Annotated in this window: 104 protein-coding genes, 1 tRNA gene and 1 pseudogene (2 of these 106 running past the window's edge); 51 read left to right on the top strand and 55 right to left on the bottom strand. The window is 64.9% G+C overall.

Annotated elements, in window-relative coordinates; genetic code table 11:
* Window positions 1-20: the 3' end of a L,D-transpeptidase family protein gene (locus tag PVZ72_RS05445; protein ID WP_133862714.1), read on the top strand. It extends 958 nt beyond the left edge of the window; 20 of the gene's 978 nt are visible here — the last part of the coding sequence; the start codon falls outside the window, past its left edge; it ends in the stop codon at window positions 18-20.
* Between the two features lie 122 nt (window positions 21-142).
* Here the strand turns inward: PVZ72_RS05445 and PVZ72_RS05450 are convergent, their stop codons facing one another.
* Window positions 143-394, bottom strand: a complete 252-nt coding sequence (locus PVZ72_RS05450) for an Lpp/OprI family alanine-zipper lipoprotein (protein WP_059315705.1) — start codon at window positions 392-394, stop codon at window positions 143-145.
* Between the two features lie 444 nt (window positions 395-838).
* Between PVZ72_RS05450 and PVZ72_RS05455 the strand changes: the two genes are divergently transcribed.
* Window positions 839-1120, top strand: a complete 282-nt coding sequence (locus tag PVZ72_RS05455) for a GNAT family N-acetyltransferase (RefSeq protein WP_187980002.1) — start codon at window positions 839-841, stop codon at window positions 1118-1120.
* Window positions 1121-1361: 241 nt separating this feature from the next.
* Here the strand turns inward: PVZ72_RS05455 and PVZ72_RS05460 are convergent, their stop codons facing one another.
* Complete coding sequence (locus PVZ72_RS05460; protein WP_273861383.1) at window positions 1362-2441, bottom strand: 3-deoxy-7-phosphoheptulonate synthase; 1080 nt, start codon at window positions 2439-2441, stop codon at window positions 1362-1364.
* 165 nt (window positions 2442-2606) lie between these two features.
* On the opposite strand from PVZ72_RS05460, the gene PVZ72_RS05465 reads away from it, so the two are divergent.
* The 3 genes from PVZ72_RS05465 to cysB all read left to right on the top strand — a co-directional run bounded on the left by PVZ72_RS05465 (window position 2607) and on the right by cysB (window position 4619).
* Window positions 2607-2933: a thioredoxin family protein gene (locus PVZ72_RS05465; RefSeq protein ID WP_187980000.1), complete on the top strand. Its 327-nt coding sequence runs from the start codon at window positions 2607-2609 to the stop codon at window positions 2931-2933.
* 116 nt (window positions 2934-3049) lie between these two features.
* On the top strand, window positions 3050-3532 hold the full coding sequence (locus PVZ72_RS05470; RefSeq protein ID WP_133862718.1) for a universal stress protein: 483 nt from the start codon (window positions 3050-3052) through the stop codon (window positions 3530-3532).
* 112 nt (window positions 3533-3644) lie between these two features.
* Window positions 3645-4619 (top strand): HTH-type transcriptional regulator CysB, encoded by a 975-nt coding sequence (gene cysB / locus PVZ72_RS05475; protein WP_273861384.1) that lies wholly within the window; start codon window positions 3645-3647, stop codon window positions 4617-4619.
* 323 nt (window positions 4620-4942) lie between these two features.
* Here the strand turns inward: cysB and PVZ72_RS05480 are convergent, their stop codons facing one another.
* Window positions 4943-5866 (bottom strand): LysR family transcriptional regulator, encoded by a 924-nt coding sequence (locus PVZ72_RS05480; protein WP_187979999.1) that lies wholly within the window; start codon window positions 5864-5866, stop codon window positions 4943-4945.
* Window positions 5867-5968: 102 nt separating this feature from the next.
* Here PVZ72_RS05480 and araD1 point away from each other — a divergent pair, with 102 nt between their 5' ends.
* Both araD1 and PVZ72_RS05490 read left to right on the top strand, forming a co-directional pair.
* A complete protein-coding gene (gene araD1 / locus PVZ72_RS05485; protein ID WP_273861385.1) occupies window positions 5969-6964 on the top strand; it encodes an AraD1 family protein in 996 nt (331 codons plus the stop codon).
* Between the two features lie 151 nt (window positions 6965-7115).
* On the top strand, window positions 7116-8693 hold the full coding sequence (locus PVZ72_RS05490; RefSeq protein ID WP_273861386.1) for an aldehyde dehydrogenase (NADP(+)): 1578 nt from the start codon (window positions 7116-7118) through the stop codon (window positions 8691-8693).
* Between the two features lie 260 nt (window positions 8694-8953).
* Here PVZ72_RS05490 and PVZ72_RS05495 read toward each other — a convergent pair whose 3' ends face one another.
* The 8 genes from PVZ72_RS05495 to PVZ72_RS05530 form a co-directional block, all read right to left on the bottom strand.
* On the bottom strand, window positions 8954-10102 hold the full coding sequence (locus PVZ72_RS05495; protein WP_273861387.1) for an aldose epimerase family protein: 1149 nt from the start codon (window positions 10100-10102) through the stop codon (window positions 8954-8956).
* 123 nt (window positions 10103-10225) lie between these two features.
* The gene (locus tag PVZ72_RS05500; protein WP_158892690.1) at window positions 10226-11965 is read right to left on the bottom strand and encodes an IlvD/Edd family dehydratase; all 1740 of its coding nucleotides are present in this window, start codon (window positions 11963-11965) and stop codon (window positions 10226-10228) included.
* An 82-nt stretch (window positions 11966-12047) separates the two neighbouring features.
* On the bottom strand, window positions 12048-13016 hold the full coding sequence (araH, locus tag PVZ72_RS05505) for an L-arabinose ABC transporter permease AraH (RefSeq protein ID WP_166655940.1): 969 nt from the start codon (window positions 13014-13016) through the stop codon (window positions 12048-12050).
* A gap of 26 nt (window positions 13017-13042) precedes the next feature.
* Entirely contained in the window at window positions 13043-14569 is a 1527-nt protein-coding gene (gene araG / locus PVZ72_RS05510; RefSeq protein ID WP_273861388.1) for an L-arabinose ABC transporter ATP-binding protein AraG, read from the bottom strand.
* A 59-nt stretch (window positions 14570-14628) separates the two neighbouring features.
* The gene (locus PVZ72_RS05515; RefSeq protein WP_263259483.1) at window positions 14629-15633 is read right to left on the bottom strand and encodes a substrate-binding domain-containing protein; all 1005 of its coding nucleotides are present in this window, start codon (window positions 15631-15633) and stop codon (window positions 14629-14631) included.
* Between the two features lie 221 nt (window positions 15634-15854).
* Window positions 15855-16724 (bottom strand): SMP-30/gluconolactonase/LRE family protein, encoded by an 870-nt coding sequence (locus PVZ72_RS05520; protein ID WP_273861389.1) that lies wholly within the window; start codon window positions 16722-16724, stop codon window positions 15855-15857.
* 80 nt (window positions 16725-16804) lie between these two features.
* The gene (locus PVZ72_RS05525) at window positions 16805-17491 is read right to left on the bottom strand and encodes a FadR/GntR family transcriptional regulator (protein ID WP_133862728.1); all 687 of its coding nucleotides are present in this window, start codon (window positions 17489-17491) and stop codon (window positions 16805-16807) included.
* Window positions 17492-17520: 29 nt separating this feature from the next.
* Window positions 17521-18276 carry a FadR/GntR family transcriptional regulator gene (locus tag PVZ72_RS05530; protein ID WP_133862729.1) on the bottom strand — a complete coding sequence of 252 codons (756 nt, stop codon included), beginning with the start codon at window positions 18274-18276 and terminating at the stop codon, window positions 17521-17523.
* A 268-nt stretch (window positions 18277-18544) separates the two neighbouring features.
* Here PVZ72_RS05530 and PVZ72_RS05535 point away from each other — a divergent pair, with 268 nt between their 5' ends.
* Window positions 18545-19855 (top strand): MFS transporter, encoded by a 1311-nt coding sequence (locus tag PVZ72_RS05535; RefSeq protein WP_273861390.1) that lies wholly within the window; start codon window positions 18545-18547, stop codon window positions 19853-19855.
* Here PVZ72_RS05535 and PVZ72_RS05540 read toward each other — a convergent pair.
* The 3 genes from PVZ72_RS05540 to pabB form a co-directional block, all read right to left on the bottom strand.
* Window positions 19828-21108: an MFS transporter gene (locus PVZ72_RS05540; protein ID WP_273861391.1), complete on the bottom strand. Its 1281-nt coding sequence runs from the start codon at window positions 21106-21108 to the stop codon at window positions 19828-19830. The two genes, PVZ72_RS05535 and PVZ72_RS05540, sit on opposite strands and share 28 nt — an antisense overlap.
* 61 nt (window positions 21109-21169) lie before the next feature.
* Complete coding sequence (locus PVZ72_RS05545) at window positions 21170-21790, bottom strand: phosphoadenosine phosphosulfate reductase domain-containing protein (RefSeq protein ID WP_273861392.1); 621 nt, start codon at window positions 21788-21790, stop codon at window positions 21170-21172.
* Window positions 21791-21838: 48 nt separating this feature from the next.
* On the bottom strand, window positions 21839-23182 hold the full coding sequence (gene pabB, locus PVZ72_RS05550; RefSeq protein ID WP_273861393.1) for an aminodeoxychorismate synthase component I: 1344 nt from the start codon (window positions 23180-23182) through the stop codon (window positions 21839-21841).
* 153 nt (window positions 23183-23335) lie between these two features.
* Between pabB and PVZ72_RS05555 the strand changes: the two genes are divergently transcribed.
* From PVZ72_RS05555 to prpD, 4 genes are all read left to right on the top strand, one after another.
* A complete protein-coding gene (locus PVZ72_RS05555; RefSeq protein WP_273861394.1) occupies window positions 23336-24037 on the top strand; it encodes a GntR family transcriptional regulator in 702 nt (233 codons plus the stop codon).
* Between the two features lie 4 nt (window positions 24038-24041).
* Window positions 24042-24929, top strand: a complete 888-nt coding sequence (prpB, locus tag PVZ72_RS05560; protein WP_273861395.1) for a methylisocitrate lyase — start codon at window positions 24042-24044, stop codon at window positions 24927-24929.
* A gap of 175 nt (window positions 24930-25104) precedes the next feature.
* On the top strand, window positions 25105-26232 hold the full coding sequence (gene prpC / locus PVZ72_RS05565; protein WP_273861396.1) for a bifunctional 2-methylcitrate synthase/citrate synthase: 1128 nt from the start codon (window positions 25105-25107) through the stop codon (window positions 26230-26232).
* A gap of 106 nt (window positions 26233-26338) precedes the next feature.
* A complete protein-coding gene (gene prpD, locus PVZ72_RS05570) occupies window positions 26339-27823 on the top strand; it encodes a 2-methylcitrate dehydratase (RefSeq protein ID WP_273861397.1) in 1485 nt (494 codons plus the stop codon).
* 115 nt (window positions 27824-27938) lie between these two features.
* Here the strand turns inward: prpD and PVZ72_RS05575 are convergent, their stop codons facing one another.
* From PVZ72_RS05575 to PVZ72_RS05595, 5 genes are all read right to left on the bottom strand, one after another.
* The gene (locus PVZ72_RS05575) at window positions 27939-28268 is read right to left on the bottom strand and encodes a hypothetical protein (protein ID WP_187979988.1); all 330 of its coding nucleotides are present in this window, start codon (window positions 28266-28268) and stop codon (window positions 27939-27941) included.
* A gap of 26 nt (window positions 28269-28294) precedes the next feature.
* Window positions 28295-29890: an isocitrate lyase gene (locus PVZ72_RS05580; protein ID WP_273861398.1), complete on the bottom strand. Its 1596-nt coding sequence runs from the start codon at window positions 29888-29890 to the stop codon at window positions 28295-28297.
* A gap of 595 nt (window positions 29891-30485) precedes the next feature.
* Window positions 30486-32519, bottom strand: a complete 2034-nt coding sequence (locus tag PVZ72_RS05585) for a methyl-accepting chemotaxis protein (protein WP_273861399.1) — start codon at window positions 32517-32519, stop codon at window positions 30486-30488.
* A gap of 237 nt (window positions 32520-32756) precedes the next feature.
* Window positions 32757-33179 carry a GFA family protein gene (locus tag PVZ72_RS05590; RefSeq protein WP_273861400.1) on the bottom strand — a complete coding sequence of 141 codons (423 nt, stop codon included), beginning with the start codon at window positions 33177-33179 and terminating at the stop codon, window positions 32757-32759.
* A 94-nt stretch (window positions 33180-33273) separates the two neighbouring features.
* A complete protein-coding gene (locus tag PVZ72_RS05595; RefSeq protein WP_133862742.1) occupies window positions 33274-33555 on the bottom strand; it encodes a peptidylprolyl isomerase in 282 nt (93 codons plus the stop codon).
* Window positions 33556-33708: 153 nt separating this feature from the next.
* Here PVZ72_RS05595 and PVZ72_RS05600 point away from each other — a divergent pair, with 153 nt between their 5' ends.
* Complete coding sequence (locus tag PVZ72_RS05600) at window positions 33709-34557, top strand: CAP domain-containing protein (RefSeq protein ID WP_273861401.1); 849 nt, start codon at window positions 33709-33711, stop codon at window positions 34555-34557.
* A gap of 157 nt (window positions 34558-34714) precedes the next feature.
* Here PVZ72_RS05600 and PVZ72_RS05605 read toward each other — a convergent pair whose 3' ends face one another.
* Together PVZ72_RS05605 and copM are read right to left on the bottom strand one after the other, a co-directional pair.
* Window positions 34715-35095 (bottom strand): VOC family protein, encoded by a 381-nt coding sequence (locus PVZ72_RS05605; RefSeq protein ID WP_273861497.1) that lies wholly within the window; start codon window positions 35093-35095, stop codon window positions 34715-34717.
* A gap of 61 nt (window positions 35096-35156) precedes the next feature.
* The gene (gene copM, locus PVZ72_RS05610) at window positions 35157-35492 is read right to left on the bottom strand and encodes a CopM family metallochaperone (protein WP_133862745.1); all 336 of its coding nucleotides are present in this window, start codon (window positions 35490-35492) and stop codon (window positions 35157-35159) included.
* 416 nt (window positions 35493-35908) lie between these two features.
* On the opposite strand from copM, the gene PVZ72_RS05615 reads away from it, so the two are divergent.
* Window positions 35909-37099 carry a sugar transporter gene (locus tag PVZ72_RS05615; protein WP_273861402.1) on the top strand — a complete coding sequence of 397 codons (1191 nt, stop codon included), beginning with the start codon at window positions 35909-35911 and terminating at the stop codon, window positions 37097-37099.
* A gap of 157 nt (window positions 37100-37256) precedes the next feature.
* Window positions 37257-37724: a DUF4442 domain-containing protein gene (locus PVZ72_RS05620; protein WP_187979981.1), complete on the top strand. Its 468-nt coding sequence runs from the start codon at window positions 37257-37259 to the stop codon at window positions 37722-37724.
* A 247-nt stretch (window positions 37725-37971) separates the two neighbouring features.
* Here the strand turns inward: PVZ72_RS05620 and PVZ72_RS05625 are convergent, their stop codons facing one another.
* A complete protein-coding gene (locus PVZ72_RS05625; protein WP_273861403.1) occupies window positions 37972-40371 on the bottom strand; it encodes a DEAD/DEAH box helicase in 2400 nt (799 codons plus the stop codon).
* 180 nt (window positions 40372-40551) lie between these two features.
* Here PVZ72_RS05625 and PVZ72_RS05630 point away from each other — a divergent pair, with 180 nt between their 5' ends.
* The 3 genes from PVZ72_RS05630 to PVZ72_RS05640 all read left to right on the top strand — a co-directional run bounded on the left by PVZ72_RS05630 (window position 40552) and on the right by PVZ72_RS05640 (window position 43112).
* The gene (locus tag PVZ72_RS05630; RefSeq protein WP_273861404.1) at window positions 40552-41913 is read left to right on the top strand and encodes a cation:proton antiporter; all 1362 of its coding nucleotides are present in this window, start codon (window positions 40552-40554) and stop codon (window positions 41911-41913) included.
* Between the two features lie 29 nt (window positions 41914-41942).
* Window positions 41943-42569, top strand: coding sequence for a PAQR family membrane homeostasis protein TrhA (trhA, locus tag PVZ72_RS05635; RefSeq protein ID WP_133863286.1), 627 nt, complete (start codon window positions 41943-41945; stop codon window positions 42567-42569).
* A gap of 144 nt (window positions 42570-42713) precedes the next feature.
* Entirely contained in the window at window positions 42714-43112 is a 399-nt protein-coding gene (locus PVZ72_RS05640) for a septal ring lytic transglycosylase RlpA family protein (protein WP_273861405.1), read from the top strand.
* Between the two features lie 6 nt (window positions 43113-43118).
* Here the strand turns inward: PVZ72_RS05640 and PVZ72_RS05645 are convergent, their stop codons facing one another.
* The gene (locus tag PVZ72_RS05645; protein WP_273861406.1) at window positions 43119-44135 is read right to left on the bottom strand and encodes a GGDEF domain-containing protein; all 1017 of its coding nucleotides are present in this window, start codon (window positions 44133-44135) and stop codon (window positions 43119-43121) included.
* Between the two features lie 245 nt (window positions 44136-44380).
* Here PVZ72_RS05645 and PVZ72_RS05650 point away from each other — a divergent pair, with 245 nt between their 5' ends.
* Together PVZ72_RS05650 and PVZ72_RS05655 are read left to right on the top strand one after the other, a co-directional pair.
* Entirely contained in the window at window positions 44381-45013 is a 633-nt protein-coding gene (locus tag PVZ72_RS05650) for a DJ-1/PfpI family protein (RefSeq protein WP_273861407.1), read from the top strand.
* On the top strand, window positions 45007-45630 hold the full coding sequence (locus PVZ72_RS05655; protein ID WP_273861408.1) for a glutathione S-transferase family protein: 624 nt from the start codon (window positions 45007-45009) through the stop codon (window positions 45628-45630). Before PVZ72_RS05650 ends, PVZ72_RS05655 begins: the two co-directional genes overlap by 7 nt.
* A gap of 15 nt (window positions 45631-45645) precedes the next feature.
* Here the strand turns inward: PVZ72_RS05655 and PVZ72_RS05660 are convergent, their stop codons facing one another.
* Both PVZ72_RS05660 and PVZ72_RS05665 read right to left on the bottom strand, forming a co-directional pair.
* Window positions 45646-46506, bottom strand: coding sequence for an ion transporter (locus PVZ72_RS05660; protein WP_187979975.1), 861 nt, complete (start codon window positions 46504-46506; stop codon window positions 45646-45648).
* A 72-nt stretch (window positions 46507-46578) separates the two neighbouring features.
* On the bottom strand, window positions 46579-47565 hold the full coding sequence (locus PVZ72_RS05665; RefSeq protein ID WP_273861409.1) for a LysR family transcriptional regulator: 987 nt from the start codon (window positions 47563-47565) through the stop codon (window positions 46579-46581).
* A gap of 239 nt (window positions 47566-47804) precedes the next feature.
* Between PVZ72_RS05665 and PVZ72_RS05670 the strand changes: the two genes are divergently transcribed.
* Genes PVZ72_RS05670 through PVZ72_RS05680 form a run of 3 tightly spaced genes read left to right on the top strand, consistent with a single transcriptional unit; the run spans window position 47805 to window position 51367 of the window.
* Window positions 47805-49100 (top strand): MFS transporter, encoded by a 1296-nt coding sequence (locus PVZ72_RS05670; RefSeq protein ID WP_263259797.1) that lies wholly within the window; start codon window positions 47805-47807, stop codon window positions 49098-49100.
* 16 nt (window positions 49101-49116) lie between these two features.
* Complete coding sequence (locus tag PVZ72_RS05675; protein WP_263259808.1) at window positions 49117-50346, top strand: Zn-dependent hydrolase; 1230 nt, start codon at window positions 49117-49119, stop codon at window positions 50344-50346.
* Window position 50347: 1 nt separating this feature from the next.
* The gene (locus PVZ72_RS05680) at window positions 50348-51367 is read left to right on the top strand and encodes a histone deacetylase family protein (RefSeq protein WP_263259810.1); all 1020 of its coding nucleotides are present in this window, start codon (window positions 50348-50350) and stop codon (window positions 51365-51367) included.
* A 39-nt stretch (window positions 51368-51406) separates the two neighbouring features.
* On the opposite strand, the gene PVZ72_RS05685 is transcribed toward PVZ72_RS05680, so the two are convergent.
* From PVZ72_RS05685 to PVZ72_RS05720, 8 genes are all read right to left on the bottom strand, one after another.
* On the bottom strand, window positions 51407-51754 hold the full coding sequence (locus PVZ72_RS05685; RefSeq protein ID WP_263259811.1) for a cupin domain-containing protein: 348 nt from the start codon (window positions 51752-51754) through the stop codon (window positions 51407-51409).
* Between the two features lie 102 nt (window positions 51755-51856).
* Window positions 51857-52885, bottom strand: coding sequence for an ABC transporter substrate-binding protein (locus PVZ72_RS05690; RefSeq protein ID WP_263259812.1), 1029 nt, complete (start codon window positions 52883-52885; stop codon window positions 51857-51859).
* Entirely contained in the window at window positions 52876-54012 is a 1137-nt protein-coding gene (locus PVZ72_RS05695) for an NAD(P)/FAD-dependent oxidoreductase (protein ID WP_263259814.1), read from the bottom strand. Before PVZ72_RS05695 ends, PVZ72_RS05690 begins: the two co-directional genes overlap by 10 nt.
* Complete coding sequence (locus PVZ72_RS05700) at window positions 54009-55370, bottom strand: FAD/NAD(P)-dependent oxidoreductase (RefSeq protein WP_273861410.1); 1362 nt, start codon at window positions 55368-55370, stop codon at window positions 54009-54011. Before PVZ72_RS05700 ends, PVZ72_RS05695 begins: the two co-directional genes overlap by 4 nt.
* Window positions 55367-55657, bottom strand: coding sequence for a (2Fe-2S)-binding protein (locus PVZ72_RS05705; protein ID WP_273861498.1), 291 nt, complete (start codon window positions 55655-55657; stop codon window positions 55367-55369). The genes PVZ72_RS05700 and PVZ72_RS05705 overlap by 4 nt, the downstream gene beginning before the upstream one ends.
* 17 nt (window positions 55658-55674) lie before the next feature.
* A complete protein-coding gene (locus PVZ72_RS05710) occupies window positions 55675-56469 on the bottom strand; it encodes an ABC transporter permease (protein WP_133863274.1) in 795 nt (264 codons plus the stop codon).
* A 4-nt stretch (window positions 56470-56473) separates the two neighbouring features.
* Entirely contained in the window at window positions 56474-57340 is an 867-nt protein-coding gene (locus PVZ72_RS05715) for an ABC transporter permease (RefSeq protein ID WP_273861411.1), read from the bottom strand.
* Window positions 57337-58356: an ABC transporter ATP-binding protein gene (locus PVZ72_RS05720; RefSeq protein WP_273861412.1), complete on the bottom strand. Its 1020-nt coding sequence runs from the start codon at window positions 58354-58356 to the stop codon at window positions 57337-57339. The genes PVZ72_RS05715 and PVZ72_RS05720 overlap by 4 nt, the downstream gene beginning before the upstream one ends.
* Window positions 58357-58595: 239 nt before the next feature.
* Between PVZ72_RS05720 and PVZ72_RS05725 the strand changes: the two genes are divergently transcribed.
* Window positions 58596-59426: an IclR family transcriptional regulator gene (locus PVZ72_RS05725; protein ID WP_263259819.1), complete on the top strand. Its 831-nt coding sequence runs from the start codon at window positions 58596-58598 to the stop codon at window positions 59424-59426.
* On the opposite strand, the gene PVZ72_RS05730 is transcribed toward PVZ72_RS05725, so the two are convergent.
* Complete coding sequence (locus tag PVZ72_RS05730) at window positions 59423-59890, bottom strand: RNA methyltransferase (RefSeq protein WP_208692104.1); 468 nt, start codon at window positions 59888-59890, stop codon at window positions 59423-59425. The genes PVZ72_RS05725 and PVZ72_RS05730 overlap by 4 nt on opposite strands.
* A 97-nt stretch (window positions 59891-59987) precedes the next feature.
* On the opposite strand from PVZ72_RS05730, the gene PVZ72_RS05735 reads away from it, so the two are divergent.
* On the top strand, window positions 59988-60731 hold the full coding sequence (locus PVZ72_RS05735) for a class I SAM-dependent DNA methyltransferase (protein ID WP_273861413.1): 744 nt from the start codon (window positions 59988-59990) through the stop codon (window positions 60729-60731).
* A gap of 513 nt (window positions 60732-61244) precedes the next feature.
* Here the strand turns inward: PVZ72_RS05735 and PVZ72_RS05740 are convergent.
* The 9 genes from PVZ72_RS05740 to PVZ72_RS05780 all read right to left on the bottom strand — a co-directional run bounded on the left by PVZ72_RS05740 (window position 61245) and on the right by PVZ72_RS05780 (window position 73514).
* On the bottom strand, window positions 61245-62060 hold the full coding sequence (locus tag PVZ72_RS05740; protein WP_273861414.1) for a hypothetical protein: 816 nt from the start codon (window positions 62058-62060) through the stop codon (window positions 61245-61247).
* A gap of 628 nt (window positions 62061-62688) precedes the next feature.
* Complete coding sequence (locus PVZ72_RS05745; RefSeq protein WP_273861415.1) at window positions 62689-63153, bottom strand: GNAT family N-acetyltransferase; 465 nt, start codon at window positions 63151-63153, stop codon at window positions 62689-62691.
* A 48-nt stretch (window positions 63154-63201) separates the two neighbouring features.
* Window positions 63202-64335 carry a GGDEF domain-containing protein gene (locus PVZ72_RS05750; RefSeq protein WP_273861416.1) on the bottom strand — a complete coding sequence of 378 codons (1134 nt, stop codon included), beginning with the start codon at window positions 64333-64335 and terminating at the stop codon, window positions 63202-63204.
* 191 nt (window positions 64336-64526) lie between these two features.
* Entirely contained in the window at window positions 64527-65573 is a 1047-nt protein-coding gene (locus tag PVZ72_RS05755) for a hypothetical protein (protein WP_273861417.1), read from the bottom strand.
* Window positions 65574-65685: 112 nt separating this feature from the next.
* Window positions 65686-66855, bottom strand: coding sequence for a hypothetical protein (locus PVZ72_RS05760; protein WP_273861418.1), 1170 nt, complete (start codon window positions 66853-66855; stop codon window positions 65686-65688).
* A 324-nt stretch (window positions 66856-67179) separates the two neighbouring features.
* Window positions 67180-67767, bottom strand: a complete 588-nt coding sequence (locus PVZ72_RS05765) for a hypothetical protein (RefSeq protein ID WP_273861419.1) — start codon at window positions 67765-67767, stop codon at window positions 67180-67182.
* A 55-nt stretch (window positions 67768-67822) separates the two neighbouring features.
* A complete protein-coding gene (locus PVZ72_RS05770; protein ID WP_273861420.1) occupies window positions 67823-69073 on the bottom strand; it encodes a ribonucleotide-diphosphate reductase subunit beta in 1251 nt (416 codons plus the stop codon).
* 179 nt (window positions 69074-69252) lie between these two features.
* Window positions 69253-72168, bottom strand: coding sequence for a ribonucleoside-diphosphate reductase subunit alpha (locus PVZ72_RS05775; RefSeq protein ID WP_273861421.1), 2916 nt, complete (start codon window positions 72166-72168; stop codon window positions 69253-69255).
* A 605-nt stretch (window positions 72169-72773) separates the two neighbouring features.
* Window positions 72774-73514 carry a 4'-phosphopantetheinyl transferase family protein gene (locus tag PVZ72_RS05780; protein WP_187979956.1) on the bottom strand — a complete coding sequence of 247 codons (741 nt, stop codon included), beginning with the start codon at window positions 73512-73514 and terminating at the stop codon, window positions 72774-72776.
* Between the two features lie 375 nt (window positions 73515-73889).
* Between PVZ72_RS05780 and PVZ72_RS05785 the strand changes: the two genes are divergently transcribed.
* A complete protein-coding gene (locus PVZ72_RS05785; RefSeq protein WP_187979955.1) occupies window positions 73890-75239 on the top strand; it encodes a dicarboxylate/amino acid:cation symporter in 1350 nt (449 codons plus the stop codon).
* A gap of 436 nt (window positions 75240-75675) precedes the next feature.
* Here the strand turns inward: PVZ72_RS05785 and PVZ72_RS05790 are convergent, their stop codons facing one another.
* From PVZ72_RS05790 to fabA, 3 genes are all read right to left on the bottom strand, one after another.
* Window positions 75676-76890, bottom strand: a complete 1215-nt coding sequence (locus PVZ72_RS05790) for a sugar MFS transporter (protein ID WP_133862491.1) — start codon at window positions 76888-76890, stop codon at window positions 75676-75678.
* A 254-nt stretch (window positions 76891-77144) separates the two neighbouring features.
* The gene (gene fabB, locus PVZ72_RS05795; RefSeq protein WP_187979954.1) at window positions 77145-78362 is read right to left on the bottom strand and encodes a beta-ketoacyl-ACP synthase I; all 1218 of its coding nucleotides are present in this window, start codon (window positions 78360-78362) and stop codon (window positions 77145-77147) included.
* Window positions 78363-78373: 11 nt separating this feature from the next.
* Window positions 78374-78889: a 3-hydroxyacyl-[acyl-carrier-protein] dehydratase FabA gene (gene fabA / locus PVZ72_RS05800; RefSeq protein WP_187979953.1), complete on the bottom strand. Its 516-nt coding sequence runs from the start codon at window positions 78887-78889 to the stop codon at window positions 78374-78376.
* A 376-nt stretch (window positions 78890-79265) separates the two neighbouring features.
* Between fabA and PVZ72_RS05805 the strand changes: the two genes are divergently transcribed.
* Genes PVZ72_RS05805 through PVZ72_RS05830 form a run of 6 tightly spaced genes read left to right on the top strand, consistent with a single transcriptional unit; the run spans window position 79266 to window position 83264 of the window.
* Window positions 79266-80288: an NAD(P)H-dependent glycerol-3-phosphate dehydrogenase gene (locus PVZ72_RS05805; protein ID WP_187979952.1), complete on the top strand. Its 1023-nt coding sequence runs from the start codon at window positions 79266-79268 to the stop codon at window positions 80286-80288.
* Window positions 80289-80319: 31 nt separating this feature from the next.
* Complete coding sequence (locus PVZ72_RS05810) at window positions 80320-80619, top strand: DUF4389 domain-containing protein (RefSeq protein ID WP_437179423.1); 300 nt, start codon at window positions 80320-80322, stop codon at window positions 80617-80619.
* Window positions 80616-81071: a phosphohistidine phosphatase SixA gene (gene sixA / locus PVZ72_RS05815; RefSeq protein WP_187979951.1), complete on the top strand. Its 456-nt coding sequence runs from the start codon at window positions 80616-80618 to the stop codon at window positions 81069-81071. The genes PVZ72_RS05810 and sixA overlap by 4 nt, the downstream gene beginning before the upstream one ends.
* Window positions 81072-81091: 20 nt before the next feature.
* Complete coding sequence (locus PVZ72_RS05820; protein WP_187979950.1) at window positions 81092-81529, top strand: hotdog fold thioesterase; 438 nt, start codon at window positions 81092-81094, stop codon at window positions 81527-81529.
* Between the two features lie 37 nt (window positions 81530-81566).
* On the top strand, window positions 81567-82448 hold the full coding sequence (locus PVZ72_RS05825; RefSeq protein ID WP_273861422.1) for an alpha/beta fold hydrolase: 882 nt from the start codon (window positions 81567-81569) through the stop codon (window positions 82446-82448).
* Window positions 82449-82454: 6 nt separating this feature from the next.
* Window positions 82455-83264: a DUF4892 domain-containing protein gene (locus PVZ72_RS05830; RefSeq protein WP_273861423.1), complete on the top strand. Its 810-nt coding sequence runs from the start codon at window positions 82455-82457 to the stop codon at window positions 83262-83264.
* Here PVZ72_RS05830 and PVZ72_RS05835 read toward each other — a convergent pair.
* A complete protein-coding gene (locus tag PVZ72_RS05835; RefSeq protein WP_273861424.1) occupies window positions 83261-84451 on the bottom strand; it encodes a CynX/NimT family MFS transporter in 1191 nt (396 codons plus the stop codon). The genes PVZ72_RS05830 and PVZ72_RS05835 overlap by 4 nt on opposite strands.
* 343 nt (window positions 84452-84794) lie before the next feature.
* Here PVZ72_RS05835 and selD point away from each other — a divergent pair, with 343 nt between their 5' ends.
* From selD to PVZ72_RS24155, 5 genes and pseudogenes are all read left to right on the top strand, one after another.
* A complete protein-coding gene (gene selD, locus PVZ72_RS05840; protein WP_273861425.1) occupies window positions 84795-85829 on the top strand; it encodes a selenide, water dikinase SelD in 1035 nt (344 codons plus the stop codon).
* Complete coding sequence (mnmH, locus tag PVZ72_RS05845; RefSeq protein ID WP_273861426.1) at window positions 85829-86929, top strand: tRNA 2-selenouridine(34) synthase MnmH; 1101 nt, start codon at window positions 85829-85831, stop codon at window positions 86927-86929. Before selD ends, mnmH begins: the two co-directional genes overlap by 1 nt.
* A gap of 78 nt (window positions 86930-87007) precedes the next feature.
* A complete protein-coding gene (locus PVZ72_RS05850) occupies window positions 87008-87298 on the top strand; it encodes a hypothetical protein (RefSeq protein WP_273861427.1) in 291 nt (96 codons plus the stop codon).
* A 1027-nt stretch (window positions 87299-88325) separates the two neighbouring features.
* Window positions 88326-88514: pseudogene (locus PVZ72_RS24150) on the top strand (HAMP domain-containing protein); the annotation flags it as partial.
* A gap of 42 nt (window positions 88515-88556) precedes the next feature.
* Entirely contained in the window at window positions 88557-89399 is an 843-nt protein-coding gene (locus PVZ72_RS24155; RefSeq protein WP_443218235.1) for a methyl-accepting chemotaxis protein, read from the top strand.
* Window positions 89400-89408: 9 nt separating this feature from the next.
* Here the strand turns inward: PVZ72_RS24155 and PVZ72_RS05860 are convergent, their stop codons facing one another.
* Genes PVZ72_RS05860 through PVZ72_RS05875 form a run of 4 tightly spaced genes read right to left on the bottom strand, consistent with a single transcriptional unit; the run spans window position 89409 to window position 92883 of the window.
* Complete coding sequence (locus PVZ72_RS05860) at window positions 89409-90143, bottom strand: YciK family oxidoreductase (RefSeq protein WP_273861429.1); 735 nt, start codon at window positions 90141-90143, stop codon at window positions 89409-89411.
* 8 nt (window positions 90144-90151) lie between these two features.
* A complete protein-coding gene (gene mupP, locus PVZ72_RS05865; RefSeq protein ID WP_273861430.1) occupies window positions 90152-90823 on the bottom strand; it encodes an N-acetylmuramic acid 6-phosphate phosphatase MupP in 672 nt (223 codons plus the stop codon).
* A 3-nt stretch (window positions 90824-90826) separates the two neighbouring features.
* Window positions 90827-91525, bottom strand: coding sequence for a bifunctional 2-polyprenyl-6-hydroxyphenol methylase/3-demethylubiquinol 3-O-methyltransferase UbiG (gene ubiG, locus PVZ72_RS05870; protein ID WP_007160470.1), 699 nt, complete (start codon window positions 91523-91525; stop codon window positions 90827-90829).
* A 32-nt stretch (window positions 91526-91557) separates the two neighbouring features.
* On the bottom strand, window positions 91558-92883 hold the full coding sequence (locus PVZ72_RS05875; RefSeq protein WP_133862477.1) for a TRZ/ATZ family hydrolase: 1326 nt from the start codon (window positions 92881-92883) through the stop codon (window positions 91558-91560).
* Window positions 92884-93001: 118 nt separating this feature from the next.
* Between PVZ72_RS05875 and mtnA the strand changes: the two genes are divergently transcribed.
* From mtnA to pheA, 4 genes are all read left to right on the top strand, one after another.
* Window positions 93002-94075 (top strand): S-methyl-5-thioribose-1-phosphate isomerase, encoded by a 1074-nt coding sequence (gene mtnA / locus PVZ72_RS05880; protein WP_158891754.1) that lies wholly within the window; start codon window positions 93002-93004, stop codon window positions 94073-94075.
* Window positions 94076-94308: 233 nt separating this feature from the next.
* The gene (gyrA, locus tag PVZ72_RS05885) at window positions 94309-97146 is read left to right on the top strand and encodes a DNA gyrase subunit A (RefSeq protein WP_263258880.1); all 2838 of its coding nucleotides are present in this window, start codon (window positions 94309-94311) and stop codon (window positions 97144-97146) included.
* Window positions 97146-98231 carry a 3-phosphoserine/phosphohydroxythreonine transaminase gene (serC, locus tag PVZ72_RS05890; RefSeq protein ID WP_273861431.1) on the top strand — a complete coding sequence of 362 codons (1086 nt, stop codon included), beginning with the start codon at window positions 97146-97148 and terminating at the stop codon, window positions 98229-98231. The genes gyrA and serC overlap by 1 nt, the downstream gene beginning before the upstream one ends.
* A 2-nt stretch (window positions 98232-98233) precedes the next feature.
* Window positions 98234-99328 (top strand): prephenate dehydratase, encoded by a 1095-nt coding sequence (gene pheA, locus PVZ72_RS05895; RefSeq protein ID WP_158892948.1) that lies wholly within the window; start codon window positions 98234-98236, stop codon window positions 99326-99328.
* Window positions 99329-99352: 24 nt separating this feature from the next.
* Here pheA and PVZ72_RS05900 read toward each other — a convergent pair whose 3' ends face one another.
* Window positions 99353-99829, bottom strand: coding sequence for a DUF4124 domain-containing protein (locus PVZ72_RS05900; protein WP_187979939.1), 477 nt, complete (start codon window positions 99827-99829; stop codon window positions 99353-99355).
* A gap of 289 nt (window positions 99830-100118) precedes the next feature.
* Here PVZ72_RS05900 and mgtE point away from each other — a divergent pair, with 289 nt between their 5' ends.
* Complete coding sequence (gene mgtE / locus PVZ72_RS05905) at window positions 100119-101564, top strand: magnesium transporter (RefSeq protein ID WP_405046447.1); 1446 nt, start codon at window positions 100119-100121, stop codon at window positions 101562-101564.
* A gap of 51 nt (window positions 101565-101615) precedes the next feature.
* Here the strand turns inward: mgtE and PVZ72_RS05910 are convergent, their stop codons facing one another.
* Window positions 101616-101930 carry an Arc family DNA-binding protein gene (locus PVZ72_RS05910; protein ID WP_007160462.1) on the bottom strand — a complete coding sequence of 105 codons (315 nt, stop codon included), beginning with the start codon at window positions 101928-101930 and terminating at the stop codon, window positions 101616-101618.
* Window positions 101931-102188: 258 nt separating this feature from the next.
* On the opposite strand from PVZ72_RS05910, the gene PVZ72_RS05915 reads away from it, so the two are divergent.
* The 9 genes from PVZ72_RS05915 (at window position 102189) to PVZ72_RS05955 (ending at window position 110499) form a co-directional block, all read left to right on the top strand.
* Window positions 102189-102265 (top strand) — tRNA-Arg (locus tag PVZ72_RS05915).
* 245 nt (window positions 102266-102510) lie between these two features.
* A complete protein-coding gene (locus tag PVZ72_RS05920) occupies window positions 102511-103533 on the top strand; it encodes a glycosyltransferase (protein WP_133862472.1) in 1023 nt (340 codons plus the stop codon).
* A 47-nt stretch (window positions 103534-103580) separates the two neighbouring features.
* Window positions 103581-104645, top strand: coding sequence for an FAD-dependent oxidoreductase (locus PVZ72_RS05925; protein ID WP_252977322.1), 1065 nt, complete (start codon window positions 103581-103583; stop codon window positions 104643-104645).
* Window positions 104626-106257 (top strand): hypothetical protein, encoded by a 1632-nt coding sequence (locus tag PVZ72_RS05930; RefSeq protein ID WP_273861432.1) that lies wholly within the window; start codon window positions 104626-104628, stop codon window positions 106255-106257. Before PVZ72_RS05925 ends, PVZ72_RS05930 begins: the two co-directional genes overlap by 20 nt.
* Window positions 106258-106262: 5 nt before the next feature.
* Entirely contained in the window at window positions 106263-107051 is a 789-nt protein-coding gene (locus PVZ72_RS05935; protein WP_133862470.1) for an NAD(P)-dependent oxidoreductase, read from the top strand.
* A complete protein-coding gene (locus PVZ72_RS05940) occupies window positions 107051-107884 on the top strand; it encodes a sugar phosphate isomerase/epimerase family protein (protein WP_273861433.1) in 834 nt (277 codons plus the stop codon). Before PVZ72_RS05935 ends, PVZ72_RS05940 begins: the two co-directional genes overlap by 1 nt.
* Window positions 107881-108237: an SMR family transporter gene (locus tag PVZ72_RS05945; protein WP_027598043.1), complete on the top strand. Its 357-nt coding sequence runs from the start codon at window positions 107881-107883 to the stop codon at window positions 108235-108237. Before PVZ72_RS05940 ends, PVZ72_RS05945 begins: the two co-directional genes overlap by 4 nt.
* Before the next feature lie 13 nt (window positions 108238-108250).
* The gene (locus PVZ72_RS05950) at window positions 108251-109099 is read left to right on the top strand and encodes a glycosyltransferase family 2 protein (protein WP_133862468.1); all 849 of its coding nucleotides are present in this window, start codon (window positions 108251-108253) and stop codon (window positions 109097-109099) included.
* A 44-nt stretch (window positions 109100-109143) separates the two neighbouring features.
* Complete coding sequence (locus tag PVZ72_RS05955) at window positions 109144-110499, top strand: MFS transporter (protein WP_208692071.1); 1356 nt, start codon at window positions 109144-109146, stop codon at window positions 110497-110499.
* A 42-nt stretch (window positions 110500-110541) separates the two neighbouring features.
* Here PVZ72_RS05955 and PVZ72_RS05960 read toward each other — a convergent pair whose 3' ends face one another.
* Both PVZ72_RS05960 and PVZ72_RS05965 read right to left on the bottom strand, forming a co-directional pair.
* On the bottom strand, window positions 110542-111276 hold the full coding sequence (locus tag PVZ72_RS05960; RefSeq protein WP_187979934.1) for a flagellar brake protein: 735 nt from the start codon (window positions 111274-111276) through the stop codon (window positions 110542-110544).
* An 88-nt stretch (window positions 111277-111364) separates the two neighbouring features.
* On the bottom strand, window positions 111365-111729 hold the 3' portion of the coding sequence (locus PVZ72_RS05965; RefSeq protein WP_133862465.1) for a flagella synthesis protein FlgN. 103 nt of this gene lie beyond the right edge of the window; the window shows 365 of its 468 coding nt (coding positions 104-468); its start codon lies off the right edge, out of view — the gene reads right to left on this strand; it ends in the stop codon at window positions 111365-111367.

Below are 111729 nucleotides of genomic sequence, written 5' to 3' on the forward strand. Positions count from 1 at the left end.
CGCCCGCCAAGACCCTGTGATCGCGACCGGCCGAGCGCACTCGGCCGGTTAGACAAACAAAAAGCCCGCCATCTGAGATGGCGGGCTTTTTGTTTGCTCCGGGAAAGGCGACTGTTGCCACTCGCCTTTCCAGCCGAGGCGCTTACTTGCGGCTGGCTTTTTCCAGCATACGCAGGGCGCGCTCGTTGGCTTCGTCAGCGGTCTGCTGAGCTTTCTGAGCGGCGGCCAGGGCCTCGTCAGCGTGACGGTAGGCTTCGTCAGCACGAGCCTGAGCGCGGGCAGCGGCGTCTTCGGTAGCGGTCAGGCGAGCTTCGCTTTCCTTGTTAGCGGTGCTGCAACCAGTGGCCATAGCAGCGGCCAGAGCCAGGGCGGCGAATTTCAGAGCGTTGTTCATCGTAAACCCCTTGAGGTAGACATCCTGTTTTAAGATCAATTTCCCAGGTGGAAAATTGCGGCTACATACTACTCATTACCGGTCGTAAGTAAACTGAGCTAAACCCGTTGAAGAAAGATTTTTTGCGGAAATCCTGCTTCGCTCCCCGAGTTCGTCCCCGAATGCCCGCACCCGGTACCAGCAACTGCTTGGATGGCTGAAAGCCACGAACGTTTCAAAACGTTAGAGGATGACCGGAAGTTGTCAAGGTCAAAGCCGCGCCTGCTCCCGCGTGAACAGCCCTGATATAGTGTGATTTCTCGGTGCGACGGCTGGTCAGAACCTGCTTCTTCCGGAGGGGTCTGACGCGCTGTGGCTCAGTCCCGCACAGGAAGGGTGCGTTCTCGTCTTCGGGTATCATCGATAACAATGGATAAGGCGGAGCCAAACCGCCAAGGAGTAGTCATGAACGAATCCCTGCACGTGGAACACGATGAGGCCAATCATCAATTCCAGCTTTCTGTCGACGGTCAACGCGCCTATCTCGCCTACATGGATCTGGGTAAGCAGACGATGGATTTCTATCGCACCTTCGTCCCCGATGCCCTGCGTGGGCGCGGCCTGGCCGCCAGGCTTGCCGAGCACGCCTTGAACTACGCCGAGAGCCGCGGCTACAGCGTCATACCGTCCTGTTCCTATGTGGAGCACTATCTGGAGCGGCGTGGCCAGGTGACGCCGCTGGCCTGAGAGCCTGTCCTAAGTCTGCTGCGCGTCGGCCAAACGGCGTTGAAACTGGCCTGGGTCGCCAGCCCGGCCAAGGTGGCCCCGTCGCAATGCTCATTTACCATTCGTAAACCCGAGCGCGGGTCCGATCCGCTTCCTCAGCCAGCTTCGCCTTGTTTGTCTCTAGCTCGCGAGACTTTGAACAGGCTCTGGTGCGGAAGAAAAACGCCGGGCTGAGCCCGGCGTTTTCGTATCCGCTGGCGGATCAGCTGCGCGCGCGGCGCGGCAGCACATCCTTGAGCTTGCGGTGCATGTCGAGAATGCTCTTCTCGGTCATCGCCCAGTCGATGCAGGCGTCGGTCACCGAGACGCCGTACTCCAGGTGCGACAGATCCGCCGGAATCGGCTGGCTGCCGAAGCCCAGGTGGCTTTCCACCATCAGGCCGACGATGGAGTTGTTGCCCTCGACGATCTGGTTGGCGACGTTGTCCATCACCAGCGGCTGCAGGGCGGCATCCTTGTTGGAGTTGGCGTGGCTGCAGTCGACCATGATGTTCGGCTTGACCTTGGCCTTGACCAGCGCCTGCTCGCATAGGGTGACGCTGACCGAGTCGTAGTTGGGCTTGCCGTTGCCGCCGCGCAGGACCACATGACCATAGGCATTGCCCTTGGTCATCACCACCGAGACCTGGCCGCGCTGGTCGATACCCAGGAAGCGGTGCGGACTGGAGACCGACTGCAGGGCATTGATGGCCACCGTCAGGCTGCCATCGGTGCCGTTCTTGAAGCCGACCGCGGAAGAGAGGCCCGAAGCCATTTCCCGGTGGGTCTGGGATTCGGTGGTGCGGGCACCGATCGCCGACCAGCTGATCAGGTCCTGCAGGTACTGCGGGGAGATGGGGTCCAGTGCCTCGGTGGCGGTGGGCAGGCCCATTTCCGCCAGGTCCAGCAGCAGCTGGCGACCGATGTGCAGGCCGTCCTGGATCTTGAAGGAGTCATCCAGGTAGGGATCGTTGATCAGGCCCTTCCAGCCCACGGTAGTGCGGGGCTTTTCGAAATAGACGCGCATGACCAGATAGAGGCTGTCGCTGACCTGGGCGGCCAGTGCCCTGAGCCGCTCGGCGTATTCGTGGGCAGCCTTGATGTCATGGATCGAGCAGGGGCCGATCACCACGAACAGGCGATGGTCCTTGCCGTCGAGGATATCGCGGATGACCTGGCGGCCCTGGGCGACGGTGTCGGCGGCGAGATCGCTCAGCGGGATCTCCTGCTTGAGCTGCTCGGGCGTGATGAGCGGCTCGTTGGCTTCGATGTTGAGGTCGTTAAGGCGGGGCTGTGCGGCCATGGTGCTACTCGTCGGTCACGGCGCTGCGACAGGACGGGGCCCGTGCAGGCAAAATACGGTGGAGAGGGTGGGGCACCTTAACGCGTGTCCCGCCCGGTCACAATGGTTACGACGCTATTGGCGAGCCTGAGGGCGCGCCTTGGCGATGAGCGTGGCGAGGAAGCGATGGAATTGGACGATGGGACGGCGGATGCCGTCCTGCTGGCGGCGCCCGGGCGCTCGCTGCTGATCTTCACCAGCGTCGGCTGCGCCACCTGCCGGTTGGCGCGCCAGGTGCTACCTGCGGCGAGGCTGCCGGTCGACCGACTGTACTGGGTGGACGCCGAGCGCAGCGGCGGCCTGGTGCAGCGCTATGGCGTCTTTCATCTGCCGGCGCTGTTTCTGGTCCGGGACGGCGAGCTGCTCGGCCCGGTACAGGCGCCGCTACGCGAGCCGGCCCTGGTGGCAGCGATCCAGGCGGCGGATGGGCGCGCGTCCGAGGAACTGCCCTGAGCGTCCTGAGCAGGCTCTAAGGCGCGGGTTGCAGCGCAATCGGTGATCCCCTGCTACGCTGGTGAGGCTATCCCGCGTCGTACCGGCCTGATCGGCTGATCTGGCCAGGAGGAATCGTGATCCGCTCGCTGCTTTACGCCACGGACCTGGGCCTGTGTTCGCCCTATGTCTTTCAGCATGCCTTGAATCTCGCCCGTATCCATCAGGCCCAGCTGTATGTCGTCCATGTGGTGGAGCCGCTCGGCCTGCTGGCGTCTACCCTGTTGCAACAGCATCTGGACGGTGAATCCCTGGACCGCCTGCGCAATGGCGGTCTGGATCTGGTGCTGGAGACCATCGAGCAGCAGGTGTTCGAATCCCTGCGCGAGGACCTGCTGGAAACTCCCGCCACCGTGGGGCTGGTGCGTGCCGTGCGGGTGGTGCAGGGCGATCCGCCAGCGGCCATCCTCAGGCAGGCCCAGGAGTTCGCCGCGGATCTGCTGGTAATCGGCAGTCGCAGCCAGGGCGACGCCCAGGTGACACCTCTGGGGCGGACCGCCAGCTGCCTGCTGCAGACCGCGCGCATCCCGGTGTACCTGGTTCCGCTGCGTCAGGGCTGATCCATGAGCGTCAGCCTTGCCCCTTCGCGACTTAATTCGATTTCGGTCTAGAAAAAGCTTAAGGGCTGCATTACTGTTATATGCTTGCGCACGGGGTCAGCGAGGAGCCGGCATGAAGCTGCAACAGTTGAGATATATCTGGGAAGTCGCCCACCACGATCTGAACGTATCCGCCACGGCCCAGAGTCTCTATACCTCGCAGCCCGGCATCAGCAAGCAGATCCGCCTGCTCGAGGACGAGTTGGGCGTCGAGGTCTTTGCCCGCAGTGGCAAGCACCTGACCCGGGTGACCCCGGCCGGCGAGCGGATCATCCAGACCGCGGGCGAGATCCTGCGCAAGTGCGAGAGCATCAAGCAGATCGCCCAGGAATTCTCCAACGAGCGCAAGGGCACCCTGTCCATCGCCACCACCCACACCCAGGCGCGCTATGCGCTGCCGGACGTGATCAGCGAATTCATCAAGCAGTATCCGGACGTGGCCCTGCACATGCACCAGGGTTCGCCGACCCAGATCGCCGAGATGGCCGCCGACGGCACCGTCGACTTCGCCATCGCCACCGAGGGGCTGGAGCGCTTCAACGACCTGGTGATGATGCCCTGCTATCGCTGGAACCGCTGCGTCATCGTGCCCCAGGGCCATCCCCTGGCGAAGGTGGAGCACCTCACCCTGGAGCACCTGGCGGAACAGCCGCTGGTGACCTACGTCTTCGGTTTCACCGGGCGCTCCAAGCTCGACGAGGCCTTTGCCCGCCAGGGCCTGGAGCCCAACGTGGTGCTGACCGCTGCGGACGCCGACGTCATCAAGACCTATGTCCGCCTCGGCCTGGGCGTGGGCATCGTCGCCGACATGGCGGTGGATCACAAAGCCGATGCCGACCTGGCCTGCCTGGACGCCAGCCACCTCTTCGAGGCCAGCGTGACCAAGATCGGCCTGCGCCGCGGCACCTTCCTGCGCGGCTTCATGTGCGACTTCATCGGCCGCTTCGCGCCGCACCTGACCCGCGATGTCCTCACCGAAGCGATGCAGACGCCCTCGCGACAGGAGCTGGAGACCCTCTTCCACGGGGTGACGTTGCCGACGTATTGAGGTTGGTTTTTTGATGGTTTATCGCGGCCATGGGCCGCTCCTACAGGGCATGATGCTTTCGTAGGAGCGGCAGCATCGGCGGACCGCCATGGCCGCGATGCATTTCAGGCCGCAGCAGTACGTAGCGTGGAAAACGGCGTAGCCTTTCCAATGGAGACTGCGCTGAAGGGGACAACCCTCACCCCAACCCTCTCCCGAGGGGAGAGGGGGCTATCCGAGTAGGCGTTTAGTCGCGTCAGACTCGGCGAAATCGCAACAAGCCGTAGTGCTTTCATCTATAGGAGCGGCAGCATCGGCGGACCGCCATGGCCGCGATAGATGTTTCACGCTTCCAGCCGCCACTGCTCCAGCAGCAGCTGCGCGGCCGCCGACAATCCCGCGCCCTGGCGCACCAGAATGGAATAGGGCTCGTTGCGGGTGCGCTGGACCACCGGCAGGCGGCGCAGCAGGCCGTGTCTTTCGCCGAACTGGGCGATGTCGCTGGGCAGCATGGCCACCTGATTGGCGTCTTCCTGCAGCAGGCCGAGCAGGGTGAAGGTGGAGGAGGTTTCCACCGGATAGCGGGGAAACTCCAGTTCCGCGGCGCGAAATTCCCGTTCCAGGGTCAGGCGCATGGGCAGGTTGGCCGGATAGACGATCCAGCGACTGTCGACCAGTTCGGCCAGCCCCAGCGTCTCCGACTCCGCCAGTGGATGGCGGGGATGGCAGACGATCTCCAGCCGCTCTTCGCGCACCTCCAGACAGTCATAGGCATCCGGCCGGCGGCTGACGCTGCTGCGGCAGATGGCCACTTCGATGCGGCCGGCGTCGAGCAGGTCGAGCAGACGCACACTGGTGTCCTCGATGATCTCGATCCCCAGCTGGGGTTGCGCCGCACCCAGGCGCGACACCGCGGCGATCAGGCGGGGCACGGCGCCCATGATCACCCCTACCGCCAGCCGGCCCCCTTCGCCCTGGAGAATGCCGAGCATCTCTTCGCGCAGATGGGCCAGGTCGCTCTCGATCAGCCGCGCATAGCGAATCACGCAGCGGCCCAGGTCGTTGGGCTGCAGGCCCTGGTGGGTGCGCAGGAAGAGGGTGGCGCCCAGGGTGCTCTCGATTTCGTGCAGCGCCTTGGTGGCCCCGGGCTGGGAGATGGCGATGCGTTCGGCGGCCTTGTGCAGCGAGCCTTCCTCGTCGAGGGCGATCAGCAGGCGCAGTTGCCGCAGGCGCAGACGGGAGGCGATGGAGCCTAGGGATGGCAGCATGGGAATAACCGTTGGTTATCGCGGGATAGGGAGCTCTCATTAGGCAGGCCCCGTAGCGCCGAGTAAAGTCTCCTTCAGGCGATAACCAACAAGGAGAATGCCATGCACCTGATTCAGTTCGAAGACCAACAGGGCCAGCGCCGCGTCGGCGTGGTCGAGCGCGGCGAAGTCCAGCAGGTCCGGGGTGCGACCAGCACCCGGACCCTGGCGCTGCAGGCCATCCGCGCTGGCGTGTCGCTGGAGTCTCAGGTGCAGACCCTGGGCCTGGAGCCCGGACCGGCCTATGCCGAGCTGCTCGATGGCGGCCGCCTGTTGCCGCCGCTGGACCACGAGGACCCCGCACACTGCCTGGTCACCGGGACCGGTCTGACCCACCTGGGCAGCGCCGCCACCCGCGACAAGATGCACCAGCAGAACAGCCAGGAGGAGGCCAAGCTGACCGACTCCATGCGCATGTTCAAATGGGGCGTGGAGGGCGGTCGGCCTGCAGCGGGTAGCGCGGGTGCCCAGCCGGAATGGTTCTACAAGGGCGACGGCGGCATCCTGGTGCGTCCCGGTGCCGATATCCCGCTGCCGGAATTCGCCGAGGACGCCGGTGAAGAGCCCGAGCTGACCGGTCTCTACGTGATCGGCGACGACGGCATGCCCTATCGCCTGGGTTATGCGGTGGGCAACGAATTCTCCGACCACGTGATGGAACGCAAGAACTATCTCTATCTGGCCCATTCCAAACTACGCTACTGCAGCTTCGGTCCGGCGCTGCGTACCGGTGAGCTGCCGCGTCATCTGGCGGGCACCAGCCGGATCCGTCGCGGCGAGCAGGTGGTCTGGGAGAAGGAGTTCCTCTCCGGCGAGGACAACATGTGCCACAGCCTGGAGAACCTCGAGTATCACCACTTCAAGTATGCGCAGTTCCTGCGGCCGGGCGATGTCCATGTGCATTTCTTCGGCACGGCGACCCTGTCCTTCGCCGACGGTGTGCGCGTCGAGCCGGGCGACAGATTCGAGATCGCGGTGCCGGAATTCGGCGAGCCGCTGAGCAATGGCGTCAAGGCCGGCACGGCAGCCTTCCAGCCCGGGCAGGTCCAGCAGCTCTGATAGTTGTATGATGACTGCTGACTATGCGAATGCTAGAGTGGGTATCGCACAGGCTGGCCCGGCCGCTCTGAGACTGAGCGTGCCACCCCTTCGAAGACTACCCCAGTCGGGTGGTCTTCCCTGAACCCCTAGGTATAAGGAGTCGAGAACAATGCAGATCCAAGGCAAGAACTACATCGGTGGCGCTCGCAGCGGCGAGGGCGAGGTGCGGGTCTACAGCATCGACGCCACGACTGGCGAAAAGCTGCCCTACGAATTCTTCCAGGCGTCCGCGGCCGAGGTCGATGCCGCCGCCCGTGCCGCCGAGCAGGCCGCGCCCCTGTACCGCAAGCTGAGCGCCGAGCAGCGCGCGGCCTTCCTCGATGCCATCGCCGACGAACTGGACGGCCTGGGCGATGATTTCGTCCAGCTGGTCTGCCAGGAAACCGCACTGCCGGCTGGCCGTATCCAGGGCGAGCGCGGCCGTACCAGCGGCCAGATGCGCCTGTTCGCCAAGGTGCTGCGCCGCGGTGACTTCCACGGTGCACGCATCGACACCGCGCTGCCCGAGCGCAAGCCGCTGCCGCGTCCTGACCTGCGTCAGTACCGCATCGGCCTGGGTCCGGTGGCCGTGTTCGGTGCCAGCAACTTCCCGCTGGCCTTCTCCACTGCCGGTGGCGACACCGCCGCGGCCCTGGCCGCCGGTTGCCCGGTGGTGTTCAAGGCCCACAGCGGCCACATGGTCACCGCCGAATACGTGGCCGATGCCATCCTGCGCGCCGCGGAGAAGACCGGCATGCCCAAGGGCGTGTTCAACATGATCTATGGCGGTGGCGTGGGCGAGCAGCTGGTCAAGCACCCGGCCATCCAGGCAGTGGGCTTCACCGGCTCGCTGCGCGGCGGTCGCGCCCTGTGCGACATGGCCGCGGCCCGTCCGCAGCCGATCCCGGTGTTCGCCGAGATGTCCAGCATCAACCCCGTGGTGATCCTGCCCGAGGCACTCAAGGCCCGCGGCGAGGCCATCACCGGTGAACTCGCGGCCTCCGTGGTCCTGGGCTGCGGCCAGTTCTGCACCAATCCGGGCCTGGTCATCGGCGTGCGTTCGCCCGAGTTCAGCAGCTTCCTCGAGCGCCTGGCCGGCGCCATGAACGAGCAGGCGCCCCAGACCATGCTCAATCCGGGCACCCTGAAGAGCTACGAGAAGGGCGTTGCGGCGCTGCTGGCCCATTCCGGTGTGCAGCACCTGGCCGGTGCCAGCCAGGAAGGCAATCAGGCGCGTCCGCAGCTGTTCAAGGCTGATGTGAGCCTGCTGCTGGAAAACGACGAGCTGCTGCAGGAAGAAGTCTTCGGTCCCACCACGGTGGTGGTGGAGGTGGCTGACGAAGCCCAGCTGCACCAGGCGCTGCAAGGCCTGCACGGCCAGCTGACCGCCACCTTGCTGGCGGAACCGGCCGATCTGCAGCGTTTCGAGGCTATCATCGGCCTGCTGGAGCAGAAAGCCGGTCGCCTGTTGCTCAACGGCTATCCCACCGGCGTGGAAGTCAGCGATGCCATGGTCCATGGCGGTCCCTATCCGGCGACCTCCGATGCCCGCGGCACCTCCGTCGGTACCCTGGCCATCGATCGCTTCCTGCGTCCGGTGTGCTACCAGAACTATCCGGATGCCTTCCTCCCGGAAGCCCTGCAGAACGCCAATCCGCTGGGTATCCAGCGTCTGGTGAACGGCGAGAACACCAAGGCCGCGATCTGATCCTGGTGCTTTGAGGTGGTAAGAAACCCGGCGTCGCGAGGCGCCGGGTTTTTTATTGGGGGTGGGAAGGGGAGTGGCAGGACAGTGGAAAAGGCTGCGCCGTTTTCCACGCTACGGAACACGGAACACGGAACACGGAGCACGGAGGCGAAAGGCGCTCCGCTCCTGCCCCCTCTCCCTCTGGGAGAGGGTTGGGGTGAGGGGAGCACCAAAGCAAAGGCCGCTCCCGGGAGCGGCCTTTGCTTGAGTCAGAGCAGGCCCTACTTGCCGGCGAACTTGAAGATCGTCGTCTGGGTGTAGGTCTGGCCGGGATCCAGGCGGGTGGTGGGGAAGTTCGGCTGGTTGGGGGCGTCCGGGTAGTGCTGGGTTTCCAGGGTGAAGGCGCCCCAGTGGCCGTAGGTCTTGCCGGCCTTGCCCTTGATGTTCCCCTCCAGGAAGTTGCCGGTATAGAACTGCACGCCCGGTTCGGTGGTGTAGAGGGTCAGGGTGCGGCCGGAGCCCGGGTCGGTCACCACGGCAGCGGCTTTCTGCAGATCGCCAGCGGTGTTGAGCACCCAGTTGAAGTCATAGCCACCCTGCTTGGGTTCGGCGTACTTCAGTTGCTGATTTTCGTCGGCGATGTGCTTGCCGATGGCGGTCGGCTTGCGGAAGTCCATCGGCGTGCCGGCCACGGGCGGCAATTCGCCGGTGGGGATCAGCTTGGCGGTCACTGGCGTGTATTTGTCGGCATTGAGCATCGCCACCTGCTTGAGCACCGTGCCACTGCCGGCGCCGGCCAGGTTGAAGTAGCTGTGGTTGGTCAGGTTGAGCACCGTCGGCTTGTCGGTGGTCGCGCGGTACTTGAGGGTCAGCTGGTTGTGCTCGTCCAGCTGGTAGGTCACCTGGGTGGTCAGGGTGCCGGGAAAGCCCATCTCGCCATCGGGGGAGACATAGCTCAGGGTCACGCCGACCCAGCCGTCGCCCTTGGCCGGCTCGGCCTTCCACACCTTGGTGTTGAAGCCCTGGGGGCCGCCGTGCAGGGCGTTGGTCTTGTCGTTCTGGGGGATCTGGTAGCTCTTGCCATCGAGGCTGAAGCGGCCCTCGGCGATGCGGTTGCCGAAGCGGCCGATGGTGGCGCCAAAGAACACGGTGGGGTTGTCGAGATAACCCTGGACGTCATCGAAGCCCAGGACCACGTCTTCGCTGTGGCCCTTGCGGTCGGGCACCTTGAGCGCCTGCAGCACGCCGCCATAGGTGATGACGGTGGCCTGCATGCCGTGGCTGTTGGTCAGGACGAACTTCTCGATGGGAGTGCCATCGGGCAGCTTGCCAAAGCTCGACTGCTGGCTGGTGAGGCCGGCCGCCTGGGCGGTAAGGGTGCTGATCATGAGTGACAGTCCAAGTCCGGTGAGGGCTAACGTGCGTTTCATCTCGACCACCTTTTCGGTTTGTTGTTGTGCAAGAGTGGGGCAGAGGGCCCCGAGTTCCGGAACGAGAGGCTGCGCCAGCCCCTCACCCCGACCCTCTCCCGGTGGGAGAGGGGGTAGAGCCGGTCAATGGGAGTGGCGAGGCACCTCGGCGCCGCGGCAACCGACCAGGAAGTCGAAGTCGCAGCCTTCGTCGGCCTGCAGCACATGGTTGACGTAGAGGCGGCGATAACCGCCGGCCAGCAGCTGGTCGGCCGGCGGTTGCCAGTCGGCCAGGCGCGCGGCCAGTTCTTCGTCGGGGATATCCAGGTGCAGGCGCCCGGAAGCGCAGTCCAGTTCGATCATGTCGCCTTCGCGAACCACCGCCAGCGGGCCGCCGGCCGAGGCCTCGGGTGCCACGTGCAGGACCACGGTGCCGTAGGCGGTGCCGCTCATGCGGGCGTCGGAGATGCGCACCATGTCGGTGATGCCCTTGGCCAGCAGCTTGGCCGGCAGGCCCATGTTGCCCACCTCGGCCATGCCCGGATACCCCTTGGGTCCGCAGTTCTTCAGCACCATCACGCAGGTCTCGTCGATATCCAGGTCCGGGTCGACGATGCGCGCCTTGTAGTCTTCCAGGTTCTCGAACACCACGGCGCGACCGCGATGCTGCATGAGCGCCGGGGTCGCGGCCGAGGGCTTGAGCACCGCGCCCTTGGGCGCCAGGTTGCCGCGCAGCACGCAGATGCCGCCGTCGGCGCGCAGCGGGTTGTCCAGGGCGCGGATGACCTCGTCGTCGCCGTAGATGGGCGCCTCGGCGCAGTTGGCCCAGAGGCTCTTGCCGTTGGCGGTCAGGGCCTCGGGGTGGGGCAGCAGCTTGGCTTCGCCCATGCGGCGGATCACCGCCGGCAGGCCGCCGGCATAGTAGAACTCTTCCATCAGGAAGCGTCCGGAGGGCTGCAGGTCGACGATGGTGGGGGTGCCGCGGCCGACCCGGGTCCAGTCGTCCAGCTCCAGGTCCACGCCGATGCGGCCGGCGATGGCCTTGAGGTGGATCACCGCGTTGGTGGAACCGCCGATGGCGGCGTTGACGCGAATGGCGTTCTCGAAGGCTTCCTTGGTGAGGATCTTCGATAGCCGCAGGTCTTCTTCCACCATCTCGACGATGCGCATGCCGGACAGGTGCGCCAGCACGTAGCGCCGCGAATCTACCGCCGGAATGGCCGCGTTGTGCGGCAGCGAGGTGCCCAGGGCTTCGGCCATGCAGGCCATGGTGGAGGCGGTGCCCATGGTGTTGCAGGTACCGGCCGAACGCGACATCCCGGCTTCGGCGGAGAGGAATTCGTTGAGGTCGATGGCACCGGCCTTGTAGGCCTCGTGCATCTGCCAGACGATGGTGCCGGCGCCGATGTCGCGGCCGTGGTGCTTGCCGTTGAGCATGGGGCCGCCGGTGACGACGATGGCCGGCACGTCGCAGCTGGCGGCGCCCATCAGCAGCGCCGGCGTGGTCTTGTCGCAGCCGGTGAGCAGCACCACGGCGTCCACCGGATTGCCGCGAATGGCTTCCTCCACGTCCATGCTGGCCAGGTTGCGGGTCAGCATGGCGGTGGGTCTGAGGTTGGATTCGCCGTTGGAGAACACCGGGAATTCCACCGGGAAGCCGCCGGCTTCATAGATGCCGCGCTTGACGTGTTCGGCGATCTTGCGGAAGTGGGCGTTGCAGGGGGTCAGCTCGGACCAGGTGTTGCAGATGCCGATGACGGGCTTGCCCTGGAATTCGTGGTCCGGGATGCCCTGATTCTTCATCCAGCTGCGGTACATGAAGCCGTTCTTGTCGTTGCTGCCAAACCACTGGGCGGAGCGGAGCGGGCGTTTGGGCGTGGTCATTGTCTTGTCCTCGGGCATTTCACGGGCAAAGCGGTCCCCGGCACGGCGCCCGTGGCGCCGCGGGGGAGGGCACAGTCTGGGTTTAGCGCTGCTTGAAGCGGTCGATGACCACGGCCAGCAGCAGGATGGTTCCGCGGATGACGTACTGGTAGAAGGTGTCGATGTTCTTCAGGTTCATGGCGTTCTCGATGATCGCCAGGATCAGCACGCCGGCGATCACGTGGCGGATCATGCCGATGCCGCCGGCCAGGGAAACCCCGCCCAGCACGCAGGCGGAGATCACCGTGAGTTCGAAGCCCTGGCCGATCATCGGCTGGCCGGAGGTCATCCGCGAGGCCAGCACCACGCCGGCCAGGGCGCCGATCACCCCGTGCATGGCGAAGATGATGATCTTGGTGCGATCGACGTGGACGCCGGCCAGCAGCGCGGCTTCCTCGTTGCCGCCGATGGCCATGGTGTTGCGGCCGAAGGTGGTGTAGTTGAGCAGCCAGCCAAAGAACAGGATGCACAGCAGGGTGATGACGATGGGCACCGGCAGGCCGAACAGCTGGCCGTTGCCGAACACGAAGAACTGCTCCTGGGAGACGCCCACGGCCTTGCCGTCGGAGAAGATGTAGCCCAGGCCGCGCACGATCTGCATCGTCGCCAAGGTCGTGATCAAGGCGTTGATCTTGAGCTTGGCGATCACCAGGCCGTTGATCAGGCCGACCACCAGGCCCATGGCCAGGGCGGCGGCGACGCCGAGAAAGACGCTGTCGAATTCGCGCATCACCACTGCGGCGACCACCCCGGCACAGGCGATGACCGACCCCACCGAGAGGTCGAAGTGGCCGGAGGCCAGGCAGAACAGCATGGTGCAGGCGGCGATGCCCACGGTGGAGATCGCCAGGCCCAGACCGCGCATGTTCAGCGGCGAGAGGAAGTTCTGCACGAACAGCGCGCAGAGGGTGAAGATGACGACGGCGGCCAGCATCATGGCCCAGTCGTCGAGGAAGCGACGCATGTCGAAGCCGCGGCGCGGCGGGGTCAGGCTGTGGGGTTGGGCGGACATGGACTGAACCTCTTTTCTTGTTTTCATCAGGCCCGGGTACGGGGCAGGGCGAGCTGCAGCAGGCGCTCGTCGTTGAATTCGGCGCGGGCCACCTCGCCGGTGATGGCGCCTTCACTCATCACCAGGATGCGATCGGCCACGCCCATGACTTCCATCAGGTCGCTGGACACCACCACCACGGCGATGCCGCGGGCGGCGAGGTCATGGATGATGGCGTAGATCTCCGACTTGGCGCCCACGTCGATGCCGCGGGTGGGTTCGTCGAGCAGGAGCACCTGCATGGGCATCGACAGCCAGCGACCGAGGATGGCCTTCTGCTGGTTGCCGCCGGAAAGATTCTTGATCTTCTGCCCGGCGTGGGGCGTCTTCACGTTCAGCGCGCGAATCTGCTTTTCGGCGTTGGCCTTTTCCCAGCGCCCCTGGATCAGGCAGCCGAGACTGGCGTGATGGGCGCGAGCGCTGATGTTGATGTTCTCGGCCACGCTGGCCAGGGGCACGATGCCTTCCTTCTTGCGATCTTCCGGGCACAGCAGGATGCCGGCGGCGATGGCGTCACGCGGCGACCTGAGGCTGATCGGGGCGCCCTTGAGGCTCAGGCTGCCAGCCTTGTGCTTTTCCAGGCCCGCCAGCAGGCGCAGGAGCTCGGTGCGACCGGCACCGACCAGGCCGAACAGGCCGAGGATTTCGCCCTGGCAGACCTCGAAGCCCACCGGCTGCTGCAGGCCCTGGCCGAGCAGGCCCTCGACCTTGAGGCAGCCACCGCCGATTTCGCGCGGGCGGTAGTCGTAGATGTCGGCGAGGTCGCGGCCGACCATCAGGGTGATCAACTGGTCGGGGGTGATGTCGGCCAGGCGCTCGATGGTGCGCACGTGGCGACCGTCCTTGAACACCGTCACCGCGTCGCAGATGCGGAACACCTCTTCCATGCGGTGGGAGACATAGAGCACCACCCGGCCTTCGTCGCGCAGCCGGGCGATGATGGTCATCAGCCGATCGGTCTCGCGGGCGGACAGCGAGCTGGTCGGTTCGTCGAAGGCGATGACGCGGGCGCCGCGGGAGAGCGCCTTGGCGATCTCGACTAGCTGGCGCTGCCCGAGCGACAGGCGTCCGACCTTGGTGTTGGGGTCGATCTCTTCGGCCAGGCCCTTGAGCAGGTCCAGGGCCTGGCGGCGCAGGTGGCCGCGATTGACGATGCCGTAGCGCGCCGGCAGGTGCCCGAGAAAGAGATTTTCGGCGACGGTCATCTCCGGCACCAGCTGCAGTTCCTGCTGGATCACGGCGACGCCGGCGCGGATGGCTTCGGCGGTGCTCTTGAACACCAGTTCCTGGCCGTCGATGTTGAGGTGGCCAGTGGTGGGGGCGTGGTAGCCGCTGAGGATCTTCAGCAGGGTCGACTTGCCGGCGCCGTTCTCGCCCATGAGGGCGTGCACCGAGCCGGGACGCACGTTGAAGGAGATGTCGGCGAGCGCCTTGACGCCGGGAAAGGTCTTGCCGATGCCGACGAAACCGAGGCTGTCGGCGCTCTGGGCGGTGGTGTGTTCCAGGGCTGCCATGAAGCACTCCTGTCAGACGAAAGAGGAGGGCGGCGCCAGCACGGGCGCCGCCGGGGTCATCACTTCCAGAGGCCGATCTTTTCCAGCTCTTGCTGGAAATTGGCGCGGGTGATGAGGGTGACCTTGTCCATCGCGGTGTACTTGGGTGGTTCCTTACCGGTGGTCACCCACTCGTACATCATGCTGGCGGTCTGGTAGCCCTCTTCGTGGGGGCTGGGCAGCATTGAGCCGAAGAAGCCGCTGTTGGCTTTCTTCAGTTCGCCGATGGCATCGGTGCCGTTGATGCCGATGCCGATCACCTGCTCGGCCTTGAAGCCGGCGCTTTCGGTGGCGCGGACGCCGCCCAGCACGGTGTTGTCGTTCATGCCGCCGATGATCAGGTGCTTGGCGGCCGAAGGCAGCTTGACCAGCGCGGAGGTGGTGGAGTCCATGCTGCCGGGCACGTCCAGGGTCTTCTGCGGCGCGAAGATGATGTGGTCGGCGGGCAGGCCGGCCTTCTTCAGGGCTTCCACCGAACCGTCGGTGCGCTTCTTGCCGGTATCCAGCTCGTTGTAGGTGTTGATCACCGCATAGGTGTCATCCCACTTCCAGCCACGCTTCTCGGCTTCGGCGGCCATGGCGGCGCCCTGCTGCTGACCGACCTCGAAGGCGGCCATGCCCAGGTAGGGCACGTCTTCCATGAATTTGCCCTTGGCGTCGACGAAGCGGTCGTCCACGGCCATGACCTTGAGGTCGTTGAGCTTGGCCTTGGCCACGATGGCCGGGCCGAGGGAGACGTCGGGCGGGCAGATCACGAAGCCCTTGGCGCCGTTGGCGGCCAGGCTGTCGATGGCGGCGAGGGTCTTCTCGCCATCCGGCACGGCGATCTTGAGCAGGGTGAAGCCCTTGTCCTTGGCGGCTTTCTCGGCGAAGGCCCACTCGGTCTGGAACCAGGGTTCCTCGGGTTGCTTGACCAGGAAACCGATCTTGACCGGATCGGCAGCGAAAGCGGAAAGGGACAGGCTGACAGCGCCGGCGGCGAGGGCGGCACGCAGCAGAGAACGAACTCCCGGAACACGGAACATAGCTGGAACTCCTTGTTTTTATTGGTGTGGCCAGGCAATGCGAGGCGGCGGGCTGCCGTCGTGGAGGTCAGACGACGCCGCTCTGCATTGATATTATGATTGGATGGGTGCGGGCGCAAGAAAAAGGTGACGAGATTTTTCGTCACCTCTGTCACCAAGCTGTTACATAGGGCCCGAAGCGGAAAGGCGCCGCGGAAGGGCGCCTGGGTCGGTAGGATGAATCAGCCGGCGAACCTGTGGCAGGGCATGCCGGCGACCGGCGCGGGCGCCTTGAGCAGGGCGCCGTCGAGGGTACCGTCGGCGGCGGCGCTGGTGACGTAGAGGGTGCGCAGATCCGCTCCGCCGAAGACGCAGCTGGTGGGCCGCTGCACAGGCAGCTCGACGATCTCCAGCAGCTCGCCCTCCGGCGAGAAACGCAGCAGGCAGTTGCCGTCCCAGCGTGCGTTCCATACGCAGCCTTCGCTGTCGATGGCCGAGCCGTCCGGCGAGCCGCGCTCGTGGGGACCGGCCCAGACGGTGGGTGCACCCAGGTTGCCGCTGGCATCCAGCGGATAGCGATAGAGGGTGTCCTTGAGGGTGTCGGCGCTGATGACGTGGTTGTCCGCCGCGCTCCATACCAGGGTGTTGGCGATGCCGAGGTCGCTGGCGTGCCGGCTGACGCTGCCGTCGGGATCGATGCGGAACAGGCCGCCCGAGTGCCGGTCGATGGCCACGTCGCCGCCCTGGGCATCGAGGTTGTTCTGCATGGTGCCCAGCCACAGACGCCCCTGGGCGTCACAGCGGGCCTCGTTGCCGCGATTGCCCGGATCGGGATCGGCGACGCAGAAGAGTTCCAGCGCGGGACGTTCTGGCGGGGAATCGAGATCCAGGCGGAAGACGCCGTTCGGCAGGGTCACCAGGGCATCGCCGCGGACCGTGGGCACGAAGGCGGAGCAGGGACGATCCAGCTGCCATTCCTGATACTGCTCGCCGCGCAGGCGGCAGGCCTTGAAGCCGGCGATATCTACCCAGTAGAGCGCCTGGGTCTCCTGGTCCCAGAAGGGGCCCTCGGCCAGTTTGAAGCGCTGGGGAAGCAGCGGCTGCCAATCCATCGTTCACCTCTCTTGTTGTGGCAGGACGGGAAATCCAGGCATGGGAACCTGGAGAGACGCCAAGGTTGCCGACCGAAACGTCAGTCGGTATAGCGCGCCAGGGTCACCGCCGCGCTGTCGATCAGCATCATGCAGGCCCAGACGGCGCGCGCCGCATCGCGCGAGGCGATGCCGTCGGCCAGGGTCTTGTGCAGGGGGAGGGTACGCCGCAATTCGTCGGGATCGGCCGACGACAGGGTGAAGGAGGCTGCCAGCAGCGCGCCCAGGGCAGGCACCATCTGCTCGATGAACTGATTGTGGCTGGCCGCCAGGACGCATTCGTGGAAGCGCTGGTCGGCGGTGTTGTAGTCGCCGCCATCGAGCGACGCTTCCAGGTGCTGGTAGGCGACCTGGATCGCCTGGACCTGCTCGGGAGTGGCCCTTTCGCAGGCCCAGCGCACCGCCGCCGGCTCGATGGCGTGACGCAGATCCAGCAGGTCCTTGACGAAATGGGCGGGCAGACCGCCCGTGGCCAGCCAGCCCACCACCTGGGTATCGAACAGATTCCAGCGACTGAGCGGCAGGACCCGGGTACCGACCTTGGGGCCGACTTCCAGCATGCCCTTGGCCGCCAGGGTCTTGATCGCTTCGCGCAGGATGGTGCGACTGACGCCCAGCTCCTGGCAGAGGTCCGCCTCTACCTTGAGGGCGCTACCGGGTGGAAATTGCCCGGCCGCGAGTCGCTGGCCGAGTTGTTCTACGGTAGAGGCATGGTAGCTGCTGGACATGAGGGCATACCGCGAGTGGGTTCTTGCCCTCAATGATCATACGAAATTTCACCTTCAGACAAGGGCTGCGGCCGGAAGGCTTCGGCGACCATGTCATCGACACCGGCCAACTGGGCGATGGCGGCGTGGCGGGCGGTCAGCGGGTCGCGGTGCTGGATCGCGGTGAGGATCGCCTTGTGCCGGGAGACCAGCAGGTTGAGGCTGTCTCCGGCGGCGAACAGCGCCGAGGAGCGTTCCAGATAGTCCCGCACCGGCAGCAGCATGATGCTGTAGAGGTGAGTCAGCAATTCGTTGTGGGTGGCCGTGGCGATGGACAGGTGAAAGGCCATGTCCGGCTCGGCCATGTTGGCGATGTCCGCCGCCTGCTCCATCCGCTGGTAGGCGTCCTCGATGGCCTTGACGTCTTCGGGCTGGGCGTTGGCAGCCGCCATGGCGGCGACCTCCGGCTCGATGATGTTGCGCACCTTGACCAGGGTCTCGTAGAAGCTGTGCCGCGAATCGCTCTCCAGCAGCCAATGGAGCACGTCCGGATCGAGCAGATGCCACTCGTTGCGTGGTTTGACTACGGTTCCGACCTTGGGCTTGGACCTGACCAGACCCTTGGCCACGAGCACCCGGGTGGCCTCACGCAGGACGGGGCGGCTCACTTCGTACTCTTCGCACAGCTGCGCCTCGGGGGGCAGGCGCTGTTCTGGCAGGAAGTGCCCGGACACGATCTGGGTGCCGAGCTCATGAACGATGCGAGCGTGTCTGCTTTTGCGCGGCAGCGGTGTCTTGTAATTCATCGAAAGGCATCCGAAGTCGTCGTGCCATCACTATAACACCATCAGCGCGATAACCGATGTTATCGCGGGCCAAGCGGCTCTGTAACGGGGATCAGCGGAAATCAAGAGGTAAGATCTCTCACTTCGTAACAATATTTTAGTATTATCAAAATAACATTAAGAGCCGATTAATGGCCTGATTAGGGTATTTAACGATTCAATGATAGTACGTTAGAATTTTGATCGATCTGCGCTTCAACCGCACAACAACAACAAGTCGGAGAACGCCATGCACCCTGAATCCGCCCTCATCCGTCGGATCACGCTCAAGCTGGTCCCCTTTCTCGTATTGCTCTATCTGGTCGCCTACATCGACCGCTCTGCCGTGGGCTTTGCCAAGCTGCACATGGGCGCCGACATCGGCATCGGCGATGCCGCCTATGGCCTCGGTGCCGGGCTGTTCTTCATCGGTTATTTCCTCTGCGAGGTGCCCAGCAACCTGCTGCTGGAGCGCTTCGGTGCGCGCCGCTGGTTCGCCCGCATCCTGGTGACCTGGGGGGCCATCACCATGGGCATGGCCTTCGTCCAGGGACCGAACAGCTTCTATGTCATGCGCTTCCTGCTGGGTGCGGCCGAGGCCGGCTTCTTTCCCGGCGTGCTCTACTACCTCACCCAGTGGTTCCCGGTACGCCATCGCGGCAAGATCATGGGGCTGTTCATCCTCTCCCAGCCCATCGCCATGCTGGTGACGGGACCGCTATCGGGCATGCTCCTGCAACTGGATGGCGCACTCGGTCTGCACGGCTGGCAGTGGCTGTTCCTCTGCATCGGCGCGCCGGCGGTGCTGCTGGCCTGGCCCACCCTGACCCGGTTGCCGGATGGTCCGCAACAGGTCGCCTGGCTGGACGTCGATGAAAAGCGCTGGCTGGCAACGGAGCTGGAAAAGGACCTGCACCTCTTCGACCAGACCCGCCATGGCAATCCCCTGCATGCGCTCAAGGATCGCCGCGTGCTGCTCTTGGCGCTCTATTATCTGCCGGTGACCCTGAGCATCTATGGCCTGGGGCTGTGGCTGCCGACGCTGATCCACCAGTTCGGCGGCAGCGATCTCACCACGGGCTTCATTTCCGCCATTCCCTACGCCTTCGGCATTCTCGGCCTGCTCATCGTGCCGCGCAGTTCCGATCGCCTGGGCGATCGCTATGGCCACCTGGCCGTGCTCTATGGGGTGGGTGCCCTGGCCATGGCTGGCAGCGCCTGGTTCGGCACTGCCGTGCTGCAACTGGCGGCGCTGTCGGTGGTGGCCTTCTGTCTGTTTTCCCTCACCGCGCTGTTCTGGACCCTGCCGGGGCGCTTCTTCGCCGGGGCCAGCGCCGCCGCCGGTATCGCCCTGATCAACTCGGTGGGCAATCTCGGCGGTTATCTCGGCCCCTATGGTATCGGCGCGCTCAAGGCGGCCACCGGCACCCTGGCCTCGGGGCTCTATCTGCTGGCCGCGGTGCTGCTGTTCGGCCTCTTGCTCACCGGCCTCGTCTACGCCCGCCTGGAGCGCAAGAATCGGCGGGAAGAGGGTTATGCCGCGGAGCGTTCCGCCGGCTGACGCCCCGGACAGGTCTCGGCGGCGAACCAGGCGGCGCCGAGACACACCAGGTTGGCCACCAGCAGGTAGGCGGCCGGCGCCATACGGTCGCCGGTGGCGCCGATCAGCCAGGTCACCACGATCTGGGCGGTGCCGCCGAAGGCCGCCACCCCCAGCGCATAGACCAGCGAGAAGCCGGTCGCCCGCACCCGCTGCGGAAAGCTTTCCACCAGCAGCACGATCAGGGCGGCGCCACTCATGCCGTGCAGGCCGGAGAGCACCGCCAGGGTCAGCAGGAAGGTGCCCGGCCCGGGTGCCTGGGTGATGAGCTGCAGCGCCGGATAGAGCAGCACCAGCAACAGCAGTCGCGGCAGGATCAGTACGATGCGCCGGCCATAGCGATCGCTGAGCACCCCGCCCAGGATCGAGCAGACCGCCATGGCCGCGCCTATCACCAGGGTGGCGAGCATGGCGATCCCGGTCGGCAGCTTCAGTTCCACCAGGGCGAAGGTGGTCATGTAGTTGAGGAAGTACTGGGTGATGGTGCTGCCGGAGAGGATCAGCAGCCCCAGCAGCAGTGGCCGCCGCTGGGTGGCCAGCACCTCGCCCAGCACCGCGCCGGTACCCCGGGTTTCGCCGACATGGGTATCCACCAGGCCCCGGCGGATATAGAGGCCGATGGGCAGGATCGCCAGGCCCAGCAGGAAGGGCAGGCGCCAGCCCCAGGCCAGCAGCTGCTCCGTTGTCAGCCAGAGGGTCAGGCCGTAGCCGATCAGGCCGGCCGCTACCGCGGCCAGCCCCTGGGCCACGACCTGCCAGCAGGCGTAGGTACCTCTCTTGTGCAGTGGCGCCGCTTCCAGGATGTAGGTGGTGGCCGGGCCGGCCTCGCCACCCCAGGCCAGGCCCTGCAACAGCCGCGTCAGCACCAGCAGGATGGGCGCGGCGATGCCGATCTGCTCGTAGCCCGGCAGCACGGCGATGCCACCGGTGCCCAGGGCCATCAGCACCATGGTCAGCAGCATCGCCGGCTTGCGCCCGACGCGGTCGGCCCAGGCGCCGATGAGAACGGCGCCCAGCGGCCGGACGACGAAGCCGACGCCAAAGGTGATGGCGCTGGCCATCAGGCTGGCGAAGGCATTCTGCGAAGGAAAGAACACCTGGCCGATCAGCACGGCGAAGGTGGCGTAGACGCCGAAGTCGAAGAACTCCACGGCGTTGCCGAGCACCACGGCAAAGACGCCCTTGCGGGAGTGGATAGGGCGGGAAGCGTTCATGGGCGATGGTTCAGCAGGAGCAGAGCGCGCGCCCGGAATCGAGCGCGCGGGAGGTATCGACTCAGTGGGCGAGGTGCAGGCCGCACTCGCGGTTTTCGTCACCCTTGGTGGGGTCGAAGTAGTCGAATTCGTTGGGCAGGTCGTGGGCGGTGAGGTACTGGTAGAGGTCCTTGGAGGTCCAGTGCAGCAGCGGCGCGACCTTGATCAGGCCGTCCGGATTGACGCTGACCGGGTCCATCTGGGCGCGTACCGCGGTGTCGGTGGCGCGCAGGGCGGTGAACCAGACTTCAGGCGCCGTCTCGCGCAGGGCGCGGGCGAAGGGTTCCAGCTTGACCTCTTCGGTGAAGGCGGTGTGGCGCGGATCGTCCAGCCCCGGCACCGGGCCGTCGATGGCCTCGCGATGGGCGCGGGAGCGCCTGGGCAGGTAGGTCACCAGGTTGAGACCGAGCTTGCGCACGATCTCGTCGGCGCAGCGGTAGGTGGCGGGGGTGTTGTAGCCGCTATCCATCCAGACCACCGGGATATCCGGCTTGACCTGGCTGACCAGGTGCAGGATCACCGCCTCGAAGGGGCGGAAGTTGGTGGTGACGATGGCGCTCTTACCCAAGCCCAGGGCCCAGGCGACGAGCTTTTCGGGATCGCGGCCGAGGTCGGCGTTGATGCGGGCGAGATCGAGAGACATGGCGGGCTCCAGCCGGGGAAGGGATGCCGCCATGGTAGCAAAGCCGGATCAGCTGTGGGTCTCCAGCGTCTCCAGCAGCACCCGCACCTTGGCCAGGGATTCGGCGTATTCGTCGGCCCAGTGGGAATCCATGACGATGCCGCCGCCGCCCCAGCAGCTGAGCATGCCGTCTTCGGCCAGCAGGCTGCGGATCAGGATGGAGCTGTCGCTCTCGCCGCGCACGTCCAGATAGAGCAGCGAGCCGCAGTAGGGGCCGCGGCGGGTTTCCTCCAGCTCGTCGATGATCTGCATGGCGCGGATCTTCGGCGCGCCGGTGATGGAGCCACCGGGAAAGCTGCCGGCCAGGAGGTCGAGGGCGTCCAGGTCCGTGGCCAATTCGCCGGTGACGGCGCTGACCAGGTGATGGACGTTGGGATAGCTCTCCAGGGCGAACAACTCGGGCACCCGCACCGAGCCGATGCGGCAACTGCGCCCCAGGTCGTTGCGCAGCAGGTCGACGATCATCAGGTTCTCGGCGCGATCCTTGGGGCTGGCCAGCAGCGCGCGGGCTTCGCCGGCATCGGCGGCCGGGTCGGCGCGGCGCGGGCGAGTACCCTTGATCGGGCGGGTTTCCACCTGGCCACGGCTCACCCGCAGGAAACGCTCTGGCGAATGGCTGAGCAGGGCGCCGCGCTCCAGTGCCAGATAGCCGGAGAAGGGCGTCGGGCAGGCCGCGCGCAGGGCCTGGTAGGCGGTCCAGGGCGAACCCTGGAAGGGCGCGCGAAAGCGCTGGGCGAAGTTGACCTGATAGCAGTCGCCGGCGGCGATATAGGCCTGGATGGCCTCGATGCGCTGGCGATAGGTGGGCTGGTCGATCTCGGCGGCGAAGGGGGCGGTCAGCCGGAAGCCCTCGGCCCTGGGCGCCGCCCCGGTGTCGAACAGGGCGATCAGTCGCTGGCGTTCCCCGGCGTCCAGCGCCGGATGGCAGACCAGTTGGCTGGTGCGGGCCTGGTGATCACTGACCAGCGCCCAGGCATGGAGGCCCAGGTGCGCATCGGGTAGTGCCAGGTCGGCGCGGGCGCCCGCGGGCAGGCGCTCCAGGCGCCGGCCGAAGTCATAGCCGAGATAGCCCAGCAGGCCACCGGCGAAGGGCAGGTCCGCACCAGCCGGCAGGTCGGCGCGACCCAGGCTGGCCAGGGCCGCGCGCGTCCGCGTGAAGAAGGCCTGGCCCGTTTCACCGGCAGCGGGCTGCAGCACCTGCAGCGGCCAGGCCGCCATGAGGTCGTAGCGACCCCGCTCGGCAAGCGGCCGCCCTGAATCCAGCAGCACCGCGCCGGGTTCGCCCTGCAGCAGGGTGAAACGCACCGTGGGATCGGCGTGGTAGGGCAAGGGATGCAGGTGGCAGAGGGGCATGGCGAAATCGGCTGGGAGGGACGGCGCGCTAGTGTAGCGAACCGCCTCTGGCGGAGCGAGATACAGGCTGTCACAGCCGGATTGTCGACAAATGTTGACTGATAAGGCGTTCAGGCGTAGTTATTCAGCCCATAAACACAAAAGGTGTCGACAATGATCGATAGCCCCCTCCCGGCCGAAGCGCCCGAGACCGACAGCGGGACCCTCTCCGAGCAGGTGTTCCGGCGGATCCGCGAGGCCATCGTCCGTGGCGATGTGGCGCCGGGCAGCAAGATTTCCGAGCCGGAGCTGGCCCGCACCTATGGCATCAGCCGCGGGCCGCTGCGGGAAGCCATTCACCGGCTGGAAGGCCAGCGCCTGGTGGTGCGGGTGCCCCATGCCGGCGCCCGGGTCGCTGCCCTGAGCCTGGCCGAACTGGTCGAACTCTACGAAATCCGCGAATCCCTCGAAGGCATGGCCTGCCGCCTCGCGGCCGAACGCCTCACGCCCCAGGGCATCGACGAATTGCGCCACTTGCTGGACACCCACGAGCGCGATCCGGCGTTCCAGGCCGGCACCGGCTACTACCTGCAGGAAGGCGACCACGACTTCCACTACCGCATCATCCAGGCCAGCGGCAACGGCATGCTGGTGCGGCTGCTCTGCGGCGAGCTCTATCACCTGGTGCGCATGTATCGGCTCAAGGTCTCAGCCACCCCCAATCGACCGCGCCAGGCCTTCGCCGAGCACCATCGCATCCTCGATGCCCTGGCCGAGGGCGATGGCGAACTGGCCGAGCTGCTGATGCGCCGCCACATCGCCGCTTCCAAGCGCAATCTGCAGCACCATCCCCTAGTCCAAGATCAGTCGAGGTAACGCCATGCCTGCCGTCAGTCCCGGCCAGAAATTCCGCGCCGCCGTCGCCGCCGAACGCCCGCTGCAGGTGGTCGGCACCCTCAATGCCAATCACGCGCTGCTGGCCAGGCGCGCCGGCTTCCAGGCCGTCTACCTGTCCGGCGGCGGCGTCGCGGCTGGCTCCCTGGGGCTGCCGGACCTGGGCATCAGCGGGCTGGAAGACGTGCTGATCGACGTCCGCCGCATCACCGATGTCTGCGACCTGCCGCTGCTGGTGGATGTCGACACCGGCTTCGGTGCCTCGGCCTTCAACGTGGCGCGCACCACCCGCGCCCTGATCAAGGCCGGCGCGGCCGCCATGCACATCGAGGATCAGGTGGGCGCCAAGCGCTGCGGCCATCGGCCGGGCAAGGAAATCGTCAGCCAGCAGGAGATGGTCGATCGCATCAAGGCGGCGGTGGATGCCCGCACCGATCCCGACTTCGTCATCATGGCGCGCACCGACGCCCTGGCGGTGGAGGGCCTGCAGGCCGCCATCGACCGCGCCTGCGCCTGTGTCGAGGCCGGCGCCGACATGATCTTTCCCGAGGCCATCACCGAGCTGCCCATGTACCGCCAGTTCGCCCAGGCGGTAGAGGTGCCGATCCTGGCCAACATCACAGAGTTCGGTGCTACGCCGCTGTTCACCACCGAGCAACTGGCCGGCGCCGACGTGAGCCTGGTGCTCTATCCGCTGTCGGCCTTCCGCGCGGCCAATCGCGCCGCCGAGAACGTCTATACGGCGATCCGCCGCGACGGCAGCCAGCAGGCAGTGGTCGACACCATGCAGACCCGCGCCGAGCTCTATGACCGCATCGACTATCACAGGTATGAGGACCAGTTGGATCGCCTGTTCCAGCAGCAGAAATCCTAACGATCTGCTGCGCGTCGGCCAAACTGCGTTGGAAGTGGCTTCGGAATGCTCATTTACCACTCGTAAACTCCGCTTCCTCAGCCACTTCCGCCTTGTTTGTCGCTAGCTCGCGAGATCGTAAAGAAAGCTTTGAACGCCCGCTTTTTCGCACAACAACTCCAAGAGGAGCGAGACGATGGCAGACAGCAAAACCCTCGGCGGCGCCGGCCTGCGTGGCCAGGTCGCCGGCCGCACCGCGCTTTGCACCGTCGGCAAGACCGGCGCCGGCCTCACCTACCGGGGCTATGACATCCGTGAACTGGCGGCAGGAGCCGACTTCGAGGAAGTCGCCCACCTGTTGCTCTATGGCGAATTGCCCACTCAGGCGCAACTGGACGCCTATCGCCAGCGCCTGGCGGCGTTGCGCGACCTGCCGCAGCCGCTCAAGGAAGGCCTGGAGCGCATTCCCGCCAGTGCCCACCCCATGGATGTGATGCGCACCGGCGCCTCCTTGCTCGGCACCCTGGAGCCGGAGCACAGCTTCGCCGACCAGCAGCAGGTGGCCGATCGCCTGCTCGGCGCCTTTCCGGCGATCCTGCTCTACTGGTATCACTTCAGTCAGCGCGGCACTCGTATCGACTGCAGCAGTGACGCCCCGGACATCGCCAGCCACTTCCTCACCCTGCTGCACGGCAAGGCACCCAGCGATCTGCATGCCCGGGTGATGAACGTCTCGCTGATCCTCTATGCCGAGCACGAATTCAACGCCTCCACCTTTACCGCCCGGGTCTGCGCCTCGACGCTGTCCGACCTCTATTCCTGCGTCACCGGCGCCATCGGCTCCCTGCGCGGCCCACTGCATGGCGGCGCCAACGAGGCGGCCATGGCGCTGATCGAACGCTTCGCCTCGCCCGAGGAAGCGGTCACCGGCCTCAAGCAGATGCTCGAACGCAAGGAAAAGGTGATGGGCTTCGGCCACGCCATCTACCGCGACAGCGATCCGCGCAACGAGGTGATCAAGGACTACGCCCGGCAACTGGCGGCGGAGGTGGGCGACAGCGTGCTGTTCCCGGTCTCGGAGGCCATCGACCGCACCATGAAGGAAGAGAAGGGGCTGTTCCCCAACGCCGACTTCTACCATGCCTCGGCCTATCACTTCCTCGGTATCCCGACGCTGCTGTTCACGCCGATCTTCGTCTGCTCGCGCACGGCCGGCTGGTGCGCCCACGTCTTCGAGCAGCGCGCCGACAACCGCATCATCCGCCCCAGCGCGGACTACATCGGTGTCGAGCAGCGGGCCTTCACGCCCATCGCCAATCGCTGAATATCTCTGATCGCGGCCATGGGCCGCTCCTGCGGGAGCGCCTACGGCTGCCAATCCCCTGTACGAGCGGCCCATGGCCGCGATAGACGCGATATAAGGAAAATTCATGAGCGCCAACGTCGATCTCAACAACCGACCCGATTACGACCAGGTCATCCAGGACCTGGCCGATTACGTGCTGACCTACCAGGTCACCTCCCGCGAGGCCCTGGACACCGCCCGCAACTGCCTGATGGACACCCTCGGCTGCGGCCTGCTGTCCCTGCGCTTCCCCGAGTGCACCAAGCTGCTCGGCCCCCAGGTGGAGGGCACCGTGGTGCCCCAGGGCGCGCGAGTGCCGGGCACCAGCTATCGCCTGGACCCGGTTAAGGCGGCCTGGGACATCGGCTGCATCATTCGCTGGCTGGACTACAACGACACCTGGCTGGCCGCCGAGTGGGGCCATCCTTCCGACAACCTCGGTGCCATCCTGGCGGTGGCCGACCACCTCTCCCAGCGCCGCGTGGCCCAGGGCGAAGCCCCCCTGACCATGCGCCAGGTGCTGGAAGCCATGGTCATGGCCCACGAGATCCAGGGCGTCTTCGCCCTGGAAAACTCCTTCAACCGTGTCGGTCTCGACCACGTCTTCCTGGTCAAGCTGGCCTCCACCGCGGTCAGCGCCAAGCTGATGGGCGCCAACCGCGAGCAACTGCTGGCGGCGCTCTCCCACGCCTTCGTCGATGGCCAGGCGCTGCGCACCTATCGCCATGCGCCCAATGCCGGCAGCCGCAAGTCCTGGGCCGCCGGTGACGCCTCCAGCCGCGGCTTGCGCCTGGCCGACATCGCCCTGCGCGGCGAGATGGGCATTCCCGGCGTGCTCAGCGCACCCCAGTGGGGCTTCTACGACGTGCTCTTCAGCCACACCAACAAGGACCTGGCCACCAAGCCGGCCGACCAGCGCCAGTTCAGCTTTCCCCAGGCCTTTGGCAGCTACGTGATGGAACACGTACTGTTCAAGATCAGCTTCCCGGCGGAATTCCATGCCCAGACCGCCGCCGAAGCCGCAGTGATCCTGCATCCCCAGGTGCGCGATCGCGTCGATCAGATCGAGAAGATCGTGGTGACCACCCACGAATCGGCCATCCGTATCATCTCCAAGCAGGGCCCCATGGCCAATGCCGCCGATCGCGACCACTGCCTGCAGTACATGATCGCCGTACCGCTGCTGTTCGGCGACCTGGTCGCCGAGCATTACGAGGATGCCTTCCACCAGGCCCATCCGCGCATCGACCAGCTGCGCGAGAAGATGGAGATCGTCGAGGACGAGCGCTACAGCCGCGAGTACCTGGAAGCCGACAAGCGTTCCATCGCCAACGCCCTGCAGGTGTTCTTCACCGACGGCAGCAGCACCGAGAAGATCGCCGTGGAATATCCCATCGGTCATCGCCGTCGCCGCGAGGAGGGCATTCCGCTGCTGGAGCGCAAATTCCAGAGCAACCTGGCGACGCGCTTCCCGGCCGCTCGCTGCGCCCAGATCTTCGAGCTGTGCAAGGACCAGGCGGGACTGGAAGCCACTCCGGTGCATCGCTTCGTCGATCTGTTCGTTCTATGAAGAGAAGAGGTGACTCGCATGGCCCTGCAGGGCCATGCAGGATCAGGCGAGTCACCTCATAGGTGGGGCAGGGCGCGCCGGGTGGTCAATCACCCGGCGCGCCCTTTTTTCATGGCTAGCAGTAGCGATCCACATAGGCCGGCTGTTGCTGCCGACCGGCCAGGCGCCAGTGCTCCTGCAGGGCGGCGTGGACGCTCCTGATGAAGTTGTCGTCCGCCGCGGCCGACTTGCCGACGTAGCCGCCGCCCTTGTTGTAGGTCTTGAAGCGGATGCGCAGGCTGGGATGGCGCTCCTCGAACTGCTCGGGCGTCTCGCCGCCGGGCAGGCGGTCGACGTGCACCGCGCCGCTCTCGCAGACCCAGAGGATGTGGGTGTGGTTCTTGTCCTTGAGCCGGCCGAACAGTTGCTTGAGATCGTCCAGGCTGGGGTTGTCGTTCAGGTTCATGAGCGTGTCCTCCGCAGTGGCCGTGTTCAATGGAACTGGTTCATGGTGTTGTCCTTGCCCGCCGCCTTGAGCGCGGCCTCCCCGGCAAAGTATTCCTTGTGGTCGTCGCCCATGTCCGAGCCGGCCATGTTCTGGTGCTTGACGCAGGCGATGCCCTGGCGGATCTCCTGGCGCTGCACGCCCTTGACGTAGGCCAGCATGCCTTCCTCCGCGAAGTAGCCCTTGGCCAGGTTGTCGGTGGACAGGGCCGCGGTGTGGTAGGTGGGCAGGGTGATCAGGTGGTGGAAGATGCCCGCTTCCCGCGCTGCATCGCGCTGGAAGCTCTGGATACGCGCATCGGCCAGACGCCCCAGTTCGGTGTCGTCGTAGTCCACGCTCATCAGCTTGGCGCGGTCGTAGGCGGACACATCCTTGCCTTCGGCCTGCAGGGCGTCGAACACCTGCTGACGGAAACTCAGGGTCCAGTTGAAGGAGGGGCTGTTGTTGTAGACCAGCTTGGCGTTGGGCACGACTTCGCGGATGCGGTCGACCATGGCCTTGATCTGGCCGATGTGGGGCTTCTCGGTCTCGATCCACAGCAGGTCGGCGCCGTTCTGCAGCGAGGTGATGCAGTCCAGCACCACCCGGTCCACGCCGCTGCCGGCACGGAACTGGAACAGGCCGCTGACCAGACGCTTGGGCCGCAGCAGCTTGCCGCTGCGGCTGATCAGGACGTCGCCGTTACCCAGCTGGCTGGCATCCACCTCATCGCAGTCGAGGAAGCCGTTGTATTGGTCGCCCAGGTCGCCCGGCTGCTTGCTCACGGCGATCTGCTTGGTCAGGCCGGCGCCCAGGGAATCGGTACGGGCGACGATGACGCCCTCGTCCACGCCCAGCTCCAGAAAGGCGTAGCGCACCGCGTTGATCTTGGCCAGGAAGTCCTCGTGGGGCACCGTGACCTTGCCGTCCTGATGGCCGCACTGCTTCTCGTCGGAGACCTGGTTTTCCAGCTGGATGCAGCAGGCGCCGGCCTCGATCATCTTCTTGGCCAGCAGGTAGGTGGCCTCGGCGTTGCCAAAGCCGGCGTCGATGTCGGCGATGATCGGCACCACGTGGGTCTCGTAGTTGTCGATCTTCGCCTGGATGGCGGCGGCCTTGGCGTTCTCGTCGGCGGCGCGGGCAGCGTCCAGGTCGCGGAACAGCATGGCCAGCTCGCGGGCGTCGGCCTGGCGCAGGAAGGTGTAGAGCTCTTCGATCAGCGCCGGCACGCTGGTCTTCTCGTGCATGGACTGATCGGGCAGCGGGCCGAATTCCGAACGCAGCGCGGCGATCATCCAGCCCGACAGGTAGAGGTAGCGACCTTTCGTGCTGCCCAGGTGCTTCTTGATGGCGATCAGCTTCTGCTGCCCGATGAAACCGTGCCAGCAGCCCAGCGACTGGGTGTAGGCGCTGCTGTCGGCGTCGTAGGCGGCCATGTCCCGGCGCATGATGGCCGCGCAGTGGCGGGCGATGTCGAGACCGGTCTTGAAGCGATTCTGCAGGCGCATCCGGGCGGCGTATTCCGGATTGATGGCGCTCCAGTGATTGCCGGTGCTGTTCTTGAGGGCGGCGATGGCCTGAACGTCGTTCTCGTAAGCGGACATGAGTCGATCCTTCTCGATGAGGTTGGCTTGGGTACCAGTCTTTTCCCAACGTCCGGCAGCGGGATGGCGGTTGCCATCCGGATGCCGGTCGCGAAGGCGAAAGGTCAGCCCAGCTGTCGAGTCATGTCGCCGTACGTACCTGCATGGATCCGGACGTCACCTCTGGCGACGCTGCCTCGAGCAGCGCGGCATTTCAGTCGTCTTCTTTTGTAGTGCCTCTTGAGCATCACTACGCAAGACGGCCCGAGGGTCACCCGGAGCCCAGGCGCGACCCGCATGGATAGGGGGTTCGCGTCCGGTGCAGCTAGAGATTTGCAGGAGATCAGGCCGTCGTCAATCGGGTTTTGTAGTGCTTTCGTATAGTCACTACAAAAGTCGTAGACGCGGCCGTGAGTGGGTTTGGGGCGTCTATTGCTGACTCATGGGTCGCTGGCAGGGGCAAAATGGGGGTGCAAGCCACGGCGCTGGCCGTGACCCTGCGGTCACTCGGAAGGTGATCCGACGCCCACCGGTATCTGCCCCTGGTGAGGGGCAGCTACGGGGGCGGCGGGTGCGACTTGCCGGTCAGTGCCGACGAACGGTAAGTCCTTGCGGCCTAGGACGACGTGGCGGCGGTAAGGCCGGTGAGGGTATCGGCGATGTCCTTGGTGCGATGGGAGGTCTGGGCGGTGAGCCGACCGGATTCGCGCAGGACGGCGAGGAGCTCCTGCAGCGAGCCCACGTCCTCGGCCTGGCCGGCGATATGGGCACCGACCTCGCTGATGGCGCGGGACAGCTGGTCGATGTCGGCGCCGATCTCGGCGGCGTTCTTGTGAGTGATGGCCGCCAGGTTGCGCACCTCGTCGGCCACCACCGCGAAGCCGCGACCGCTCTCGCCGGCGCGCGCCGCCTCGATGGCCGCGTTGAGCGCCAGCAGGTTGGTCTGGCCGGCGATCTGCTGGATCACCTGGACGATGGACTGGATGCGCAGACTCGACTGGCTCAGTTCGTTGGCGCTGCGCACCACGTCCTCGGCCTGTTCGGTGAGGTGCTGCACGGTGCTGTCGGCCTGGCGGGTGACCTCGCCCTGCTGCAGGATGTTGCCCGCCAGATCGTCCATGCTGCTGTGCAGTTCGCCGGAGTAGTGCCGCAGCTGTTCGCCGATCTCCTGGCGACTCTGGTGGGCCTGGCGCAGGACCTGACCCAGATCGGCGAGGCCGCCGAACACCGCCTGGATGGAGTCGTCGAGGCCCTGGGCATCCACCACGCCGGTGAAGTTCTGCCGCTTGAATTCGTTGATCTGATTGACCACCACCTGGCTCAGGCCGGCCAGCTTCTTGATCTGCCGGCGCAGGAAGAAGGCCTTGAACTCGCCGTAGTGGGCGGCGAAGTTGTCGACGTAGTCGTCGCGGAAGGGCGCGCCTTCGGGGGTGCGGAAAAAGAACACCGCGGTGAGCGTCTGGTTGAGATTCAGGCCAAGGATCTCGCCAAAGGTGGAGAAGCCCACCACTGGCGTCTGGCCGAACACCTCGCCCATGCGCGGCAGCTCGGCGCCATTGTTGGCGCGGCGCAGGATGCAGTCGTTGAGCACGCCCACCAGCGGGGTGCCGCTCTTGCCCTGCAGGAAGCGCGCGAAGTCCTGGCGGGTGGCGTCCACCAGCGAGGTGCGCTTAACCATCACCAGCTCTTCGCCGGGCGCCACGTCGCAAAACAGATGGATGCGCTCGCGCGCGTAGTCGATGCGGGCGATGGAGCGGACGAACAGCTCCTCGCCCACGCGGATCGCGAAGGAATAATCCGCCAGGCGCTGCTCCAGCTGTTCGGCGCGGCAGCTCAGGGCCTCGCAGAGGGCCGCCACCATGCTCTTGATCTGGCCGCGGCTGTCGACCACCTGGCTGATGTAGCGCTCTTCCAGGGAGGCGGTGAGGACACTGAGGCTGAGCGGCGTGGCGCTGAAATTCTGGCTCTTGAACACCCCGAAGCGGGTGTTCCTGGCCATCTTCAGAAAGACCAGCTGGGCATGGTTTTCATAGGCCTGGCGGCCATCGTGCAGCAGCGTCTGGCGGAAGTCGCCCTTGCCGCCGGCGGAGCCGCCGACGAACAGGCAGGGGAAGCGGCCGGACTCGTACAGTGCCTCCATGAAGAAGGATTCCGAGGCGGACAGGCCGTCGAACAGCACGAAGGCCAGGGTATCGCGGTGATCGATGGGCGTGCGCACCTGCAGGCGCTTGAGCGACTCGGTCAGGCGGGCAAGGCGTTCCTTCATGCTGCGCCGCGGTCCGCCGCGGCGGATGTCTTCGCTGTCCAGCGGGACGTGCACCACCTCGGCCGAGGCGATGACCGAGGCGTCGAAGAATTGCAGCACCAGCCGGTCCCAGGCGCCGTCGGCGGCGCAATACAGGCGCTGCTCGCTGCCACAGAGTTCGCCGGAGGTGGTGCACAGGCTGATGGACGCCGCGGGGAAGCGTCCGGCCAGTTGCCGGGCAATGGCGTCCAGGTCCAGGTGCGGCGAGACGAAGCCGGCGATGTAGGTGGGCTTGAGGGCGACGCCGCCGAGGCGGTCGCCCAATTCGCGAGCGGAGCAGGTCAGGCTGAACACGCCGCTACCGCCCTGGCGGGCACGCGCGCCGAAGCGTTGCAGAAACCCCATGATTGTTCCTCTTGTCTGGCAGGCTGGGAAAGGGAGCTCACCCAGGCATCGGCGCGTTTGGCGGCGGCTTGATAGGGGTGTGCGCCCAGGCCGCAGGCACGCGGGCAGGGTGGCTCAGGGGTGGGAAAGGGAAGGGGGCTCTGGCACGAGCCTTGGCGCGCTAAGCGCCTTGCCTGGAGACGCCCGGGGTCAGCCGACCAGCGGTCATGGCTGGCGCCCGGGGGCGAACCCGGGCAGCTAGTCCCGGTTGTCGTGCTCGGCCAAGGCTTCGGTCCCGGTCAACTGGCGGCGCGAGTGCGTGAAGCAGTACCAGGCCGGCTTTTCCTCGATGAAGATTTCGCTGTCCAGCAACCAGTCCGCGCCTTCGAGCAGGCCGACCGGGATGGCGTAGTGCGGTTCGGCCTTGAGGCGGTAGAACAGGTGGGTGCCGCAGTGGCGACAGAAGCCGCGCTCGGCCCAGGCGGACGAGGCATGGACGGTCAGGGCGTCGCCGCCACCGATCACCGGCGGCTGGGCGCATTCCACCGCCAGCAGCGGGCCACCGCTCCAGCGGCGACAGGTCCGGCAATGGCAGGCCGAAACGGCGAGGGTATCAAGGCGACAATCCAGCTGAACAGCGCCGCACAGGCACTGGCCGTGACGTTCGAGGGGCAGGGGCATGGCGCTATCCTCGGGAGGCAGGAAGTCTGCAGGATAGTCGTTTGGAGGCAGGGCGGGGAGGGTGCTCCCGCCTTCAGCGGGAGCACCGGCGCGATCAATCCTCGCGGCTGGTGACTTCCACCAGGTGATAGCCGAACTGGGTCTTTACCGGACCCTGGACCTGGTGCAGCGGCGCGCTGAACACCACGGTGTCGAATTCCTTGACCATCTGGCCCGGGCGGAAGGTGCCCAGGTCGCCGCCCTGGCGGCTGGAGGGGCAGCTGGAATTGTCCTTGGCCACCTGGGCGAAGTCGGCGCCCCCTTCGATGGCGGCTTTGAGTTCGTTGCACTTGGCTTCGTCGGAAACCAGGATGTGGCGGGCAGAGGCTTTGGCCATGGGAGAGACTCCTGTTGAATGAGCCGGCGAGCCTACCCCAATCACCCCTGCAAGCAAACTGCCATCCGTTCCTCGGTTGGCCAGGCGGCTGGCTTGCGCCTCGCGTTCAGGCCGGGTACATAGCGCTTCCCTGTTTTCCGGATCCGCTCGCGCATGCCTCGTCTATCTGTCTTTTCCCTGTTGCTGACTACCGGCCTGCTGGCCCAGGCCGCCCTGGCCGCGACGCCCGAGGAGGCGCGGCTGGTCAGCCTGATCAACGCCTATCGCGCCGCGCCCCAGGGCTGCCCCGGCACCCGCGCCGCGGCGCCCCTCGCCGCCGACGGTCGCCTGGCGGCGGTGCGCCTGACCGGTCGTGATCGGCTGCAGAGCGATCTGCGCGCCGCGGGTTATCAGGCGTCCGCGGTGCAGGTGATCATGCTGGCAGGCGCGCCGACCGCCCAAGCGGCCATGGCCGGGCTGCGCCAGCAGTATTGCGGACCGCTGGCCAGCAGTGACTATGCGCAGATCGGGGTGAGTCAGCAGGGACCGCGCTGGCAACTGGTGCTGGCGCGGCCGGTGGTGAGCGCCGGCCTGGGCGACTGGCAGACCGCCGGCAAGGCGGTGCTCGCCGAGGTCAATCGCGCCCGGGCCCAGGCGCGCACCTGCGGCACCCGCCGCTTCGCCGCCACCACGCCGTTGCGCTGGAATCCGGCGCTGGCCAATGCCGCCCTGGCCCACAGCCAGGACATGGCCGGGCGCGACTACTTCTCCCACACCGCCCCCGGTGGCGGCACCGTGGCCGAGCGGGTAGCCAGGCAGGGTTACGGCTGGACCCGCATCGGCGAGAACATCGCCGCCGGCGCCGGTTCGGTCACCCAGGCGATGCAGGGCTGGCTGGCGAGTCCGGGCCACTGCGCCAATCTGATGAATCCGGAATTCACCGAAATGGGCGCGGCCTATGCCCTGAATCCGCGCAGCACCCACAGCCTCTACTGGACCCAGGTGTTTGGCCGGCCGCGCTAGGCGCTGTACGAAAAGTGCCTGCACTCGGTGATGCGTCGTTGAAAAAGCCTTCGGAATGCTCGTTTACCATTCGTAAACTCGGTCGCGAGCCCGGTCCGCTTCCTCAGGCTTCTTTTCGCCTCGCCTGACCTTCGCTCGGCGACCTTTCGCGCAGCGCCTAGGTCGGGTATTCGGCGATCTCGATCAGGTTGAGGTCGGGATCGCGTACATAGACCGAGCGAATCGGTCCGGTGGCGCCGGTGCGCGCCACCGGGCCTTCGATGATCGGCCAGCCTTCGTGCCGCAGATGGGCGATCACTCGCTCCAGCGGCTCACGGGCGATGAAGCAGAGGTCGAGGGCGCCCGGCACCGGCAGGTGGGCCTTGGGTTCGAATTCGTGCCCCCGCTCGTGCAGATTGATCTTCTGGTCGCCATAGCGCAGCGCCTTGCGCCCCGCGCCGAATGTCTCCAGGCGCATACCCAGCACCCGGGTGTAGAAATCCTCGCAGGCGGCGAGGTCCGTGGTGGTCAGGACCAGATGATCCAGATGGTCGATCAGCATGGTGGTCTCCGTGTCGGGACTGGCAGCTCACTGTGCCAGTCCCAGACGCGGCGCACCATCACTTGGCGTGGGCCTTGATCCAGCGGTTGAGCTGGTCGATTTCCTTCTGCTGGGCCTGGATGATGTCTTCGGCCAGCTTGCGCATCTCCGGGTCCTTGCCGTGCTGGAGCTGGTAGCGGGCCATGTCCACGGCGCCCTCGTGGTGGGCCAGCATGCCCTTGGCGAAGGCCAGGTCCGGGTCCTTGGCCTTGAGGCCTTCTTCCATGCCCTGGTGCATGGTCTCCATGCTCTTTTGCATGTCCTGGTGGGCCGGGTGCTGGGTCTCGGCGGCCTGGGCGACGCCGCCCGCCAGCAAGGTGAGGGCGAGCAGGGTGGAGGTAAGGGTAATACGCATGTTCAGAGCTCCTGACTGGGCTGATGACGCGAGGCTAGAGCTTGCCCCTGGGGCAAGGTCAATGACCCGCTGCCTTTCGCCAACAGCTTGAGCCGGACAAAAGGTTTCGCGATGTTTTGTCGCAGCGACGGGCAGCTGCCAGGCCGGTTACCAGGCGAAAAAGCGCCGCCGATCAGGCAGTTGGATACTCTGGACCGCCAATCGCGGCAGCCGGGCGCAACTGCGGGTGGTTGTGAGGGTCCGAATCGACAGCGTAGAATTTTTACCACATCCAATTCCAATCCCTACCTACAGCAGACTTCTCGCTCGCGAACAGGCGTCGCAGGCGGGCCAAGCCTTTGCTCGTGGGTTTTCGTCGTCGGCTTTCTGCCTGGAAGTCGCTGTCCACCCTTTCGCTCTGGAGTAGAAGACCCCCCATGGATGCTACCGCCGAAGCCCGGAAATCCAGCTGGTCCGGTGTCATCGCCCTGGCCCTGGCCGCCTTCATCTTCAACACCACGGAATTCGTCCCGGTGGCGCTGCTCAGCGACATCGGCCGCAGTTTCGACATGCGTCCCTCGCAGGTCGGGTTGATGCTGACCATCTATGCCTGGGTGGTCGCCCTGATGTCGCTGCCGATGATGCTCGCCACCCGCTCCATCGAGCGGCGCCGCCTGCTGATGTTCGTCTTCATTGTTTTCATCGCTTGCCACGGCCTCTCCGGGGTGGCCTGGAGCTTCGAGGTGCTGGTGGCCAGCCGCATCGGCATCGCCTTTGCCCATGCGGTGTTCTGGTCGATCACCGCCTCGCTGGCGGTGCGCATCGCCCCGGCCGGCAAGCAGACCCAGGCGCTCGGCCTGCTGGCCACCGGCACCTGCCTGGCCATGGTGCTGGGCATTCCGCTGGGTCGGGTACTGGGCGAGTTGCTGGGCTGGCGCTACACCTTCGTCGCCATCGCGGCGCTGGCGGTGGGCACGGTCCTGTGGCTGGCGCGCAACCTGCCGCTGCTGCCCAGCGAGAACTCCGGTTCCCTGGCCAGCCTGCCGGTGCTGTTCAAGCGCCCGGCGCTGCTATGCATCTACCTGCTCACCACCCTGGTGGTGACCGCCCACTTCACCGGCTACAGCTACATCGAGCCCTTCGCCGTGGAAGTGGCGGGCATGGGCGGCATGCAGATCACCGCCTTGCTGCTGCTGTTCGGCGGTTCCGGGGTCATAGGTTCGCTGCTGTTCAGCCGCTACAGCCTTAGATTCCCCAATGGCTTCCTGGTCGCGGCCATCGCCGGCATCGCCCTGTCGCTGCTGTTGCTGCTGCCCTTCGCCTGGAAGAGCTTCATGCTGGAAGGGCTGAGCGTGGTCTGGGGCATCACCATCATGAGTTTCGGCCTGGCGCTGCAATCCAAGGTGCTGGCCCTGGCCAAGGACGCCACCGACGTCGCCATGGCGCTGTTCTCCGGCATCTACAACGTCGGCATCGGCGGCGGTGCCCTGCTGGGCAGCGTGGTGGGAACCCATGTCGGCATGCCCTACATCGGCCTGGTGGGCGGCAGCCTGGCGGTGGCCGGCCTGCTGTTCGCGATCTTCATGACGCGGCGCTACACCGAGCAGCTCAACGCCAACCCGCTGTAAGGCCCGCGGGCGCCTCCTCGGCGAGGCGCCCCGGCCACGCGACCCGGGGGTCGCGAACTGTCTGCCGGGCCGCGTCCGCCAGTCGTGGAGCGGCCCGGGACGAAGCGCTAAGCTGCGGACACCTGGCGCTCCGGCCAGGCTGCCGGATGCGCTCGCCATGAATCGACTGCTGTTCAATCTCTTCGTCTGGACCAAGGTGCCCATCGCCAAGATCGCCGGCCTGCGCCTGCGGCACCTGGACGATGCCGGCTGCCAGATGCAGGTCACCCATGGCTGGCTGAACCAGAATCCCTTCAAGAGCATGTTCTGGGCGGTGGAGGGCATGGCGGCGGAATTTTCCACCGGCATCCTCGCCGACCGGCACATTCGCCGTTCCGGCAGCCGCTACGCCATGCTGGTGGTGGCCATGAGCGCGACCTTCAGCAAGAAGGCCGTGGGCACCCTCGTCTTTCGCTGCGACCAGGGCGCGGCCATCGCCGCAGCGCTGGTGCGCGCCCGGGAGACCGGCGAGCCGCAGCAGGTCGAGCTGCGAAGCGTAGGCACCGACGAAAGCGGTGAGCAGGTGTCGGAGTTCTTCTTTACCTGGAGCTTCAAGGCGCGGGTGCCGCTAGGGACGTCCCGGTAGGAGCGACTGTCTTTATCGCGGCCACTCCTATAGGAATATCCGTTTCACGTAGGAGCGGCCCATGGCCGCGATCGGCAGCGTGATCCACGGGCAGGATGCTTCGAGGGGTGGATAAGGCTTCGCCGTTATCCACCCTACGCGGTTGATCGCGGCCATGGGCCGCTCCTACGGTTACCATGGTACCTGTGGCAGGCGGACCGCCATGGCCGCGATTGGTAGCGTGACCCCCGGTGGCTTTCCGCGCCGCCTAACGCCCGAAGCGCCCACTGCGCCGCTCGCCCCGTCCCTGGCGGCGCTCGCCCTTGCCTTTGCCCTGACCCTTTTCCTGGCCGCGTGGCCGCCGCCGGCGCGACAACTCCCGGGTGATGGCGTCGTTGAGCAGGTCGCGATGGTCCTGGCCGCGTTCCAGCGCCGGAAACAGCTCGGGCAGGCTGCGCGACAGGTGCAGATAGGTCTCCACCACGTGCAGGGCGCTTTCCAGCCCGGCGAGATCGGTGCCCATGGGGATGCGCGGCAGGTCCACCGGCTCGCCACGGGCGACGCTGCGCAGCCAGCGCTGGGCCTGGCCGCTGGCCGGGCCTTCCAGGCCGCCGCGGATCGGCGTGCAGGCGAAGATCCAGCGCAGCTGGAAATCGATGCCGGGCAGGTCGATCAGCTTGATCCACTCGGCCAGCTCGTCGGGCAGTACCGAGACGAAGGCGTCGCCATAGTTGATGTTGCGATTGAAGGTCAGCCAGGTGCGCAGCAGGCTGGGCTCTTCCATGAACTCGGACAGCGCGCGCAGGTGCTCCAGACTCGGCCGCACCTGGAACTGGTGCAGGTCCACCGGATCGTCCGGACTGTGGAACAGCCGCTTGATGTTGCGCAGCACATGGGGCTCCAGCGCGGTGATCTCGCCTTCGGCATGGTGACCGAAGCGCCCGGCGCGCCCGCCGATCTGCTTGACCTCCTGCACCCGCAGTGGACGATTCTCCACTCCGTCGAATTTCTCGTCGGTGTAGAAGCACAGGGTATGGGCCGGCAGGTTGAGGCCCATACCCACCGCATCGGTGGCGACCATGATCTCGGTTTCGCCTTCGCGGAAGCGGCGTGCCTGCTCCCGGCGCACTTCCGGCGAGAGGGCGCCGTAGACCACCGAGACCCGGCGGCCGGCCATCTCCAGCAGTCCCTTGAGTTCCAGCACCACCCGCCGGCTGAAGGCCACCAGCAGCGAACCCGGTTCCAGGCGTTCCAGGGTGGTGGCGTGGCGCGCCACCGTGACCGGTGACAGGCGCTTGGTGGGCTTGATCTCCAGACGGTCCTCGCAGAGGGCGCTGAGGGTGCGCAGCGAAGGTTCGATCAGCGCCGGACCGGTCATCAGCAGGCGTTTGGTGTGGGCACTGACCAGGGCATCGACCCAGGCCCAGCCGCGCTGCGGATCGGCCAGCATCTGCACCTCGTCGACAACCACCACCTCCCACTGCTGGCGGCGGAAGCGGGCGAATTCCTCGACGGTGCAGCAGAAGTGGGTGGCGCCCGGACGGATGATCTCCTCCTCGCCGGTGACCAGCGAGCAGGGTACGCCGAGGGATTCCAGGCGCTCCTGGTTTTCCAGGGCCATCAGCCGCAGCGGCGAGAGGTAGATGGCATGGGTCACCGCCGCCATGGCCTCGATGGATCTGTGGGTCTTGCCGCTGTTGGTGGGGCCGAGCAGGGCGGTCCAGGTGCGGGTCAGCCGCCGGGCCGGATAGTTCTGGTGGTACTGGCCGAAGCGCGGGTTGTTTTCCAGCAGCACGGCGAAGGCCATCTTCTCGCGCTGCTGGGCCACCGCATGGCGCAGGGCGCGGCGCAGCTTGTCGGCTTCCAGGCGCATCAGCTCCTGCAGACGCGGCGTGCCCAGCTGGTGCAGGTCGAAGTCCAGAGCGTCGGCTTCGCCCACCAGCACGGCGAAACGCTCGCGCAGGTCCCTCTCGGCTTCGGCCCTGAGCGCGGCGACATCGGCAGCGCCGAGCAGGCGGCCCTGGTTGGCCGCCAGCCGCCGGGGGATCTCCAGGCGAATGTCGTCGTGGGTCAGGACCACGTTGAATCTCAGTTCGTGGCGCGTCTCGTTGAGCACCTCCACCGCCCGCGGCAGGAAGTCGTCCAGACGGATCAGCGCATGGGGCACCCGCTCCAGCACCCGCTGGCGATCCTCGTCGGCCATCTCGGCGAAGGGCACCGCCAGGAGGCCCAGACGCTCGCGCACAGCGTCACCCAGGCGCTCGCCGACCGCGGCGGCGAAGGCTTCGGCGCAAGCGCTGTCAGCCAGATTGAGCGCCCAGTGGGGTTCGAGCAGTTCGCTTGCCGCGCCGCCGGTAAAGAGCTTTTCACTGCCGAAGACATCCACCGGATAGCCGAAGGTCTTGCCGGCATTGAGCAGCGCCTGGCCGAGCAGGCTGTCGGGATCGGGCGCGCTGCCTGCAGCCTCCGCGGCGGCTTCGTCCAGACCCAGCCAGAAGGCCTTGGCGATCCGCCCCAGGTGCGGCAGGGGATAACCCGAATAGGGCTTGAACCAGAGTTCCTGGTGCTGTTGCCTGGCGACGAAGTCGGGATGGGTGCGGCCGGCCCAGTCGAGGAAGCGCTGCAGGCGTTCGAGGCGGCGTTGCTTGCGGAGGCGGTGATCGCTCATGCGAGGAGAGATTTTCCTTGGGGACTATAGGGCATGGGACCCCGGCGATGGGCACGGGGTCACGGCTGCGCGCGCCATTCGGCAGATAGGGGGCACCGTGGCTGCGTTTGCGCAGTCTCCATCACAAGGGTGGCGTTCGCCACCCGCTCTCCTTCTTCTGTTCTGGATCACGCTACCCACATGACATTTCTCGTCTGGGTCGGGGTATTGGGATCGCTGTTGATGATCCTGGCCCTGACATCCGCCTATCTGCGCTGGCTGCCGGTCACCACCTCGGTGGTCTGTCTGGCCTTCGGCATGCTGATCAGTCCCATCGGCCTGGGGCTCGCCGAGGTCAACTTCCAGGAGTCGGCGACCTGGATCGGCCACCTCACCGAGGTGGCCGTGCTTTTCTCACTGTTCGTCAGCGGCCTCAAGCTGCGCCTGTCCTTTCATCGCTCCTCCTGGCACGGCGCCTACCTGCTGGCCGGGCCGGTGATGATCCTCAGCATCGCCGGGGTTTGCCTGGTGGCCCACTATCTGCTCGGCCTGCCCTGGGGCGTGGCCCTGCTGATCGGCGCCATCCTCGCACCCACCGATCCGGTGCTGGCCGGGCTGGTGCAGGTCAACCATGCCCAGGATTTCGACCGGGTGCGCTTCGGTCTCTCCGGCGAGGCGGGTCTCAACGACGGCACCGCCTTTCCCTTCGTGCTGCTCGGCCTGCTGCTCCTGCAGCACGGCGAACTGCAGTGGGGCTGGACCCTGGAGTGGTTCCTCAAGAATGTGGTCTGGGGCGTGCCGGCGGGCCTGCTGCTGGGCTATTTCATGGGAAAGGGGGTCGGACGGCTGATGATCTTCCTGCGCACCCGGCATGGCGACAGCACCATCTCGCCCAATGACTTTCTCGCCCTGGCGCTGATCGCCCTGTCCTATGTGCTGGCCGACGAGATCGGCGCCTTCGGCTTTCTCGCGGTGTTCGCCGCCGGCCTGGGCCTGCGCCAGGCCGAGGTGCAGACCTCCGGCCACGCGGAAGTGCCTTCCGAGCACCTGGCGCAGCCGGTGATCGGTCATCTCACCGGCGCGCCGGAGCGCGCCACCGTGGCCAGCGCCGAGGACATCGAAGAGCCGCGGATGGCGGCCGGGGTGATGATGGGTGACATGCTCGCCTTCGGCAGCCTGGTGGAGCGCTCCTTCGAGGTGCTGCTGGTGACCCTGCTCGGAGTGGTGCTGATCACCCACTGGGACAGCCGCGCGCTGCTGCTGGGCGCCTTGCTGTTCGTGGTGATCCGCCCGCTGGGCGTGGCCACCATGCTGCCCTTCACCCGCATCGATCGCCACCAGGGTGCGCTGATCGGCTGGTTCGGCATCCGTGGCATCGGTAGCCTGTATTATCTGTGCTACGCGCTCACGCATCACGTCACGGCCGACTGGGCCGGGACCATCGTCGACCTGACCCTGTCGGTGGTGGCCTTGAGCATCGCGGTCCACGGGATTTCGATCCAGCCGCTGCTCGACCGCTACGAGCGCCTCACTGCCCGTCGCGAGGGCTCGTCGAGACCCTGAGCCCGTTTGCGACCCATACCGGAGGACGCATGTATCACGGCGAACGTCTCAATGCCTGGACTCATCTGGTCGGTGCCCTGCTAGCCCTGGCCGGCGCCATCACCCTGGTGGTGCTGGCCAGCCTGCAGGGCGATCCCTGGCGCATCGTCAGCGTGGCCATCTACGGAGTCGCGCTGGTGATCCTCTACAGCGTCTCGACCCTCTACCACAGCGTGAAGGGGCGCGCGAAACGCCTGCTGCAGAAGCTCGATCACCTGTCGATCTATCTGCTGATCGCCGGCAGCTACACGCCGTTCTGCCTGGTGACCCTGCGCGGGCCCTGGGGCTGGACGCTGTTCGGCATCGTCTGGGGCCTGGCGCTGATCGGCATGGCGCAGGAGCTCAAGCCGCGCTCGGAGGCGCGCATCCTGTCGCTGGTGATCTACGCCGTCATGGGCTGGATCGTGCTGGTGGCGGTGGGACCGCTGCTGGATCGCCTGGGCGGTGAAGGCTTCGCCTGGCTGGCGGCCGGCGGCGTGCTCTATACCGTGGGCATCCTGTTCTTCGTCTTCGACGATCGCTTCCGCCACTGGCATGGCATCTGGCATGGCTTCGTCATGGCCGGCAGCGCGCTGCACTTCGTCGCCATTCTCAGGTACGTGCTACCGGCGCCCTAGGGGGGTCTTGAGGCGCTCGTCACAGATAGGATGGCCGTTGGCCATCCCTGGCGAACCTCCGGGGGACGCCCGGGTTCAGAGCTAGCTGAACCCGATCCCCGAGCGTTGCTTTCCCGAAAACGAAGAAAAAGAGGAAGGTGAAACGTGTTCATCCGTCCCAGATCCCTCGTGTTGCTCCTGGTGCTCGCCTGCAGCGCCTGCCAGGAAAAGGACGCCAAGACCGTCGCGGCGCCGATCAAGAAGGAAGCCAGCTTCGAACAGCGCGGCAAGGCCTCCTTCTACGCACGCAAGTTTCACGGCAAGGAAACCGCCAGTGGCGAGACCTTCAACAACAACGAGCTGGTCGCCGCTCACAAGACCCTGCCGCTTGGCACCCGGGTCAAGGTGACCAACCTGGAAAACGATCGCGCCGTGGTGGTGCGCATCAACGACCGCGGCCCCTATATCCGCGGCCGCATCATCGATCTTTCGCGCGCCGCTGCCCGGCGGGTGGACATGGTCGACGACGGCACCACCGCGGTGAAGGTGGAAAAGCTGGAGTAGCGACCCTCAACGGATCCAGACGGTCTGGTCCTTGCCCTGGCGCTTGGCCCGATAGAGCCCTTCGTCCGCCTGGCGCAGCAATTCGTTCAGCGACAGCTCCGGCGTGAGCCGTAGCGCCCCGGCACTGAAGCGGATACCCAGGGGCTCGGCTTCAGCCAGGCGCCTGCGCAGGGTTTCCAGCAGCTGACTGACCCGCGCCTCGTCGAGGTCGCGGATCAGCAGCCCGAATTCCTCGCCGCCCAGCCGGCCGCCTTGCAACCGCGGATCGAGTTGATCGAGTTGCCGCGCCGTGGCGAACAGCACCTGGTCACCGACCTGATGGCCGTGGCGGTCGTTGATCTCCTTGAAGTTGTCGATGTCGAGCATGACGAAATGCCTGGGCGCCTGCCCGCTCTCGCCGCGGGCCGCGTCGACCCGCTCGAGGAGCTTGCGGCGGTTGGCGATTCCGGTGAGTTCATCGGTCTCCGCGAGAATCCGATAGCGCTCCTTGAGAATGAAGGTCCGCCGCATCCACTGGCTGTTGGCGTGGTTGTAGGCGATGCCGATGGCCAGGGTGGCGCCGACCAGCAACCCGACCAGCTGCACTGGCATGGCGGCGGGTATCAGTTGCGCCTGACCGGCGAAGAGGATGAAGGCGGCGCCGGCGAGGGTGATCAGGTAGTGGGAGAGGCGATAGGTCAGGCCGCAGGTGCCCAGCACGACGACGATGGCAATGGGGAGATTCCAGTAGTGACCCAGGGCGCCGCCATCCTGGATCTGGATGCGAAAGGCGAGGATGAGCGCCCAGATGTTGCCCGTGAAGGTCAGACTCATCATGCGCGCGCTGCGCGCCACGCTGAGCAGGGCGCTGATCCCCAGCAACAGCAGCATCAGCGCGAAATAGCGCGCCTTGTAGGGACTGCCGATCAGCGGATTGCTCCACAGACTCAGCGGCCACATCGCCAGCATCAGGGGCTGCAACACCAGCAGGGGCGTGCGCAGTACCCGGCGGACATGCTGTTCATAGCGAATATCGTCGTCCATCGACATCTCGGAAGGGAGTAGGGCCGCTGGACGATGGCAAATCGGCCGATGGCTCGGCCAGGGTGCGTCACTGTAATGGCTAAGTGCTAGTGCTTCCAAGTAGGTCAGGGGTGCTATTGCCCGCCTTAGAGCGGTTTGTCGATGGCCGGCCTGACTGTATGGCCAGCCTGGCGCGGCACTGTATCTGGCCGACGCCCGCCCGTGAGGCCGAGACTCTCGCTTCACCCCGCGCCCCTGGTAGCCCCATGCACCTCGCCATCCTCACCTTCGACGGCTTCAACGAACTGGACTCCCTGATCGCCCTGGGCCTCCTCAATCGCATCAAGCGTCCGGACTGGCGGGTCTCGCTGATGGCGCCGACCCCCTGCGTGACCTCCATGAACGGCGTTCGCCTGGAGCGTCAGGCCGGCTTCGACGAACTGGCGGACTGCACCGCCGTGCTGGTGGGCAGTGGCAGCCGTACCCGGGAACTGGCGCGAGACGCCGCCCTGCTGGAACAGCTGGCGGTGCTCGACCCCGGACGCCAGCTGATCGGCGCCCAGTGCTCCGGCACCCTGTTGCTGGCGCGCCTCGGCCTGCTCGACGGTGTACCCGGCTGCACCGATCTCACCACCAGGCCCTGGGTGCAGGAAGCCGGCATCGAGGTGCTGGCGCAACCCTTCTTCGCCCGCGGCAACCTGGCCACCGCCGGCGGCTGCCTGGCCTCCAGCTACCTGGCGGCCTGGGCCATCGCCCGGCTGCTGGGCCGCGAGGCCGCGGCCGAGGTGCTGCATTACGTGGCACCGGTGGGCGAGAAGGAGGACTATGTGCAGCGCGCGCTCGGCAATATCGAGCCCTATCTCAATGATCCATTTCTGGAGGTCGCCTCGGCATGCTGAAGATCCTTGGTCGCGTCTCTTCGATCAACGTCCGCAAGGCACTCTGGTGCCTCGACGAACTGGGCCTGGGCTATGAGCGCGAGGACTGGGGCGCCGGCTTTCGCTCGGCGCAATCCGCCGAGTACCTGCAGTGGAATCCCAATGGCCAGATCCCGGTCCTGCTGGACGGCGACTTCGTGCTCTGGGAATCCAACAGCATCCTGCGCTACCTGGCCAATGCCCATGGCGGCGAGGCGCTGTATCCCACCGCGCTGCGCGCCCGGGCGCGGGTCGATCAGTGGCTGGACTGGCAGGCCTGCGAACTCAATCCGGCCTGGAGCTACGCCTATCTGGCCCTGGTGAAGCAGCAGCCAGCGGAACCCGATCCGCAGCGCCTGGCGCAAGGTGTCGCCGCCTGGAACGAGCGCATCGCCATTCTGGAAGCGCATCTGGCGCAGCACGGCCCCTATGTGGCCGGCGAACACTTCAGCCTGGCCGACATCGCCCTGGGCCTGTCGCTGCACCGCTGGCGCAGCACCCCGCTGGAGCGCTTCGCGGCGCCGGCGATCGAGGCCTATCTCGAACGTCTGGCCACGCGCCCGGCCTGGGCCTGCTATGCCAGCGACGCCACGCCCTGAGACGCAGCGTCCGGCCTAGTGGGCCGACTCTTCCGGCTGGCTCTTCTCAGTAGGAGGGAACAGCGGATTGCCGCAGCGATTGCAAAAGGAGGAGTCGGGCTCGTGGGTAGGCTTCTGGCAGCGTGGACAGTCGCGCTGTAGCGTGGCGCTGCGCATGGCGTTGGCCAGCTCCGCGGTAAAGATGCCGGTGGGCACGGCGATGATCGAATAACCGGTGATCATGATCATGCCCGCCAGGGTCTGGCCCAGTGCCGTCTTGGGCACCATGTCGCCGAAGCCCACGGTGGTCAGGGTCACCACCGCCCAGTAGATGCTGCGCGGGATGCTGGTAAAGCCGTTGGCCGGTCCTTCGATGACGTACATGAAGGTGCCGAACATGGTCACCAGGGTGCAGATGGCCAGCAGGAAGACGGTGATCTTCTGCCGGCTGCTGCTCAGCGCCACCATCAGGAAATCTGCCTGGCTCAGGTAGGGCGTCAGCTTGAGCACGCGGAACACCCGCATCATCCGCAGCACCCGGATGACGAGGAAATACTGGGCATCGGGCATCAGCAGGGCGATAAAGGCCGGCAGCACGGCCAGCAAATCGATGAAGCCATAGAAACTGGTGACGTACTGGCGTGGCCGGGGCGCGCAGATCACCCGCAGCAGGTATTCGATCGCGAAGAGACCGGTAAAGATCCATTCCAGTCCATAGAGCCAGCTGCCGTAGCGCAGATGGATGGCCTGGATGCTGTCCAGCATCACCACGCCCAGGCTGGCCATGATGACCGCCAGCAGCAGGGTGTCGAAGAGTCTTCCGGCCGGGGTGTAGGTGTGGAAGATGATGATGTACAGGCGCTCGCGCCAGGTGCCTGGGCGAGGGTAGGGATCCATGGGAGCTCCTTGGCAGGGATATCCAACGGATCAGCATAGCAAGACCCTTCCCGTGGACCGAGTGAAAGCGCCCTAGAGCCGCGCGGCCACCTCGGTGGTCGCCAGCAGATGCTGGAAGCCTTCCAGCAGCGCCGTTTCCGCCTGGGTCATGCGCTGCTCGCGGTGCCAGAGCAGGTGCACGTCGACATCGGCCACGCCTTCGCCGGGCGGCAGTCGCCAGAGTTGGCCGGCGGCCACGTCATCGGCCACTACATGCTGGGGCAGACAGCCGATGCCGTAACCGGCGCCGACCAGGCGGCGGATTTCTTCGAGGCTGGGTGAGGAAGCGACGATCCGTCCGGTGAAGCCCTGCTGATCGCGAAAGATGGTGAGCGGCGAGAGGCTGCCGCCAATCTGGTCGCTGGTGAAACTGACGAAGTTCTCGCCCTGCAGATCGGCCAGCGACAGGTCACTGCGCCCGAACAGGGGGTGGCGACGTCCGCAGAAAAAGGCATAGCGCTGCTGCAACAGCACCCGTTGCTCCAGTTTTGGCTGAGGAATACGGCAGAGGGCGAGGCCCAGGGTCGCGGTCTTCTGCAGCAGGGAGCTGATGATGTCCGAGCTGCGCATCACGTCGATCTCCAGTTCCACCCGCGGAAAGCGGCGGTGGAAGTCGGCGAGGAAGTCGTCGTAGCAGCGCGACTGGATGCGGCTGATGGTGAGCATCCGCACCTTGCCCACCACGGTTTCCGTTGAGCGCTCCAGCGCAGCGCCGAGACGGGAGACGTTGCCATAAAGGTCGCTGGCGATGCGGGCCACCTCTTCGCCGGCCTCGGTGAGGGCGAAGCGCGGCCCCCGGCGAATGATCAGCCCGCGATCGAGTTGTTCCTCCAGCCGCTTGAGGGCTTGGCTGACGGCTGGCTGAGTCAGGTGCAGCCGCGCGGCCGCACGACTCACGCTGCCCTCCTGAACGATCACCAGATAGGTGCGCAGGAGATTCCAGTCCAGCCGATCGTTGAGAAAACGCCGGCCGTCTGGCAAGGGCGCGGGGGAGAGCGGTTCATCCTGATTATTAGCCATGCTTATAGATAGGTATAAGAATTAGAAAATTGACTAATCTTAGCCTGCCAAGGGATAACGACGTCAAGGCGCCCTAGAACGCTCCTGCATTCTTCTCTCTCTCCTGCCCAACAAGAACGATATCCCCAGGAGTGCTGCGTCCATGTCTCCCTGACCGCCCCTGCCCATCGCTCTCCGTGCGTCCGGCCTTTGATCCGCCGCGCCGCTTCCTTTTCCGGCAGTCGATAGGAGCACCCTGCATGCCGTCCACCTCACCGCGTCGCCAACCCAGGCGCGCCGCCGCCGCTGCCTTCGTGGGCACCACCATCGAGTGGTACGACTACTACATCTTCGCCACCGCCGCCGCGCTGGTCTTCGGCCAGCTGTTCTTTCCCTCCGAAGACCGCTTGCTGAGCACCCTGGCCGCCTTCGGCACCTTCGCCGTGGGGTTCTTCGCCCGGCCATTGGGTGGCCTGGTCTTCGGCCATATCGGCGACCGCATCGGCCGCAAGAAATCCCTGATCGTCACCCTGCTGATGATGGGCGTGGTCACCGTGCTCATCGGCGTGCTACCCACCTACAGCCAGGCCGGCGTCTGGGCGCCGATCCTGCTGATCCTGCTGCGGGTGGTGCAGGGCATCGCCGTGGGTGGCGAATGGGGCGGCGCCGTGCTGATGGCCGGCGAGCATGCACCGGCCGGTCGACGGACCTTTTTCGCCTCCTTCGCCCAGTGGGGCAGCCCGGCCGGCCTGATCCTGTCGATCATCGCCTTTCGTAGCGTCACCAGCCTGCCGGAAGAGGATCTGCTCGACTGGGGCTGGCGCCTGCCGTTCCTGGCCAGCGCGCTGCTGCTGGTGGTCGGCCTGGCCATCCGCCTGGGCGTGGACGAGTCCCCCGAATTCGCCGAGATGAAGGAGCGCCAGGAAACGGCCAAGGCGCCGGCGGCCGAAGTGCTGCGCACCGCCTGGCGTCCGCTGCTGCTGTGCATCGGCGCCAATACCCTGGGCATCGCCGGAGTCTATTTCACCAACACCTTCATGCTCAGCTACACCACCCAGGTGCTGGAGTTGTCGCGCTCGCTGATCCTTGATTGCCTGCTGTTCGTCGCCCTCATCCAGTTCCTGGTCCAGCCGCTGGCCGCGCTGCTCGCCGAGCGTATGGGCAGCGCACGTTTCCTGCTGTTGATCGCGGCCCTGGCCATGGCCTCGCCCTATCCGATGTTCGTGCTGGTCAAGACCGGCTCGGCGCCGCTGATCGTGCTGGGAATCGCCCTGGCGGCCGCCTGCATGGCGTCCTTCTATGCGGTGATCGCCGGCTTCGTCAGTGGCGTCTTCGCTACCCGGGTGCGCTACACCGCCATCTCCATGGCCTACCAGGTCTGTGGCGCCATTGCCGGTGGCCTGACCCCCATGGTCGGCACCCTGCTGGCCCATCGCTTCACGGGCGAGTGGTGGCCGCTGGCGGTCTTCTATTCCCTGCTGGCCGGCCTGTCGCTGCTGTGCGTGGCGGCTCTGGCGCGCCGCCGGGAGGCCACCGCCCATGTCTCTCACGCCTGAGCACAAGGAATCCCGCATGTATAAAGTTGATGGCGAGCGCCTCTGGCAGAGTCTGGCGGCCATGGCCGAGGTCGGCCCGGGCGAGGCCGGGGGCAGCAGTCGCCTGGCCCTGAGCGAAGAAGATCGCCAGGGGCGGGCGCTGTTCAGCCAGTGGTGCGTGGCCGCCGGCCTCAGCCTGACGGTGGACCCCATCGGCAACCTGTTCGCCCGTCGTCCGGGGCTTGATGACCAGGCCGCGCCGGTGGTCATGGGCAGCCATCTGGACACCCAACCCAAGGGCGGTCGCTTCGATGGCGTCTATGGCGTGCTCGCCGGGCTGGAGGTGATGCGCAGCCTGAACGACGCGGACATCCAGACCGATCGACCCCTGGAACTCGCCGTCTGGACCAACGAGGAGGGTGCGCGCTTCACGCCGGCCATGCTGGGTTCCGCGGTCTTCACCGGGCAGTTGCCCCTGGCCGAGGCCCTGGCGACCTGCGACCGTGACGGCATCTCCGTGGCCACGAGTCTGGAACGCACCGGCTATGCCGGCGACCAGCCGTTGGGGCGGTCCTTCGATAGCTATTTCGAGGCCCATATCGAGCAGGGCCCGGTGCTTGAAGACGAAGGCCTGGCCGTGGGCGTGGTCACCGGGGGCCAGGCGATCTGCTGGCTCGACGTGTGCGTTCGCGGCACCGCGGCCCACGCCGGCACCACCCCCATGGCCAGGCGCCGGGATGCCCTGTTCGGCGTCGGCCGGATGCTGGCGGCGCTGGAGGATCTGGCTTTTCGCTTCGGTGACGGACTGGTCACCGTGGGGCAACTGGACGTGGCGCGCTCCTCGCGCAACACCATCGCCGGCGAGGTGCGCTTCACCCTGGACCTGCGTCACCCCCAGGACCAGACCCTGGCAGCGCTGGAAACCGCCGCACGCGATTGCCTGGCCGCCGTGGCCGACGAGCGCGGCTTGTCGCTGGACGTCCAGCGGCACTGGCTGAGCCCTGCCACCCCCTTTGCCGCCGACTGCGTCGGCGCCGTGCGCGAGGCGGTCCAGGCGCTGGGCTATCCCCACCGCGACATCATCAGCGGCGCCGGTCACGACGCCATCCACCTGGCCAGGCACTGCCCCACGGCGATGATCTTCATCCCCTGTGCCGGCGGCCTGAGCCACAACGAGGCCGAATCGGCCAGTTTCGATGACGTCCGCCGCGGCGCCGACGTCCTGTTCAATGCCGTGCTGGCCCGCGCGGGCCGTCAGGAGAGATGACATGAAGACCTTTTTCCATCCCGATCAGCGCCTGCATCATCCGCGCAGCTACCTGTCCCGTGGCCAGATGCGCACCCCCCAGGAAGTGCCGGCCCGCCTCGACGCCCTGCTGGCCGCGGTGGAGCGGCTGGGCTATCCCCTCGAACAGCCGGCGGATCACGGCCGCGCGCCGCTGCATGCCGTGCACGGCGAGGCCTATGTGACCTACCTGGAGAATGCCTATCGCGACTGGCACCAGGTGCCCGAAGACTGGGGTGACGAGGTGATGTCGAACATCTATGTCCGCGAGAACAACCCATTGCGTGGCATCCTTGGCCAGACCGCCCGCTACCTGGCGGACGGCAGTTGCCCGATCGGCGCCCAGACCTGGGCCGCCGTCTATGGCTCCGCCCAGAGCGCGGTGGCGGCGGCGCGCTGCGTACGTGACGGCGAGCCGGCCGCCTATGCGCTGTGTCGCCCGCCAGGCCACCATGCCCGGGCCGAGGCGGCTGGTGGTTTCTGCTACCTGAACGGAGCGGCCATCGCCGCCCAGGAGCTACGGACGCGCTTTGCCCGAGTCGCCATCCTGGATACCGACATGCACCACGGTCAGGGCATCCAGGAAATCTTCTACGAGCGCGACGACGTCTTTTACCTGTCGATCCACGGCGATCCGACCAACTTCTATCCGGTGGTGGCCGGCTTCGCCGACGAGCATGGCAGTGGGCAGGGCGAAGGCTGCAACCTCAACCTGCCGATGCCCCATGGCGCCTCCGAGGCCGACTTCTTCGCCCGGCTTGAGGAAGCCGAGGCGGCGCTACGGCAGTGGGCGCCGGACGTGCTGGTGCTGTCCCTCGGCTTCGACATCTACGAAAACGATCCTCAGTCCAAGGTGGCGGTGAGTCAGGCGGGATTCGGCGTGCTGGGCGAAAGGATCAAGGCCCTGGGACTGCCCACGGTGATCGTGCAGGAAGGGGGGTACGACCTGGACACCCTGAGCGACAACGCCGAGCGCTTCTTCCGCGGCTTCGACGGTCGCTGAAGCCTGGGCCGCCGGCAGCGGTGCCGGGGCCTGGCGGGATCAGGCGAAGACGAAATACTTGCGCACCGTCTCGACCACTTCCCAGGTGCCCTTCATGCCGGGTTCGACGACGAAGATGTCGCCGGCCTTGAGGTGAATGGGTTGCTGGCCATCGGGGGTGATGATGCAGTACCCCTCCTGGAAGTGGCAGTACTCCCACTTCACGTAGTCGACGCGCCACTTGCCGGGGGTGCAGATCCAGGTGCCCATGATCTTGCTGCCGTCATCGGAGGTGTAGGCATTGAGGTTGACGGTATGGGGCTCACCTTCGATGCGCTCCCATTTGCAGGCATCGACCACGGGCAGGGGTTGGGTGTCGCGCAGAACGGTGATGGGCGGGTTGGCCATGGCGGCTCTCCTGGTGATGGAAGCCGTCAAGGGTGAGGGGTCGCCCCGGACCGGAGTTGTCCAGGGTCGACATCCAGCGGTGCGTTTGCGCTGTTCGAGCGACTAGCGCTCCACCTGCCGGTTCCAGCGGGCGTTCCACTGCGGCCGCACCTTGTTGACCTCATCCCAGTCGATGGTCACGGCGGTCTTCAGGTAGTTCTGCATGGCGTCCACCTGGCCGCGGGTCTTGTCGGTGGTGGGGGTGTTGGGGTTGGACGGGATCTGGTCGCCCAGTTCCAGCGCCGGCGCCTGGGCTTCGGGCGTCAGCAGGTATTCCGCCAGCTGCTGGGCCAGCTCCGGCTGGTCGTTGTTGGCGGTCACGCATTCGGCGACGTTGAGCACCACGGCGCCTTCCTTGGGCGGCGCGTATTCCACCGGGATGCCCTTGAGCTTGAGCGCGGTGACCTGGGTGGGCGTGAGCGGGAACAGTGCCGCCTCGTCGGTCTGCACCATCTCCGAGAGCTTGGCCGAACTGGGGATGTACTCCAGCACATTGGGGCCGACGGTGGTGGGCCAGGCCTTGAAGCCGGGGTCGACGTCCTGCTCGGTGCCGCCCTTGAGGCGGTTGAACATCAGGAAACCGTGCAGGCCGAAGGTCGACGAGGACAGCGACTGGAACACCACCTTGCCCTTGTACTTGGGATCGGCGAGGTCCGCCCAGGAGGTCGGCGCCGCCCAGCCCTTGTCCTTGAACAGCCGGCTGTTGTAGGCCAGACCGGTCACGCCCAGGCTGACGGCGGCGGCCTGGTCCTTGATCTTGGCCTTTTCGGGAATCTGCGCCAGGCTCGCGCTGGGCTTGAGCGGGCTGCAGAGATTCATGCCGATGGCGCGGTACATGATGCCGTCGTCGAGAAACATCACGTGGATCGGCGGCTTCTGCGGACTGGCCTGGACCTTGGCGAGGATGTCCGCCGAGGTGCCGGGCACGATCACCACCTTGACGTTGTGCGCCTTCTCGAAGGCGGGCAGCACGCTGTCGGCATAGAGGCGCTCCATGGTGCCGCCGTTCATGCCGAGGTAGAGCGTCGGTTCGGCCACGGCGGCCAGGGGCAGGCCGGCGAGGGCCACGAGCAGGGCGGGGGTCAGGCGCATGATTGGGAACTCCTGGGCTGGGAAGGGAAACGGGCGATGGAAAAGGCCTGCAGGCTGTGCCGGGGCGCGCCCTGCAGGATGCACTCGGCCAGGGCTTCGCCAGCCGCCGGCCCGATCTGGAAGCCCGCGCCGGCAAAGCCGAAGCCGTGCAGCAGGCCGGGGGTGGTAAGACTGGGGCCGAGCACCGGCTGGTGATCCGGTAGATAGCCCTCGACGCCGCTCCAGGTGCGGATGGCCTGGGCACCGGTGAGAGCCGGATAGAGTTCGGCGGCGTTTCTGAGGATGTCGAGGATGGCCAGCTGGCCGGGGCGGGCGCGATCGGCGTCGAGGGCGAAACCGCGCCCGCCGCCCAGCACGCAATTGCCGCGCGCCACCTGGCGGGCATAGATGCCGCCGCCTTCCACGCCGGTGCTGGCGCTCATGAAGGGCGGCAGCGGTTCGGTCACCAGCATGGCCGGATGGGCCGCGGTGAGGGGGACCGGCTCGCCGAAGCGGGCGGCCAGCTCCGCGGCCCAGGCGCCGGCGCAATTCAGCAGCCAGGGTGCGCTCAAGGTCAGGCCGCTGTCGGTGCGGAGCTGGAAGCGCTGGCCGTCGTGCTCGACGGCGGTCACGGCGGTACGCTCGAAAATCTGCGCGCCGGCACGCGCGGCTGCCCGGGCGAAGGCCGGGGAGACCAGCCGTGGATTGGCGTGGCCGTCCTCCGGGCAGAAGGAGGCGCCCACGGCGATGTCGCCGACCCAGGGAAAGCGCCGGCGCAATTCGCTCCGGTCGAGCAGTTGCAGGTCGAGGTCGAAGCCCTGGCTGGCCTGGGCATAGGCCTGCAGGGAGGCGAAGTCGGTGTCGCTGCGGGCCAGCTTGAGGTGGCCGGATCTGAGGTATTCGCCATCGGTACCCAGCAGGTCCTGCAGACCGCCCCAGAGCTGATGGGCGCGACTGGACAGCGGCAACTGCACCAGCGGGCGGCCCTGGCGGCGCACCCCGCCGTAGTTGACGCCACTGGCCTGGGCGCCGCAGAAGTTGCGTTCCAGCAGCGCGATGCGCTGGCCGCCCTGGGCCAGGAACAGCGCCGCGCTGCTGCCGACGATGCCGCCGCCGATGATCAGGACATCCACGTCCAGCCGGCTCATGGCGCCAGCTCCACGCCAAAGGGCAGCGGCTTGATCGGCGCCTGGGCGCGCAACCGACCGATCTGGTCCAGCGGCCGACCACTGGCGCAGGCGATCAACTCGGCCGCCGCCGCGCCGCAGATGCGGCCCTGGCAGCGGCCCATGCCGACCCGGCAGGTGGCCTTGACCCGGTTGATCTCCCAGTGCCCCTGATCCACCGCAGCGCGGATCTCGCCGGCGCTGACCTGTTCGCAGCGACAGACCATGAGTTCGTCCGGCGCCTTGGCCGCCCAGTCCGCGGGGAAGGGGAAGGCCCGCTCCAGGCCCTGGCGAAAGACCTCGAAGCGCGCCAGGCGTGCCTGCAGGGCCTGGATACGCGCCCTGTCCACCGGCACGCCACGATCATCCAGCAGACTCAGGGCTGCCAGTTCGCCCGCCAGTTCGGCAGCATCGGCGCCCTGGATGCCGGCGCCGTCGCCGGCCAGGTAGACCCCGGTCTGACTGCTGCGTCCACCACTGTCCCGTACCGGCAACCAGGCCCGGTTGAGAACGCTCCAGGCGAAGTCGCACCCCAGCAGGTCGGCCAGCTGGGTCTCGCTGCGCAGCGTCTGGCCGAAGCCCAGCGCATCGCACTCCAGTCGATGCGCTTCGCCGTCGGCGGCGCGCCAGCGCACGGCTTCCACCCGGCGCTCGCCCTCGACCGCCAGGAGATCGGCGCCCTGGTGCACGGGTACGCCGTGCAGTGCCAGCCAGCTGCGGTAGTAGAGGCCCTTGGCGAAGGTGGCCGGCTGGCCGAGCAGGGCCGGGGTGGCCGCGGCCTGGTCGCGGAAGGGCGCGCTGTCCAGCACCGCCAGAGGCTTGGCCCCGGCCTTGGCGTATTGATAGGCGACGAGATAGAGCAGCGGACCGGTACCGGCCAGCACCGGGCGGCTACCGATGGCGCAGCCCTGGAACTTGAGCGCCACCTGGGTGGCGCCCAGGCTGTAGACGCCCGGCAGGGTCCAACCCGGCACCGGCAGGATGCGGTCGGTGGCACCGGTGGCGACGATGACCTGGTCGAAGGCCAGGCGATCGACATAGCGGCCCTGGCTGAGGGTATCCAGGGCGCGCGCTTCGGCATTCCACACCAGGGTGTCGGGTCGATAGTCCAGCTTTGCCTGCGCGGCCTCCAGCGCGCCGTGCAGCGCCTGGGCCTTGCCCGCTTCGAAGCCGTACAGCGCCTTGATCGGACGCTGGAAATTACCCGGTTGCTGGCGATAGATCTGGCCGCCGCCGCGGGCGCTTTCGTCCAGCAGCACCGGCTCAAGGCCATGGGCGACCAGGGTCTGGGCCGCGCGAATGCCCGCCGGCCCAGCACCCACCACCACTACGGCGCTCACAGCGGCCGCCCTGGATCGCGGCTGACCTGCTGGCCCGCTTCGAGAAAGGTGGCGCAGGCACGCACCCGGCGGCCGTCGGCCAGGCGCACCCAGCAGTCCTGGCAGGCGCCCATCAGGCAGAAGCCGGCGCGGGGTTCGCCGCCGAAGTCGCTGCCGCGCAGGTGATCGCTCTGGGTCAGGATGGCGGTGAGCAGGGTGTCGCCCTGCAGGCCCTCGGCCGGCTGGCCGTCGAGGGTGAAGACCAGGGTCGGGCGGTCGCATTCGGCCACCCGCTTGAGCAGTGCCATGGACGGGTCTCGGCTGTTCATTGTTTGCCCACCAGCACGCGATCCAGGCCATAGATGCGGTCGAGCAGGATCATGGTGGCCGCGGTCAGGGCGATCACCAGCGCCGACACCGCCGCCATCATCGGATCGATGGATTCGGTGGCGTAGACGTACATCCGCACCGGCAGGGTCTGGGTCGCCGGCGAGGTGACGAAGATTGACAGGGTCACCTCGTCGAAGCTGTTGATGAAGGCCAGCAGCCAGCCGCCGGCCACCCCGGGCAGGATCATCGGCAGGGTGATGCGGCAGAACAGCGTGGTGCGACTGGCGCCCAGGCTCTCGGCGGCCTGCTCGGCACTGCGGTCGATGCCGATGGCGGCGGCGATCACCAGGCGCAGCACATAGGGGGTGATCACCACCACGTGGGCCAGCACCAGCCAGCTGAAGCTGCCATTCACCCCCAGCAGGGCGAACAGCCGCAGCATGGCCACGCCCAGCACCAGGTGCGGGATGATGATCGGCGAGAGGAACAGGCCGTTGAGAAAGCCCTGGCCGGGAAAGCGGTAGCGGGTGATGGCCAGCCCCGCCGGCACCGCGATCAGCGTCGCCAGGGTGGCCGACAGCGCCGCCAGCTGCAGGCTGTTGTAGAAGGCGGTGAGAAAGTCCGCTCGCTCGAACACGGCGGCGAACCAGCGCAGCGAAAAGCCGGAAGTGGGCAGGCTGAGGGTGTTTTCCGGAGTGAAGGCCACCAGGCAGACCACCACCAGCGGCGCCAGCATGAAGACCATCACCAGGGTATGGAAGGCGAGCCCGAGCGGGCCGTTGCGGGTCATGAGGTCAGACTCCCAGGGCACGTTTGTAGCGGCGTTCCACCAGGCGATTCCAGCCCAGCATCACCAGCAGGTTGAGCAGCAGCAGGGCCACCGCCAGGGTGGCGCCCATCGGCCAGTTGAGTTCCGCCAGGTACTGGTCGTAGATCAGGGTGGCGACCATCTTCAGCCGGCGTCCGCCCAGCAGGCCGGGAATGGCGAAGGAGCTGGCGGCCAGGCCGAAGACGATCAGCGTTCCGGACAGCACCCCGGGCATCACCTGGGGCAGCACGATGCGCCGCAGCACCGTCAGGTGACTGGCGCCCAGGGACAGCGCGGCCTGCTCGGCGGAGGGATCGAGCTTCTGCAGGGAGGTCCATACCGGGATGATCATGAAGGGCAGCATCACGTGGACCAGGCCGACGATCACCGCGAAGGGGGTGTAGAGCAGCTTCAGCGGCCGCCCGCCCAGGGCCACGATGGCCTGGTTGACCAGGCCGTCGGCGCCCAGCAGCAGACTCCAGCCAAAGGCGCGCACCACCACCGAGATCAACAGCGGCGTCAGTACCAGGATCAGGAAGATAGAGCGCCAGGGCGCGCCCATGCGACTGAGGACGATGGCCTCCGGCACCCCGATCAGCACGCAGAGCAGGGTGACCAGGGCGCTGATCCAGAAGGTGCGCAGGAAGATCTCGTAGAAGTAGGGATCGCCCAGCAGGCTCAGGTAGTGCGCCAGGGTGTAGCTGCCTTCCTTGATCCCGGTTTCGTAGTCGAAGACGTTGAACGACAGCGCCAGGGTCAGCGCCAGGGGCGCCAGCAGCAGTCCGGCGAACAGCACCAGGGCCGGGGCGCTGAGCAGATAGGCGCGACCGGTGCCGCGCAGCAGGGTGCTCATGCGGCGGCCTCCGCGGCTTCCAGTCGGCGCAGCAGACCGTCGTCCCAGTGCAGCCCGACGCGCTGGCCCTCGTCCAGCGGCGGCAGCCCATCGTTGCTGCGCAGCACCGACACCTCGCCCAGCGCCGTCTCCAGCCGATACAGCCACTGGCTGCCGAGGAAGAAGCGGGTCAGCACCCGTCCTTGCAGACGCCCCTCACCGGCGGGGCGCAACTCGATCTTTTCCGGCCGCAGCGAGATCGCCAGGGCGCCGCCCGCGGTGATCTGTGGCCGACCCTGGGCATCCAGGCTGCCGGGCAGCAGATTGGCCTTGCCGACGAAGTCGGAGATGAATCTGTTGCGCGGATGTTCGTAGAGCCGATAGGGCGCATCCACCTGGGTGATGCGCCCGGCCTCCATCACCACCACCCGGTCGCTGATGGACAGCGCCTCGGACTGGTCGTGGGTGACCATCAGGGTGGTGATGCCCACCTCGCGCTGGATGCGGCGGATCTCGAACTGCATCTCTTCGCGCAGATGGGCGTCCAGGTTGGACAGCGGCTCGTCCAGCAGCAGCACCGGGGGTGCTATCACCAGCGCTCTGGCCAGGGCGACCCGCTGGCGCTGGCCACCGGAAAGTTCGCGCGGATAGCGCTCGGCGTGCTGGCCCAGGTGCACCAGGCCCAGGGCTTCCTCGACGCGGCGCGCCAGCTCGGCGCCCGCCACCTTGCGCATGCGCAGGCCGAAGGCGACGTTGTCGCGCACCGTCATGTGGGGGAACAGCGCATAGCTCTGGAAGACCACCCCGAGGCCGCGACTGGCCGGCTTGGCGTGGGTGATGTCCTGGCCGTCGAGTAGGATGCGCCCGCTGCTGACGTCGACGAAGCCAGCGATCATCTGCAGGGTGGTGGTCTTGCCGCAGCCGGAGGGGCCGAGCAGGGAGACGAATTCGCCGCGCTCGATGGCCAGGGTCGAACCGGCCACCGCGTAGCTGTCGCCGTAGCGCTTGCTGAGATTGTCGAGAGTCAGGAAAGCCATGGCCGCAATGCTCCTCCGGTCGCGCCCACGGGAGAGGTGGGCAAGGTTTTGGCAGGGCGAAAGACAGCCTGGATCTGGGACGTTGGCGCTCGCTCGATTGGCGGCGTCCGGTGATTGTGAGTATCGCCCTATGGACCTGAAGGTAAGGGCGACCTAGGATGCGGGACAAGCGGGTTTTTCACTGAATGAACTCTTTTTTTAGATTTATTCACTCAGTGGAATATTTTGGAGCGCGGTAGATGGAAGATTCCAGTGAAAGAAAGACAGCGGCAGGTGAGGTAGGTGTTGGCGCCATCAGCCGGGTGTTCGCCGTGGTGCGCGCCCTGGGTGAGGGTGATCCCGAGGGGGAAAAGGTCACCCGCCTGGCCGAGCGCGTCGGCCTGTCGCAACCCACCACCCACCGGCTGCTGCGTGGCCTGGTGGAAGAGGGCATGGTCGAGCAGTGCGCCCGTAGCAAGAGATACCGCCTGAGCCTGGATTTCTTCGCCCTGGCGGCCCGCGCCGGCCAGGTCGGCAACCTGCGCGACCTGGCGCGGCCGAGTCTGCTGCGGCTGTCGGCGTCCCTGGGCGACTCACTGTTCCTGCTGGCGCGCAGCGGCTTCGACGCCATGTGCCTGGATCGCAGCGAGGGGCCCTATCCGATCCGCACCTTCACCGGCGACATCGGCGGTCGCGTGCCCCTGGGCGGCGGCCAGGGCGCCCTGGCGATCTTGGCCTTCCTACCCGAGGAAGAACGCGACGAGGTGATCCGCTACAACCTGCCGCGGCTGCGCGATGCCCATCATTACGATGAAGTGCTGCTGCGCGCCGAGATCGACAACGTCCGCCAGCAGGGCTACGCCGCGCGCAACACCGGGGTGCTGGCCGGCATGGCGGGCCTCGCCGTGCCCATCCTCGACCGCAATGGCCGGGCGGTGGCGGCGCTGAGCGTGGGCACCCTGAGCGAACGCCTCAACCCCCAGCGCCTGCCCACGGTGATCGAACTGCTCCGCCGCGAAGCCGGGGTGATCGCCGCGCGCATCAACCCCTTCGATCCGGTCTTGCGCCGGCCGACCCAGGGGTTTGGTTAAAACAGCGGACCGGAGCGGGTGTTATTACCCTTCGCCAGGCGGTCATAGAGCACCACATTGACCGTGGCCGCCAGATTCATGCAGCCCTGGGTGGGGATGTACACCACGTCCTCGCACCAGTCGCGCAGCTCCTGGCTCAGCGAACCGTCCTCCGAGCCGAACAGATAGAGTGCGCGATCGGGATGGGTGTATTCGGGCAGCGGCCGGGCGCCCTCCACCAGCTCAACCGCCACCGGTACGCACCCCAGCGGCAGGATGCGGCGCAGGTCGTCGATGTTGATCAGCGGGATGTCCTGATGGACTTTCTTGGTGTCGGTGACGAAGTCCTTGGCGCGGTCGTAGCGGGTGCCGGTATAGAACACCGAGGCCACCCCGTAGCAACCCGCCGCCCTCATGATGGACCCGACGTTGGACGGCGACTTGGGGTTGCTCAGGCCGATGCAGGCGTATCTCTTGTTGCTCACGTCAGGGGACTCTCGGGAAAACCGCCAGTATAAGGCGTCGAAGCGTGTAGAAACCGACTAAGATGCGCGCCCGCGTCTCCAGCCCCGAGCCCCTGCGATGTCCGCCACCGCCCTCTACACCGACCTGTCGGCCTACTACGACCTGCTCTGCGCCGACATCGACTACCGGGCCCAGAGCCAGGCGGTGCTGCGCCTGCAGCGACTGTTCGGCAACGGTGGCAGCCGTCATCTCGACCTCGCCTGCGGCACCGGTCCCCATGTGCGGCACTTTCTCGATGCCGGCTTCCAGAGCAGCGGGCTGGACCTCAATCCGCCGATGCTGGCCCAGGCCGCGTTGCGTTGCCCCGAGGCGGATTTCTCCTGCCAGGACATGTGCGCTTTCGAGCTGGACCAGCCGGTCGACCTGATCACCTGCTTTCTCTACTCCCTGCACTACAGCGGCAGCCTTGCCCGGCTCCAGGCGTGCCTGACGCAGGTCCGGGCGGCCCTGACCCCCGGCGGCCTGTTCTGCTTCAACGCCGTCGACAAGCGCCGTATCGACAATGCCTCCAGCGTCGGCCACAGCGTCGAACGGGCCGATGGCCACTTCAGCTTCGCCTCCGCCTGGCACTACCCGGGCGAGGGCGAACACCAGCAACTCCGCCTGCGCATCGAACGCCGCCACGCCGGCGCGCAGCAGACCTGGCAGGACGAGCACCCCATGGTGGCGGTGGACTTCCCCGAATTGCTGGCCCTGCTGGAGCCGCACTTCGAGGTGCAGATGCTGGAGCACGACTACCAGCGCATCGAACCCTGGGCCGGCGAGGCGGGCAATGCGCTGTTCGTCTGCGTCAGGCGCTAGTACCCCCAGTACTGAGCGATTGGATACAGAACTTGGTGGAGCGGGCATCGACATAGCTATCCGGATCGGTGAAGGATCGATTCTTCACCAGCGGTAGGCTGATGGCTCCCTATGTGATGTTGTGTTGTGCGATATCAGGCGGCCTTGTTCGCTACGAACTCCTTGAGTTTCTAGTCGAATTGGAAACCCAAGGGTGATTAATGCATGGACCTTCACCATCTGAGCCGATGATACGCTCAGAACCGCGCTGCCTTCAGCCGCTGTTATCTGCTCGTTTGTACCTCTGCAACTGACCTGCCCTACAGCATCTTCCAACCGGCTCATAGCTACAGGACGACTTCGCTGCCAGACGCTAGGTCTGTCTATCCCAAGGGACGGAGGAGTTTTGTAGAGTCTCGCAGACGGAATTATTTAGCGAACGGTGTTCAAAAAATTCCGAACTAGCATTGACTTGATTTTATGTTAATTCAGGCTGGGATCGGCTTTCATTTAGTGATGTCATGAATCATGGCCCTATTTTTCTTTTCTATAGGTGATTAGTTTCTGGTTGTCAGTGTATATAAAGCGTTTTGGATCGGCTTTTTCGATTAGCAAAAACTTCTGCCCTGATGAAAGGAGTATATTGGCTTTTCCGTTATAATTCGAAGATTGAAAGTCCAGCGGCGTTTCATCAATCACCTTTTCGTACCTAAATATTCCCGAATAAAAGGAGCTGACTAGAAGTAGTCCGGTACCACTCTTTACTACTACTTGGATTAGTTGATTGTGAAATCTTACCCTTTTTTTATCAAAAATTCTTTTTGACGCTTCGAGCGGGTTCCTATTGAGGAATCCAGCTTTGGAAATAATTGATATGCTCATTCCGACGATTACAAGCCACGAAAAATTTCCCACTTTATCAAGGCTGATTTTTGAGTATGAGAAATTTAATATGAAAATAAAGGCGGTTATTAGGAATAGCCAATAGGATGCAGCTTCAATTTTCGCGTTTTCTTTGAAAGCTTTGATGCCGAATTTATTAAATTTATTTGGCCAGTGTCTTCTTAGTCTTAGGGAGAAAGCAGCAAGCGCAGATGTTTCTGAAGATATTAGCTGCGATAAAGAAAATGCAATAACGCGAGACATGGTAAGGCTGAGGGTGACATAAAATATGAACGTAAATATAAAATCTATTAGGAAGTTGTCAGCTATTAGGCTTAGCATCTCAAATGGAATGTGCATCAAAAAACCGATGTAATGCGCGGACGCAATTGAAATCGCAAGAATCAAAATGTTGATAATGTTTTTTAGGGTTATCAATCTTAGTGTCACGGCTTGATCTTTATTCATGCTGTCAGCCTAATTTAAGTTTGGAGAGTGTCGTGCTTTAGGGTTTTTCTTATAATCTCGATGATCCGTGTTTTAAACGTTTCTTCTGTGCTGAGTATTTTGATGTGGGGATTTGCGTTATAGAATTTGAATATTTTACTGAAATGTGGTTTAAAGATTTTTTTGAAATGGTTTCTGATCAATTTTGAGAGGGGAATCCCTTTAGTATTTGGTCTTGAAGTTCTATGCGGGCCTCTGATGCTCTCGGTCAAATTACTAGTGGGTGTGATTGGGTGTTGGCGTTTTTAATGGTCTTGCTGTTGGCTAGATCTCAATTTTTTGGCTGTAAAGATACTGCATTTTAATTTCCTATAATTGGTTTCCTATTTTGCTTGTAAGGAGCAAAGGATTTTAGTGACGCCAAGCAAAGATCGCAACTACTTTGACGTATGTCGTTATTTTTTTTGGGGTAGAGAAATAACTGTGTTGTTTGTGTTCGGCTGATATTAGGTGAGATATCAGATGTAATACTTCGATTGACCGTTTGCTACGGGTTCGTTAGCTCTTGACCTGTCAATGTCTAAAACAGCCGCCATGGCGGCTGCCTAAATCTCGCACCGTATGCTTTGAACTGAATTAAATCCTTATGTTATTTACGGTGCACTATCAACCGCTTCTCCATGAACACACTCAACGGATCGTCCCGATACGCTCCAAAAGGACCACGCCGCCGGTAACCCGCCGACTCATAGAGCCGCAAGGCCTCCGGCTGATAGGGCCCTGTTTCCAGTCGCGCCAACTCACACCCGCGGCCTGCCGCTTCACGCTCCAGCTCCGCCAGCAGGCGACCACCCAGCCCCTGCCCGCGACCCCTGGGGCTCACATACATCCGCTTGATCTCGCCATAGTCGTCCTGCAACACCATGGCCCCACAGCCCAGGGCACTGCCGCTGTCATCCCGGGCGACCAGGAACAGCACGTTCGGCTGCATGAGCGACGTCAGATCCAGGGCATGACGACTCTCGGGCGGATAGAGGTCGTCCTGATAGGCATCCAGTTCGGCGATCAGGGCGGTCACCTCGGGTTGGTCGGGGGATTCGAGGGCGATGGGCATGGTGGCTCCGGTCAGGCAATCGCCCAAGCCTAAGCCATTAGCGCGGCCTCATCCCAGGCTCATCCGCAAGCCATCCCGCCCGCCGCGCTTGGCGGCGTAGAGGGCACCGTCCCCGCGCTCCAGCAAGGCCGCCAGACTTTCCGGCGGTTGATCGAACAGTACGGCGCCGATACTCAGGGTGACGGGCTCTGGCGTCCGCAGGCGCTGCGCCGCCAGCTGGTTGAAGCGCTGGCGCAGTGTGTCTGCCAAACGCACGACATCCGCATCGGACGCCTCACCCAGCAGCACCACGAATTCATCGCCCCCCAGCCGGGCGGCCAGCGCCTGGCGGGGCAGGGAGCTGCGCAGCAGCTCGCTCAGGGCGATTAGCAGGCTGTCGCCCGCCGCGTGGCCATGGAGGTCGTTCACCAGCTTGAAGTTGTCCAGATCGATCAGCAGCAGGGCGCCGGGTCGGGCCGGGGTCGCCTGGCCGAACAGTCGCGGCGCCTCGGCTTCCAGGGCGCGGCGATTATGCAGACCGGTCAGGGGATCGCTGCCGGCCAGGCGCTCAATATGCTGCTCGCGGCGATAGCGCACCGTGCCGGTCATCGACAGGGCGATCAGCATCACCGCCATCACCCCCTCTACCAGCGAGATCTGGATGATGACACCGCGATAGACCGCCAGGTCGATCAAGGTGCCGGGGGTGAGCGGTGGGATCATCTTGACTAGATAGAAGAGTCCATGGATCAGCAACACCACGCGCAGCTGCCGTTCTCCGGCGTTGCGCCGCCGCAGCAGCAAACTCGCCCGCACCGCCAGTATGCCGATCATGAGCGACTGCACCACCAGCAGTACCTTGGACCACCAGGGCTCATTGGGCAGCAGCAACATCCCCAGCCAGATCGCCGCGAAGGCCCACCAGCCCAAACTCAGACGGCGCGCCGTGAAGCGTGCCACGCCGAGCAAGAAGAGGCCATGCACGAAGATCAGCAGCCCATTGGCGAACCAGATGCCCACCAGCAGCAGCCCCTGGCTGCGCAACAGCGCCAGGGTGCTACCCACGCAAATGAGCGCGAAACCCGTGCTCCAGTACAGCAGCGCCGACTCGCGCACCGACCGCCATTCGATGGCCAGATAGCCCGCCGCGGCAGCCGCCAGGGCGATGGTGAGGGTCAGCATGGTGGGGGCATCGAGTGCCATGGGCGAATCGGACCTGTCTGGATACGAGAAGGGCGCTCCCTGCCGGGGGCGAGCACGCGCCAAGGCGGAGCCGCACCGCAGTCTTATCGACACGGCAGGCGCGGGCTTGAGGCAGAGGATTGCGCGCCATGATGACGGGCCGATAAAGCTAATTCAAACCTGACCTGTGGCTGGCGCAGGCGACCCGTTCGTTACTGGGGTTTCACCAGCGCCCGAATCGCCGATGCCGGCAACCGCGCCGTGCTGCCATCCGCCAGCCGCAGCACGAAGGCCTCGCCCAGCGACCAGACCACCTGCACGTCCTTGAGCACGCACTGGTCATCGGTAGGCAGCACCCTGGCCTGCTCCTTGGCGCAATAGGAGGTATCGAGCACGATGGCCCTGGCCTGGTAGTTACCCAGGCCGAGCATCTTGACCATGGTCTCGGGGAGGGTGGTGAGCACACCGCTATAGCCGGCCAGAAAGAGGGCGAAGAACAGCGAAAACATCATCGCGGCCTTCCAGCCGGCGATGAACAGCATGGAAGTCATGGTCGTGACGAAGGCAATGATGAAGGGGGCGATGGCCAGAGCGCCCCACTTGAGCAATGGCTGCCAATCGCTCACCAGCGGATAGGCCTGCGCCAGCATCCAGACAATGAACAGGCCGACGACCATCGTCGACAGGTAAGCTTCCCAAACGAACTTCAGAAAACTGAAGCGGCGTAAGTCGAACAGCCACTGCACGGCCATGCCCGCCAGTAACGTGATGGGGATGGGCGCCAGCAAGGCAACGCTGACGAACAGCTCAGGATCGACGAAGAGAATGGCCGCATCGCTGAACCCCGCCAGCAGATAGGGCACGAAGAACACCAGCGTCATCAACAGCATGATCTTGCGAAAGCGCCCCTCGCCGCGATAGGGCAGGGCGTAGGTGATGTCTTCCTTGATCGCCGGCGTATTGATGAAGCGGTAATAGACCCAGGCTCCTGGCAGAAATAGAGCAGCGACGAAGGCACCAATGGTCAGGAAGCCCAGGCAGGCAGCCGCCAGCAACAGCGACGAGAACTGGAAGAGATCGAAGCTGGGATAGAAGTGATTACGCGCGAAATAGGCCAGGAACATCCCGAAGCCCAGGGTCGGAGGTAGCCCCTTGGCCAGCAGCGAAGCATGACGCCGCAGGAAGGTACCGGAAAACTTGAGGATGAAGTCGAAGAAGGCATCCGTGTCGGTGGCGGGTTGGTCGGTCCAGCGGGGCATGAGTCTTCCTTGAGTACAGTGGTGCTCTGCAATTGGTCCCCACGCCTTCGTTAGCTAGAAACGGCGAAATCTATTCCAATTATGGTAAAGAATCGCTAAGAAAGATTAGAGGTTATGTTTTCTGATAAGGCGGAAATTCTTTTTCTTTTTCCACTTCAGTGATGGGTTTTGCCTTTTCGCTAGCCAAGCTTATGCATTTTTTTGAGTATTTATAAATGTCTTTCAGCTCTGTAGTTGAGTATTTCGAAGGGCATAGTAGTAGTATGCTTCCGAATTTGAATTGTCGAAACCCTGATATGGTATAAAATTCGCTGCTACTTGCCTTTGTGCTCCATTCGTCTTTGGGGAATATGGTGGGTGGATAGTCTTTTGAATCTATGGCGTATAGGAAAGTCCTATTATCCCTGATCTTTATCAGATTGGCAGCGGCATATGCCCATATATCAAGTAGGCTAGGCATGAGTGCAAAATTCAAAATGAGGGCTGTAATCATGACGACAGCAGCTTTTTTTGCTTTCTCAACTCTGTCTCCTTTGAATAAAGAGTAGTAAAAAATAGCGGGAAAAAGATAGATGTACATGGCGGCGAGCGTTGCAATTATCGAAATGCCTGCTGTTAGACCATGTTCTGCACCTCTCCAGGCCTTCAAGACTAATTGCATCGGGAAGAATAGGCAGCACATGGCTGTGAAGCTTGTTAAAAAAACGAGGGCAGAGAAGTTGTAGATGGCAGATGCTCTATTGATTTTTTTTGTATCGGCAAGTTCTTTCAGTAAGTGCGCTGTTAGATCTTTATTTCTTTTTGGTAGCTCATGGAGTAAATAGATAAAAGCGCCGAAGATACTTGCCAAGTATGTGGCGTAAACAGGTGGATGTAAGTCAAAAAAAAGTAGAATTATACTTAGTAGGAAAATAGCGAAGCAGAGGGCGCTGCATTTTGCGAGTGTTCTTGCTAAATACTTTCTATCTACTTCTTTGGTGGAGAAGAGTTGCATGCTTAGTGCGAAACATGATGAGGGGACTACAAATGAAAGTAATATTATTATGAGTGTGATTAAAACATAGGCCAGCCAGATAAATATGTTGGTCGGATTTGAGATAGAATCAAGCATTAACTCAGGATGACCTATCGCCCATAAATACTTTGATATGAAAGATAGGGATATGAATGCAGCTGATAACGTTAAAATCCATTTCGCTTTTTCTATAAAGTCTATGATTTTTAAGGCGCTTTCTCTTAGATTTTCTTTTCTTTCTATGATTTTATCTGAGGTTTCTTTCATGGCTTGATTTTAAATTTTGAGATTTGTTTGGTCTTTTTATGGCCGTTCTCGGGTTGTGTTTTACTTGAGTTTGTATTTGCTGCGTTCTCTTTTTTCGTATTCATAAGATACCGAAAAAGCCATAATCACCTCAGTAGAGTATCTTTTGTAGAACTTTGAAAAGCCAAGATAGAAAATTGAAAAAACAGCTGTTGATGTGAAAATCATAGTTAGCTTTATACTGGAAAAGTATGGGATTTCACCTTGAGATATTGATAGTATAAGGAAGTATGCTGAGTTTATTAATATCCCCCATGTTGATATGGCGCAAACACAAGCTGTGTTTCACATTAATCCATACAGTGCGACATAATTTTGGATTTTCGGTAGATGGTTAGGTGAATTTTCTACACAATAATGATATATGTGATGAAAATACTCTAATGTTAAAATCTCGGACGTATCTTTCGTTTTGTGATTCTTTACGAAGTAATCCTTTATTTTGTTTTCTATAATTTCTATTACGGGTTTTTCTAAGGCGTTGGCGCTGAATGATTGGTCAGGTACTAGTATTTTGGAAATTTTTTCAGCTATAAATATATGAGCATCCCAGAATAATTCTATTTTGTTAGTGGGCTTTTTATCACCTGCCGGCTTATGGCCCAAAAGCTTTCGAGACGGATAGCCATGTTTTCTTATGTAGCTTCTCTCAAGCGTAAATGAAGAAACTACGCCTAGCAGCTGTCCTAGCATGTAAGCTGTAATCAGTGTTAGGGCGGCTTGGTAGGTCGTTGCTATGCTTTTTATATGTATATTTAGGAAGCTTTCTAATGGTTCTGGGGTGATTAAGCTGAAAAAATAAAGTAGCAGCGCTCCCGGTATCAGATATCCGAGAAAGTCGTATAAAGAAAACGGATTTTGTTTTGTTGGCATTTAAGCTTGCTATCCCTGCATTTGTAAAAAAGCCCCGCAATGCGGGGCTTTGTCTTCAATCCCAGCTCAACGCCCCACCCGTCTGATACTCGATCACCCGCGTCTCGAAGAAGTTCTTCTCCTTCTTGAGGTCCATGATCTCGCTCATCCAGGGGAAGGGGTTGGTGGCGCCCGGGTATTCTTCCTTGAGGCCGATCTGGGTCAGGCGGCGGTTGGCGATGAACTTGAGGTAGTCCTCCATCATCGCCGCGTTCATGCCCAGCACGCCGCGGGGCATGGTGTCGCGGGCGTATTCGATCTCCAGCTGGGTACCCTGGAGGATCATCTGGGTGGCTTCGTCCTTCATCTGGGCATCCCAGAGGCTCGGGTTCTCGATCTTGATCTGGTTGATCATGTCGATGCCGAAGTTCAGGTGCATGGACTCGTCACGCAGGATGTATTGGAACTGCTCGGCGGTGCCGGTCATCTTGTTGCGGCGACCCATGGAGAGGATCTGGGTGAAGCCGCAGTAGAAGAAGATGCCTTCCAGCACGCAGTAGTAGGCGATCAGGTTCTTGAGGAACTGGCGATCGGTCTCCGGGGTGCCGGTCTTGAACTCGGGGTCGGAGATGGAGCGGGTGTACTTGAGGCCCCAGCTCGCCTTTTTCGCGACGCTCGGGATCTCGTGGTACATGTTGAAGATCTCGCCTTCATCCATGCCCAGCGACTCGATGCAGTACTGGTAGGCGTGGGTGTGGATCGCCTCTTCGAAGGCCTGGCGCAGGATGTACTGGCGGCATTCGGGGTTGGTGATCAGGCGGTAGACGGCCAGCACCAGGTTGTTGGCGACCAGCGAGTCGGCGGTGGAGAAGAAGCCGAGGTTGCGCTTGACGATGCGGCGCTCGTCCTCGGTGAGGCCGTCCGCGCTCTTCCAGGTCGCGATGTCGGCGTTCATGTTCACTTCCTGGGGCATCCAGTGGTTGGCGCAACCATCCAGATACTTCTGCCAGGCCCAGTCGTACTTGAAGGGTACGAGCTGGTTGAGGTCAGCGCGGGCGTTGATCATCTGCTTGTCGCCGACGTGCACGCGCGCGGACGAGCCTTCCAGGTCGTCCAGGCCTTCCTGGATGTCCAGCTCGTTCAGCGCGGCCTTGGCGCGGGCCACGGCGTCGGAGTCGTCAGCGGATGGGGCACGGGCGTCGTGGACCAGGGCGTCGCCCTCGGAGTCCAGGCGCTCGGTCTGGGCAGGCGCCTGTTGGCCAGCGGCCTGCGCGGGCTTGGCGGGGGTGGCGTCGTCGTCTTTGTCGAATTCTTCCCAGTTCAGCATGGGGTGTCTCCTGGGTGGCTGTGCGGTGGGGGCGGGGCGGCGGGCCCTCACCCTAGCCCTCTCCCGGAGGGAGAGGGGATAAGAGCGGTGCGCAGGTGGGGGATTCGACCCTCACCCTGGCCCTCTCCCGGGGGAGAGGGGATAAAGAGCAGCCCTCTACTAGGAGAGGGCTTGGGGTGTTACTGGCAGGCTTCGCACTCGGGATCGTCGAGGCTGCAGGCCTTGGGCACCGGAGCCGGTGCGGGGGCGGGAGCAGCTTCGGCTTTCTGGGCCGGGGCGGGGGCCGCGCTGGCCTGGACGCCGGTAATGGGATCGGCGCTCACGGCGTTCAGCTTGCCGGTGTTGATGGTGGACTTCTCGGTGCTGGTGGCAGCCAGGGCACGGAGGTAGTAGGTGGTCTTCAGACCGCGGAACCAGGCCATGCGGTAGGTCACGTCGAGCTTCTTGCCCGAGGCGCCGGCGATGTACAGGTTCAGCGACTGGGCCTGGTCGATCCACTTCTGGCGACGGCTGGCAGCCTCGACGATCCACTTGGTCTCCACTTCGAAGGCGGTGGCGTACAGGTCCTTCAGATCCTGCGGGATGCGCTCGATCTGCTGTACGGAGCCGTCGTAGTACTTGAGGTCGTTGACCATCACCGAGTCCCACAGGCCGCGGGCCTTGAGGTCGCGTACCAGGTAGGGGTTGATGACGGTGAATTCGCCCGAGAGGTTCGACTTCACATAGAGGTTCTGGTAGGTCGGCTCGATCGACTGGGACACGCCGGTGATGTTGGCGATGGTCGCGGTCGGCGCGATGGCCATGATGTTGGAGTTGCGGATGCCCTTCTTGGCACGCTCGCGCAGCGGGGCCCAGTCCAGGGTCTCGGACAGGTCGACCTCGATGTACTTGGCGCCGCGCTCTTCGATCAGGCGCTTCTCGGAATCGATCGGCAGGATGCCCTGGGACCACAGCGAACCCTGGAAGCTGGAGTAGCTGCCACGCTCTTCGGCCAGGTCACAGGAGGCCTGGATGGCGTAGTAGCTGATCACTTCCATGGAGGTGTCGGCGAACTGCACGGCGGCATCGGAGCCGTAGGCGATGTGCTGCAGGTACAGCGCATCCTGGAAGCCCATGATGCCCATGCCGACCGGACGGTGCTTGAGGTTGGAGTTCTCCGCCTGGGGCACCGAGTAGTAGTTGATGTCGATGACGTTGTCGAGCATGCGCACGGCGGTCTTGACGGTACGGGCGACCTTGGCCACGTCCAGCTTGCCGTCGACGATGTGGTTCACCAGGTTCACCGAACCCAGGTTGCACACGGCGATCTCGTCCTTGTTGGTGTTCAGGGTGATCTCGGTGCAAAGGTTGGAGCTGTGCACCACGCCCACGTGCTGCTGCGGGCTGCGCAGGTTGCACGGGTCCTTGAAGGTCAGCCACGGGTGGCCGGTCTCGAACAGCATGGACAGCATCTTGCGCCAGAGGTCCTTGGCCTTGATGGTCTTGTGCAGCTTGAGCTTGCCGTACTCGGTCAGGGCTTCGTAGTACTCGTAGCGCTCTTCGAAGGCCTTGCCGTAGAGGTCGTGCAGGTCCGGTACGTCGGCGGGGGAGAACAGGGTCCAGTTGCCGTCCTCGAAGACACGCTTCATGAACAGGTCGGGGATCCAGTTGGCGGTGTTCATGTCGTGGGTACGACGACGGTCGTCACCGGTGTTCTTGCGCAGTTCGAGGAATTCCTCGATGTCCAGGTGCCAGGTTTCCAGGTAGGCGCAGACCGCGCCCTTGCGCTTGCCGCCCTGGTTGACCGCCACGGCGGTGTCGTTGACCACCTTGAGGAAGGGCACGACGCCCTGGCTCTTGCCGTTGGTGCCCTTGATGTAGGAGCCCAGGGCGCGTACCGGGGTCCAGTCGTTGCCCAGGCCGCCGGCGAACTTCGACAGCATGGCGTTATCGTGGATGGCGCCATAGATGCCGGACAGGTCGTCGGGCACGGTGGTCAGGTAGCAGCTGGACAGCTGCGGACGCAGGGTGCCGGCGTTGAACAGGGTCGGGGTGGACGCCATGTAGTCGAAGCTGGCCAGCAGGTTGTAGAACTCGATGGCGCGGGCTTCTTTATCTTTCTCCATGTGCGCCAGGCCCATGGCCACGCGCATGAAGAACAGCTGCGGCAGCTCGAAGCGGGTGCCGTGGCTGTGCAGGAAGTAGCGGTCGTACAGGGTCTGCAGACCCAGGTAGGTGAACTGCTGGTCGCGCTCGTGATCGATGGCGGCGCCCAGGCGCTCCAGGTCGAAGCTGGCCAGTTTCGGGTCCAGCAGCTCCAGCTCCACGCCCTTGGCGACGTAGGCGGGCAGGGCCTTGGCGTACAGCTCGGCCATCTCGTGGTGGGTGGCGGACTCGGCGACGCCGAGGAAGCTCAGGCCTTCGGCGCGCAGGCTGTCCAGCAGCAGGCGGGCAGTGACGTAGGAGTAGTTGGGCTCACGCTCGACCAGGGTACGGGAGGTCATCACCAGGGCGGTATTGACGTCCTTCTCGGCCACGCCGTCGTACAGGTTCTTCAGGGTTTCCTTCTGGATCAGCTCGCCGTTCACCTCTTCGAGGCCTTCGCAGGCTTCGCTGATGATGGTGTTCAGGCGGCCCATGTCCAGCGGCTGGGTGGTGCCGTCGGCCTTGGTGACGCGGATGCTCGGGTGCGGCTCGGCAATGTCGCTGACGGCGCCCTGCTTGCGCTCCTGGCTGCGGGCTTCACGGTAGATCACGTAGCTGCGGGCGACCTTCTGCTCACCGGCGCGCATCAGGGCCAGTTCGACCTGGTCCTGGATTTCCTCGATGTGGATGGTGCCACCGGAGGGCATGCGGCGCTTGAAGGTGCTGCTGACCTGGTCGGTGAGCTGCTTGACGGTGGTGTGGATGCGCGAGGAGGCCGCGGCGTTACCGCCTTCCACGGCGAGGAAAGCCTTGCTGATGGCCACGGTGATCTTGTCGTCGGTATAGGGGACGACGGTACCGTTGCGCTTGATGACGCGCAGTTGACCGGGGGCGGTGGCGCCCAGGTCCTGGCTGTCATCTTGCGCCGGGCGGCCCTGCTGGGCTTGCTCGCGGGTCAGGTCGGTGTGCATGCGGAACTCCCTTGATCGGAAAGAGGGGATCGTCGGCGAGCCGGCGATCCGGAAAAGTGTTGGTCTGGGCCTGCGCGACGACTGCTGATCGCGTCCTTACCCCTGAAGATTCCAACGAAAAGCCGTATTGCCGCCGATTCCCGAGGGAATCGACGTTCGGGGTCAGGGACCCTGGAAATTCATCATTCGGGCAACAGGATAAGCCCTCCTCGCTAGGGAAGACAGTCTTGACAGAGGGGTGTTTCGCCGTCCCGGGTCATACCGACGAACTGCTATATATGGTGGTGCAGGGGTGCAAGGGCCACTAGATGTCGCGTTTGTCACGATTCCGGCTGTGGATAAGGCGTGGATAAGCTGTTTGGGACTGGGGGGTATCCTGGGGGTGGTACCTGGCCAGCGCGCGTGAAGGCTGGGCTCAGAGCGCAGTGGTCAAATAACGTACAACACGACGGGTGTGGTGAGACGTAAGCGGCAAGGGATATACCGGTTCGCTATGAGCACCTTCTCCACCATAAGAAAACGTTCGATGCTCGCTGCGACGTTCTGCCTCGGCCGGCGTCCGTGCGCCTGATCGACCAGCGCAGGCTTCCTCTATATAGCGTCACTCAGTGACGAGGCGCGACCAGCGTCAACAGCCGATCTTCTTCGTCCAGGCGGAAGTGACCGCGCAACGCGGTTCCGGCGGACCAGCGCGGCGACAGCTCGATCAGCAGCCGGAGATCGAAGCTGCCGCCGGGATCCATGGCGAGGATCTCGGCGTCCTGGAAGAAGAACATCTGCCCGACCTGGGGATGCAGCGCCTTGAACAGACTCTCTTTGGCGGAAAAGGCCAGGGTGATGGCAAAGGCCTGCTGCCTTTCGTCCAGCGACTGCAGGCGTTCCCGTTCGGCCGGGGTGAGGATCTGCTCGGCCAGGCGCAGGGCCTTGTCAGGTTCGAGCAGGGTTTCCACGTCCAGGCCAAGGCCCAGGTAGTCCCCTGCCTTGCCCACCACGGCGGCCGCCCAGCCATGGCTGTGGGTAATGGCACCGACCCAGCCGGAAGGCCAGGCGGGCCCACGGTCCGTAGTGCGATGGCCGGGGACGACGGCGGTGCCGCTCAACTGGCGCAGGGCCTCGCGGGCGCAGAGACGACCGGCCAGGTATTCGGCCTGGCGCTTGGCCACGGCGCGACGGATGTTGTCCGGCGGCAGGGCGCCGAGGCGCAGGGCGTCGCGCTCGAAGCTCACTTGGGCGGGATCGAAGCGGCAGTGCCGCAGGGCCAGGGCGTCGAGCTCGACAGCCAGGGGTGGCAGCGGCTCGGGCGGCGTGCAGCAGCCGGGCAGGTCGGAAGCGGGCAGGGCAGGCATCTCAGCCGACCACTCGGGGAAGACAGCAACGGATCACGACGGGCTCCGATGAAAAGGCGCGCAAAGAATAGTCGACTACCGACTCCGGCTGGCGGAAAACCGCCTCGGCCCTGGGGGGATTTCCGCCGGTTTCCGTCGGATGGCGGGGTTCCGCCCGCCGCTGGCAACTAGACTTTCGACTGAAAGGTGCATGAAAGCTGGCCCTTTGATTGCGCACCAAGAAGTGGAACGGCGATTGCTTATATCTCGCCAGATGCTGGTGTCACCGTCGCACGGCCACCGGATCCACAACAAAAAGCTCTCAGGATGAGAGAGCCACTTTCAGCAGTGCCCACTCAGACAGGACGTCAGGCAGTGGCCACAAGGGATCGAGCCATGACAGCAACCGTCGACACAACAACAACTACCACAGCTCCCGCGCCCAAGGTGCCCGTCAAGCAGCCGCTCTACAAGAGTCTCTACTTCCAGGTGATCCTGGCGATCGTCCTGGGCATCTTGCTCGGCCACTTCTATCCCCAGACCGGCGCTGCCATGAAGCCCCTGGGTGACGGTTTCATCAAGCTGATCAAGATGGTCATCGCACCCATCATCTTCTGCACCGTGGTGACCGGTATCGCCGGCATGCAGAACATGAAGGCCGTGGGCAAGACCGGCGGCATGGCGCTGCTGTACTTCGAGATCTTCTCCACCATCGCGCTGCTGATCGGTCTGATCGTGGTCAACATCGTCCAGCCGGGCGCCGGCATGAACGTCGACGTCAGCACCCTGGACACCAAGGGCATCGCGGCCTATGCCGCTGCCGCGGAAAAGCAGACCACCATCGATTTCCTGCTGAACATCATCCCCTCGACGGTCGTCAACGCCTTCGCTACCGGTGAGATCCTGCAGGTCCTGTTCTTCGCCGTGCTGTTCGGCTACGCCCTGCATCGCCTGGGCGAGACCGGTCAACTGGTGTTCAACTTCATCGACCGCATCTCCCACGTCTTCTTCAACATCATCAACGTCATCATGAAGCTCGCCCCCATCGGCGCCTTCGGTGCCATGGCGTTCACCATCGGCAAATACGGCGTCGGCACCCTGGTGCAGCTGGGCTACCTGATGGCCTGCTTCTACATCACCTGCCTGCTGTTCGTGCTGCTGGTGCTGGGCGCCGTAGCGCGCATGCACGGCTTCAGCATCCTCAAGTTCATCAAGTACATCCGTGAAGAACTGCTGATCGTGCTGGGTACCTCGTCCTCCGAGTCCGCCCTGCCGCGCATGCTGACCAAGATGCAGAAGCTGGGCGCCGAGAAGTCGGTGGTTGGCCTGGTGATCCCCACCGGCTACTCCTTCAACCTCGACGGTACCGCCATCTACCTGACCATGGCTGCGGTGTTCATCGCCCAGGCCACCAATACCCAGATGGACATCACCCACCAGATCACCCTGCTGCTGGTGCTGCTGATCTCCTCCAAGGGCGCTGCGGGCGTCACCGGTAGCGGCTTCATCGTGCTGGCCGCCACCCTGTCCGCCGTCGGTCACGTACCGGTCGCCGGCCTGGCGCTGATCCTGGGTATCGACCGCTTCATGTCCGAAGCCCGCGCCCTGACCAACCTGGTCGGCAACGGCGTGGCCTCCATCGTGGTCGCCAAGTGGTGCGGCCAGCTGGACGAGCAGACCTTGAAGACCGAGCTCGCTCGCGGCCCGAACGCCGTCGAAGTCGAGGAAGCCCGCCAGACTGCCTGAGCCTGACGCAAGGCCGTTCCTGGAGCGGTCCTGCGGTAACTGCCAAACGCCCGTATCGAAAGATACGGGCGTTTTCTTTTGTGCAGGATTCAGTGGGGGGGGGCGGCGGTGGCGTGCCTGGCTGAGAGTGCCGAGCGGTCAGTCGACGGGGCTCAGGGTGACGGCCAGGGTGTCAGGGCGGCAGCTCCGTCACGAGCGGAGCGGCAGCCGGGCTGGGCGAAGGGCAGCAGCGCGTCCTGGGCGGGTCTTGCGAGCGCCCTCTTGCCGAGGGTTTGGTAGGGGCTGAGGGAATGACCCGCGAGCTTCGGGCCGGCGCGTACGACCCGCCAGGCAGCCTGGTCGCAGCCGGGTTGTCGAGGCAGAGGGATAGGGGGTAGGAACGGGTAGCGGCAGGAGGGGCGAAGCGCTGGCAGGCCGCCAGCGCTTCGGGGGAGGATCAGCGACGCAGGGTGGGGCGATAGCCCATCACGCCGTAGAACAGGATGTAGAGGTAGCAGACCAGCGGGATCAGGAAGGAGGGCAGCAGGCCGATGGTGTCAGCGAAGTAGCCCTGGATGGCCGGCACCAGCGCGCCACCCACGATACCCATGCACAGCAGGCCCGAACCCTTGGAGGTGAACTTGCCCAGGCCCTTGAGTGCCAGGGAGAAGATCGTCGGGAACATGATGGAGTTGAAGAAACCGATGGCCAGCAGGGACCACATGGCGACCTTGCCACCCTGCAGCACGGCGATGGCCAGCAGTACGCCAATGGCGATGGCGTTGAAGGTCAGCACCAGATTCGGCCGTACCTTGGTCATGATCACGCCGCCGATGAAGCGACCGATCATGGCGCCACCCCAGTACAACGACAGGTACTTGGCGGCGGTGGCGGCGTTCAGGCCGGCTACGTCCGGGCTTTCCATCAGGCTCACCAGGTAGCTGCCGATGGAGACTTCCGCACCCACGTACATGAAGATGCCGACCACGCCGAGCAGCAGGTGGCGATAGGCCCAGACGCTGCTGGCGGTCAGGGCGTTCTCGTCAGTGGTGTTGTCCTGTTCGGTGTCCTTGATCTGCGGCAGGCGGAAGAGGCCGATGATCACCGCCAGAGCCACCAGCATGCCGGCCAGGATCAGGTAGGGCAGCTGCACCGAGTGGGCGGCGGAGTCTTCACCGACCAGCGCCAGGATGGTCACCGCGCCCACCAGAGGGCCGACGGTGGTACCCAGGGAGTTGAAGGCCTGGGTCAGGTTGAGGCGCGAGGCCGCGGTTTCCGGCTTGCCGAGGATGGTGACATAGGGATTCGCTGCCACCTGCAGCACGGTGATACCGGCCGCCAGCACGAACAGGGCGGTCAGGAAGAAGCCGTAGGACTGGGCTCCGGCCGCCGGGTAGAACAGCACGCAACCGACGCCGGCGGTGAGCAGGCCAACGATGATGCCCTTCTTGTAGCCCAGGCTTTCCACCAGGCGACCTGCCGGGAAGGACACGATGAAGTAGGCGGTGAAGAAGCAGAACTGGATCAGCGAGGCCTGCAGATAGCTGAGGGTGAAGACCGCCTTGAGGTGGGGAATGAGAATGTCGTTCAGCGAGGTGATCAGACCCCACATGAAGAACAGCATGGTGAGGACGATCAAGGGTCCGCGGTAGCTCTGGTTTTGATTGTGCATTGGGGCTCCATGGGTACTACAGTTTCTTGTTTCTGTCCGGCATGTCCGGACAGCGCTGTCTAGGGCGGCTGCGCAGACACAGCGAAGCGGCGCGAGATTAAGCTATTCACGCTGCTGAATCCATTCTTCCTGGAGGTTCGCAGGCGAAGTGCCGGCGCCTTCGACCGCGGGGCCTGTGACCGGTTCAGCCGGGCAGGAGCCGGAAATGAAAAACGGCGCCAGAGGCGCCGTTTGGGTCACACAAGCGAGGGCTGTCAGCCCTGCCAGCGCTTCAGGACCAGGGTGGCGTTGGTGCCGCCGAAGCCGAAGCTGTTGCTCATGATGAGGTCCAGCTTGGCGTCTTCCTTGGTCTCGCGCAGGATCGGCAGGTCGGCGACCTCCGGATCCAGTTCGTCGATGTTGGCCGAGCCGGCGATGAAGCTGCCCTCCATCATCAGCATGCAGTAGATGGCCTCGTGCACACCGGCCGCGCCCAGGGAGTGGCCGGACAGGCTCTTGGTCGAGCTGATGGCCGGAGCCTTGTCGCCGAACACAGCGCGCACGCCCTTTATCTCTGCCACGTCGCCCACCGGGGTGGAGGTGCCGTGGGTGTTCAGGTAGTCGATCTCGCCATCGACGGTGGACAGCGCCTGCTGCATGCAGCGGATAGCGCCTTCGCCACTCGGGGCGACCATGTCGTAGCCATCGGAGGTCGCGCCGTAGCCGACGATCTCTGCGTAGATCTTGGCGCCACGGGCCAGGGCGTGTTCGAGTTCCTCGACCACCACCATGCCGCCGCCGCCGGCGATGACGAAACCGTCACGCTTGCTGTCGTAGGCACGGGAAGCCTTTTCCGGCGTCTCGTTGTAGTCGCTGGAGAGCGCGCCCATGGCATCGAACAGCATGCTCTGGGTCCAGTGCTCTTCCTCGCCGCCGCCGGCAAAGACGACGTCCTGCTTGCCGAGCTGGATCTGCTCCATGGCCAGGCCGATGCAGTGGGCGCTGGTGGCGCAGGCCGAGGCTACGGAGTAGTTCAGGCCCTTGATCTTGAAGGGAGTGGCCAGGCAGGCGGAAACCGTGCTGCTCATGGTCCGGGTCACGCGGTAGGGACCGACGCGCTTGACGCCCTTCTCGCGCAGGATGTCCAGGGCTTCCATCTGGTTGAAGGTGGAAGCGCCACCGGAGCCGGCGATCAGGCCGGTACGGGGGTTGGAAACCTGGTCTTCGGCCAGGCCGGAGTCCTTGATCGCCTGCTCCATCGCCAGATAGGCGTAGGCAGCGGCATCGCCGACGAAGCGCTTGACCTTGCGGTCGATCAATTCTTCGAGGTTCAGGTCGATGGAACCGGAAACCTGACTGCGCAGACCCATCTCGGCATATTCCGGATTGTGACGGATGCCGGCACGGCCTGCGCGCAGGTTGGCGGAAACGGTGTCTTTATCATTGCCCAGGCACGAAACGATACCCAGACCGGTAATGACGACGCGACGCATGCGAAAAGCCCTTAGAAGCTATCGGTGGAAGTGAACAGGCCAACGCGCAGACCTTCGGCGGAGTAGATCTCGCGGCCGTCCACGCTTACGGTGCCATCGGCGATGGCGAGAATCAGCGACCTGTTGATGGTGCGTTTGATATGGATATTGTAGGTGACCTTCTTGGCGGTCGGCAGTACCTGGCCGAAGAACTTCACTTCGCCAGAGCCCAGGGCGCGACCGCGACCCGGATTGCCCTGCCAGCCAAGGTAGAAACCGACCAGCTGCCACATGGCATCCAGGCCCAGGCAGCCCGGCATCACCGGATCGCCTTCGAAATGGCAGCCGAAGAACCAGAGGTCGGGACGGATATCGAGTTCCGCCACCAGTTCGCCCTTGCCGTATTTCCCGCCTACCTCACTGATATGCACGATCCGATCGATCATCAGCATGTTCGGTGCGGGCAATTGGGCATTGCCCGCACCGAAGAGCTCGCCACGGCTGCAGCGCAGCAAGTCTTCGTAGGTAAAGGCGTGTTGTTTGGTCATGCAAGCTCCTGTAGCTGGCCTAGGTCCAGGCTCTGGCGACTCCAATGGTCGCTCTGGGTATGGCTTCGTGTAGCAGTAGACTGCCGGGGCATGGGGAAAGTCACAGGCCAGCGCCCCGCTCGTTAACGGACCATTGTGCACTTTCCGCAGTCAATTCTCCATCCTGTGAGCCTGTTCAGGATCACGCGAGCTAGAGCCAAACAAGGCGAAAAGGCCTGAGGAAGCGGAGTTTACGAGTGGTAAATGAGCATTCCGAAGGGCTTTTCAACGCCGTTTGTCCGACGCGCAGCAGATCATGAACAGGCTCTGAGCCGCGCGAGCGGCTGCCGTATACTGGCGACGAGGCCGCGCGATCGCGGTGAAGCCGAGAGTTTCGATGACAGTCCAATCCCCCATCGCCGTCCTGGGCGGCGGCAGTTTCGGTACCGCCCTGGCCAATCTGGTCGCCGAGAACGGGCTGCCGGTGCGCCTGTGGATGCGTGATCCGCAGCAGGCCGAGACCATCCGTCGCGAACGCGAGAATCCGCGCTATCTGAAGGGCATCAAGGTGCACGCCGCGGTGGAGGCCACCAGCGACCTGCAGGGTGCCATCCAGGGCTGCGAGCTGATCCTGGTGGCGCTGCCGTCCAGCGCGCTGCGCCAGGCGCTGGCGCCCATCGCCCAGCAACTGGAAGGGCGTTTTCTGGTCAGCACCACCAAGGGCATCGAGGCGCATTCCTTCATGCTGATGAGCGAGATCCTCGCGGAAATTGTGCCGCGGGCGCGCATCGGCATCATCTCCGGGCCCAACCTGGCTCGCGAGATCGCCGAGCACCAGCTCACCGCCACGGTGGTGGCCAGCGAAGACGAAGAGGTCTGCCGACGGGTCCAGGCGGCGCTGCACGGTCGCACCTTCCGCGTCTATGCCAGCGCCGACCGCCTCGGCGTGGAGTTGGCCGGTGCCCTGAAGAACGTCTACGCCATCATCGCCGGCATGGCCGCGGCCCTGGCGATGGGCGAGAACACCCGCAGCATGCTGATCACCCGGGCCCTGGCCGAGATGACCCGCTTCGCCGTGCAGCGTGGCGCCAATCCCATCACCTACCTGGGCCTGGCCGGGGTGGGGGACCTGATCGTGACCTGCTCGTCGGAGAAGAGCCGCAACTACCGGGTGGGCCATGCCCTCGGTCGGGGACAGACCCTGGCCGAGGCGGTGGCGCAGATCGGCGAGACCGCCGAGGGCGTCAACACCCTGCGCGTGCTCAAGGAAAAAGCGGATGAGCTGGGCGTCTACATGCCCCTGGTCAACGGCCTCTATGCGATCCTGTTCGAGGGTCGCAGCCTGGGCCAGGTGATTGAGGCCCTGATGGGCGGCGAACCCAAGACCGATGTCGATGTGGCGGACGCCCCTTTTACTTGAGCCGCTACACTGTCTGAAAAGAGGAATTCCCATGTCTCAACCCGAGCATTCCCGCGAGCTGCTGGGCCTGCGCCTGATCTGGATGCTGCTGTTCCTGTTCGTCTGGCTGGGTGCGCAGTACGTGCTGGCGGTGGTGGTACTGGTGCAACTGGTGGTGCGCCTGATCAAGGGCGAGGCCCATCCCGGGCTGATCGCCTTCGGCGCCGCCCTGGGCACCTATCTGGCGCAGATCGTCCGCTTCGGCACCTTCGCCAGCGAAGTGAAGCCCTGGCCCTTCGCCGACTGGCCGGCCACCGCGCAACCCGACGACCGCTCCGCCACCGCGCCATGAGGCTCTGGCTGCTGCGCCATGGCGAAGCCGAAGCGCGAGCGCCGAGCGACGAGGTGCGCGAGCTCACCGCGGCCGGTCGCGCCGAGGTGTTGCGCAGCGCCTTGCAGCTCAAGGATGCGGAGCTGCAGCTCATCCTCGCCAGTCCCTATGTCAGGGCGCAGCAGACGGCGGCCCTGGTCCGGCAACAACTGGGCTGGTCGGGCGAGGTGCGCAACGTCTCCTGGGCCACGCCCGACGGCGCGCCGGAACATGCCCTGCAGGAACTGGCGCTGCTGGAGGTGGAGGAGCTGTTGCTGGTCACCCACAACCCCTTCGTCGGTGAACTGGCCGGCTGGTTGCTGCACGGTCATCGGCAGGCGCCGGTGGCCCTGGGCACCGCCTCCCTGCTGTGCCTGGAAGCGCCACTGCCCCTGGCCGGCGGTTTCGATCTGGTCAGTCGCTTCCACGGCTGACGCCCTTGCAAGGAAAGTACATGAGCATCTGGCAGACCCTTCCGGATCCCGCGGACCTCGAGCGTGCGCTCGAGAACACCCTGGCCGAACACCTGGACATGCGCATCGAGGCCTGGGACGACAGCAGCCTGACCGCCAGCATGGTGGTCGACCGCCGCACCCACCAGCCGATGGGGCTGCTGCATGGCGGCGCCTCGGTGGCCCTGGCGGAAACCGTGGGCTCGATCGCCAGCATGCTCTGCGTGGATCGCTCGCGCTTCTACTGCGTGGGTCAGGAAATCAATGCCAACCACCTGCGCGGCGTCCGGTCCGGGCGGGTGACGGCGGTGGCCCGGCCCCTGCATCTGGGGCGCAGCAGCCATGTCTGGGATATCCGTCTGAGCGATGAGGAGGGACGCCTGACCTGCGTCTCGCGCCTGACCGTGGCCGTGGTGCCGCTGCAACGGGACGCCTCCTAGCCATGACCAGCGTCTGGCTGGCAGGGGAGGCCAGCGCATGACCGCCCAGGTGCAGGAATTGCGTCTGGAGTTGCCTCATATCGAACTGAGCGCCCGGGTGTTCGGCCCGGAAGACGGCTATCCGGTGCTGGCGCTGCATGGCTGGCTCGACAATGCCATGACCTTCGCCCAGCTCGCCCCGCGGCTGCACGGTCTGCGCATCGTCGCGCTGGACCTGCCCGGACATGGCCTGTCGGCACATCGGCCCGCGGGCGTTGGCTATGCCATTCAGGACTACGGGCTGGATGTGCTCGCCGCCGCCCGGCAACTGGGCTGGGACCGCTTCGGCCTGCTCGGGCATTCCATGGGGGCCATCGTTGGCGTCATCGCCGCCGCCGCCCTGCCGGAGCAGATCGAGCGCCTGGCGCTGATCGATGGCCTGCTGCCCTACACCACGCCGGCGGAGGAGGTCGCCGAGAAGCTGGGCAGGGCCTTGCTCGCCGAACTGGAAGTGCCCAATCGGCGCAAGCCGGTCTACGCCACAGTGGAAGACGCCGTGGCGGCGCGGTTGAAGGGCGCCCTGACGGTCAGTCGCGAAGCTGCCGAGTTGCTTGCCGAGCGCGGCCTGATGGCGGTGCCCGGCGGCTACACCTGGCGCTCCGATCCGCGCTTGCGCCTGCCCAGCCGGATCCGCTTCACGCCGGAACAGGCCGCCGCCTGCCTGGGCGCCGTCCGCTGCCCGACAGCGCTGGTGGTGGCCACGGGCGGCCTGGTGGCGCCCCATGCCGAGGCCATGTGCCTGGCGCGGCAGCAGCCGAATGTCCGTCTCCATGAACTGCCGGGCGGGCACCATCTGCATCTGGACGATGCCGCGGGCGCCCAGGCCGTCGCAGATTGTTTCAATGCCTTCTTTGCCGCCGGCACCGGGCACGACGAATAATGCGGCATGCCTAGCCGTCCGTTTTGCCCGCGCTTTTCCTCCGTTCGACGCTCTCTGCTGATCGGCCTGCTGTTGTCCACCGGGATGGCGCAGGCGGAGGTATTGCCGGAGATCGCGCCCATGGATCATGCCCAGCTCGTGCGCGAAAGCGGACCGGCCAGCGCCGAACGCCTCTATCCACTGGGGCCGGTCAGTCGCATTGGCGGTCGTCTGCGCCTGGAGGACTCGCTCCAGCTGGAAGGTCAGTTGCTGACCCAGACCTTCGAACTGGCCAGCGGTCATCCGCCGCTGGCACGGTTGGACAGCGAACGGCAGCGCCTGCAGCAGCAGGGCGCGACGCTGCTCTACTGGTGCGAGGGGCGTGATTGCGGCGCCAGCAGTGTCATCGCCAACAGCCTGTTGGGCGAAGCCATGCTCTATGGGCCGGATGATCAGCAGGGGCTGCTGGTGCTGCAACTGGCGGAGCCGCAGACGGTGCTGACCCTCTATGGCATCACCCGTGGCAATCGTCGCGGCTACCTGCATGCCGAACGGCTGCAGGCCGGCCAGCCCCTGCCTGAACTGTTGCCGAGCGCCGCCACCCTGCTCAAGGAATTGCAGCGCGACGGCCAGCTGCTCTTGTCCGCCCTGGAGCGGGCGCCAGAGCAACCCTGGATCGCCCGCCTCGCGGCGGCCCTGGCGCTCAATGGCGATGTGGCGGTGACCCTCGGCGGCGACCAGGCCGCAGCCTGGCAGAGCGCCCTGCGCGAGGCGGGAATCCGCGCGCCGCGGCTGCAGACCGAAGCCGGTCGGGCCGCCGGGCTCTATCGCCGCTAGACGTCGTTGACGTAGCGGGTCCGTCCTGCGCCCAGGCCGAACAGCGTGGCCAGCACGGCGATCAGGGTAAAGAGCACGCCCATGGGCGCCCAGCCGTGGGTGGCGTCGTGGATGATGCCCACCAGCAGTGGACCGAGCGAGGCCAGGCTGTAGCCCGCGCCCTGGGCCATGCCCGACAGCCGCCCGGCGGTTTCCGCATCCCGCGAGCGCAGCACCAGCAGGGCGAGGGCCAGGCTGAAGGTGCCGCCCTGGCCCAGGCCGAGGATCACCGCCCACAGCCAGAGACTGCCGACGGGGGCGTACAGGCAGCCGAGCAAGCCGGCGAGGGTCAGACTCATCACCACCACGATGGCCAGGCGCTGGTCCTGGCCGCGGGTCGCCAGCCAGGGGGCGGTGAGGGCGCTGACCAGCTGGGTCATCACCGAGCCCGACAACATCAGGCCGGCTTGCACCATGCCCAGGCCGCGATCCATCAGCAGGGTCGGCAGCCAGCCGAAGACGATATAGGCCAGCGACGACTGCAAGCCCATGTAGAGGGTGATCTGCCAGGCCAGCCGATTGCGCCACAGCGAGCCGCCAGCACCCCGCGTTGGCGCGGTCATGGGCGCCTGGCGCAGTTGTGGCAGCCACACCAGCAGCGCGATCACGGCGACCAGGGCCCAGGAGGCGAGGGCGGGCTGCCAGTGGCCGTCGAAGGCTTCGGCAAGGGGCGCGGTGGCCCCGGCGGCCACGGCGGCGCCAATGCACAGCATCATGGTGTAGAGCCCCATCAACTGGCCGGCCTGGGCGGGAAAGTCGCGCTTGACCAGGGCCGGCAGCAGTACGCCAAGGATGCCGATGCAGGCGCCGGCGATCAGGCTGCCGAGAAACAGCCCAAGGGGCGGCAGCAGGCTGCGCAGGACGATGCCACAGGCGAGCAGCGCCAGGATGGCGCCCAGGGTGCGTTCGCTGCCCCAGCGGCGCGCCAGGCGCGGAGCCAGGGGCGCGAACAGCCCCAGGCAGAGCACCGGCAAGGTGGTGAGCAGGCCGATGGCACTGCTGGACAGGCCCGTGCTGGCCTCGATCTGCCGCAGCAGGGGCGCCAGGCTGGAGAGGGCCGGGCGCAGGTTGAGGGCGATGAGCATGAGGCTGGCGAGCAGCAGGCCGCGTTGCCAGGACGTGAGATGGGAAGTCGCTGAGGAAGACATGAGCACTGCTATGACCGGGGAAACCGCCAATGCTAGCGCACCCTGGCCATAACGCACGGCGCTTCCATTCGCTACCCTGCAGCGGGAAAAAATAGTTGGCGGACCGGCTAAAAAATCGCCAGTTCGTCAATCGCCGCACCGCCGCTCGCTTGTCCGGGGTCAGCTGGAGGTTTTCCACGAGGTTATCCACAGCAACTGTGGATTACCCTCGGAAAACAGCCCTTTTGCTTTGGCGGGCGATCTGTTAAGCGCGGCCGGTGCCCGCCAGCAGACGGGCATTTGCTACTATTACGCCCCTTAGCGCTGCCTGTCGAACCAGCGCCACCGCTGAACCGGAGTAACGATGACCGATCCCATTCGCCTCACCCAATACAGCCACGGTGCCGGTTGCGGCTGCAAGATCGCCCCCAAGACCCTGGAGACCATCCTGGCCGGCAGCGGCGCCCAGCACCTGGATCCACGGCTGTGGGTGGGCAATGCCTCGCGCGACGACGCGGCGGTCTATGGCCTGGACGACGAGCGCGGGGTGGTCTCCACCACCGATTTCTTCATGCCCATCGTCGATGACCCCTTCGATTTCGGCCGCATCGCCGCCACCAATGCCATCAGCGACATCTACGCCATGGGGGGCGATCCGCTGCTGGCCATCGCCATCCTCGGCTGGCCGGTCAACGTGCTGCCGCCGGAAGTGGCGCGCGAGGTCATCGCCGGTGGTCGGCGGGTCTGCGACGAGGCCGGCATTCCCCTGGCTGGCGGTCATTCCATCGACGCCCCCGAGCCGATCTTCGGCCTGGCCGTCACTGGGATCGTGGAAAAGCGCCATCTCAAGCGTAACGACACCGCGACCCTGGGCAGCCGCCTCTATCTGACCAAGCCGCTGGGCATCGGCATCCTCACCACCGCCGAGAAACGCGCCCTGCTGCGGCCCGAGGATCGCCATCTGGCGCGCGACACCATGTGCCAGCTCAATCGTCCGGGCAGTCGCTTCGGCCGCCTGGCCGGGGTCACGGCGATGACCGACGTCACCGGCTTCGGCCTGCTCGGCCACCTGGTGGAGATGGCCGACGGCAGTGGCCTCACCGCCGAACTCGACTTCGCTGCCATCCCCCGCCTCGAAGGGGTGGAGTTCTACCTCCAGCAGGGCTGCGTGCCCGGCGGTACCGAGCGCAATTTCGACAGCTACGGCAGCCGTATCGCCCCGCTAGCCGAAGACCGCCGCCAACTGCTGTGCGATCCCCAGACCAGCGGCGGCCTGCTGGTGGCCGTGGCGCCCGAGGGCGAGGCGGAATTTCTCGCCGTCGCTGCGGAACTGGGCCTGGCCCTGCAACCCATAGGGCAACTGGTGGACCGGCGCGCCCATACGGTCGAGGTGGCCTGATGAGCCAGCGTGAGGATGCCCGCGACCTGCAGGCGCTGTTCCTGAGCGATATTCCCCTGGTCGATGTCCGCGCCCCCGTGGAGTTCGGCAAGGGCGCCTTTCCCCAGGCGACCAATCTGCCGCTGATGAATGACCTGGAACGCCAGCGCGTCGGTACCCGCTACAAGCAGCAGGGTCAGCAGGCGGCGTTGCAACTGGGTCATCAGCTGGTGTCCGGGACAGTGAAGGAGGCGCGCATCCAGGCCTGGGCCGACTTCGCCCAGGCGCATCCCGAGGGCTATCTCTATTGCTTCCGTGGCGGCTTGCGCTCGCAGATCAGCCAGGAATGGCTGCGCAGCGAAGCCGGTATCGCCTATCCGCGGGTGGTAGGGGGCTACAAGGCCATGCGCACCTTCCTCATCGACACGCTGCAGCAGGCGCTCGCCGAGTGCGGCTTCGTGGTGGTGGGCGGCATGACCGGCACCGGCAAGACCGAAGTGGTGGCCCAGCTCGCTAATGCCGTCGATCTGGAGGGGCATGCCAACCACCGGGGCTCCAGTTTCGGCAAGCGCGCTACGCCGCAGCCGGGGCAGATCGATTTCGAGAACAGCCTGGCCATCGACCTGCTGCGGCGTCGCCATGCAGGGCAGGCGCAATTCGTGCTGGAAGACGAGTCGCGCCTGGTCGGTCGCTGCTCCCTGCCGCTGGAATTGCACCAGGGCATGCAGCAGTACCCCTTGGTCTGGCTGGAGGACAGCCGGGAAAACCGCATCGAGCGCATCCTGCGCGACTATGTCATCGACCTGGCAGCGGAATTCATCGGCCTGCACGGCCCCGAGCAGGGCTTCGCGCTGTTCGCCGAGCAGTTGCGCAAGAGTCTTTCCGGTATCGCCAAGCGTCTGGGCGGGGAACGCTTCCAGCGCCTCTCGGCCATTCTTGAAGAGGCCCTGGCGGAGCAGGCGCGCTCGGGCGACGTCGCGGTCCATCGTGGCTGGATCGAGGGACTGCTGGTGGAATACTACGATCCCATGTACGCCTATCAGCGCGAGAGCAAGGCCTCCCGGGTGATCTTCAGCGGCGATCAGGCCGCCGTGGTCGAATTTCTGCGCGACCGACGCTGAACAGCCTCCGCGCTTGGCGGTCTACGCTGCGGTTATCCGGCCGTTCCGGCCGGCTGCAGGTCGCAAGGAGACAAAGAGATGAACGCGAAACTGGTTCCTGTTCTGGCCGCCACCCTGGCTGCCGTGGTACTCGCAGGGTGCTCGGGCAAGGTGGTCAATCGCGATAGCTGCGCCGCCCAGACCCGTTCCGCCTGGCAGGAGCTCGACCTGGCCAAGGCCGAAGGCTTTTCCGGTACGGTGAGCTATTCCAAGGCGCTGGCGCTGCTGTCCACCGCCAAGACGCAACAGCAGGTCGAGGCCTACACCGGCTGTGTGAAGAATGCGGAAAAGGCGAGCTTCTATATTCGCGAGTCCCGCGCCGGTCGTTGAGTGGTCGTACGGCTGGCAAACGGCCACCATTCAAAGCGACGTCGGCATAACCGCGTGCGACGGATAACGGCCCGTTAGCCCCCAACCCCTCAAGAATAGGCTTCTGCGGACGACAGCGTCGGTAGAACTCATTCCGTTGGGGTGCCGTATGAAAGGGATTGCCCGCTATCGCCTGGCCAATTGGCGAACCGCGACCAAACTGGCCGTGGGCTTTGGCCTGGTGCTGCTGCTGACCCTGGTGGTGGCCTTGCAGGGCGGGCTCGCGCTCAAGGACGTGGAACATCGCTTCGGTTCCCTGCGCGACATGGCCGCGGTCAACCGGCAGGTGATGCAGCTCCGCGCCCTGGAGCAGGGTTTTCGCCTCAGCGGCGAGGCCACCCAGGCCGAGCACCTGCGGCAGGCGCTGCCGGCGGTACTCGATCACCTGGGGCAGCTCGCGGCCGAGGTGGGCAGTGCCAACGCGGCCGATATCGACGCCGCCCGCGCGGCCACCCAGGCCTACGGCGCCGCCTTCGCCGACTATGAACGCCTCAACACCTCACGCCGTCTGGCCATGGAGGGGGCGGCCTTCCTCGTGGAGGGCGCGGCCAACAGCCTGGACATCCTCCAGTCCGGCCTGCTGGATGACGGCGCCTATGCCCTCAAGGACTCCGGCGGCAAGCAGGGCGCCGAACTCCTGACCCTGTCGCAGCAGGTCGGCGAACTCTATCGCCTGATGCTCAAGAGCCTCGACGAAGCCCAGGCGCGGGCGAGCAAGAGCACGGTGGACGACCAGCCGCTGCCTTCGGCCAGCGCCGCCCTCGAATTGCTGGCCAAGGTGGAGCCGCAACTGAGCGATCCGGCCTATTCCTCGGTCATCCAGGACGTCTCCACCAATATCAAGGAATTCATCCGCCGCCTGGGCGACTATGCCGCCGCCCTGGCTCAGGAGCAGGCCGCCGGCGCACGCATGACCAGCCTGGCCGAGACCGCCGTGCAGCGGGTCGATGCCCTCTACGGCCAACAGGAAGTCGAACTGCAGGCGATGATGACCAAGCGCCTGCTGACCATCGGTGGCGTGGCCCTGCTGGCGTTGATCGTCGGCGCCCTGGCTGCGCTGATCATCACCCTGGCCATCGTTCGGCCGCTGCGCAAGGTGATCGCCGCTGCCGAACGCATCGCCCAGGGTCAGCTGGACGTCGAATTGACGGTGGATCGGGGCGACGAGATCGGCCAGCTGCAGAGATCCAGCGCCAGCATGGTGGCGGCGCTGCGCGGCATGGTCCTGCAGTTGCAGAACGGTATCGGCCGACTCGGCCAGTCCGCGGCCGCCCTGGCCGAGCAGGCGCGCGAGGCGCAGCTGGGCGTGACCCGCCAGCGGGAGGAAACCGATCAGGTGGCCGCGGCCATGGCCGAACTGGCCGCCACGGCCCAGGGGGTCGCCGCGGACGCCGAGGCCGCTGCCGGTGCCGGCGATCAGGCCGAACGCCAGGTCAGCGATGGCCAGGCGGTGATCGGCCGCAGCCTGGCCGGTATCGAGACCCTGGGGGTGGACGTTCGCGCCGCTGCCGAGCGGCTCCAGGGCGTGTCCCACGACAGCCAGGCGATCAGCAGCGTGCTCGACGTGATCAAGGCGGTGGCCGAGCAGACCAATCTGCTGGCGCTCAACGCGGCCATCGAGGCGGCGCGCGCCGGGGAACAGGGTCGCGGCTTCGCCGTGGTCGCCGACGAGGTCCGCGCCCTGGCGCGCCGTACCCAGCAGTCGAGCGTCGAGATCGAACAACTCATCGTGGTGCTGCAGAAGGGCAGTGGCGAGGCGGTCGCGCGGATGCAGCAGAGCGAGACCCTGCTGGCCGGGACCCTGGGCAGTGCCGGTGACACGCGGCGCGCCTTTGCCGGTATCGCCACGGCGGTGGCCAGCATCCAGCAGAAGAATCAGCAGATCGCCGCGGCGGCGGTCCAGCAGCGTGGGGTGGCTGAAGAGGTCGCGGTCAATGTGACACGCATTCGCGACGGCGCCGATCAATCCAGTCAGGCGATGGCGGCGACGGCCTCGGCCAGCCGCGAGCTGGCCGAGCTGGGTGACGAACTCTCGCGCCTGGTGCAGCGCTTCCACGTCTGACCGGCGCTGTTACTGAGCGTTGAGCGCCTGGCCGGTGGTGCCCTGGCTGGCCGGGCCGAGCAGATAGAGATAGACCGGCAGGATGGCGTCCGCCGCAGGCACCCGGGCCGGGTCCTCCTCGGGATAGGCCGCCGCGCGCATGGCGGTACGGGTACCGCCCGGGTTGACGCTGTTGACCCGGATACCGGCTTCTCCAAGCTCCTCGGCCCAGACCTGCATCAGGCCCTCGGTGGCGAATTTGGACACCGAATAGGCGCCCCAGCCAGCCCGGCCCTTGCGACCGACACTGCTGGAGGTGAAGATCACCGAGGCCTCACCGGCAGCCTTGAGCAGGGGCAGCAGGGCCTGGGTCAGGGCGAAGCCGGCCTGGACATTGACCTGCAGCACCTGCGCCAGGGCCGTGGCGGGCGTCTGCTCCAGCAGTACCCGCGGCCCCAGCAGGCCGGCGTTGTGCACCAGTCCATCCAGACGACCATGACGTCGCTGCAAGCGCTCAGCGACGGCAGCATAGGCCGCCGCATCGGCCTGTTCGAGATCCAGCACCAGGGGCTCGGCCCGGCCGCCGCCGGCCTGGATCTCCTGGCGCACCTGATCCAGCGCCGCGGCATCGCGGCCCTGGAGGATGAGGGTCGCGCCCAGGGCGGCGCAGCCCTTGGCCAGGGCGGCGCCGATGCCGCGACCGGCGCCGGTGACGAGGATTATACGGTCTTTGAGCAGCTCGGCCGGAGCCTGGTAGTCGAACATCTGAACCCCTAGCAGCCGCACAGTGCGCGATCGAGCAGCGCACGCAATTCCAGCGGATGGTCGATGATGGCGTCGGCACCCCAGTGCTCGGGGTGGTCGTCCGGATGGATGTAGCCGTAGCGCGCCGCCACCGTCTTGCTGCCGGCGGCGCGGCCCGACTCGATGTCGCGCTGGTCGTCGCCGATGAACAGGGCGGTCTGGGGATCGACATCCAGTTGCCGGCAGGCCAGCACCACCATCTCCGGGTCCGGCTTGCTGTGCGTGACGTGGTCCGGGCAGACCAGGCAGGCCGAGCGCTCGGCCAGGCCCAGGCGCTGCATGATGGGCTCGGCGAAGCGCACCGGCTTGTTGGTCACCACGCCCCAGCGCAGCCGGGCGGCGTCGAGATCGCGCAGGATCTCCTGCATGCCGTCGAACAGCCGGGTATGGACCGCGCACTGCGTCTGGTAGCGCTCGAGGAATTCCAGGCGCAGCGGTTCGAGTTCGGCGCCCAGCGGATCGACCTCGAAGCCGGCCAGGATCATCGCCTTGGCACCGCCGGAAATGACGCCACGCAGGCGGGCCTCGTCGGCCGCTGCCAGGCCCTGGTCCTGGCGCATGGCCTGGATGATGGCGATGAAATCCGGCGCCGTGTCCAGCAGGGTGCCGTCCATGTCGAAAAGGACCGCTTGCAGACGCATGGCCTAGTCCTCGCGCTGGGTGCGCACCATGTAGTTCACCGTCACGTCGCCTTCCAGCTTGTATCTCTTGGTCAGCGGGTTGTAGGTGAGGCCGATGACGTCACGCAGATTGAGGCCGGCCGCACGCGCCCAGGCGCCCAGTTCCGAGGGGCGGATGAACTTGCGAAAATCGTGGGTACCGCGCGGCAGCAGGCGCAGCACGTATTCGGCGCCGACGATGGCGAACAGATAGGCCTTGGGATTGCGGTTGATGGTGGAAAAGAACACCTGACCGCCCGGCTTGACCAGGTCGTGGCAGGCCTTGATCACCGACGAGGGATCCGGCACGTGTTCGAGCATCTCCAGACAGGTCACCACGTCGTATGTGCCGGCGTGCTTGCGCGCGTGGTCCTCGGTGGTCTCCTGGATGTATTCCACCGGCACGCCGGATTCCAGCTGGTGCAGCCGGGCCACCGCCAGGGGCGCCTCGGCCATGTCGATGCCGGTCACCTGGGCACCACGTTGGGCCATGGCTTCGCTGAGGATGCCGCCACCGCAGCCGACGTCCAGCACCTTCTTGCCGGCTAGGCCGGCGTGCTGGTCTATCCAGTTGACGCGCAGCGGGTTGATGTCGTGCAGCGGCTTGAATTCGCTCTCGCGGTCCCACCAGCGGTAGGCGAGGGCCTCGAACTTGGCGATCTCGGCGTTATCGACGTTGGACATGGTGTTCTCCAGAGGCAAGGGAGCGGGGCGCGTCAGGCGCCCTGCTGGATACGGGTGGCCCACTGCTGCGCATTGGCTATGAGTTCGGCCTCGTCCAGGCGCACGAGTTCGCTCTGGCGCAGCAGCGGCACGCCGCCGACCCAGACGTCGCTGACGCGATCGCGGCCGGTGGCGTAGATGAGTTGCGAGACGGGATCATAGAGCGGCTGCTGGGCGAGGCCGCTGAGGTCGACGGCGGTCAGGTCGGCCGCCTTGCCGATCTCCAGCGAGCCCAGGCAGCGCTCCAGGCCCAGGGCGCGGGCGCCGTTCAGGGTGGCCATGCGCAACGCGCGATGGGCATCCAGGGCGGTAGCCGAGCCGGCGACGGCCTTGGCCAGCAGGGCCGCGGTACGGGTCTCGCCGAGCAGATCGAGGTCGTTGTTGCTGGCCGCGCCGTCGGTGCCGATGGCGACATTGACGCCGGCCTGCCAGAGGCGCTCCACCGGGCAGAAGCCGCTGGCCAGCTTGAGGTTGGACTCGGGACTGTGGATGACGTGGCTGTTGGTTTCGACCAGGTTTTCCAGGTCCTCGTCGTCCACCTGGGTCATATGCACGGCCTGGAAACGCGGGCCGAGCAGACCCAGACGGCGCAGCCGGCTGAGCGGCCGTTCGCCGGTCTGCTCCAGCGCCTGCTCCACCTCGAAGGCCGTCTCGTGGACGTGCATCTGGATCGGTGCCTGCAACTGCTCGGCCAGCACCAGGATCTCTTCGAGCTTGGCGTCGGCCACGGTGTAGGGCGCATGGGGGCCGAAGGCCACGCTGATGCGCTCGTGCAGCTTCATGTCGTCGAACAGTTCCAGGCCGCGGCGGATCATGTCGTCGGCGGTACGGGCGCCGGGAATCGGGAAATCGAGGATTGGCAGGCAGACCTGGGCGCGTACGCCGGTGCGATGGATCGCCTCGCAAGCCACCTGGGGATAGAAGTACATGTCCGAGAAGCAGGTGATGCCGCCACGGATCTGCTCGGCGATGGCCAGGGTGGTGCCGTCACGGACGAAATCCTCGTCGACCCAGCGGCCTTCGGCGGGCCAGATGTGATCCTGCAGCCAGGTCTGCAGCGGCAGGTCGTCCGCCATGCCGCGAAACAGCGTCATGGCGGCGTGGCCGTGGGCATTGATCAGTCCGGGGATCAGCACCTTGCCCGGCAGCTCCAGGGTCTCCTTGGCCGGATGGCGCAAGGCCTCGCTGCGCGGGGCGAGCAGGGCGATGCAGCCGTCGCGCACACCCAGCGCGTAATCGCGCAGGACCACTCCGGCAGGCTCCACCGGCACGATCCAGCTGGGGAGCAACAAGAGGTCCAGGGGCGCGGGGGTGGGCATCTGCGGCGGTTCCAAGAGGGGCGAGCCGGCAGTATAGCGGTCCTTGCGGCGCTACCGCTAAATCCGCACGCCGATGCCGGTATACTGGCGGGCTACAGATTCAGGTCGAGGAAAGATCATGCGAGAGCGTCTGCTGGCGGCGGAAAAGATCAAGGCGATCGAGTGGCGGGACGGTGCCCTGCACCTGCTCGACCAGCGCCTGTTGCCGCTGCGCGAACACTGGGTCGCCTGTCACGGCGCCGCCGAGGTGGCCCAGGCCATCCGCGACATGCTGGTGCGAGGCGCGCCGGCCATCGGCATCAGCGCCGCCTATGGCGTGGTGCTGGGTGCCCGCCAGCGCGCCGCGGCGGGCGAGGACTGGCAAGCGACCGTCAACGCCGACTTCGAACTGCTGGCGGCCTCGCGGCCCACCGCGGTCAACCTGTTCTGGGCGCTCAACCGGATGCGCGAGCGCTTGGCGCGCACCGCGGGGGAGGGTGCCCTGGCGGCGCTGGAAGCCGAGGCGATAGCCATTCACCTGAGCGATCGCGAAGCCAACCTGACCATGGCCCAGCTGGGTGTCGAGCTGATCCGCAAGCACGACGCCAGCAAGCAGACCTTCCTGACCCACTGCAATACCGGCGCCCTGGCCACCGGCGGCTTCGGCACTGCCCTGGGCGTGTTGCGCGCTGCGCACCTGGATGGTCTGGTGGAATGCGTCCACGCCGACGAGACCCGTCCCTGGCTGCAGGGCTCGCGCCTGACCGCCTGGGAACTGGCCGGGGAGGGCATCCCGGTCAGCCTCAACGCCGATGCCGCCGCGGCGCACCTGATGAAGACGCGCAACGTCGCCTGGGTGATCGTCGGCGCCGATCGCATCACCGCCAATGGCGACGTGGCCAACAAGATCGGCACCTACAACCTAGCGGTCATCGCCATGCACCACGGGGTGCGCTTCATGGTGGTGGCGCCCAGTTCCACCATCGACATGAAGCTCGCGTCCGGTGACGACATCCCCATCGAGGAACGCGCCGGTCACGAGTTGCTGGAAGTGGGCGGGCAGCGCATCGCCGCCGGCGTGGAGGCCTTCAATCCGGTGTTCGACGTCACCCCGGCCGATCTCATCGACGCCATCGTCACCGAGCGCGGTGTGGTGGAGCGTCCGGACGCCAAGAAGATGGCCGAGCTGATGAATCGTCGACGCCTGCATTGAGGTGATCGCCAGGGGCGGATACATCCCTGAATGTGTTAGAATTTCGCTCTTTGCACAGGCTTTGTCCGAAAGCCCTCGGCAGGCGGTGATGCAGTGCCGAAAACCGGTTGGAGCGCCCCTTGCGCCGCCGGTGGCAGGCACCGCCAGACGGGCTTTCGCCTCTCCTATATCAGGCTCGGCCGACGTGCGGACGAGCCCTAGCGCTTTTCAGATCAGAAGGAACCAGGCTTCTCATGGGTGAACTGGCCAAAGAAATCCTCCCGGTCAATATCGAAGACGAATTGCGGCAGTCGTATCTCGACTACGCGATGAGCGTCATCGTCGGCCGGGCCCTGCCGGATGTGCGCGACGGCCTCAAGCCGGTGCACCGGCGCGTGCTCTACGCCATGAGCGAGCTGGGCAACGACTGGAACAAGCCGTACAAGAAATCCGCCCGTGTGGTGGGTGACGTCATCGGTAAGTACCACCCCCACGGCGACACCGCCGTTTACGACACCATCGTGCGGATGGCCCAGCCCTTCTCGCTGCGCTACATGCTGGTGGACGGCCAGGGCAACTTCGGTTCGGTGGACGGCGACAACGCCGCGGCCATGCGTTACACCGAAGTGCGGATGTCCAAGCTCGCCCATGAACTGCTGGCCGACCTGGACAAGGAAACCGTCGACTGGGTGCCCAACTACGACGGCACCGAGCAGATCCCGGCGGTGATGCCCACGCGCATCCCCAACCTGCTGGTCAATGGTTCCAGCGGCATCGCGGTCGGCATGGCCACCAACATCCCGCCGCACAACCTCGGCGAAGTGATCGATGGCTGCCTGGCGCTGATCGAAAACAGCGAGCTGACCGTTGACGACCTGATGCAGTACATCCCCGGTCCGGACTTCCCGACCGCGGGCATCATCAACGGTCGTGCCGGCATCATCGAGGCCTATCGCACCGGTCGTGGGCGCATCTATGTGCGGGCCCGCGCCGAGGTCGAGGACATCGACAAGAGCGCCAATCGCCAGCAGATCGTCATCACCGAGCTGCCCTACCAGCTCAACAAGGCACGGCTGATCGAGAAGATCGCCGAGCTGGTGAAAGAGAAGAAGATCGAAGGCATCACCGAGCTGCGCGACGAGTCCGACAAGGACGGCATGCGCGTGGTCATCGAGCTGCGTCGCGGCGAAACCCCCGAGGTGGTGCTCAACAACCTCTACGCCCAGACCCAGCTGCAGACGGTATTCGGCATCAACGTGGTGGCCCTGCTCGACGGCCAGCCGCGCACCCTGAACCTCAAGGAACTGCTGGAAGCCTTCATCCGTCACCGCCGTGAAGTAGTGACCCGGCGGACCGTCTACGAACTGCGCAAGGCGCGCGAGCGTGGCCACATCCTCGAAGGCCAGGCGGTCGCCCTGTCCAACATCGATCCGGTCATCGAGCTGATCAAGAGCTCGCCGACCCCGGCCGAAGCCAAGGAACGCCTGATCGCCACGCCCTGGGAATCCAGTGCGGTACGCGAGATGGTCGAGCGCGCCGGCGCCGATTCCTGCCGTCCGGACGAACTGCCGGAGCAGTACGGTCTGCACGAAGGCAGGTACCACCTCTCGCCGGAACAGGCCCAGGCGATCCTCGACCTGCGCCTGCACCGCCTGACCGGCCTGGAGCACGAGAAGCTCATCGCCGAGTACCAGGAAATCCTGCTGCAGATCGGCGAGCTGATCCGCATCCTGACCAACCCCGAGCGGCTGATGGAAGTCATCCGCGAGGAGCTGGAAAAGGTCAAGGCCGAGTTCGGTGACAAGCGTCGTACCGAGATCATCGCCTCCCAGGTGGACCTGACCATCGCCGACCTCATCACCGAGGAAGACCGCGTCGTCACCATCTCCCATGGCGGCTACGCCAAGTCCCAGCCGCTGCACGCCTACCAGGCCCAGCGCCGGGGCGGTCGCGGCCGTTCGGCCTCGGCGGTCAAGGAAGAGGACTACATCGAGCACCTGCTGGTCGCCAACAGCCATACCACCCTGCTGCTGTTCTCCAGTCTGGGCAAGGTGTACTGGAAGCGGACCTACGAGATCCCCGAGGCCTCCCGCGCCGCCCGTGGCCGGCCGCTGGTCAACCTGCTGCCGCTGGCCGAAGGCGAGCGCATCACCGCCATGCTGCCGGTCGATCTGGAAGCCGTGCGCCAGCAGGCGCCGATCGGTGAAGAAGACCTGGGCGAGCAGGACGACAACCTGGACATCGAAGACGCCGTGCTGGTGGAAGACGATGTCGAGAGCGAAGGTGAAGGCGAAGAGGGCGAGCTCCTCGATGCCGGCCAGGACGAGCCCACCGGCGCCTACATCTTCATGGCCACCCGCAACGGCACCGTGAAGAAGACCCCGCTGGTGCAGTTCAGCCGTCCGCGCAGCAATGGCCTGATCGCGCTGAAGCTGGAGGAGGGCGATAGCCTGATCGCCGCCGCCATCACCGACGGTGCCCGCGAAGTCATGCTGTTCTCCGACGGTGGCAAGGTCATCCGCTTCAAGGAGCGCCATGTGCGCACCATGGGCCGTACCGCCCGCGGCGTGCGCGGCATGCGCCTGGCCGAAAGCCAGCGCCTGATTTCCATGCTGATCCCCGAGCCTGGCGCCGAGATCCTCACCGCCAGCCTCAACGGCTTCGGCAAGCGCACCGCCATGGCCGAATACCCGCAGCGCGGCCGCGGTGGCCAGGGCGTGATCGCCATGGTCATCAACGAGCGCAACGGTCCCCTGATCGGCGCCATCCAGGTGCTGGACGGCGAAGAAATCATGCTGATCTCCGACCAGGGCACCCTGGTACGGACCCCTGTGGAAGGCATTTCCCGGACCGGCCGGAATACCCAGGGCGTTACCCTGATCAAGCTCGGCAAGGGCGAGAAGCTGGTGGGGCTGGAGCGGGTGCAGGAGCCTTCGGTGGACGAAGAGCTGCTGGATCACGAAGCCGAACTGGACGACGAGGTGCTCGACAAGGAGTTGCCGGTCGACAGCCACGAGCCGGACCAGGACGATGTGCTGCCCGGTGCCAGCGATGTACCGAGCGATGACCTTCCCGACGAGGATGACGAGTGATGAGCAAGCGTGCCTACAACTTCTGCGCCGGCCCGGCGGCCCTGCCTGAAGCTGTGCTGCGCCAGGCCCAGGCCGATCTGCTGGATTGGCAGGGCCGTGGCCTGTCGGTAATGGAAATGAGCCATCGCGGTGAAGACTTCACTGCCATCTCGAGCCAGGCCGAGGCCGATCTGCGCGAGTTGCTGGGTGTCCCCGGCAACTACAAGGTGCTGTTCCTGCAGGGCGGCGCCAGTCTGCAATTCGCCCAGCTGGCGATGAACCTGATGCCCGAGGGCGGCAAGGCCGACTACATCGACACGGGGATCTGGTCGCGCAAGGCCATCGAGCAGGCGCAGCACTATGGCACCGTCAATGTCGCCGCCAGCGCCAAGGGCTACGACTACTTCGCCATCCCGGGGCAGCACGAGTGGCAGCTGTCCAAGGATGCCGCCTACGTTCACTACACCCCCAACGAAACCATCGGCGGCCTGGAGTTCGACTGGATTCCGGACGTGGGCGATGTGCCCCTGGTGGCGGATGCTTCTTCCGACATCCTCTCGCGTCCGCTGGACGTCTCGCGCTTCGGGTTGATCTACGCCGGTGCGCAGAAGAACATCGGGCCTAGCGGCCTGGTGGTGGTGATTGTCCGCGAAGACCTGCTGGGTCGCGCGCGCGCCGCCTGCCCGACGCTGCTGGACTACAAGGTCGAGGCCGACAACGGCTCCATGTACAACACGCCGGCGACCTTCTCCTGGTACCTGTCGGGGCTGGTGTTCAAGTGGCTGAAGGAGCAGGGCGGTCTGCCCGCCATGGAGCGCCTGAATCGCCAGAAGAAAGAGCTGCTGTACGGCTTCATCGATGCCAGCGACTTCTACAGCAACCCCATCGCCCAGAACGACCGCTCCTGGATGAACGTACCCTTCCGGCTGGCGGACGAGCGTCTCGACAAGGCGTTCCTCCAGGGCGCCGAAGCGCGCGGCCTCCTGTATCTGCAGGGGCATCGTTCGGTGGGCGGCATGCGCGCCTCCATCTACAATGCCGTCACCCTGGAAGCCGTCCAGGTGCTGGTGAATTATCTGGGCGAATTCGAGAAGGAGCACGGCTGATCATGTCGGAACACGAGCTCAAGGCCCTGCGCCTGCGTATCGACAGTCTGGATGAACGCATCCAGGACCTGATCAGCGAACGCGCTCGCTGCGCCCAGGATGTGGCGCGGGTCAAGATGGGAACGCTGGCGGAAGGCGAAAAGCCCGTGTTCTACCGGCCCGAGCGCGAAGCCCAGGTCCTCAAGCGGGTGATGGAGCGCAACGGCGGTCCGGTCCGTGACGAAGACATGGCGCGACTGTTCCGCGAGATCATGTCCTGCTGCCTGGCCCTGGAAGAGCCGCTGCACGTGGCCTATCTCGGCCCGGAAGGTACCTTCTCCCAGGCCGCGGCGCTCAAGCACTTCGGCAAGGCCGTGGTGACCCGGCCCATGGCGGCCATCGACGAAGTCTTTCGCGAGGTCGCCGCCGGTGCCTCCCAGTTCGGCGTGGTGCCGGTGGAGAATTCCACCGAGGGTGCGGTCAACCACACCCTGGACAGCTTTCTCGAGCACAACCTGTCGATCTGCGGCGAGGTGGAACTGCGTATCCACCATCATCTGCTGATCGGCGAAAACACCAAGGCCGACAGCATCACCCGCATCTATTCCCACGCCCAGTCGCTGGCTCAGTGCCGCAAGTGGCTGGACTCCTATTACCCGAGCGTCGAGCGGGTGGCGGTGGCCAGCAACGCCGAAGCGGCGCGGCGGGTTAAGGGGGAATGGAACAGCGCGGCCATCGCCGGCGACATGGCGGCCTCGCTCTACGGCCTGACTCCGGTTCAGCAGAAGATCGAGGACCGCCCGGACAACTCCACGCGCTTCCTCATCATCGGCAACCAGGACGTGCCGCCCAGTGGCGACGACAAGACTTCCATCATCGTCTCCATGCAGAACAAGCCGGGCGCTCTGCACGAGTTGCTGCTGCCGTTCCATACCAACAACATCGACCTCAGCCGGATCGAGACGCGGCCTTCGCGCAGCGGCAAGTGGACCTATGTCTTCTTCATCGACTTCCTCGGCCACCAGGCCGATCCGCTGATCCGCGATGTCCTGGAGCGTCTGTCCACCGGCGCCGTGGCGCTCAAGGTCCTCGGTTCCTATCCCCGCGCCGTACTCTGACGGAGCAGGCGTTGGTTGCGGGCGTCAGCGGCGACGCACGCAGCCGTGTTCGTCGAAGGTCACCAGCCGCGTGCGGTCCTTGCGCTGGCGCGCCTCGTAGTGATAACGGGTCAGGGCATCCAGCTGGGAAATCCGCTGCGGTGGCCCCAGGGCGCTCTCCACGTCCGCCCGGCTCATGCCGACCTTGACCTGTCCGCGGATGATCGCCTGGCGCCTTGCGCTGGCGCTGAGCAGATCGCCACAGCCGTCCGTCTTGGCTGCCACCACCGTGGGTGTGCGCGCGACTTCCTTGCGGGGAGCGGCCTTGGGTTTCGCCATCAGCGTGGGTTTGGCGCCGCCCGGACGGGGATTGTCCGCGCGCTGCAGACGGCTGTCGCTGTCCGAGGCGCAACCGCTGGCGGAAAAGGTGAGGTGGCCGCTGGCATCTTCGCAGCGATACACCGTGGCCGCCTGGGCGCTGGTGCAACCCAGCAGCAGGCCGAGCACGAGCAGCTTCTTCATGGGACGTCCTCCTTGACGTAGGGGCTCAAGCTTAGCGAAGGCGGGGAGGTTCGGCGAGGGTCGGAAGCGTGCCCTCGGGGCCTTGCGGAAGCCTTGCAAATAGCTGTTTTGAAACCCTTTTGCCTTCGCACCCGCCAGCGGTCCGGTGTATCATCCCCGCCGTCAGCCCCGCCGGGGCAGTGGTTATCCCCCCCTTATGGACTTACCCAGTCAATACTCAATCGCCTTTTTCGTCCCGTTGTTGAGTTAGGGTTCGTCGGTGCGCTCCGCCGGCGGGCCGGAGTGCGCTATGACCGTAGTGAACGAAGCAGAAATCAGAAAGCCCCACGAGACGCTGCAGGAGCGGCTCGCCCAGGTCGTGGAGTTGCTGGAGCGCTACGACCTCGCTGTCGAGGCGCGTGAAGACCACGATCGCGCCCCCGTATCCCCCGCCGATATTCCCGAAGAAGGCCTCGAAGAGCTGCGTGCCCGCCTGGACGAGCTGCACCCGGCTGACGTCGCCTTCATCCTCGAAGCCTTGCCACGGGAAGACCGCCTGACCGTCTGGGGTCTGGTCAAGACCGAGCGCGATGGCGAGATCCTGCTCGAGGTCTCGGACGCGGTCCGCGAGACCCTGATCGCCGACATGGACGACCAGGAAATTCTCGCGGTAGCCGGCCAGCTCGACGCCGACGAACTCGCCGACCTGGCGCCGGATCTGCCGCGCGATGTCGTTCACGAGCTCATGGACGCCCTCGACGCCCAGCAGCGCGAGCGGGTGCGCTCCGCGCTGTCCTACGAAGAGGATCAGGTCGGCGCGCTGATGGACTTCGAGATGGTGACCATCCGTGATGACGTCGCCTTGGAAGTGGTATTGCGCTACCTGCGGCGGCTGAAAGAGCTGCCCGACCATACCGACAAGCTGTTCGTGGTCGATAACGACAGCATCCTCAAGGGTGTGCTGCCGATCAAGCGCCTGCTGGTCAACGATCCGGAAAAGCTGGTGGTCGAGGTCATGGCCAAGGAGGCGGTGGCCTTCCATCCCGACGGCGATGCCTATGACGCGGCCCAGGCGTTCGAGCGCTATGACCTGGTTTCGGCACCGGTGGTGGACAAGAACGGCAAGCTGATCGGTCGTCTCACCATCGATGAGATGGTCGACCTGATCCGTGAGGAAAGCGAAAGCGAAGTCCTCAACATGGCCGGTCTGCGCGAAGACGAAGACGTCTTCGCCTCGGTGTGGAAATCGGTTGGCAACCGCTGGACCTGGCTGGCCACCAACCTCATCACGGCCTTCATCGCTTCGCGGGTCATCGGTCTGTTCGAGGGTTCGATCGAGAAGCTGGTGGCTCTGGCCGCACTCATGCCCATCGTGGCCGGTATCGGCGGCAACTCGGGCAACCAGGCCATCACCATGATCGTCCGCGCCATGGCGCTGGGGCAGATCAGTGTCACCAGCACCGCACGGCTGCTGCGCAAGGAAATGGGCGTCGCCCTGTGCAATGGCGTTATCTGGGGTGGGGTGATAGGGCTGGTGGCCTTCTATCTCTATAGCAGCTGGTCACTGGGCCTGGTGATGATGGGCGCCATGACCCTCAATCTGCTGCTGGCTGCATTCATGGGGGTGTTGATTCCCATGACCCTGCAGCGCTTCGGCCGTGATCCGGCCATGGGGTCGAGCGTGCTGATCACCGCGGTGACCGACAGCGGCGGCTTCTTTATCTTCTTGGGACTCGCCACCCTCTTCCTGATGTAGGACAGGGTAGGGGGCAAAGGGCTACCCAGGGGCAGGGCAGCCCGGACGCCGTCAGGATGCGGCGTCGATGTCGTGGGCGATCAGCGAGATCAGGGCGTTCTGCTGCCGACCCGACAGCTGCCGAAAGCGCTGCAGCAACTCCCGCTCGCTGGCGGTGATCTCCGGACTGTCCAGGCGAAGCCCGGGTTCGTCGCCAAGGGCGCCCTCTTGCTGCAAGCTCTGCTCGAGACGCGCGATGATTTCGGAGTTCATGCTGCGATGATGGTTGCGGGCCACATCCGCGATGCGCTCTCGCATGCCCTCGGGCAGACGCACGACGAATTTGTCAGCGGTACGGCTTGAGTAGGATCTAATGGCCTGGGTCATTGAGGTACTTCATCTGGAGTCAAAAATCAGTGAAGGCGTTAGCCCTCGTCTCGTTCCGCTAGCACTCACGGCACCTTGGACTCTGTAACCACCTGTCCCTCGGTATCTGTTTTTATTGACGTCAATTTACCGACGTACGCAACAAATTGCAAAGCTGCCGAAGAACTTCCTGCCGTTGTCCGTCCTCGCGCACTGCGGCGCTGCCGAACCGGAACATGACAAACCTTCCGCTGCTCGTTACCATGAGCGCCCTTTCCTGTCCCAGTAGCTCAATTGGATAGAGCATCCCCCTCCTAAGGGGAAGGTTGGTGGTTCGACCCCACTCTGGGACACCAGATTCCTTTCCAGTACCTCTCCTCGCGATCCGACGCCTTCGGGTGCCCTTGCCGAACCGTTACAGCAGTTTGGAGGATAGGGCAAAAACGGCGACCTTGTCCGACTTCCAGGCTCTTCCAGTAGCGATTTGTGGCTGTGATCACAGCATAGAGCAGCAGACGAAAACCTGCCGAATTTATCTGTACTCTCCGTTGGCTAACCGTCTGCATTGCTTGTATCTGGAGCGCCTCTGGAGGTTCGCGTCATGGCCTTTTATCCCGTCCTACTTTCAGTCGTGTTCGTCGTTCGTAATCAGGCTGCCGAGTTGCAGAGCGTCCTCGAACGCGCGGCAACTGTTATCGGTCCCTTGGTAAGTGACTACGAACTTATCATTGTCGATAACGCCTCCGCTGATGACAGCGTAGCGCGACTCAAACAACTCACCAGTATCACCGGCCTGCCCAATCTGCAGGTATATGCCCTGACCAAGGAAGTGGATTCCGATACCGCTGCCTGGGTGGGTCTGGAAAATGCGCTTGGTGACTTCGCGGTCGTCATAGATCCGGAAACCGATGACATCGCCTTCTTGCCTGACATGTTGCAACAGGCGGCCGGCGGCATCGACGTGGTGTTCGCCAACAATCAGCAGAAAGTTCGCCAGACCCTGTCCTACAGTCTTTGCTCCAGAGGTTTCAACAGCCTCTACCGGCAATTCAACGGGGTCGATCTGGCCAAGGATGCGCCCCAGTACCGGATGCTCAGCAAGAAGGTCATCAATTATATCCTGCGCCATCCCGCGCCGGCCTTGACCTATAGGCACCTGCCGGCGACGGCGGGCTTCTCCCGTACCAATCTCGAATACAGCATGCCGCCGCGCAGTAGCAAGCCCAAGCGGCTGTCCGGCAGCTTTGATCGCGGTGCCCGCCTGCTGGTGTCCTCCACCCGCAAGCCGATGCGCATGGTCAGCTTCCTGTCCATCGTGGGTGCCCTGTCCAATCTGCTCTATTCCATCTACGTCATTGCCATCGGCCTGTTCAAGGATGACGTCGCACCGGGTTGGGTGACGATTTCATTACAGCAGTCCGGCATGTTCTTTCTCATTTCGCTGGTCCTGCTCGTCCTTGGCGAATATGTCCTGCAGTTGACCCACAGAGTCAACGAAGGGCCGCTCTATCATGTCGCCCAGGAGTTCACGAGCGCCGTCATGACGCGCCGTGACAAGCTCAATGTCGAAGTAGTGCAGGGCGGTAATGCCGCAGGACCGGCTACTCAATTTGGCATGGCCTGACGATCATGAAAGATGCGATCGTCATCGGTGGCGGATTCTACGGGGCCATGACGGCCCTGTATCTCATGCGCGTGAGGGGCTTTGCGAAAGTCACCCTGATCGAGCGGGAAGACGGGCTGTTGAAGCGTGCCTCTTACAACAATCAGGCACGTGTTCATAACGGTTATCACTATCCGCGCAGTTTCGTCACGGCCTTTCGCAGCCGGGTCAACTTGCCGCGCTTCTTGCGCGACTATCCCGATGTGGTAGTGCGGGATTTCACCAAGTTGTATGCCATTGCCCGCAACAACTCCAAGGTAACGGCCAAGCAGTTCGAACGTTTCTGTCAGGGGATCGAGGCTTCCCTGCAGCCGGCATCCGAAGAATTAAGTCGATTGTTCGACGATCGATTGATCGAGGCGGTGTATCTGACGGAGGAATATGCCTTCAACTCCGCCGTACTTGCCGCCGAAGTGAGTCGCGAGCTCGATGCCGTCGGCGTCGAGGTGCGCCTCAAGAGTCGCGTGATGGCGATCCGCGGTGAAGCGGGGGGACTGGGTGCCGAGGTCGTGGATGAAGCCGGACGACAGGAGGAGCTGCATTGCCGCTACCTCTTCAACTGTACCTACAGCGGGCTCAACCAGTACGGCGGCGATTTCCCCGGCACGGCCACCCGGCTACGCCATGAGATCACCGAGATGGCCCTGGTGGAGATGCCTCCGGAGCTGCGCGACCTCGGCGTGACGGTCATGGACGGTCCGTTCTTTTCCATGATGCCGTTCCCGGCGCGCGGTCTGCACACCCTGTCCCATGTGCGTTACACCCCGCACCTGAACTGGGAAGACGCCAATGGCACCGATCCCTATGCCCTGCTCGACGACTACGACCGTGCCTCGCGAGCGGACTGGATGGTGCGCGACGTGGCCCGCTACATGTCGGCTGCGGCACGGGTGGAGTACCGGGATTCGCTGTTCGAGGTAAAGACCATCCTGATGAAGAACGAAGGCGACGACGGCCGTCCCATCCTCTTCGAACAACATTCCCAGCTGCCCGGCTGCTATTCGATGCTGGGTGGCAAGATCGACAACATTTTCGATGCCCTGGAGCGCCTCGATGCCGAACCCTTCCACTGAAGCGACACCCAGGGGGGTGTCTGGCGTCGCCGGCTTCATCAGCGTTCTGATCTTTTCCATCATCAATTTCTTTCTGTTCGGCAAGGGCGTCATCCTCGACCCCTTCCACCAGGGGGAATATTTCGCCACGCTGCCGACGCTGCTGCACAGTCAGCCGGGCGCTCATGCCTTCACCATCCATGGCGGGCTGGATTTCATCCCGGTGTGGCTGGCGGAGACCTGGTTCGGCGCCCAGCACACCTTCCTGGTGACCCAGATCCTCTATGGACTGTGCAACACCGGCGCGGCCCTATTGCTGTGGGGAACGGCCGTTTTGCTGTGCCCCGTGCCCAAGGGCCGCGCGCGCCTGATCCTGCTGGTAGCCATGGGCGCCGTGGCGACTCAGGTGGTGGGCTATCGCGATCTCTTCCTGCTGCTGTCGCTGTTCCTCTTCTGTCTGCATCGCAAGGTGGAGACCACGCCGCGGCGATTGGTCTGCGAGGTGCTGCTCGGCCTGGCCGCCGGCTTCAATCTGTTCTGGTCCTATGACCGCGGGATCGCCGGGGTGCTGGCCATCGGCTCGGCGGTACTGCTCACGCTGCTTCTGCATCGGCGCCATTTCCTGTCGCTGCTGACCTTCGTGGCAACGGTTGGCTGGCTTGGCTTTGGTACCGATTTCTTCGCCCTGACCGATTACGTCAAGAACCTGACCTTCCTTCTGGAAACCTCGTCCCAGTGGGGCTATGGCCTGAATGCCCGGCCGCTGGCGCTGAGCCTGCTGCTGGCAGTGCCTACGGCGCTGGCCGGTTTCGCCCTGATCCGCTGTCTGCCCTGGCCGTGGCGCTGGAGCGAGGATCTGCCGCTGATTGGTGCCCTGGCAGTGCTGCTCGCGATCTTCTTCAAGATCGGGGTCAATCGCGCGGACTTCCAGCATATCCAGATGGGCTTCTGGGTGCCCCTGCTGAGCCTGCTCTATGCCGCCCGCCGGCAGCGGCTGGCCCGCAACGGCGGCTGGGACATCTCGGCGCATCCGCGCGCGGCGGCCGCGGCCATTGCCGCTGCCGTACTGATGGGGCTGGTCGGACTTAATCCCTCGCCGTTCTTTGCGGTGCTGCTGGCGGGTGCGCTGCTGGCCTTCAGCCGGCGTCTGCTGGTACCGGCCCTGGCGGCGCTGCTGGTGCTGCTCGCCGCCTTCAATCTCTACAAATCGCCGGTCGAGCGGGTGTGGGCCCAGGGGCTCGCCTGGGTGCCGGCTTTGACCGCCTTGCCGGATGACGCCGCCTTGGCCACGCCCGGGGTGCAATGGGCCTCGCGGCGCCTGCTGGAAAGCGGCGCTCACTGTGTGTTCGATCTGGCCAACAACGGGGTCATCAACGGCGTGACCGATCTGCCGGCCTGTACCAAGTACATCTATCCGGTCTATGCCACGCCACCCTACGAAGCCGATCTGCTCAGCGATCTGCAGCAGGCCGATCCGCCGGCGGTGGTGTATTCGACGACCTTCTGGTCATTCAAGCTGAACAACATTTCCATGCACGACAAGTTTCCACGACTCAAGGCCTACCTGGACGAGCGTTATCCCGTCGAGGAGTGCCAACCGGACTATTGCCTGAGATTCAAGACCAAGGGGTGAGCTACATGAAGACCGACGCATTGATAGGGTACAGCGGCTTCGTGGGGTCGACGCTGCTCAAGCAGAAGGCCTTCGGCGCGCTGTTTCGCTCCACCAATATCGACCAGATCGGCGATCAGCCCTATGGCCAGGTCATCTGCGCCGGAGCGCCGGCGCAGAAGTGGATCGCCAATCGCGATCCTGCGGCCGATCGCGAGAAGATCGATGGCCTGATCGGTCATCTGTCGCGGATCCAGTGCGATTCCTTCGTGCTGATCAGCACCGTGGATGTCTTCAAGCAGCCGCTTGGCGTCGATGAGACCACCGCGGTGGACGCAGAGGGACTGCACGCCTATGGCGCCAATCGCTATCGACTGGAGCAGTTCGTCCGTGAGCATTTCGCCAACGCCCTGATCGTCCGCCTGCCGGGCCTGGTCGGGCCCGGGCTGCGCAAGAACGTGATCTACGACCTGCTCAACGACAACAACCTGCACGCGGTGGAAAGTCGCGGCGTCTTCCAGTTCTATCCGATGGTCAATCTCGGCTATGACATCCAGACCGCCCAGGCTGCCGGGCTGGACCTGGTGCACCTGACCGCCGAGCCCATCAGCGTGGCGGACATCGCCAGCCAGGGTTTCGGACGCGACTTCGGCAATACCCTGGAGGGTACGCCAGCGCGCTACGATTTCCGCAGCGTGCATGCCGAGGTCTTCGGCGGGCGTGACGGTTACCAGTACAGCGCGCGCGACACCCTGCTCGCGGTCCGCGCCTACGCCCAGTCGGAACCCCCGGTCATCAAGGCGGAGGGTCAGTGATGCGCATCGCCATCTCCAATATCGCCTGGGATCCGACCGATGACGCCATGGTCGCCGAGATCCTGCAGCAATACCGGGTGGATGCCATCGACATTGCCCCCGGCAAGTATTTCGCCGATCCCAAGACGGCCACCGCCCAGGAAATCCAGGTCGTGCGTCAGCAGTGGCAGGCCCGCGGCATCGAGATCACCGGCATGCAGGCGTTGCTGTTCGGCACCACCGGTCTCAACGTTTTCGGCGCCGACGACGTGCAGCGCGCGCTGCTGGCGCAGCTGGAGGGCGTCTGCCGGGTCGCCGAGGGGCTGGGCGCGACGCGCCTGGTGTTCGGCTCGCCGCGCAATCGCGATCGCTCGGGGTTGAGTGACGACCAGGCCCTGGCGCAGGCACGGGATTTCTTCCGCCGCCTGGGTGATGTGGCCGCGGCGCACCGGGTGCAGATCTGCCTGGAGCCTAATCCGCCACGCTATGGCGCCAACTTCATGATCGACAGCGATTCCACCGCCGCCGTAGTACGGGCCGTGGAGCATCCGGCGATCCTCATGCAGCTCGATACCGGCGCCCTGACCATCAATGAGGAGGATGCCGCCCGCGTCCTGGAAGAGCATGCCGATCTGATCGGCCACGTCCATGCCAGCGAACCGGATCTGGTGACCCTGGGGGAGGGCGGTACCAACCACGAGGGAATCGCCTTCGCCCTGACCCGGCGGCTGCCGGAGCAGGTGGTCAGCATCGAGATGCTGCCGGCCAAGCAGGGCTCCAACCTGGCCGCGCTGGAGCGTGGCGTCCAGGTCGCGGTCAAGGCCTATCGCGACCTGCCGGAGGCTGCCGCATGAAGTGGCTGATCCTGATCCTGGGCATTGCGTCCAACGCCTCGGCGAGCGTGCTGGTGAAGCTGGCCATGCTGCCGCCGCGGCGCTTTCCCAGTCTGAGCGATCCCATGGCCGCGCTGGCCAACTGGCCATTCTGGCTAGGACTGTTCATGTATGGCCTGGCCTTTCTGCTGTATGCCGCCGCCCTTGCCAAGCTGCCGCTGAACGTGGCGCATCCGGTGCTGACGGCCGGAGCCATCGCCAGCGTCGCCTTGTTGTCGGTGGTGATCTTTCGCGAAGCCTTTCCCTGGACCACGGCGGCAGGCATCGTCCTGATCATCGCCGGCGTCGCCCTCATCACGGCCCGTGTCGGTTGAACCTGGAGGACCTATGACTACTGCAATTCCCGCCACCGAGCGCGCCCTCTGGCAGGTGCCCAGCTATTCGACGACCTTCTGGAACGGTCGCAGCCGTCCGCATTGCGTGGTGATCCCGGTCATCAACGAAGGCGAGCGGATTCTCAACCTTTTGCGGCGCATGGCGGCGGTCAGGATCGCCGACATCGCCGATGTCATCATCGTCGACGGTGGCAGTACCGACGGCTCGCTGGAGCCGCAGCGGCTGCAGGAGCTGGGCGTGCGTGGGCTGCTGGTCAAGACCGCACCGGGCAAGCTCAGCTCCCAGCTGCGCTGCGCCTATGCCTTCGTGCTCGACGAGGGCTACACCGGCATCGTGACCATCGACGGCAATGACAAGGACGATCCGGACGCCATCCCGCGCTTCATCGACGCCATCGAGCAGGGCTACGACTTCGTCCAGGCCTCGCGCTTCCTGGCCGGCGGCGTGGCGGAGAACACCCCCAAGTCCCGCGACTTCGCCATTCGCTTCATCCATGCGCCCATGCTGAGCCTGGCCTCGGGTTTCCACTGGACCGACACCACCCAGGGTTTCCGCGCCTACAGCCGGGCCATGCTGCTGGATCCGCGCGTGGCACCGTTCCGCGACGAGTTCACCACCTACGAGTTGCTGGCCTATCTTTCCTATCGGGTACCGAAATTGGGCTATCGCTGCGTGGAACTCCCCACTGTGCGGCGCTATCCGAAGGGCGAGGTACCCACCAAGATCAGCAGCGTCAGAGGTAATCTGTCGGTGCTGCAGGTACTGATGAAGGCCTGTGCAGGCCAATACAACCCACGCCTGGGCGAGGACGCCCAGCTGGCGGCGCAACGACGAAGCTGATTCCGTCGCGCTTGCCGGGTGTGCAAGAGACGATGGAGTAGGCAATGGTGCGTGTGCTGTCGGCGTTTCGCGGGCTCTATTTCGCGACGCTGTTGATGTTGATCGGGACCGGTCTGCTGAGTACCTATCTCGGTCTGCGACTGGCCGCCGATCAGGTGCAGGGACTATGGGTCGGCGCCCTGACCGCTGCCTATTACGCGGGCCTGGTGATAGGCGGCAAGTTGGGGCATCGACTGATCGCCAAGGTCGGCCATATCCGTGCCTATGTGACCTGCGCCGGCGTAGTCGGCGCAGCGGTGCTGGGGATCGGCCTGCTGCCCTGGCTGCCGATGTGGTTGGCACTCAGGGTGCTGATCGGCATGGGCATGATGTGCCAGTACATGGTGCTGGAGAGCTGGCTCAACGAGCAGGCCGGCCCAGGCGAGCGCGGCAAGGTCTTTTCCGGCTACATGACCGCTTCCTACCTCGGCCTGGCGCTGGGGCAGGTGGTGCTGGTGCTCTCGCCGGATCTCGGCGTCGACAAGCTGATGCTGGTCGCCATCTGTTACGCCCTGTGCCTGGTGCCGGTGGCGGTCACCGGCAAGATCCACCCGGCACCGCTCAAGCCGGCGCCGCTGGAACCCACGTTTTTTATCCAGCGAATTCCGCAGTCGTTGACCACGACCCTGGTCGCCGGACTGGTGATCGGCTCCTTCTACGGCCTGGCGCCCCTCTATGCCAGCGCCCAGGGCCTGCCCACCGAGCGCATCGGCCTGTTCATGGCCTGCTGCATCTTCGCCGGCCTGATCGCCCAGTGGCCAATCGGCTGGCTGTCGGATCGGCATGATCGCAGCTGGCTGATCCGGGTGGTCGCCATCGCCCTGACGCTGGCTGCCCTGCCACTGGCCGTGCTGCCCCATGTGCCGCCGGTGGTGCTGCTGCCGCTCGGCCTCATCGCCAGCCTGTTGCAATTCGTGCTCTACCCCCTGGCGGTGGCGCTGTCCAATGACCATATCGAAGGGGAGCGGCGGGTATCCCTGAGCGCCATGCTACTGGTGACCTTTGGCATCGGTGCCTGTATCGGTCCGCTGGTGGTGGGTGCGCTGATGAATCTGGTCGGACCCAACATGCTCTATGCCTTTGTCGTGCTCTGCGGTGCCATCCTGATCTGGCGTATCCGCCCGGATGCGGTCACGGGCAAGCACCTGGTCGACGAGGCGCCGCTGAGCCACGTACAGATGCCCGAAGGGTCGACCAGTTCGCCGCTGGCAGCGGCCCTGGATCCACGGGTCGATAGCCAGGTGGTGCATGACCAGATGCACACTGAGCCGGTCGTAGAGGAAGAGCCTGTCGAGGAGGGAGCACCGCTGCAGGAAGAGATCGAGTTCCTGCAGAACCCGCCTGAATCCAGGGCGCCCTGAGCGGTGGAGGAGGGCGTCCAGCAGTCGTGGACGCCCGGTCGGTCACTCGAACCGGCGGTTTTCCCGCTGCAACTGGTAGATGAAGCGCTCGATCTGGCGCTGGGCTGCGCCGGTCAGGCTATTGAAGCAGACGCCGACGTCGCTGTATTCCATACGCTCCGGACAGGCCACGTGGCGAATGGTCACCGGGGTGTTGATCGTTCCGATGGGCAACTCCGCGCTGAAGCTCTGTACCTGCTGCCCCGGTTGCAGCAGATGAGTGACGTTGCCAGGGAAACGCAGCTTGCAGCCCGTGGCCGACAGATCGATCAACTGGCCTCGCAGCTGGATCGGGCTGTTGCCCTGGCTCAGCTCCGCCGTCGCCGGCTGGGTCAGCAGCAACTTGACCCGATAGGCATTGCGCCGCTGGTGATAGGTGAGTTCGGTGGGCAGGCCGATCCAGTAGCAGCGATTGCCATCCAGCTCGCTGAACTCGACCGGATGATTGATCTGCCAGGTGACCTTGATGCCTTCGTGGAAGCTGTCCACCCGGAACGACTGGCCCTGTTCGAGCAGACGTTCGGCCTCGCGTGGGATGAACTCATCCAGCGCGATCAAGCCCTTGGCCTCGTCGATCTCGACGACGAAGCTCTGGAATTGCTGCCCCTGACGATTGAAGGTGATCCGCAGCGGAATATGCTGCTGTTGCGCCGGCCGCAGGCAGGCCAGGATCTCGCCCTTGGAGCGATAGACCTGGGGTGGCTGAGCGGCATGGTCGCTAGCGGAAGAGCCTTGCACCTGGAAACTCCTGTAAACAGCGGTCAGCAAGGATACTGGCTTAACGCCATCTGTACAGTGAAAAACGCTGGCATGAGAATGCCCGTGATCAAGCCGAGCTCAGGGGACGCTGATAGCCGCCACCGGTCTGACTGCCGCGACGGTTGTACAGCGTGGGCGCCGAAGTGCCCTGCAGTACATTGAGCAGTTTGCCAACCACGAAGCGGTTGGCCTGGATGATCTGGCCATTACGGACGTTGTGAGCCTTGCATTGCTCCATGAGCTGCGCGAGCTGACTGGAGCGTGCCAACAATTCTTCCCCGTCGGGCTGCTGGGCGGCGTAGGCCTGCAAACCCTGCAGATCCGCTCGCAGACCATGGGTCTGGAGCAGCAGGGTACGCTGCTGGGCGTGCTGGTCGAGCTGCTTGAGCAGGATCTGCTTGGTGCCCAGCAGGGCCTCCAGCCGATCGAGCT

This window comes from Pseudomonas sp. LA5, assembly GCF_028640825.1.
GTDB lineage: Bacteria > Pseudomonadota > Gammaproteobacteria > Pseudomonadales > Pseudomonadaceae > Chryseomonas > Chryseomonas aestiva.

Bases quoted from the DNA above. Each gene is read 5' to 3' on its own strand.
- PVZ72_RS05450 (WP_059315705.1), bottom strand. From the start codon at position 394: ATGAACAACGCTCTGAAATTCGCCGCCCTGGCTCTGGCCGCTGCTATG.
- PVZ72_RS05455 (WP_187980002.1), top strand. From the start codon at position 839: ATGAACGAATCCCTGCACGTGGAACACGATGAGGCCAATCATCAATTC.
- PVZ72_RS05460 (WP_273861383.1), bottom strand. From the start codon at position 2,441: ATGGCCGCACAGCCCCGCCTTAACGACCTCAACATCGAAGCCAACGAG.
- PVZ72_RS05465 (WP_187980000.1), top strand. From the start codon at position 2,607: ATGGAATTGGACGATGGGACGGCGGATGCCGTCCTGCTGGCGGCGCCC.
- cysB (WP_273861384.1), top strand. From the start codon at position 3,645: ATGAAGCTGCAACAGTTGAGATATATCTGGGAAGTCGCCCACCACGAT.
- PVZ72_RS05480 (WP_187979999.1), bottom strand. From the start codon at position 5,866: ATGCTGCCATCCCTAGGCTCCATCGCCTCCCGTCTGCGCCTGCGGCAA.
- araD1 (WP_273861385.1), top strand. From the start codon at position 5,969: ATGCACCTGATTCAGTTCGAAGACCAACAGGGCCAGCGCCGCGTCGGC.
- PVZ72_RS05490 (WP_273861386.1), top strand. From the start codon at position 7,116: ATGCAGATCCAAGGCAAGAACTACATCGGTGGCGCTCGCAGCGGCGAG.
- PVZ72_RS05495 (WP_273861387.1), bottom strand. From the start codon at position 10,102: ATGAAACGCACGTTAGCCCTCACCGGACTTGGACTGTCACTCATGATC.
- PVZ72_RS05500 (WP_158892690.1), bottom strand. From the start codon at position 11,965: ATGACCACGCCCAAACGCCCGCTCCGCTCCGCCCAGTGGTTTGGCAGC.
- araH (WP_166655940.1), bottom strand. From the start codon at position 13,016: ATGTCCGCCCAACCCCACAGCCTGACCCCGCCGCGCCGCGGCTTCGAC.
- araG (WP_273861388.1), bottom strand. From the start codon at position 14,569: ATGGCAGCCCTGGAACACACCACCGCCCAGAGCGCCGACAGCCTCGGT.
- PVZ72_RS05515 (WP_263259483.1), bottom strand. From the start codon at position 15,633: ATGTTCCGTGTTCCGGGAGTTCGTTCTCTGCTGCGTGCCGCCCTCGCC.
- PVZ72_RS05520 (WP_273861389.1), bottom strand. From the start codon at position 16,724: ATGGATTGGCAGCCGCTGCTTCCCCAGCGCTTCAAACTGGCCGAGGGC.
- PVZ72_RS05525 (WP_133862728.1), bottom strand. From the start codon at position 17,491: ATGTCCAGCAGCTACCATGCCTCTACCGTAGAACAACTCGGCCAGCGA.
- PVZ72_RS05530 (WP_133862729.1), bottom strand. From the start codon at position 18,276: ATGAATTACAAGACACCGCTGCCGCGCAAAAGCAGACACGCTCGCATC.
- PVZ72_RS05535 (WP_273861390.1), top strand. From the start codon at position 18,545: ATGCACCCTGAATCCGCCCTCATCCGTCGGATCACGCTCAAGCTGGTC.
- PVZ72_RS05540 (WP_273861391.1), bottom strand. From the start codon at position 21,108: ATGAACGCTTCCCGCCCTATCCACTCCCGCAAGGGCGTCTTTGCCGTG.
- PVZ72_RS05545 (WP_273861392.1), bottom strand. From the start codon at position 21,790: ATGTCTCTCGATCTCGCCCGCATCAACGCCGACCTCGGCCGCGATCCC.
- pabB (WP_273861393.1), bottom strand. From the start codon at position 23,182: ATGCCCCTCTGCCACCTGCATCCCTTGCCCTACCACGCCGATCCCACG.
- PVZ72_RS05555 (WP_273861394.1), top strand. From the start codon at position 23,336: ATGATCGATAGCCCCCTCCCGGCCGAAGCGCCCGAGACCGACAGCGGG.
- prpB (WP_273861395.1), top strand. From the start codon at position 24,042: ATGCCTGCCGTCAGTCCCGGCCAGAAATTCCGCGCCGCCGTCGCCGCC.
- prpC (WP_273861396.1), top strand. From the start codon at position 25,105: ATGGCAGACAGCAAAACCCTCGGCGGCGCCGGCCTGCGTGGCCAGGTC.
- prpD (WP_273861397.1), top strand. From the start codon at position 26,339: ATGAGCGCCAACGTCGATCTCAACAACCGACCCGATTACGACCAGGTC.
- PVZ72_RS05575 (WP_187979988.1), bottom strand. From the start codon at position 28,268: ATGAACCTGAACGACAACCCCAGCCTGGACGATCTCAAGCAACTGTTC.
- PVZ72_RS05580 (WP_273861398.1), bottom strand. From the start codon at position 29,890: ATGTCCGCTTACGAGAACGACGTTCAGGCCATCGCCGCCCTCAAGAAC.
- PVZ72_RS05585 (WP_273861399.1), bottom strand. From the start codon at position 32,519: ATGGGGTTTCTGCAACGCTTCGGCGCGCGTGCCCGCCAGGGCGGTAGC.
- PVZ72_RS05590 (WP_273861400.1), bottom strand. From the start codon at position 33,179: ATGCCCCTGCCCCTCGAACGTCACGGCCAGTGCCTGTGCGGCGCTGTT.
- PVZ72_RS05595 (WP_133862742.1), bottom strand. From the start codon at position 33,555: ATGGCCAAAGCCTCTGCCCGCCACATCCTGGTTTCCGACGAAGCCAAG.
- PVZ72_RS05600 (WP_273861401.1), top strand. From the start codon at position 33,709: ATGCCTCGTCTATCTGTCTTTTCCCTGTTGCTGACTACCGGCCTGCTG.
- copM (WP_133862745.1), bottom strand. From the start codon at position 35,492: ATGCGTATTACCCTTACCTCCACCCTGCTCGCCCTCACCTTGCTGGCG.
- PVZ72_RS05615 (WP_273861402.1), top strand. From the start codon at position 35,909: ATGGATGCTACCGCCGAAGCCCGGAAATCCAGCTGGTCCGGTGTCATC.
- PVZ72_RS05620 (WP_187979981.1), top strand. From the start codon at position 37,257: ATGAATCGACTGCTGTTCAATCTCTTCGTCTGGACCAAGGTGCCCATC.
- PVZ72_RS05625 (WP_273861403.1), bottom strand. From the start codon at position 40,371: ATGAGCGATCACCGCCTCCGCAAGCAACGCCGCCTCGAACGCCTGCAG.
- PVZ72_RS05630 (WP_273861404.1), top strand. From the start codon at position 40,552: ATGACATTTCTCGTCTGGGTCGGGGTATTGGGATCGCTGTTGATGATC.
- trhA (WP_133863286.1), top strand. From the start codon at position 41,943: ATGTATCACGGCGAACGTCTCAATGCCTGGACTCATCTGGTCGGTGCC.
- PVZ72_RS05645 (WP_273861406.1), bottom strand. From the start codon at position 44,135: ATGGACGACGATATTCGCTATGAACAGCATGTCCGCCGGGTACTGCGC.
- PVZ72_RS05650 (WP_273861407.1), top strand. From the start codon at position 44,381: ATGCACCTCGCCATCCTCACCTTCGACGGCTTCAACGAACTGGACTCC.
- PVZ72_RS05655 (WP_273861408.1), top strand. From the start codon at position 45,007: ATGCTGAAGATCCTTGGTCGCGTCTCTTCGATCAACGTCCGCAAGGCA.
- PVZ72_RS05660 (WP_187979975.1), bottom strand. From the start codon at position 46,506: ATGGATCCCTACCCTCGCCCAGGCACCTGGCGCGAGCGCCTGTACATC.
- PVZ72_RS05665 (WP_273861409.1), bottom strand. From the start codon at position 47,565: ATGGCTAATAATCAGGATGAACCGCTCTCCCCCGCGCCCTTGCCAGAC.
- PVZ72_RS05670 (WP_263259797.1), top strand. From the start codon at position 47,805: ATGCCGTCCACCTCACCGCGTCGCCAACCCAGGCGCGCCGCCGCCGCT.
- PVZ72_RS05675 (WP_263259808.1), top strand. From the start codon at position 49,117: ATGTATAAAGTTGATGGCGAGCGCCTCTGGCAGAGTCTGGCGGCCATG.
- PVZ72_RS05680 (WP_263259810.1), top strand. From the start codon at position 50,348: ATGAAGACCTTTTTCCATCCCGATCAGCGCCTGCATCATCCGCGCAGC.
- PVZ72_RS05685 (WP_263259811.1), bottom strand. From the start codon at position 51,754: ATGGCCAACCCGCCCATCACCGTTCTGCGCGACACCCAACCCCTGCCC.
- PVZ72_RS05690 (WP_263259812.1), bottom strand. From the start codon at position 52,885: ATGCGCCTGACCCCCGCCCTGCTCGTGGCCCTCGCCGGCCTGCCCCTG.
- PVZ72_RS05695 (WP_263259814.1), bottom strand. From the start codon at position 54,012: ATGAGCCGGCTGGACGTGGATGTCCTGATCATCGGCGGCGGCATCGTC.
- PVZ72_RS05705 (WP_273861498.1), bottom strand. From the start codon at position 55,657: ATGGCACTGCTCAAGCGGGTGGCCGAATGCGACCGCCCGACCCTGGTC.
- PVZ72_RS05710 (WP_133863274.1), bottom strand. From the start codon at position 56,469: ATGACCCGCAACGGCCCGCTCGGGCTCGCCTTCCATACCCTGGTGATG.
- PVZ72_RS05715 (WP_273861411.1), bottom strand. From the start codon at position 57,340: ATGAGCACCCTGCTGCGCGGCACCGGTCGCGCCTATCTGCTCAGCGCC.
- PVZ72_RS05720 (WP_273861412.1), bottom strand. From the start codon at position 58,356: ATGGCTTTCCTGACTCTCGACAATCTCAGCAAGCGCTACGGCGACAGC.
- PVZ72_RS05725 (WP_263259819.1), top strand. From the start codon at position 58,596: ATGGAAGATTCCAGTGAAAGAAAGACAGCGGCAGGTGAGGTAGGTGTT.
- PVZ72_RS05735 (WP_273861413.1), top strand. From the start codon at position 59,988: ATGTCCGCCACCGCCCTCTACACCGACCTGTCGGCCTACTACGACCTG.
- PVZ72_RS05740 (WP_273861414.1), bottom strand. From the start codon at position 62,060: ATGAATAAAGATCAAGCCGTGACACTAAGATTGATAACCCTAAAAAAC.
- PVZ72_RS05745 (WP_273861415.1), bottom strand. From the start codon at position 63,153: ATGCCCATCGCCCTCGAATCCCCCGACCAACCCGAGGTGACCGCCCTG.
- PVZ72_RS05750 (WP_273861416.1), bottom strand. From the start codon at position 64,335: ATGGCACTCGATGCCCCCACCATGCTGACCCTCACCATCGCCCTGGCG.
- PVZ72_RS05755 (WP_273861417.1), bottom strand. From the start codon at position 65,573: ATGCCCCGCTGGACCGACCAACCCGCCACCGACACGGATGCCTTCTTC.
- PVZ72_RS05760 (WP_273861418.1), bottom strand. From the start codon at position 66,855: ATGAAAGAAACCTCAGATAAAATCATAGAAAGAAAAGAAAATCTAAGA.
- PVZ72_RS05765 (WP_273861419.1), bottom strand. From the start codon at position 67,767: ATGCCAACAAAACAAAATCCGTTTTCTTTATACGACTTTCTCGGATAT.
- PVZ72_RS05770 (WP_273861420.1), bottom strand. From the start codon at position 69,073: ATGCTGAACTGGGAAGAATTCGACAAAGACGACGACGCCACCCCCGCC.
- PVZ72_RS05775 (WP_273861421.1), bottom strand. From the start codon at position 72,168: ATGCACACCGACCTGACCCGCGAGCAAGCCCAGCAGGGCCGCCCGGCG.
- PVZ72_RS05780 (WP_187979956.1), bottom strand. From the start codon at position 73,514: ATGCCTGCCCTGCCCGCTTCCGACCTGCCCGGCTGCTGCACGCCGCCC.
- PVZ72_RS05785 (WP_187979955.1), top strand. From the start codon at position 73,890: ATGACAGCAACCGTCGACACAACAACAACTACCACAGCTCCCGCGCCC.
- PVZ72_RS05790 (WP_133862491.1), bottom strand. From the start codon at position 76,890: ATGCACAATCAAAACCAGAGCTACCGCGGACCCTTGATCGTCCTCACC.
- fabB (WP_187979954.1), bottom strand. From the start codon at position 78,362: ATGCGTCGCGTCGTCATTACCGGTCTGGGTATCGTTTCGTGCCTGGGC.
- fabA (WP_187979953.1), bottom strand. From the start codon at position 78,889: ATGACCAAACAACACGCCTTTACCTACGAAGACTTGCTGCGCTGCAGC.
- PVZ72_RS05805 (WP_187979952.1), top strand. From the start codon at position 79,266: ATGACAGTCCAATCCCCCATCGCCGTCCTGGGCGGCGGCAGTTTCGGT.
- PVZ72_RS05810 (WP_437179423.1), top strand. From the start codon at position 80,320: ATGTCTCAACCCGAGCATTCCCGCGAGCTGCTGGGCCTGCGCCTGATC.
- sixA (WP_187979951.1), top strand. From the start codon at position 80,616: ATGAGGCTCTGGCTGCTGCGCCATGGCGAAGCCGAAGCGCGAGCGCCG.
- PVZ72_RS05820 (WP_187979950.1), top strand. From the start codon at position 81,092: ATGAGCATCTGGCAGACCCTTCCGGATCCCGCGGACCTCGAGCGTGCG.
- PVZ72_RS05825 (WP_273861422.1), top strand. From the start codon at position 81,567: ATGACCGCCCAGGTGCAGGAATTGCGTCTGGAGTTGCCTCATATCGAA.
- PVZ72_RS05830 (WP_273861423.1), top strand. From the start codon at position 82,455: ATGCCTAGCCGTCCGTTTTGCCCGCGCTTTTCCTCCGTTCGACGCTCT.
- PVZ72_RS05835 (WP_273861424.1), bottom strand. From the start codon at position 84,451: ATGTCTTCCTCAGCGACTTCCCATCTCACGTCCTGGCAACGCGGCCTG.
- selD (WP_273861425.1), top strand. From the start codon at position 84,795: ATGACCGATCCCATTCGCCTCACCCAATACAGCCACGGTGCCGGTTGC.
- mnmH (WP_273861426.1), top strand. From the start codon at position 85,829: ATGAGCCAGCGTGAGGATGCCCGCGACCTGCAGGCGCTGTTCCTGAGC.
- PVZ72_RS05850 (WP_273861427.1), top strand. From the start codon at position 87,008: ATGAACGCGAAACTGGTTCCTGTTCTGGCCGCCACCCTGGCTGCCGTG.
- PVZ72_RS24155 (WP_443218235.1), top strand. From the start codon at position 88,557: ATGGTCCTGCAGTTGCAGAACGGTATCGGCCGACTCGGCCAGTCCGCG.
- PVZ72_RS05860 (WP_273861429.1), bottom strand. From the start codon at position 90,143: ATGTTCGACTACCAGGCTCCGGCCGAGCTGCTCAAAGACCGTATAATC.
- mupP (WP_273861430.1), bottom strand. From the start codon at position 90,823: ATGCGTCTGCAAGCGGTCCTTTTCGACATGGACGGCACCCTGCTGGAC.
- ubiG (WP_007160470.1), bottom strand. From the start codon at position 91,525: ATGTCCAACGTCGATAACGCCGAGATCGCCAAGTTCGAGGCCCTCGCC.
- PVZ72_RS05875 (WP_133862477.1), bottom strand. From the start codon at position 92,883: ATGCCCACCCCCGCGCCCCTGGACCTCTTGTTGCTCCCCAGCTGGATC.
- mtnA (WP_158891754.1), top strand. From the start codon at position 93,002: ATGCGAGAGCGTCTGCTGGCGGCGGAAAAGATCAAGGCGATCGAGTGG.
- gyrA (WP_263258880.1), top strand. From the start codon at position 94,309: ATGGGTGAACTGGCCAAAGAAATCCTCCCGGTCAATATCGAAGACGAA.
- serC (WP_273861431.1), top strand. From the start codon at position 97,146: ATGAGCAAGCGTGCCTACAACTTCTGCGCCGGCCCGGCGGCCCTGCCT.
- pheA (WP_158892948.1), top strand. From the start codon at position 98,234: ATGTCGGAACACGAGCTCAAGGCCCTGCGCCTGCGTATCGACAGTCTG.
- PVZ72_RS05900 (WP_187979939.1), bottom strand. From the start codon at position 99,829: ATGAAGAAGCTGCTCGTGCTCGGCCTGCTGCTGGGTTGCACCAGCGCC.
- mgtE (WP_405046447.1), top strand. From the start codon at position 100,119: ATGACCGTAGTGAACGAAGCAGAAATCAGAAAGCCCCACGAGACGCTG.
- PVZ72_RS05910 (WP_007160462.1), bottom strand. From the start codon at position 101,930: ATGACCCAGGCCATTAGATCCTACTCAAGCCGTACCGCTGACAAATTC.
- PVZ72_RS05920 (WP_133862472.1), top strand. From the start codon at position 102,511: ATGGCCTTTTATCCCGTCCTACTTTCAGTCGTGTTCGTCGTTCGTAAT.
- PVZ72_RS05925 (WP_252977322.1), top strand. From the start codon at position 103,581: ATGACGGCCCTGTATCTCATGCGCGTGAGGGGCTTTGCGAAAGTCACC.
- PVZ72_RS05930 (WP_273861432.1), top strand. From the start codon at position 104,626: ATGCCGAACCCTTCCACTGAAGCGACACCCAGGGGGGTGTCTGGCGTC.
- PVZ72_RS05935 (WP_133862470.1), top strand. From the start codon at position 106,263: ATGAAGACCGACGCATTGATAGGGTACAGCGGCTTCGTGGGGTCGACG.
- PVZ72_RS05940 (WP_273861433.1), top strand. From the start codon at position 107,051: ATGCGCATCGCCATCTCCAATATCGCCTGGGATCCGACCGATGACGCC.
- PVZ72_RS05945 (WP_027598043.1), top strand. From the start codon at position 107,881: ATGAAGTGGCTGATCCTGATCCTGGGCATTGCGTCCAACGCCTCGGCG.
- PVZ72_RS05950 (WP_133862468.1), top strand. From the start codon at position 108,251: ATGACTACTGCAATTCCCGCCACCGAGCGCGCCCTCTGGCAGGTGCCC.
- PVZ72_RS05955 (WP_208692071.1), top strand. From the start codon at position 109,144: ATGGTGCGTGTGCTGTCGGCGTTTCGCGGGCTCTATTTCGCGACGCTG.